General features: G+C 72.5%; 112 protein-coding genes, 2 tRNA genes and 1 pseudogene (2 of these 115 running past the window's edge). 83 read left to right on the top strand and 32 right to left on the bottom strand.

From position 1 onward, the window contains the following. The 6 genes from IE200_RS10330 to IE200_RS10305 all read left to right on the top strand — a co-directional run. Nucleotides 1-258, top strand: the final stretch of a protein-coding gene (locus IE200_RS10330; RefSeq protein WP_191279371.1) for an ECF transporter S component. It extends 696 nt beyond the left edge of the window; only the last 258 of its 954 coding nucleotides appear in the window; its start codon lies beyond the left edge, outside the window; its stop codon occupies nt 256-258. A 218-nt stretch (nt 259-476) separates the two neighbouring features. Then, nucleotides 477-1,289: a fumarylacetoacetate hydrolase family protein gene (locus IE200_RS10325; RefSeq protein ID WP_191279370.1), complete on the top strand. Its 813-nt coding sequence runs from the start codon at nt 477-479 to the stop codon at nt 1,287-1,289. Nucleotides 1,290-1,311: 22 nt separating this feature from the next. Continuing rightward, a complete protein-coding gene (gltX, locus tag IE200_RS10320) occupies nt 1,312-2,778 on the top strand; it encodes a glutamate--tRNA ligase (RefSeq protein ID WP_191279369.1) in 1,467 nt (488 codons plus the stop codon). Between the two features lie 7 nt (nt 2,779-2,785). Continuing rightward, nucleotides 2,786-3,793 carry a CPBP family intramembrane glutamic endopeptidase gene (locus IE200_RS10315; protein WP_191279368.1) on the top strand — a complete coding sequence of 336 codons (1,008 nt, stop codon included), beginning with the start codon at nt 2,786-2,788 and terminating at the stop codon, nt 3,791-3,793. Nucleotides 3,794-3,866: 73 nt separating this feature from the next. Further along, a tRNA-Gln gene (locus tag IE200_RS10310) sits at nt 3,867-3,938 on the top strand. A gap of 90 nt (nt 3,939-4,028) precedes the next feature. Beyond that, nucleotides 4,029-4,101 (top strand) — tRNA-Glu (locus IE200_RS10305). A gap of 230 nt (nt 4,102-4,331) precedes the next feature. Here IE200_RS10305 and IE200_RS10300 read toward each other — a convergent pair. From IE200_RS10300 to IE200_RS10285, 4 genes are read right to left on the bottom strand one after another with little or no spacing between them, the layout of a single operon-like run. Further along, a complete protein-coding gene (locus IE200_RS10300; RefSeq protein ID WP_229856372.1) occupies nt 4,332-4,736 on the bottom strand; it encodes a universal stress protein in 405 nt (134 codons plus the stop codon). After that, a complete protein-coding gene (locus IE200_RS10295) occupies nt 4,733-6,277 on the bottom strand; it encodes a tripartite tricarboxylate transporter permease (protein ID WP_191279367.1) in 1,545 nt (514 codons plus the stop codon). Before IE200_RS10295 ends, IE200_RS10300 begins: the two co-directional genes overlap by 4 nt. Next, nucleotides 6,277-6,813 (bottom strand): tripartite tricarboxylate transporter TctB family protein, encoded by a 537-nt coding sequence (locus IE200_RS10290; protein WP_191279366.1) that lies wholly within the window; start codon nt 6,811-6,813, stop codon nt 6,277-6,279. Before IE200_RS10290 ends, IE200_RS10295 begins: the two co-directional genes overlap by 1 nt. Continuing rightward, entirely contained in the window at nt 6,810-7,805 is a 996-nt protein-coding gene (locus IE200_RS10285) for a Bug family tripartite tricarboxylate transporter substrate binding protein (RefSeq protein WP_191279365.1), read from the bottom strand. The genes IE200_RS10290 and IE200_RS10285 overlap by 4 nt, the downstream gene beginning before the upstream one ends. Nucleotides 7,806-7,923: 118 nt before the next feature. Between IE200_RS10285 and IE200_RS10280 the strand changes: the two genes are divergently transcribed. From IE200_RS10280 to IE200_RS10265, 4 genes are read left to right on the top strand one after another with little or no spacing between them, the layout of a single operon-like run. Further along, nucleotides 7,924-9,546, top strand: a complete 1,623-nt coding sequence (locus IE200_RS10280; RefSeq protein ID WP_229856371.1) for a sensor histidine kinase — start codon at nt 7,924-7,926, stop codon at nt 9,544-9,546. After that, nucleotides 9,543-10,268, top strand: a complete 726-nt coding sequence (locus tag IE200_RS10275) for a response regulator (protein WP_191279363.1) — start codon at nt 9,543-9,545, stop codon at nt 10,266-10,268. Before IE200_RS10280 ends, IE200_RS10275 begins: the two co-directional genes overlap by 4 nt. Before the next feature lie 29 nt (nt 10,269-10,297). Next, a complete protein-coding gene (locus tag IE200_RS10270) occupies nt 10,298-11,776 on the top strand; it encodes a DNA-3-methyladenine glycosylase 2 (protein WP_191279362.1) in 1,479 nt (492 codons plus the stop codon). Between the two features lies 1 nt (nt 11,777). After that, nucleotides 11,778-12,260, top strand: coding sequence for a methylated-DNA--[protein]-cysteine S-methyltransferase (locus IE200_RS10265; protein WP_191279361.1), 483 nt, complete (start codon nt 11,778-11,780; stop codon nt 12,258-12,260). Here the strand turns inward: IE200_RS10265 and IE200_RS10260 are convergent. Beyond that, a complete protein-coding gene (locus IE200_RS10260) occupies nt 12,257-12,736 on the bottom strand; it encodes a hypothetical protein (protein ID WP_191279360.1) in 480 nt (159 codons plus the stop codon). The two genes, IE200_RS10265 and IE200_RS10260, sit on opposite strands and share 4 nt — an antisense overlap. Before the next feature lie 32 nt (nt 12,737-12,768). After that, on the bottom strand, nt 12,769-13,491 hold the full coding sequence (locus IE200_RS10255; RefSeq protein ID WP_090972091.1) for an IclR family transcriptional regulator: 723 nt from the start codon (nt 13,489-13,491) through the stop codon (nt 12,769-12,771). Between the two features lie 79 nt (nt 13,492-13,570). Between IE200_RS10255 and leuC the strand changes: the two genes are divergently transcribed. The 3 genes from leuC (at nt 13,571) to IE200_RS10240 (ending at nt 16,401) form a co-directional block, all read left to right on the top strand. Then, nucleotides 13,571-14,977, top strand: coding sequence for a 3-isopropylmalate dehydratase large subunit (gene leuC / locus IE200_RS10250; protein ID WP_191279359.1), 1,407 nt, complete (start codon nt 13,571-13,573; stop codon nt 14,975-14,977). 3 nt (nt 14,978-14,980) lie between these two features. Beyond that, nucleotides 14,981-15,580 carry a 3-isopropylmalate dehydratase small subunit gene (leuD, locus tag IE200_RS10245; protein WP_191279358.1) on the top strand — a complete coding sequence of 200 codons (600 nt, stop codon included), beginning with the start codon at nt 14,981-14,983 and terminating at the stop codon, nt 15,578-15,580. Nucleotides 15,581-15,693: 113 nt separating this feature from the next. Continuing rightward, nucleotides 15,694-16,401, top strand: coding sequence for an HU family DNA-binding protein (locus tag IE200_RS10240; protein ID WP_191279357.1), 708 nt, complete (start codon nt 15,694-15,696; stop codon nt 16,399-16,401). Between the two features lie 27 nt (nt 16,402-16,428). On the opposite strand, the gene cofC is transcribed toward IE200_RS10240, so the two are convergent. Then, complete coding sequence (gene cofC / locus IE200_RS10235) at nt 16,429-17,103, bottom strand: 2-phospho-L-lactate guanylyltransferase (protein WP_191279356.1); 675 nt, start codon at nt 17,101-17,103, stop codon at nt 16,429-16,431. 117 nt (nt 17,104-17,220) lie between these two features. Between cofC and IE200_RS10230 the strand changes: the two genes are divergently transcribed. Together IE200_RS10230 and IE200_RS10225 are read left to right on the top strand one after the other, a co-directional pair. Continuing rightward, nucleotides 17,221-18,000 carry a lysophospholipid acyltransferase family protein gene (locus tag IE200_RS10230; protein ID WP_229856370.1) on the top strand — a complete coding sequence of 260 codons (780 nt, stop codon included), beginning with the start codon at nt 17,221-17,223 and terminating at the stop codon, nt 17,998-18,000. Continuing rightward, nucleotides 17,997-18,998, top strand: a complete 1,002-nt coding sequence (locus IE200_RS10225) for an NAD(P)H-dependent glycerol-3-phosphate dehydrogenase (protein WP_191279355.1) — start codon at nt 17,997-17,999, stop codon at nt 18,996-18,998. The genes IE200_RS10230 and IE200_RS10225 overlap by 4 nt, the downstream gene beginning before the upstream one ends. A 25-nt stretch (nt 18,999-19,023) precedes the next feature. On the opposite strand, the gene IE200_RS10220 is transcribed toward IE200_RS10225, so the two are convergent. From IE200_RS10220 to IE200_RS10210, 3 genes are read right to left on the bottom strand one after another with little or no spacing between them, the layout of a single operon-like run. Beyond that, nucleotides 19,024-19,647: a hypothetical protein gene (locus IE200_RS10220; RefSeq protein WP_191279354.1), complete on the bottom strand. Its 624-nt coding sequence runs from the start codon at nt 19,645-19,647 to the stop codon at nt 19,024-19,026. After that, a complete protein-coding gene (locus tag IE200_RS10215; RefSeq protein ID WP_191279353.1) occupies nt 19,644-20,201 on the bottom strand; it encodes an RNA polymerase sigma factor in 558 nt (185 codons plus the stop codon). The genes IE200_RS10220 and IE200_RS10215 overlap by 4 nt, the downstream gene beginning before the upstream one ends. A gap of 52 nt (nt 20,202-20,253) precedes the next feature. Then, the gene (locus IE200_RS10210) at nt 20,254-21,327 is read right to left on the bottom strand and encodes a trans-sulfuration enzyme family protein (protein WP_191279352.1); all 1,074 of its coding nucleotides are present in this window, start codon (nt 21,325-21,327) and stop codon (nt 20,254-20,256) included. Nucleotides 21,328-21,359: 32 nt separating this feature from the next. Here IE200_RS10210 and IE200_RS10205 point away from each other — a divergent pair, with 32 nt between their 5' ends. Next, nucleotides 21,360-22,505: a D-alanine--D-alanine ligase family protein gene (locus IE200_RS10205; RefSeq protein WP_191279351.1), complete on the top strand. Its 1,146-nt coding sequence runs from the start codon at nt 21,360-21,362 to the stop codon at nt 22,503-22,505. Nucleotides 22,506-22,509: 4 nt separating this feature from the next. Here the strand turns inward: IE200_RS10205 and IE200_RS10200 are convergent, their stop codons facing one another. Both IE200_RS10200 and IE200_RS10195 read right to left on the bottom strand, forming a co-directional pair. Further along, on the bottom strand, nt 22,510-23,022 hold the full coding sequence (locus tag IE200_RS10200; RefSeq protein ID WP_191279350.1) for a DUF3515 domain-containing protein: 513 nt from the start codon (nt 23,020-23,022) through the stop codon (nt 22,510-22,512). 5 nt (nt 23,023-23,027) lie between these two features. Next, nucleotides 23,028-23,264: an Lrp/AsnC family transcriptional regulator gene (locus IE200_RS10195; protein ID WP_135840790.1), complete on the bottom strand. Its 237-nt coding sequence runs from the start codon at nt 23,262-23,264 to the stop codon at nt 23,028-23,030. Between the two features lie 116 nt (nt 23,265-23,380). Here IE200_RS10195 and IE200_RS10190 point away from each other — a divergent pair, with 116 nt between their 5' ends. Beyond that, nucleotides 23,381-24,343 carry a thiamine-phosphate kinase gene (locus tag IE200_RS10190; protein WP_191279349.1) on the top strand — a complete coding sequence of 321 codons (963 nt, stop codon included), beginning with the start codon at nt 23,381-23,383 and terminating at the stop codon, nt 24,341-24,343. 165 nt (nt 24,344-24,508) lie between these two features. Here the strand turns inward: IE200_RS10190 and rpmB are convergent, their stop codons facing one another. Next, nucleotides 24,509-24,694 carry a 50S ribosomal protein L28 gene (gene rpmB / locus IE200_RS10185; RefSeq protein WP_191279348.1) on the bottom strand — a complete coding sequence of 62 codons (186 nt, stop codon included), beginning with the start codon at nt 24,692-24,694 and terminating at the stop codon, nt 24,509-24,511. 252 nt (nt 24,695-24,946) lie between these two features. Between rpmB and IE200_RS10180 the strand changes: the two genes are divergently transcribed. From IE200_RS10180 to IE200_RS10120, 13 genes are all read left to right on the top strand, one after another. Next, the gene (locus IE200_RS10180; RefSeq protein WP_191279347.1) at nt 24,947-26,599 is read left to right on the top strand and encodes a DAK2 domain-containing protein; all 1,653 of its coding nucleotides are present in this window, start codon (nt 24,947-24,949) and stop codon (nt 26,597-26,599) included. A gap of 18 nt (nt 26,600-26,617) precedes the next feature. Beyond that, nucleotides 26,618-28,825 (top strand): ATP-dependent DNA helicase RecG, encoded by a 2,208-nt coding sequence (locus IE200_RS10175; RefSeq protein WP_191279346.1) that lies wholly within the window; start codon nt 26,618-26,620, stop codon nt 28,823-28,825. A 37-nt stretch (nt 28,826-28,862) separates the two neighbouring features. Further along, complete coding sequence (rsmD, locus tag IE200_RS10170) at nt 28,863-29,432, top strand: 16S rRNA (guanine(966)-N(2))-methyltransferase RsmD (protein ID WP_191279345.1); 570 nt, start codon at nt 28,863-28,865, stop codon at nt 29,430-29,432. A 63-nt stretch (nt 29,433-29,495) separates the two neighbouring features. Further along, a complete protein-coding gene (gene coaD / locus IE200_RS10165) occupies nt 29,496-29,981 on the top strand; it encodes a pantetheine-phosphate adenylyltransferase (protein WP_191279344.1) in 486 nt (161 codons plus the stop codon). 82 nt (nt 29,982-30,063) lie between these two features. Then, a complete protein-coding gene (locus IE200_RS10160) occupies nt 30,064-30,657 on the top strand; it encodes a YceD family protein (RefSeq protein ID WP_191279343.1) in 594 nt (197 codons plus the stop codon). A 46-nt stretch (nt 30,658-30,703) separates the two neighbouring features. Then, the gene (gene rpmF, locus IE200_RS10155; RefSeq protein WP_129454709.1) at nt 30,704-30,889 is read left to right on the top strand and encodes a 50S ribosomal protein L32; all 186 of its coding nucleotides are present in this window, start codon (nt 30,704-30,706) and stop codon (nt 30,887-30,889) included. Then, the gene (gene rnc / locus IE200_RS10150; protein ID WP_191279342.1) at nt 30,831-31,622 is read left to right on the top strand and encodes a ribonuclease III; all 792 of its coding nucleotides are present in this window, start codon (nt 30,831-30,833) and stop codon (nt 31,620-31,622) included. The genes rpmF and rnc overlap by 59 nt, the downstream gene beginning before the upstream one ends. 3 nt (nt 31,623-31,625) lie before the next feature. Further along, nucleotides 31,626-32,483: a bifunctional DNA-formamidopyrimidine glycosylase/DNA-(apurinic or apyrimidinic site) lyase gene (mutM, locus tag IE200_RS10145; protein ID WP_191279341.1), complete on the top strand. Its 858-nt coding sequence runs from the start codon at nt 31,626-31,628 to the stop codon at nt 32,481-32,483. Between the two features lie 94 nt (nt 32,484-32,577). Next, on the top strand, nt 32,578-32,772 hold the full coding sequence (locus tag IE200_RS10140; protein ID WP_191279340.1) for a hypothetical protein: 195 nt from the start codon (nt 32,578-32,580) through the stop codon (nt 32,770-32,772). Between the two features lie 67 nt (nt 32,773-32,839). Then, nucleotides 32,840-34,123: an MFS transporter gene (locus tag IE200_RS10135; RefSeq protein WP_191279339.1), complete on the top strand. Its 1,284-nt coding sequence runs from the start codon at nt 32,840-32,842 to the stop codon at nt 34,121-34,123. A 47-nt stretch (nt 34,124-34,170) separates the two neighbouring features. Further along, the gene (locus IE200_RS10130) at nt 34,171-35,532 is read left to right on the top strand and encodes an FAD-binding oxidoreductase (protein ID WP_191279338.1); all 1,362 of its coding nucleotides are present in this window, start codon (nt 34,171-34,173) and stop codon (nt 35,530-35,532) included. 28 nt (nt 35,533-35,560) lie between these two features. Beyond that, complete coding sequence (locus tag IE200_RS10125; protein WP_229856369.1) at nt 35,561-36,655, top strand: pyridoxal-phosphate-dependent aminotransferase family protein; 1,095 nt, start codon at nt 35,561-35,563, stop codon at nt 36,653-36,655. Between the two features lie 55 nt (nt 36,656-36,710). Continuing rightward, the gene (locus IE200_RS10120) at nt 36,711-38,252 is read left to right on the top strand and encodes an LVIVD repeat-containing protein (RefSeq protein ID WP_191279336.1); all 1,542 of its coding nucleotides are present in this window, start codon (nt 36,711-36,713) and stop codon (nt 38,250-38,252) included. Nucleotides 38,253-38,282: 30 nt separating this feature from the next. Here IE200_RS10120 and IE200_RS10115 read toward each other — a convergent pair whose 3' ends face one another. Then, nucleotides 38,283-38,912, bottom strand: a complete 630-nt coding sequence (locus tag IE200_RS10115) for a hypothetical protein (RefSeq protein WP_191279335.1) — start codon at nt 38,910-38,912, stop codon at nt 38,283-38,285. 121 nt (nt 38,913-39,033) lie between these two features. Here IE200_RS10115 and smc point away from each other — a divergent pair, with 121 nt between their 5' ends. The 5 genes from smc to ftsY all read left to right on the top strand — a co-directional run bounded on the left by smc (nt 39,034) and on the right by ftsY (nt 45,456). Further along, nucleotides 39,034-42,594, top strand: a complete 3,561-nt coding sequence (gene smc, locus IE200_RS10110) for a chromosome segregation protein SMC (protein WP_191279334.1) — start codon at nt 39,034-39,036, stop codon at nt 42,592-42,594. Then, nucleotides 42,591-43,052, top strand: a complete 462-nt coding sequence (locus IE200_RS10105) for an acyl-CoA thioesterase (protein WP_191279333.1) — start codon at nt 42,591-42,593, stop codon at nt 43,050-43,052. The genes smc and IE200_RS10105 overlap by 4 nt, the downstream gene beginning before the upstream one ends. A 103-nt stretch (nt 43,053-43,155) precedes the next feature. Beyond that, entirely contained in the window at nt 43,156-43,332 is a 177-nt protein-coding gene (locus IE200_RS10100; RefSeq protein WP_191279332.1) for a hypothetical protein, read from the top strand. A 63-nt stretch (nt 43,333-43,395) separates the two neighbouring features. Continuing rightward, complete coding sequence (locus tag IE200_RS10095; RefSeq protein ID WP_191279331.1) at nt 43,396-44,307, top strand: methyltransferase domain-containing protein; 912 nt, start codon at nt 43,396-43,398, stop codon at nt 44,305-44,307. A gap of 12 nt (nt 44,308-44,319) precedes the next feature. After that, on the top strand, nt 44,320-45,456 hold the full coding sequence (gene ftsY, locus IE200_RS10090; protein WP_191279330.1) for a signal recognition particle-docking protein FtsY: 1,137 nt from the start codon (nt 44,320-44,322) through the stop codon (nt 45,454-45,456). A 50-nt stretch (nt 45,457-45,506) separates the two neighbouring features. On the opposite strand, the gene IE200_RS10085 is transcribed toward ftsY, so the two are convergent. Together IE200_RS10085 and IE200_RS10080 are read right to left on the bottom strand one after the other, a co-directional pair. Further along, nucleotides 45,507-48,305, bottom strand: a complete 2,799-nt coding sequence (locus tag IE200_RS10085; RefSeq protein ID WP_191279329.1) for a glycosyltransferase family protein — start codon at nt 48,303-48,305, stop codon at nt 45,507-45,509. A 180-nt stretch (nt 48,306-48,485) separates the two neighbouring features. Continuing rightward, nucleotides 48,486-49,445, bottom strand: a complete 960-nt coding sequence (locus IE200_RS10080) for a rhamnan synthesis F family protein (protein WP_229856368.1) — start codon at nt 49,443-49,445, stop codon at nt 48,486-48,488. Nucleotides 49,446-49,648: 203 nt separating this feature from the next. Between IE200_RS10080 and IE200_RS10075 the strand changes: the two genes are divergently transcribed. The 19 genes from IE200_RS10075 (at nt 49,649) to IE200_RS09985 (ending at nt 67,344) form a co-directional block, all read left to right on the top strand. Then, nucleotides 49,649-50,947 (top strand): ammonium transporter, encoded by a 1,299-nt coding sequence (locus IE200_RS10075; RefSeq protein ID WP_229856366.1) that lies wholly within the window; start codon nt 49,649-49,651, stop codon nt 50,945-50,947. Continuing rightward, a complete protein-coding gene (locus tag IE200_RS10070; protein ID WP_179617649.1) occupies nt 50,944-51,282 on the top strand; it encodes a P-II family nitrogen regulator in 339 nt (112 codons plus the stop codon). The genes IE200_RS10075 and IE200_RS10070 overlap by 4 nt, the downstream gene beginning before the upstream one ends. A gap of 37 nt (nt 51,283-51,319) precedes the next feature. Beyond that, nucleotides 51,320-53,542: a [protein-PII] uridylyltransferase gene (locus IE200_RS10065; protein WP_191279326.1), complete on the top strand. Its 2,223-nt coding sequence runs from the start codon at nt 51,320-51,322 to the stop codon at nt 53,540-53,542. Nucleotides 53,543-53,633: 91 nt separating this feature from the next. Then, on the top strand, nt 53,634-55,208 hold the full coding sequence (ffh, locus tag IE200_RS10060; protein ID WP_191279325.1) for a signal recognition particle protein: 1,575 nt from the start codon (nt 53,634-53,636) through the stop codon (nt 55,206-55,208). Next, entirely contained in the window at nt 55,205-55,567 is a 363-nt protein-coding gene (locus IE200_RS10055; protein WP_191279324.1) for a hypothetical protein, read from the top strand. The genes ffh and IE200_RS10055 overlap by 4 nt, the downstream gene beginning before the upstream one ends. A gap of 10 nt (nt 55,568-55,577) precedes the next feature. Continuing rightward, entirely contained in the window at nt 55,578-56,660 is a 1,083-nt protein-coding gene (locus tag IE200_RS10050; protein ID WP_191279323.1) for an amidohydrolase family protein, read from the top strand. Between the two features lie 61 nt (nt 56,661-56,721). Next, the gene (locus IE200_RS10045) at nt 56,722-57,378 is read left to right on the top strand and encodes a GNAT family N-acetyltransferase (protein WP_191279322.1); all 657 of its coding nucleotides are present in this window, start codon (nt 56,722-56,724) and stop codon (nt 57,376-57,378) included. Between the two features lie 168 nt (nt 57,379-57,546). Further along, complete coding sequence (gene rpsP, locus IE200_RS10040) at nt 57,547-58,065, top strand: 30S ribosomal protein S16 (RefSeq protein WP_191279321.1); 519 nt, start codon at nt 57,547-57,549, stop codon at nt 58,063-58,065. A gap of 5 nt (nt 58,066-58,070) precedes the next feature. Continuing rightward, entirely contained in the window at nt 58,071-58,313 is a 243-nt protein-coding gene (locus IE200_RS10035) for an RNA-binding protein (protein ID WP_191279416.1), read from the top strand. Between the two features lie 165 nt (nt 58,314-58,478). Then, a complete protein-coding gene (rimM, locus tag IE200_RS10030; protein ID WP_229856364.1) occupies nt 58,479-59,081 on the top strand; it encodes a ribosome maturation factor RimM in 603 nt (200 codons plus the stop codon). Next, a complete protein-coding gene (gene trmD, locus IE200_RS10025; protein ID WP_191279320.1) occupies nt 59,078-60,268 on the top strand; it encodes a tRNA (guanosine(37)-N1)-methyltransferase TrmD in 1,191 nt (396 codons plus the stop codon). The genes rimM and trmD overlap by 4 nt, the downstream gene beginning before the upstream one ends. A gap of 207 nt (nt 60,269-60,475) precedes the next feature. Beyond that, nucleotides 60,476-60,826 carry a 50S ribosomal protein L19 gene (rplS, locus tag IE200_RS10020; RefSeq protein WP_191279319.1) on the top strand — a complete coding sequence of 117 codons (351 nt, stop codon included), beginning with the start codon at nt 60,476-60,478 and terminating at the stop codon, nt 60,824-60,826. Nucleotides 60,827-60,958: 132 nt separating this feature from the next. Continuing rightward, the gene (gene lepB, locus IE200_RS10015) at nt 60,959-61,729 is read left to right on the top strand and encodes a signal peptidase I (RefSeq protein WP_229856362.1); all 771 of its coding nucleotides are present in this window, start codon (nt 60,959-60,961) and stop codon (nt 61,727-61,729) included. A gap of 53 nt (nt 61,730-61,782) precedes the next feature. Continuing rightward, a complete protein-coding gene (locus IE200_RS10010) occupies nt 61,783-62,505 on the top strand; it encodes a ribonuclease HII (RefSeq protein WP_191279413.1) in 723 nt (240 codons plus the stop codon). Then, nucleotides 62,502-62,810, top strand: coding sequence for a DUF2469 domain-containing protein (locus IE200_RS10005; RefSeq protein WP_191279318.1), 309 nt, complete (start codon nt 62,502-62,504; stop codon nt 62,808-62,810). Before IE200_RS10010 ends, IE200_RS10005 begins: the two co-directional genes overlap by 4 nt. A 347-nt stretch (nt 62,811-63,157) precedes the next feature. Continuing rightward, a complete protein-coding gene (locus IE200_RS10000) occupies nt 63,158-63,556 on the top strand; it encodes a YraN family protein (protein ID WP_191279317.1) in 399 nt (132 codons plus the stop codon). Beyond that, on the top strand, nt 63,556-65,160 hold the full coding sequence (locus IE200_RS09995; protein ID WP_191279316.1) for a YifB family Mg chelatase-like AAA ATPase: 1,605 nt from the start codon (nt 63,556-63,558) through the stop codon (nt 65,158-65,160). The genes IE200_RS10000 and IE200_RS09995 overlap by 1 nt, the downstream gene beginning before the upstream one ends. Beyond that, the gene (dprA, locus tag IE200_RS09990) at nt 65,157-66,353 is read left to right on the top strand and encodes a DNA-processing protein DprA (protein ID WP_229856360.1); all 1,197 of its coding nucleotides are present in this window, start codon (nt 65,157-65,159) and stop codon (nt 66,351-66,353) included. Before IE200_RS09995 ends, dprA begins: the two co-directional genes overlap by 4 nt. A gap of 28 nt (nt 66,354-66,381) precedes the next feature. Further along, a complete protein-coding gene (locus IE200_RS09985; RefSeq protein ID WP_191279315.1) occupies nt 66,382-67,344 on the top strand; it encodes a tyrosine recombinase XerC in 963 nt (320 codons plus the stop codon). 91 nt (nt 67,345-67,435) lie between these two features. Here IE200_RS09985 and IE200_RS09980 read toward each other — a convergent pair whose 3' ends face one another. Continuing rightward, entirely contained in the window at nt 67,436-68,029 is a 594-nt protein-coding gene (locus IE200_RS09980) for a M23 family metallopeptidase (protein ID WP_191279314.1), read from the bottom strand. Nucleotides 68,030-68,461: 432 nt separating this feature from the next. Between IE200_RS09980 and rpsB the strand changes: the two genes are divergently transcribed. The 8 genes and pseudogenes from rpsB to IE200_RS09940 all read left to right on the top strand — a co-directional run. Continuing rightward, nucleotides 68,462-69,421, top strand: a complete 960-nt coding sequence (gene rpsB, locus IE200_RS09975; RefSeq protein WP_191279313.1) for a 30S ribosomal protein S2 — start codon at nt 68,462-68,464, stop codon at nt 69,419-69,421. 112 nt (nt 69,422-69,533) lie between these two features. Further along, nucleotides 69,534-70,346 (top strand): translation elongation factor Ts, encoded by an 813-nt coding sequence (tsf, locus tag IE200_RS09970; protein ID WP_191279312.1) that lies wholly within the window; start codon nt 69,534-69,536, stop codon nt 70,344-70,346. Nucleotides 70,347-70,503: 157 nt separating this feature from the next. Next, a complete protein-coding gene (gene pyrH / locus IE200_RS09965) occupies nt 70,504-71,217 on the top strand; it encodes a UMP kinase (protein WP_407940980.1) in 714 nt (237 codons plus the stop codon). A gap of 104 nt (nt 71,218-71,321) precedes the next feature. Further along, nucleotides 71,322-71,876, top strand: a complete 555-nt coding sequence (frr, locus tag IE200_RS09960) for a ribosome recycling factor (RefSeq protein WP_229856379.1) — start codon at nt 71,322-71,324, stop codon at nt 71,874-71,876. 11 nt (nt 71,877-71,887) lie between these two features. Next, entirely contained in the window at nt 71,888-72,787 is a 900-nt protein-coding gene (locus tag IE200_RS09955) for a phosphatidate cytidylyltransferase (RefSeq protein WP_191279310.1), read from the top strand. A gap of 73 nt (nt 72,788-72,860) precedes the next feature. Further along, a complete protein-coding gene (locus IE200_RS09950; protein ID WP_191279309.1) occupies nt 72,861-73,208 on the top strand; it encodes a hypothetical protein in 348 nt (115 codons plus the stop codon). Between the two features lie 47 nt (nt 73,209-73,255). Further along, nucleotides 73,256-74,392, top strand: coding sequence for a 23S rRNA (adenine(2503)-C(2))-methyltransferase RlmN (gene rlmN / locus IE200_RS09945; protein WP_191279308.1), 1,137 nt, complete (start codon nt 73,256-73,258; stop codon nt 74,390-74,392). 96 nt (nt 74,393-74,488) lie between these two features. After that, nucleotides 74,489-75,598: pseudogene (locus tag IE200_RS09940) on the top strand (glycosyltransferase family 4 protein); the annotation flags it as partial. A 50-nt stretch (nt 75,599-75,648) separates the two neighbouring features. On the opposite strand, the gene IE200_RS21105 reads toward IE200_RS09940, so the two are convergent. Beyond that, entirely contained in the window at nt 75,649-76,740 is a 1,092-nt protein-coding gene (locus IE200_RS21105) for an LOG family protein (protein ID WP_308433001.1), read from the bottom strand. 58 nt (nt 76,741-76,798) lie between these two features. Further along, nucleotides 76,799-77,707, bottom strand: coding sequence for a serine protein kinase RIO (locus IE200_RS09930; protein ID WP_191279306.1), 909 nt, complete (start codon nt 77,705-77,707; stop codon nt 76,799-76,801). A gap of 186 nt (nt 77,708-77,893) precedes the next feature. On the opposite strand from IE200_RS09930, the gene IE200_RS09925 reads away from it, so the two are divergent. The 8 genes from IE200_RS09925 (at nt 77,894) to IE200_RS09890 (ending at nt 85,692) form a co-directional block, all read left to right on the top strand. Then, on the top strand, nt 77,894-79,333 hold the full coding sequence (locus tag IE200_RS09925) for a M1 family metallopeptidase (protein ID WP_191279305.1): 1,440 nt from the start codon (nt 77,894-77,896) through the stop codon (nt 79,331-79,333). A gap of 7 nt (nt 79,334-79,340) precedes the next feature. Continuing rightward, nucleotides 79,341-79,940: an AMP-binding protein gene (locus IE200_RS09920; protein WP_191279304.1), complete on the top strand. Its 600-nt coding sequence runs from the start codon at nt 79,341-79,343 to the stop codon at nt 79,938-79,940. A gap of 45 nt (nt 79,941-79,985) precedes the next feature. Beyond that, the gene (gene dxr / locus IE200_RS09915; RefSeq protein WP_191279303.1) at nt 79,986-81,071 is read left to right on the top strand and encodes a 1-deoxy-D-xylulose-5-phosphate reductoisomerase; all 1,086 of its coding nucleotides are present in this window, start codon (nt 79,986-79,988) and stop codon (nt 81,069-81,071) included. A gap of 26 nt (nt 81,072-81,097) precedes the next feature. Next, nucleotides 81,098-82,444: a M50 family metallopeptidase gene (locus IE200_RS09910; protein WP_191279302.1), complete on the top strand. Its 1,347-nt coding sequence runs from the start codon at nt 81,098-81,100 to the stop codon at nt 82,442-82,444. A 48-nt stretch (nt 82,445-82,492) separates the two neighbouring features. Further along, nucleotides 82,493-83,644, top strand: a complete 1,152-nt coding sequence (gene ispG, locus IE200_RS09905; protein WP_191279301.1) for a flavodoxin-dependent (E)-4-hydroxy-3-methylbut-2-enyl-diphosphate synthase — start codon at nt 82,493-82,495, stop codon at nt 83,642-83,644. A gap of 52 nt (nt 83,645-83,696) precedes the next feature. Continuing rightward, the gene (locus IE200_RS09900) at nt 83,697-84,548 is read left to right on the top strand and encodes a GNAT family N-acetyltransferase (RefSeq protein ID WP_191279300.1); all 852 of its coding nucleotides are present in this window, start codon (nt 83,697-83,699) and stop codon (nt 84,546-84,548) included. A 92-nt stretch (nt 84,549-84,640) separates the two neighbouring features. After that, complete coding sequence (locus IE200_RS09895) at nt 84,641-85,234, top strand: RNA polymerase sigma factor (protein ID WP_191279299.1); 594 nt, start codon at nt 84,641-84,643, stop codon at nt 85,232-85,234. Next, a complete protein-coding gene (locus IE200_RS09890; protein ID WP_191279298.1) occupies nt 85,231-85,692 on the top strand; it encodes a hypothetical protein in 462 nt (153 codons plus the stop codon). Before IE200_RS09895 ends, IE200_RS09890 begins: the two co-directional genes overlap by 4 nt. 2 nt (nt 85,693-85,694) lie before the next feature. Here IE200_RS09890 and IE200_RS09885 read toward each other — a convergent pair whose 3' ends face one another. From IE200_RS09885 to IE200_RS09860, 6 genes are all read right to left on the bottom strand, one after another. After that, nucleotides 85,695-86,189: a hypothetical protein gene (locus tag IE200_RS09885; protein ID WP_229856359.1), complete on the bottom strand. Its 495-nt coding sequence runs from the start codon at nt 86,187-86,189 to the stop codon at nt 85,695-85,697. Then, on the bottom strand, nt 86,186-86,860 hold the full coding sequence (locus IE200_RS09880; RefSeq protein WP_191279297.1) for an ArsR/SmtB family transcription factor: 675 nt from the start codon (nt 86,858-86,860) through the stop codon (nt 86,186-86,188). Before IE200_RS09880 ends, IE200_RS09885 begins: the two co-directional genes overlap by 4 nt. Before the next feature lie 62 nt (nt 86,861-86,922). Continuing rightward, a complete protein-coding gene (locus IE200_RS09875) occupies nt 86,923-87,789 on the bottom strand; it encodes a sulfite exporter TauE/SafE family protein (RefSeq protein ID WP_191279296.1) in 867 nt (288 codons plus the stop codon). Further along, nucleotides 87,786-88,379: a rhodanese-like domain-containing protein gene (locus tag IE200_RS09870; protein WP_191279295.1), complete on the bottom strand. Its 594-nt coding sequence runs from the start codon at nt 88,377-88,379 to the stop codon at nt 87,786-87,788. The genes IE200_RS09875 and IE200_RS09870 overlap by 4 nt, the downstream gene beginning before the upstream one ends. A 46-nt stretch (nt 88,380-88,425) precedes the next feature. Beyond that, entirely contained in the window at nt 88,426-89,790 is a 1,365-nt protein-coding gene (locus IE200_RS09865) for an MBL fold metallo-hydrolase (protein WP_191279294.1), read from the bottom strand. Between the two features lie 184 nt (nt 89,791-89,974). Then, nucleotides 89,975-91,258: a S8 family peptidase gene (locus IE200_RS09860; protein ID WP_191279293.1), complete on the bottom strand. Its 1,284-nt coding sequence runs from the start codon at nt 91,256-91,258 to the stop codon at nt 89,975-89,977. An 83-nt stretch (nt 91,259-91,341) separates the two neighbouring features. On the opposite strand from IE200_RS09860, the gene IE200_RS09855 reads away from it, so the two are divergent. Then, complete coding sequence (locus tag IE200_RS09855) at nt 91,342-93,939, top strand: CHAT domain-containing protein (protein WP_191279292.1); 2,598 nt, start codon at nt 91,342-91,344, stop codon at nt 93,937-93,939. 183 nt (nt 93,940-94,122) lie between these two features. On the opposite strand, the gene IE200_RS09850 is transcribed toward IE200_RS09855, so the two are convergent. Then, nucleotides 94,123-95,115 carry a hypothetical protein gene (locus IE200_RS09850; RefSeq protein WP_191279291.1) on the bottom strand — a complete coding sequence of 331 codons (993 nt, stop codon included), beginning with the start codon at nt 95,113-95,115 and terminating at the stop codon, nt 94,123-94,125. A gap of 121 nt (nt 95,116-95,236) precedes the next feature. On the opposite strand from IE200_RS09850, the gene IE200_RS09845 reads away from it, so the two are divergent. Further along, a complete protein-coding gene (locus tag IE200_RS09845) occupies nt 95,237-97,015 on the top strand; it encodes a proline--tRNA ligase (protein WP_229856358.1) in 1,779 nt (592 codons plus the stop codon). A gap of 2 nt (nt 97,016-97,017) precedes the next feature. After that, complete coding sequence (locus tag IE200_RS09840; protein ID WP_191279290.1) at nt 97,018-97,737, top strand: HAD family hydrolase; 720 nt, start codon at nt 97,018-97,020, stop codon at nt 97,735-97,737. A 248-nt stretch (nt 97,738-97,985) separates the two neighbouring features. On the opposite strand, the gene IE200_RS09835 is transcribed toward IE200_RS09840, so the two are convergent. Next, on the bottom strand, nt 97,986-98,414 hold the full coding sequence (locus tag IE200_RS09835) for a DUF4439 domain-containing protein (RefSeq protein ID WP_191279289.1): 429 nt from the start codon (nt 98,412-98,414) through the stop codon (nt 97,986-97,988). Continuing rightward, a complete protein-coding gene (locus IE200_RS09830) occupies nt 98,411-98,944 on the bottom strand; it encodes a hypothetical protein (protein WP_191279288.1) in 534 nt (177 codons plus the stop codon). Before IE200_RS09830 ends, IE200_RS09835 begins: the two co-directional genes overlap by 4 nt. Nucleotides 98,945-99,059: 115 nt before the next feature. Between IE200_RS09830 and rimP the strand changes: the two genes are divergently transcribed. The 9 genes from rimP to IE200_RS09785 all read left to right on the top strand — a co-directional run bounded on the left by rimP (nt 99,060) and on the right by IE200_RS09785 (nt 108,320). Further along, on the top strand, nt 99,060-99,557 hold the full coding sequence (gene rimP / locus IE200_RS09825) for a ribosome maturation factor RimP (RefSeq protein ID WP_191279287.1): 498 nt from the start codon (nt 99,060-99,062) through the stop codon (nt 99,555-99,557). Further along, nucleotides 99,557-100,534: a transcription termination factor NusA gene (nusA, locus tag IE200_RS09820; protein WP_191279286.1), complete on the top strand. Its 978-nt coding sequence runs from the start codon at nt 99,557-99,559 to the stop codon at nt 100,532-100,534. The genes rimP and nusA overlap by 1 nt, the downstream gene beginning before the upstream one ends. A gap of 46 nt (nt 100,535-100,580) precedes the next feature. Next, nucleotides 100,581-100,937: a YlxR family protein gene (locus tag IE200_RS09815; protein WP_191279285.1), complete on the top strand. Its 357-nt coding sequence runs from the start codon at nt 100,581-100,583 to the stop codon at nt 100,935-100,937. 97 nt (nt 100,938-101,034) lie between these two features. Next, a complete protein-coding gene (gene infB, locus IE200_RS09810) occupies nt 101,035-103,842 on the top strand; it encodes a translation initiation factor IF-2 (protein ID WP_191279284.1) in 2,808 nt (935 codons plus the stop codon). 132 nt (nt 103,843-103,974) lie between these two features. After that, nucleotides 103,975-104,466, top strand: a complete 492-nt coding sequence (gene rbfA, locus IE200_RS09805) for a 30S ribosome-binding factor RbfA (RefSeq protein WP_191279283.1) — start codon at nt 103,975-103,977, stop codon at nt 104,464-104,466. Then, on the top strand, nt 104,466-105,323 hold the full coding sequence (gene truB, locus IE200_RS09800) for a tRNA pseudouridine(55) synthase TruB (RefSeq protein WP_191279282.1): 858 nt from the start codon (nt 104,466-104,468) through the stop codon (nt 105,321-105,323). The genes rbfA and truB overlap by 1 nt, the downstream gene beginning before the upstream one ends. A gap of 136 nt (nt 105,324-105,459) precedes the next feature. Continuing rightward, complete coding sequence (locus IE200_RS09795) at nt 105,460-106,323, top strand: hypothetical protein (protein ID WP_191279281.1); 864 nt, start codon at nt 105,460-105,462, stop codon at nt 106,321-106,323. Nucleotides 106,324-106,407: 84 nt separating this feature from the next. Next, nucleotides 106,408-107,343, top strand: coding sequence for a bifunctional riboflavin kinase/FAD synthetase (locus IE200_RS09790; RefSeq protein ID WP_191279280.1), 936 nt, complete (start codon nt 106,408-106,410; stop codon nt 107,341-107,343). After that, a complete protein-coding gene (locus IE200_RS09785) occupies nt 107,340-108,320 on the top strand; it encodes a hypothetical protein (protein ID WP_191279279.1) in 981 nt (326 codons plus the stop codon). The genes IE200_RS09790 and IE200_RS09785 overlap by 4 nt, the downstream gene beginning before the upstream one ends. A gap of 96 nt (nt 108,321-108,416) precedes the next feature. On the opposite strand, the gene IE200_RS09780 is transcribed toward IE200_RS09785, so the two are convergent. Genes IE200_RS09780 through IE200_RS09765 form a run of 4 tightly spaced genes read right to left on the bottom strand, consistent with a single transcriptional unit; the run spans nt 108,417 to nt 112,537 of the window. Further along, nucleotides 108,417-108,659 carry an HPr family phosphocarrier protein gene (locus tag IE200_RS09780; protein WP_191279278.1) on the bottom strand — a complete coding sequence of 81 codons (243 nt, stop codon included), beginning with the start codon at nt 108,657-108,659 and terminating at the stop codon, nt 108,417-108,419. 40 nt (nt 108,660-108,699) lie between these two features. Further along, entirely contained in the window at nt 108,700-110,811 is a 2,112-nt protein-coding gene (locus tag IE200_RS09775; RefSeq protein ID WP_191279277.1) for a PTS fructose transporter subunit IIABC, read from the bottom strand. Next, entirely contained in the window at nt 110,808-111,773 is a 966-nt protein-coding gene (locus tag IE200_RS09770) for a 1-phosphofructokinase family hexose kinase (protein ID WP_191279276.1), read from the bottom strand. The genes IE200_RS09775 and IE200_RS09770 overlap by 4 nt, the downstream gene beginning before the upstream one ends. After that, nucleotides 111,770-112,537: a DeoR/GlpR family DNA-binding transcription regulator gene (locus IE200_RS09765; protein ID WP_191279275.1), complete on the bottom strand. Its 768-nt coding sequence runs from the start codon at nt 112,535-112,537 to the stop codon at nt 111,770-111,772. The genes IE200_RS09770 and IE200_RS09765 overlap by 4 nt, the downstream gene beginning before the upstream one ends. An 86-nt stretch (nt 112,538-112,623) precedes the next feature. On the opposite strand from IE200_RS09765, the gene ptsP reads away from it, so the two are divergent. Further along, on the top strand, nt 112,624-113,860 hold the 5' portion of the coding sequence (ptsP, locus tag IE200_RS09760; RefSeq protein WP_191279274.1) for a phosphoenolpyruvate--protein phosphotransferase. Its footprint extends 455 nt past the window's final position; the window shows 1,237 of its 1,692 coding nt (coding positions 1-1,237); its start codon is at nt 112,624-112,626; its stop codon lies beyond the right edge, outside the window.

Genomic DNA, 113,860 nt, shown 5'->3' with positions numbered 1-113,860 from the left:
GTCGCCGTCACGTGCTCGAGCCTGGCCGTCCCCATCATCGTGATGCTCGAGCAGGGGTTCTCGGGCCGCGGCACGGACCTGGTCACCAGGAGCGCGCTCGTGTTCCTCGGCTCGATATGGGCCTCGGTCACCATCTCCAACCTGCTCACCTCCGTCGTCGACAAGCTGATCTCCGGGTTCGTGGCGCTGACGGTCCTGGAGTCCCTGCCGTCCCACGTCCGGGCGGCGATGCCGCGGGGCTGGCTGCGCGCGGCCTGAGCCGGGAAGAAACCTGTTCGGACTTGTTCGGACTGCCCTCGGTCAGCGTCGATCGCCGTGCCGGGCGTTGCAGGATGGTCGCGAGCACCGCCGCGTGGGGCGGCGGTGGGTCCGGGTCGCGGGGGTGTCCGGACCAGCAGCTCGTTCGGGAGGTCTCGGCACGGGGGCGGGACCTCCCGACGTCTGCCCGGCACCGCCCGGTTGGATAGCCTCGCCGCATGCGCATCTGTCGGTTCACCACGGGCGAGGAGCCCCGGTTCGGCGTCGTCACCGGCGAGGTCGACGAGTTCGGCCAGCCCGACGAGGACTCGGTCGTGGTCGCCCTGGCGGGCGACCCCCTCTACGTCGGGGTCAAGCTGCTCGAGGAGCAGCACCGCCTCGCCGACGTACGCCTCCTCGCGCCCATCATCCCGCGCAGCAAGGTCGTGGGCATCGGCCGCAACTACGCCGCCCACGCCGCCGAGCTGGGCAACGACCTGCCGGCCGAGCCGCTGATGTTCCTCAAGCCCAACACCACCGTCGTCGGCCCGGGCGACCCGATCTTCTACCCGCCGCAGACCAGCAACCTGCACTACGAGGGCGAGCTGGCCGTGGTGATCGGGCGGATCTGCCGCGACGTGCCGGCCGAGCAGGCCACCGACGTGATCTTCGGCTACACGATCGCCAACGACGTGACCGCGCGCGACCTCCAGCGTGCGGACGTGCAGTTCACCCGGGCCAAGGGCTTCGACTCCTTCTGCCCGCTCGGGCCGTGGATCGAGACCGACCTCGACCCGCAGGCGTTCGCCGACGGCCGCCAGGTCCAGACGTTCCTCAACGGTGACGTCGTCCAGGACGGGTCGACGGCCGACATGATCTTCGACGTGCCGACCCTCGTCGCCCACGTCTCCTCCGTGATGACGCTGCTCCCCGGTGACGTCATCCTCACCGGCACCCCCGAGGGTGTCGGCCCGATGCAGGTCGGTGACGAGGTCGAGATCTCGATCGCCGGCATCGGCGCCCTGACCAACCCCGTCGCCCAGCGCAGCTGACCCAGAGAGTCCGACCATCGCCATGAGCACCCCCGTACGCGTCCGCTTCTGCCCCTCGCCGACCGGCTCGCCGCACGTCGGCCTGGTCCGCACCGCGCTCTTCAACTGGGCCTTCGCGCGCCACCACGGCGGGCAGATCGTCTTCCGCATGGAGGACACCGACAAGGAGCGCAGCACGCAGGAGTCCTACGACGCGATCCTCGAGCTGTGGCGCTGGCTCGGCCTCGACTGGGACGAGGGCGTCGAGGTCGGCGGGCCGCACGGCCCCTACAGGCAGAGCGAGCGCGGCGACGTCTACCGCGACGTCCTGGCCCGCCTGCGCGAGTCTGCCCACACCTACGACTGCTTCTGCACCACCGAGGAGGTCGACGCACGCCGCAAGGCGCTGGGCTCGAAGGTGCAGGGCTACGACGGCTTCTGCCGCGACCTGCCGGACGAGAAGCGCGCGGCGTTCGAGGCCGAGGGCCGCCGGCCGATCGTGCGGTTCCGGATGCCCGAGGGGTCGATCACCTGGACCGACCTCGTCCGGGGCGACATCACCTTCGACGCCGAGCACGTCCCCGACTTCGCCCTCTCGCGCGCCAACGGCGACCCGCTCTACACCCTGGTCAACCCCGTCGACGACGCGCTCATGGAGATCACCCACGTCCTGCGCGGCGAGGACCTGCTCTCCAGCACCCCGCGACAGCTCGCGCTCCTCGAGGCTCTCGTCGCCCTCGGGATCGCCAAGGAGGTGCCGGCCTACGGCCACCTGCCCTACGTGATGGGCCAGGGCAACAAGAAGCTCTCCAAGCGCGACCCCGAGGCGCACGCGCTGGCCTACCGCGAGCAGGGGTTCCTGCCCGAGGGCCTGCTCAACTACCTCGCGCTGCTCGGCTGGTCGATCGCGGCCGACCGTGACGTGTTCTCGATGGCCGAGATGGTCGAGGCGTTCGACATCAAGGACGTCAACCCCAACCCCGCGCGCTTCGACCTCAAGAAGGCCGAGGCCATCAACACCTCGCAGATGCGGCTGCTGTCGCTCGACGACATCACCCACCGGGCGCTGCCGTTCCTCAAGGAGGCCGGCGTCGTCGGCGACCCGGTCAACGACGCCGACGCCCGGATGCTCGAGCTGGCGATGCCGCTGGTCGCCGAGCGGATCAACAAGCTCACCGAGGCCGCCGCCATGCTCGGCTTCCTCTTCGTCGACGACGCCGACTTCGAGCGCGACCCCGACGACGTCGCCAAGGTGCTCGACGAGACCGGCCGCGGCGTGGTGCAGGCGTCGTACGACGCTCTCTCCGGGCTGCGCGAGTGGTCGACCGCCGCGATCGAGGAGGCGCTGCGCGTGGCGCTGATCGAGGGCATGGAGCTCAAGCCCCGGGTGGCGTTCGGCCCCGTACGCGTGGCCGTGACCGGTCGTCGCGTGAGCCCCCCGCTCTTCGAGTCGATGGAGCTGCTGGGCCGCGAGCGCAGCCTCGCGCGGCTCCGGTCGGCCCTGGCCTGACACGCCCATGGCCCGTCCGCTGCCGCCCGACTTCCAGCCGCAGTACCACCAGCTGCACCGGGTCGGCCGTCCTGGGGAGTGGCGCTCGGTCCTGGGCGCCCTGCTGCTGCTGGTCCTGGTCTTCGGCCTCGTGCCGCTCGTCATCGGCGGCATCGCGTTCGTCGTGCTTCTGCTGTCGGGCAGCACCACGGACGAAGCGGGCGCCGTCCTCGACGTGACGGGCGAGGCCACGCCCGCGGGACTCGCCCTGCTCAACGCGATCATCGCCGCGGCCATCCCGCTGACCTTCCTGGTCACGTGGTGGCTGCACCGGCTCAAGCCGCGGTGGGTGTCGTCGGTCGCGCCGCGGCTGCGCTGGGGCTACCTGTTCGTGTGCCTCGGCCTGTCGGTGGTGGCGCTGGTCGCGTCGCTGGGAGTGGCGCTGCTGCTGCCGCTCGAGGCGGGCGACGTGCCGGTCGGCGAGGTCAACGACTTCACCACCCGCACGCGCGACTTCATCATCGTCATCCTGCTCCTCACGCCGTTGCAGGCGGCCGGCGAGGAGTACCTCTTCCGTGGCTACCTCACCCAGGCGTGCGGCTCGCTCGTGTGGGGGAGGAGGGCGTCGCAGGCCCTGGCGGTCCTCGTGCCGGCGCTGGTCTTCGCGCTGTTCCACGGGCTCTCGCAGGACTGGCCGGTCTTCTTCGACCGGTTCGCCTTCGGGGTGGTCGCGGGCATCCTCGTCATCCGTACGGGCGGGCTGGAGGCCCCGATCGCGATGCACGTCCTCAACAACTTCCTCGCCTTCGGCCTCGCGCTCGCCTTCGGCGACCTGACCTCGGCGCTCAACGCCGAGGGCGGCGGCAGCTGGTGGACGATCCTGTCCACCCTGACGCAGTCGCTGGTCTACCTCGGCCTCGCGACCTGGGTCGCGAAGGCGATGGGCCTGGTCAACGTCGGTCCACCCGTCGGCGGACCCGCGCTCCCACCCCCGAGCGGGGACCCCGTTTTGGCCGTGCCCCCACCGCGCGTGTAACGTTCAGCCTCGGTTCGGCAGTGGTTCACACCGTCGGTCCGCGTGGGTGGTCGGAGGCGATCCGATACCCCCATGGGGTATGGTGTAATTGGCAACACGGCTGATTCTGGTTCAGTTGTTCTAGGTTCGAGTCCTAGTACCCCAGCAAGATCCCGGCCTCAGGGCCAGGATTTGGAGCGGGAACTCCGGCGCCGCTAGAGTTCCTCTCCGTTGCTCCTCGGAGCAGCACCTGCAAGCCCCCGTTGTGTAGCGGCCTAGCACGTCGCCCTCTCAAGGCGGTAGCGCCGGTTCGAATCCGGTCGGGGGTACAGCACACGAAGGGCCCGGTCACCAGACCGGGCCCTTCGTCGTTTCCTGCTGCCGCCGTTCCATCCGGTGGTGGCGGCACATTGCAGCGGTTGGGGTGACCAACGTGCGATCTGCCGCCACCCAGTGGTGCTGGTCCGTCGTGGTGGCGGCACATCGCAGTCGATGCGGTGCCGTACGCGCGATCTGCCGCCACCACGTGGGTCGACCGCGGGCGGACCGCGCGGACCGCTCAGTGCGGGGGCTTCACCGCCAGCACCGCACAATCCGCGCCGAGCAGGATCCGCTGCGCCACGCTGCCCATCAGCAGCTTGCCGACGGGCGAGCGGCGGCGCAGGCCGATCACGACCAGGTCGGCGGTGACGTCGCCGGCCACCTCGAGCACCTGGTCTCCGACATCGGCGCCCATCGAGCGGCGTACGTCGACCTCGATCCCGCTCTCGGCGAGACCGGCCGTCAGCCGGCCCAGCTGCTCCTCGTCGGCGTACCGGTCGTCGACGAGGGCGTCGCCGCGGGTGGCGTTGACCACGACGATGCGTCCCGAGCGGAGCCGGGCCTCCTCGACCGCGCGGTCCAGGGCCGCCTGGCCGTACTCGTCGGGCGACCACCCCACCACGATCGTCATCTGCTGGCTCATCGCACCTTCTCCTCTTCGACGGCAGGGATGTCGAGCTCCTCGGCCACGTCGGACGGGGCCGGACGCACCCGCCGCAGCGCCAGGGGGGCCGCGACCGCGATCGCGACGACCACGTAGATGACGACAGCGAGCGGCTCGCTCCACAGCCCGGAGACCTCGCCACCGGAGATGGCCATCGCCTCACGCAGCCGGAGCTCCATCAGCGGCCCCAGGATGACGCCCAGGATCAGCGGCAGCACCGGGAGCCCGAAGCGGCGCATCGCGAGGCCGAGCAGGCCGAGCAGCACCAGGAGGAGGAGGTCGAAGGCCTGCAGGTTGGCGGCGTACGCCCCGAGCGCGGCGAAGAACAGGATGCCGGCGTAGAGCTGGGGCCGGGGGATCCGGAGGAGCTTGGCCCACACAGGGGCGAGCGGCAGGTTGAGCACGAGCAGCAGCGCGTTGCCGATCAGCAGGCTGGCCAGCAGCGCCCACACCAGCTCGGGCTGGTCGGTCATCAGGCCGGGGCCGGGCTCGATGCCGTAGCCCTGGAGGGCTGCGAGCATGACGGCCGAGGTCGCGGTGACGGGCAGGCCGAGCGCGAGCAGCGGGACGAACGTGCCCGCGGCCGAGGCGTTGTTGGCCGCCTCGGGGCCGGCGACGCCCTCGATCGCACCCTTGCCGAACTCGTCGACGCCCTTGCGCTTCGCGATCCGCTTCTCGGTCAGGTAGGACAGGAACGTCGGGATCTCGGCGCCGCCCGCGGGCAGCGCGCCGAACGGGAAGCCGTACGCCGTGCCGCGCAGCCACGGCCCCCACGACCGCTTGAAGTCCGTGCGGTCCATCCAGGGACGGCCGACCGGGATCACGTGCAGGGGGCTGCGGCGCAGGTGTGCCGCCACCCAGAGCGCCTCGCCGAGGGCGAAGATGCCGACCGCCACCACGACGACGTCGATCCGGTCCGCGAGCAGCGGCTGGTCGAAGCTGAGCCGGGGCTGCCCGGTGTTGAGGTCGAGGCCGACCAGCCCGATCGTCAGGCCGAGGAACAGTGCGATGAAGCCGCGCAGCGGGGAGCCGCCGAGCACGCTGGTCACCATGATCATGGCCAGCACCATTAGCGCGAAGTAGGACGGTGCGCCGATCTCGACCGCCACCGACGCCAGGGCCGGGGCGAAGAAGACGACGAGCAAGGTGCCGATCGTGCCGGCGATGAACGAGCCGATCGCAGCCGTGGCCAGCGCCTGGGACGCGCGTCCGGCCCGCGCCATCAGGTTGCCCTCCAGCGCGGTCATCACCGACGCGGACTCGCCCGGTGTGTTGAGCAGGATCGAGGTCGTCGAGCCGCCGTACATGCCGCCGTAGTAGATGCCGGCGAACATGATGAAGGCGCCGATCGGGTCGAGGCCGTACGTCACGGGCAGCAGCAGCGCCACCGCCATGGCGGGGCCGATGCCGGGCAGCACGCCGACGAACGTGCCGAGGAGCACGCCGATGCATGCGAAGAGCAGGTTCTGCGGGGTGAGGACGGAGCCGAAGCCGTCCATGAGCAGGGAGAGGTTGTCCATCACAGCACCCCGTCCAGGATCCCGGCGGGCAGGATGACGCCGAGGCCCTCGTGGAAGGCGTACCAGCTGCTCACCGACAGCACGAGCCCGACGATGACGTCACGCACGAGCGTGCGGCTGCCGAGCGACCAGGCCGAGCCGACGAAGAGGATCGCGCCGCTGATCGCCCAGCCCAGGAACGAGACGGTGAGGACGGTGACCATGAGGACGCCGACCAGCTTGAGGACGGTGATCCAGTCGGCCGGCTGGCGCAGGTCGACGTCCTCGCCGCCCTCGGCCTCGGCCACGTCACCGCGGAGGGTGGCGATCGCGAGCAGCACGCCGAGCAGCACCGTCACGGCGCCGATGACGTACGGGAAGACGCGCGGGCCGACGGGGTCGCCGAAGCCGACGCGCAGAGTGGTGGCGTCGTAGAACGTGTATGCGCCGACCACGACCAGTGTGCCGGCCAGGCCGAGCTGAGCGAGGTCGCGGTCGGGACCGGGGGCCGTCCGCGGCGATTCCGCGGTGGTGGGGGTGTCGAGTGGTGTGCTCACAGCAGGTCCAGCTCCTCGAGGGTGGTGGCGACGCGCTCGTCCTGCTCCCGGAGGAACTGGGTGAACTCGTCGCCGGTCTTGAACTCGTCGATCCAGCCGTTGTCCTCGAGGGCCTGCTGCCACTCGGGGGTCTCGTGCATCTCCTCGAGCATCCCGATGAGCTCGTCGCGTCGCTCGTCGCTGATGCCGGGGGGCGCCCAGACGCCGCGCCAGTTGGTGAAGACCAGGTCGATGCCGGCCTCCGTGAGGGTGGGCGCGTCGCTGATGCCCTCCCCCTTGAGCCGCTCCTCGCCGGACACGGCCAGCAGCCGGAGCTCGCCGGACGAGAGCTGGCCCTCGAACTCGCCGACGCCGGAGAAGCCGACGTCGATCTTGTTGCCGAGCAAGGCGCTCGTCAGAGGACCGCCGCCGTCGTACGGCACGTAGCTCACGTCGCGCGGGTCGATGTCGACGGTGCTCGCCAGCTGCATCGGGAACAGGTGGTCGGGACCTCCTGGCGAGGACCCGCCGCCGACGACGATGGAGGCCGGGTCGTCCCGCCACGCCTGCACGAGGTCGTCGATCGTCTCGTACGGCGAGTCGGCGGGGACGAGGACGCCCTCCTGGTCCTCGATCAGCTGCGCGAGCGGTGTCGCGTCGTCCATCGAGTACGGCGCACCGAACGAGTAGAGCGACCCCACCACGCCGAGTCCGGCCGTCATCAGGGTGCGCTCGTCGCCCTCGGCGTTCATCAGCCGTGTCATGGCGACCGACCCGCCGGCGCCGATCACGTTGGTGACCTCGAAGGAGCCGCCGGTGATGTCGCCGTTCTCCATGACCGCGACCGCGGCGCGGCCCGTCTGGTCGTAGCCGCCGCCGGGGCTGTTGGGGATCAGCATGGTCAGGTCGCGGCTCTGGTCGCCGCGCGTGACGCCGCAGCCCGTCGCCAGGAGCAGCGCGCTGGCGAGCGCGGCCACCGTGGCGACCGCCTGCCTCGTCCTTCGGCGCATCATGTGCTCTCCGATCTCTCGTGTGTCTCGTGCGGGTCGTCCTCGCGGGAGGGCCCATGACGATGGTGGAGACTGCGTGTGGTGCTCGTCACGCTTGGGTAAGCAATGGAGGTTGTGGAACTTGTGGTCACGCTCGCGGTGGTGGCCGGCGACGCTCGCCGGCCAGTTCCTCGTGCTGCAGCTGACCGTGCTGCTCGTCGTGGTCGCAGTGGCCAGCATGGTGTCGGTGCAGCAGAGCGACGCCGACTTCCGTGACACGCGTGGCGCCGACCTGCGCGCGGAGGCGGAGTCGATGGCCAACATCCCGGCCGTCCGTAGGGCCTTCATCCGCGACGAGGTGGTCGAGCGGCGGGTCTCGCTGACGTCCTACACCCAGCAGGCGCGCACCAGGGTCCAGGCCAGCGGCGTGTACCTCACCGACCCGGATGGCGTGGTCCTGGTCAGCAGCGACTTCGCCGGACGCGAGCGCAGCATCGACCTGTCGGCGAGCACCGTGCAACGCCTGCGCACCTGGACCGGCGACGTCGACGACTTCGGCACCCCGTCGATCGCCGCACAGGTGCCGATCATCAACCGCGCGGGCGACCTCGTGGGCATCGCCATGGTCGCCGAGGAGTACCCGACCTGGTCGGAGCGCGCCCGCGGCGTGCTGCCCGACCTGCTGACCTTCGCCGGGCTGGGACTCGCGCTCGGGGTGGCCGGCTCGTTCCTGCTCTCGCGCCTGATCCGGCGGCGTACACGCGGCCTCGAACCGGCGGCCATCGCTGCCCTCGCCGACCAGCGCGAGGCGCTGCTGCACTCGATCCGCGAAGGGGTCGTCGCGGTGTCGGTGGACGGCGCGATCACCGTTGCGAGCGACAGCGCACGCGAGCTCATCGGTCTCGACGGCGACGTCGAGGGGCAGCACGTCGACGACCTCCACCTCGACCCCGCGGTCCGGGACCTGCTCGCCGACGACGCCGAGATCCGCGACCACGTCGTCGTCCTGGGGGAGCGGGTGCTGGTCGTCAACCGCAACCCGGTCGTCGAGCGCGGCCGACGGGTCGCGTCCGTCACCACGCTGCGCGACCGGACCGAGCTCCTCGCCCTGCAGAGCGAGCTCAGCGCGCGCGAGTCGATCACCAACACCCTGCGTGCCCAGACGCACGAGTTCCACAACCAGCTGCACACGATCTCCGGCCTCGTGCAGCTGGGGGAGTACGACGAGGTGTCGCGCCTCGTCGGCACCCTGAGCCGTCGCCGACGGGAGATCTCCGACGCCGTGACGGCTCACGTCGAGGACCCCGCGGTCGCGGCCCTCCTCATCGCCAAGACCAGCCTCGCCGCCGAGCGCGGCGTCGACCTGGTCATGGCCGCTGGCTGCGACCTCCCCCGGCTCGACCCGGAGGCCTCGACGGACGTCGGCACCGTCCTGGGCAACCTGGTCGACAACGCCGTCGACGCCTCGGTCTTCGTGGGCGGCACGTCCGTCGAGGTCGACCTCCGTCTCGACGGCGACGTCGTACGCCTCGCCGTGTCCGACACCGGCCCCGGAGTGCCGCCGGAGCTCGTCGGCCAGATCTTCCGCCGGGGTTGGAGCACCAAGGCCTCGACGGCCGAGGGCCGGGGTGTCGGGCTGGCGCTCGTGCAGGTGGTCTGCGAGCGTCGTGGCGGCGCCGTCACCGTCCACCCGGGGGCGGACGGCGCCGGCGCGGTGTTCGAGGCGCGGCTGCCCGGAGCAGGAGCAGGGGTGGAGGTGGGATGACCGGACCAGCAGACGCGATCACGGTGCTCGTCGTCGACGACGACTTCATGGTGGCGCGCATCCACACGCAGTTCGTCGAGCGGACCGACGGCTTCGTCGTGGTCGGGGTCGCCAGCAGCGGCCAGGCCGCCCTCGACGACGTGGTGCGGCTGCGACCCGACCTGGTCCTGCTCGACGTTCACCTGCCCGACATGACCGGGATCGACGTGCTGCGTCGGCTGCGCGCGGCCGGCGATGACGTGGGCGTGCTCGTCGTCACCGCTGCCCGGGAGGCCGACACGGTGCGGGCCGCGGCGTCCGGAGGCGCGGTCCACTACCTCGTGAAGCCGTTCGACTACGAGGACCTCCGCGTGCGCCTCGAGTCCTTCCGAGCCGCGCGGAAGGCGCTCTCCGGTGGCGCCGCACCCGGTCAGCAGGACATCGACGCGGTCTTCGGTGCGGCGGTCGTGCCGCCCGCCACCACGAGCCTGCCCAAGGGGCTCAGCCCGGAGACGGCCGACGCGGTGCTGGCGTCGCTGGGTGACGCCGCGGAGCTCTCCGCCGCCGAGTGCGCGGACCGCGTCGGTATCTCGCGCGTGTCCGCACGTCGCTACCTCGAGCACTTCGTCACTCGCGGTGCGGCGAGCGTACGGCTGCAGTACGGCGGGGCGGGGCGTCCCGAGCGTCGCTACCGCCGCGCTCTCCCTGATCGGCACACGCCCGTGTCCGATTCCCGCTGGTGAAGCGTGGTCCGGCCTGACAGGCTCGAGGCATGACGCCGACCGGACACCTCGACACCGACGCGTGCTACCGCGCGGTCCAGAGCCGGGATCGTCGCTTCGACGGGGTGTTCTACACCGCGGTGCGCACCACCGGGATCTACTGCCGGCCGTCGTGCCCCGCGCGCACGCCTGCCGTCGGCAACGTGACCTTCCACCCGACCGCGGCCAGCGCGCACGCCGCCGGCTACCGCGCGTGCAAGCGCTGCCTGCCGGACGCCACCCCCGGCAGCCCGGAATGGGACGTCGCCGCCGACGTCGCCGGTCGGGCGATGCGCCTGATCGCCGACGGGCTCGTGGACCGGGAAGGAGTCGAGGGGCTGGCGCGTCGCGTCGGCTACACCCCGCGCCACCTCGGCCGGCTGCTCACCCAGGAGCTCGGTGCCGCACCGCTCGCCCTGGCACGGGCCCGACGCGCCCAGAGCGCGCGGGCACTCATCGAGACCACCGACCTGCCGCTCACCGACGTCGCCTTCGCGGCGGGTTTCGCCAGCGTCCGCCAGTTCAACCAGACCCTGCGCGAGGTCTACGCCGCCTCGCCGAGTGAGCTGCGCGGGCGGCGTACGGGCTCACCCAGCGCCGGCGCCGTCGCGATGCGGCTGCCGGTCCGCACCCCCTTCGCCGGCGGCCGTCTGCTCGACTTCCTCGCCTACCACCTCGTGCCGGGCGTCGAGGTCGCCGGACCGGGGTGGTACGCCCGCACACTCGACCTGCCGCACGGGGCCGGCACCGTGCGCGTCGAGCTCGCCGACCTCCCCGAGGGCGGCACCGGCTTCGTCACCGCCCGGTTCCACCTCGACGACCTGCGCGACACCGCCGCGGCGAGCGAGCGCGTACGCCGGCTGCTCGACGCCGACTGCGACCCGCGCGCGGTCGACGAGCACCTCAGCGCCGACCCGGTGCTGGGACCGCTGGTCCGCGCCACGCCCGGGCTGCGCGTGCCCGGCCAGGTCGACGGCGACGAGACAGGGGTGCGTACGGTGATCGGCCAGCAGGTCAGCGTCACCGGTGCCCGCACCGTCGCCGGTCGCATCGTGGCGGAGCACGGCAGGGCGGTCGCGACGACGGTGCCGGGCCTGACCCACTTGTTCCCTGACGCCGCGCGGCTCGCGGCGCTCGACCCGGCCACGTTGCCGATGCCGCGCGCGCGGGGCCAGGCGCTGGTCGGGCTCGCCTCGGCGCTCGCCGACGGACGCGTCCTGCTCGATCGCGGTCCCGACCGCGACGACGTACGCCGCGCGCTGCTGGCGCTCCCGGGCATCGGGCCGTGGACCGCCGACTACGTCGCGATGCGCGCCCTCGGGCACCCCGACGTCTTCCTGCCCACCGACCTCGCGGTGCGTCGGGTCCTGGCCGACCTCGGAGGGGACCCGGATCCCGCGACCTGGCGACCGTGGCGCTCCTACGCGCTGATGCACCTGTGGAACACCCTGATGCCGTCCCTCCCGACCGGCCCGACCGAGGAGACCTGACATGTGGACCGTGATGCCCTCGCCGATCGGCGACCTGCGCATCGTCGAGCGCGACGGCTCGATCGTGGCGATCGAGTTCTCACCGTTCGTGCCGCCCGCCGACGGTCGCCCGCTCGGCGCGCGCTCCGATGCTGCACCCGTGCTCGCCGAGGCCGTGCGGCAGCTCACGGCCTACTTCGCCGGCGAGCTCACCGTCTTCTACCTGCCCCTGGCGCCCGTCGGCACCGACTTCCAGCGCCGCGTGTGGAGCCAGCTGGAGCAGATCGGCTACGGGGAGACCGCGTCCTACGGCGAGATCGCCGGCCGGCTGGGGATGACCAACGCGGCCTCACGCGCGGTCGGCCTGGCCAACGGCCGCAACCCGATCCCGATCGTCGTGCCGTGCCACCGTGTCATCGGCGCCAACGGCACGCTCACCGGGTACGCCGGTGGGCTCGAGCGCAAGCAGCAGCTCCTCGAGCTGGAGCAGGACGCGCTGTTCTAGGTCTCGTCGGGCCCGCGCCGGCCGTCCGGACGGTGAGCCGTGCCGCCGACTGCCGCCCCCACCCCGGCAGGCAGGAAGACCAGGCCGGCGGTCCAGACGGCAAGGAAGGCATCGAACCGCACGCGCTCGGCCAGGCTCATGCTGTCGTCGGCCTCGATCGTCGCAAGACCGAGCAGCCAGAGCAGCCCGAACGCCATGGCCACGATCGCCCAAGTCGCCGCAGTCGGCCCCGCGCCCCGACGCCTGCCGTCGACGTTCGCCCATGCGAAGCTGACGAGCACGACGAGGCCGAAGCCGATCAGGCCCGCGCCGATGTTCGCCCCACCGCCGTCGTCCGGGAAGAGGATGGGGTTGGCAGCGTAGTAGCCGGTCAGGGCGGCACCCATCACGACCAGGCGGACAACGACTCGGACGGCGATGACGACGGCGGGATGTCCCATGTCGCCAGCCTGCCCCTCGTTGCTGCGAGACGACACCGCAGGCGTACTCAGGCCGCGATCAGCGCGGATTACTCCGAGGCGGCCCGCCGCAGCGACTCCGAGAGCCGGTCGGCCGCGGCGAGGACCGCGGGCGCGTGCATCCGGCCGGGCTGGCGCGAGAGCCGCTCGAGGGGGCCGGAGACCGACACCGCGGCGATGACCTTGCCGCCGGGGGAGCGGACCGGGGCCGAGACCGAGGCGACGCCCTGCTCGCGCTCGCCGACCGACTGGGACCAGCCGCGGCGGCGGATGCCCGAGAGCGCCGTCGCGGAGAACGCGGCGTTCTGGAGGCCGCGGTGCATCCGCTCCGGGTCCTCCCAGGCGAGCAGGATCTGGGCGGCCGAGCCGGCGTTCATGGTGAGCTGCGAGCCGACCGGGATCGTGTCGCGCAGGCCCGACGGGCGCTCGGCGGCGGCGACGCACACGCGGTGCTCGCCCTGCCGGCGCCAGAGCTGAGCCGACTCGCCGGTGATGTCGCGCAATCGGGCCAGGACCGGGCCGGCAGCCGCCAGCAGGCGGTCCTCGCCGGCCGCAGCGGAGAGCTCCGCGAGGCGCGGGCCCAGCACGAAGCGACCCTGCATGTCGCGGGCCACGAGACGGTGGTGCTCGAGCGCGACCGCGAGGCGGTGCGCGGTCGGTCGGGCCAGCCCGGTGCCGGCCACCAGCCCGGCCAGCGTGGCCGGTCCGGCCTCGAGGGCCGCGAGCACGAGAGCGGCCTTGTCCAGCACTCCGACGCCAGATCCGTTGTCCATATGCCGATATTGTCATCTCAGGGAGTGGGATGCAAGATGTAGCGTCGCCCTACCGCACGAAGCAGAAGGAGTTGGAGTCATGGGCAAGACCCTGTCCGAGAAGGTCTGGGACGAGCACGTCGTCCGGAGCGCCCCCGGAGAGCCCGACCTGCTCTACATCGACCTCCACCTCCTCCACGAGGTGACCTCGCCGCAGGCCTTCGACGGCCTGCGCCTCGCCAACCGTACGGTGCGCCGCCCCGACCTCACGCTGGCGACCGAGGACCACAACGTCCCGACCGTCGACTGGGACAAGCCGATCGCCGACCCGGTGAGCCGCACGCAGGTCGAGACGCTGCGCAAGAACTGCGCCGACTTCGGCGTCCGCCTGCACCCGCTCGGCGACGTCGAGCAGGGCATCGTCCACGTCGTCGGCCCGCAGCTCGGCCTCACCCAGCCGGGCATGACGATCGTGTGCGGCGACTCCCACACCTCGACCCACGGCGCCTTCGGCGCGATCGCCTTCGGCATCGGCACCTCCGAGGTCGAGCACGTCCTCGCCACGCAGACCCTGACCCAGGCCAGGCCGAAGACGATGGCCGTCACCGTCAACGGCAGCCTCCCCGAGGGCGTCACCGCCAAGGACCTGGTGCTCACCCTCATCGCCCACACCGGCACCGGCGGCGGGCAGGGCTACATCGTCGAGTACCGCGGCCAGGCCATCGAGGAGCTCTCGATGGAGGGCCGGATGACCGTGTGCAACATGTCGATCGAGTGGGGCGCCAAGGCAGGCCTGATCGCGCCCGACCAGACGACCTTCGACTACATCGAGGGCAAGCCGGAGGCGCCCAAGGGCGCCGACTGGGACGCGGCCCTCGCCCACTGGAAGACGCTGCGCACCGACGACGACGCGGTCTTCGACAAGGAGATCGTGCTCGACGCCTCGACCATGACGCCCTTCGTCACGTGGGGCACCAACCCCGGCCAGGGCGCGCCGCTCGGCGCGAACGTGCCGAGCCCCGACGACTTCGAGGACCCCGTCGACCGGACCGCGACCGAGAAGGCCCTCCAGTACATGGGCCTGGAGGCCGGCACGCCGCTGCGTGACGTCAAGGTCGACACCGTCTTCGTCGGCTCCTGCACCAACGGCCGCATCGAGGACCTCCGCCTGGCCGCCTCGATCCTCGAGGGTCGTACGGTCGCCCCCGACACCCGCCTGCTCGTGGTGCCCGGCTCGGTGCGCGTGCGCCTCCAGGCCGAGGCCGAGGGGCTCGACAAGGTCTTCGTCGCCGCCGGCGCCGAGTGGCGCGGTGCGGGGTGCTCGATGTGCCTGGGCATGAACCCCGACCAGCTCGCTCCCGGCGAGCGGAGCGCCTCGACGTCCAACCGCAACTTCGAGGGCCGGCAGGGCAAGGGCGGACGTACGCACCTGGTGTCCGTCCCCGTCGCCGCGGCCACCGCAGTGCGAGGCACCCTCTCCAGCCCTGCAGATCTCCAGGAGGCCTGACCCATGGACAAGTTCACCACCCACACCGGCGTCGGCGTCCCGCTCAAGCGCAGCAACGTCGACACCGACCAGATCATCCCGGCCGTCTACCTCAAGCGCGTGACCCGCACCGGCTTCGAGGACGGGCTGTTCGCGGCCTGGCGCAGTGACCCCGACTTCGTGCTCAACGACCCGACGTACGCCGGTGGCTCGGTGCTCGTCGCCGGTCCCGACTTCGGCACCGGCAGCTCGCGCGAGCACGCCGTGTGGGCCCTGCAGAACTACGGCTTCAAGGTCGTCATCTCCTCGCGCTTCGCCGACATCTTCCGCGGCAACTCCGGCAAGGCGGGGCTGCTCGCCGCGCAGGTCGACGAGAAGGTCCTCCAGCGACTGTGGGACTGGCTCGACGACAACCCGGGCGGCGAGATCACCGTCGACCTGGAGAGCCGTACGGTCCGCGCGGGCGTCGGCGAGGGCGCAGTCGAGGACTCCTTCGACATCGACGACTACACGCGCTGGCGTCTCCTCGAGGGCCTCGACGACATCGGGATCACCCTCGGCCACGACGACGCGATCACCTCCTTCGAGGCGGAGCGACCGCACTGGAAGCCCGTCACCGCCTGAAAAAGCCCTACAAACAAGGGCGATGGTGATTGTCCTCACCCTTCCATGTGCCTAGCGTGCCTTGCAGGGTCGAGCACGAGCTCGGCATCCGGGTTCATTGGGAAGGGAAGCTAGTGAACAAGTCAGAGCTCATCGACGCGCTCGCCGCGCGTTACGAGGGGAACCGCAAGCAGGCGGCCCACGCACTGGAGTCGGTGCTCGACACCATCACCCGAGAGGTCGCCAAGGGCGAGAAGGTCGCGATCACGGGCTTCGGCTCCTTCGAGAAGGCGGTCCGCAACGCGCGCTGGGTGCGCAACCCCCAGACCGGGGAGCGGATGAAGTCGAAGAAGAAGGCCGTGCCGAAGTTCTCCGCGGGCAAGGAGCTCAAGGACGTCATCTCGGGTGCGAAGAAGCTGCCCAAGCTGACCGCGGCCACCATGCCGAAGCCGCCGGGCGTACGGGTGGCGGCCGCTGTCGTCGCCAGCGCCACGGGCAAGAAGGCGGCCCCGGCGAAGTCGACGGCGGCGAAGTCGTCCGCACCGGCGGCGAAGAGCACCGCCTCGAAGACCGCGGCCAAGAAGACCACGGCCACGAAGACGACGGCCAAGAAGTCCGCTCCTGCCAAGAAGGCCACACCGGCCACGAAGACCGCCGCCAAGAAGTCGGCGCCGGCCAAGAAGGCCAGCACCGCCAAGAAGACGACGGCCAAGAAGACGACCACGGCTTCCTCGACCGCCAAGAAGACGAGCGCCAGCACGTCAGCGCCGGCCAAGAAGGCCGCGGCCAAGAAGGCTCCCGCCAAGAAGGCGCCGGCCAAGAAGACCGCCAAGAAGTCCTGAGCCCACCGGCTCCGAGCGCAGGGCGGGTCACCCCGAGCGGGTGGCCCGCCCTGCGCATGCGCGTGTGGTGTGCGGTCCGACCCCGGCGGCCAGCGCGGCGTCGAGGTCGTCGAGGTCGTCGACGTCCGTACGCACGCTGGTGGCGGCGGTGCCCGACTCGACCGCACCCGCGTCGCGGTGGCGTGCGGCCGAACCCACGCCGAACTGCGGGTCGAAGTGCCCGGCCGGTGCGGCGTACAGCGTCGTTCCCGTGCCGGCCCGGTCGGGCACGAACGCGGACCGTCCGGCGCGCGCGTGCTGCTCGACCTCGCGGAGCACCTGGGCGAGCTCGACCGGTCGGAGCCCGGGGAGGTCGGCGCAGAGGGCGACCGGCACGGTCCCGGGCCAGCGACGCGCCGCCTCCACGGCGGCCTGGACGAGCGTCGCGTTGAGGTCCTCGCTCGCGCCGTCCGGCACGACCTCGCACCCGAGCGCACGCATCGAGGAGGCGAGCCGGAAGTCGTCGGTGACGACCAGCACCGCTTCCACTCCCGGTGTCGCAGCGGCCGCCTGTGCGGTGTCGAGGGCGATCGCTTCCGCCACCCGACGACGGACGTCCTCGCCCAGACCGACCAGACGGGACTTGCCGTGGGCGGGCGGCTTGACGGGCACGAGCAGCACGCACCGCAGCGGTGCGGCCTGGAGCGGCGGGAGAGCAGGCATCGCGCAGATTCTCCCATCCCGGACCAGCGTGCCGCTGGGGTCCGTGCACCGGGGTGACCGAGTAGCCTGCTCGCGACGCAGGGAGCGTCGACGGGAGAGCGTTCGAGAGGGGGGACGGTGCGCGTCAGGAAGCTGCAGCAGAAGCGTGGCTGGGCGATGACCGTGGCCGCTGGCATCCTCAAGCCGACGCTGCTCTCCGCCACCTCCCGCACCTGGATCGACGGGGACAAGATCCCCGCGACCGGCGGCTGCATCGTGGCGATCAACCACATCTCCCACGTGGACCCGCTGCTCTCGGCGCACTTCGTCTACGACCACGGACGGCTGCCGCGCTACCTCGCGAAGTCGAGCCTGTTCAGCAACAAGTACCTCGGCGGGTTCCTCACCTCTGCCGGCCAGATCCCCGTCGAGCGACTCAGCCGCAACGCCATCGGCGCCTACGACGCGGCGGTGCGCGCGATCGGCGAGGGGGAGTGCCTGGTGATCTATCCCGAAGGCACGCTGACCCGCGACCCCGACCTGTGGCCGATGCGGGGCAAGACGGGCGCCGCACGCATCGCGCTCGCGACGGGCTGCCCCGTCATCCCGGTGGGCCAGTGGGGCGCGCACGAGGTGCTGCCGCCCTACACCAAGCGGCCGCACCTCGTGCCCCGCAAGAACATCGTGATGAAGGCAGGTGACCCGGTGCCGCTCGACGACCTGGCCGCCCTGCCGACGTCGGCAGCCGCGACCGCGCGCGCCACCGACCGGATCATGGCGGCGATCACCGCGCTCGTCGCCGACATCCGCCACGAGACCGCTCCCGAGCAGCGCTACGACCCGCGCGCGAGCGGCGTGCGCGAGATCGGTAACCCCCACGATGAGCCCCACCGAACGAAGAGGAAGCACCACCGATGACCAAGATCGCAGTCTTCAGCGCCGGATCGTGGGGCACCGCGTTCTCGCTCGTGCTGGCCGACGCCGGCAACGACGTGTCGCTGTGGGCACGGCGCGACGAGGTCGTCGAGGCGATCAACGAGCGCAGGGAGAACACCGACTACCTGCCCGGCATCGAGCTGCCGCCGTCGATCACCGCGTCGACCGACTTCGAGCAGGTGGCGGCGGACGCCGACGTCGTCGTGCTGACGGTGCCGTCGCAGAGCCTGCGGGAGAACCTCACGACGTGGGCTCCGGCGCTGCCGGAGAAGGCGACGCTGGTCTCGCTGATGAAGGGTGTCGAGCTCGGGTCGCTGCTGCGGATGAGCGAGGTGATCCAGGAGGTCGCCGACGCCTCTGCCGACCGGATCGCCGTGGTCAGCGGTCCCAACCTCGCGCGCGAGATCGCGCGGCGCGAGCCGGCCGCGTCCGTCGTCGCGTGCCTCGACGAGGACCGCGCCAAGCACATCCAGGCGATCACGCACGGTCCGTCGTGGCGCCCGTACACCTCGGTGGACGTCCTCGGCTGCGAGATCGGCGGCGCGTACAAGAACGTCGTCGGCCTCGCGGTCGGCATGGCGGTGGGCCTCGGCTTCGGCGACAACACCACGGCCTCGGTCATCACCCGCGGCCTCGCCGAGACCGCGCGCCTGGCCACCGCGCAGGGCGCCAACCCGCTGACCCTGATGGGCCTCGCCGGGCTCGGCGACCTCGTCGCCACGTGCTCGTCACCGCTCTCGCGCAACCGCACGTTCGGCGAGCGGCTGGGCCAGGGCATGACGACCGAGGAGATCTACGCCTCGACGCGCCAGGTCGCCGAGGGCGCGAAGTCCTGCAAGTCGCTGCTCGAGCTGGCTCGCCGTACGGGCGTCGACGCCCCGATCGCCGAGGCCGTCGACGCCGTCGTGGACGGCAGGATGACCGCCCTCGACATGATGAACTCCTTCATCGCGCGCGACACCAAGCCTGAGCTGCACTGAGGGTCCGGCCAGCCGAGCAGCAGCCTCAGCCCGACGCCGGCACGATCTCGCACGCACCGACCGCCCCGCTCGCGACCTCCGCGGTCACCGACGAGCTCGACCCATCGACCACGCGTTGGCCGTCGCGCTCCCAGACCTCGTCGATCTGCTCCTGCGTCATCGCCTCCATCGACAGCACCATGACGAAGGTCTCCCCGTCGCGCACGGCACCCGGCGGGAGCGTGACGCGCACGAGGTCATCGCCGATCGACAGTGACAGGCGTACGTCTCGACCGACCTCGGTGTAGCGGCCGGGCGCGCAGCCCTGCAGGTCCGGCAGGTAGGTGATGTCCGCCTCGATGCCGTGCTCCTCCAGCGCCCGCTCGAGCCCGGCAGCGTCCTCGGGTCGGTTGATCTCGACCTCGATCTCGCCGGCGTTGCCCTCCTGCACGGAGTACACCGGGGTCGTGCCGAGCCCGGGCACGAGGACGACGGCGAGCACCGCGGTGGCCGCGACGCCTGCGGCGACCGCAAGGGCGCGACGGCGTGTACGCACCGACGACGGGGCGGCCTCCGTGGAGGGGGTGGTGGCCACCTCACGCCGGAGCTCGACGAGCAGACGGGTCTCGAAGGCGTCGAGCTCGTCGGGGACGGGGGTCTGCGTGGTCATGCGATCACCTCGAAGGGGCTCGGGAGGACGTCCTGGAGCCGGGCGCGTGCCCGGTGGTAGCGCACCCGGGCGTTGCCGGCGGTGATGCCGAGCACCTGCGCTGCCTCGGCGAGGCTGAAGCCGTCGACGGCGACGAGCTCGACGACGGCACGCTGGTTGTCGGGAAGGGCGGCCAGCGAGCGGTAGAGCTCGCGAGTCATCCGCTCGCCGTCGATGCGGTCGGCGATGCGCTCGACCGACTGGTCGTCGAGCAGCGCCCTGCCCGACAGCCGCCCGTTGGCCCGGGACTCGCGCACCCTCCGGCGGACGTGGTCGGCGACGACGTTCCTGGCGATCCCGGCCAGCCAGGAGGCGGCGCTGCCGGCCTCGGCGTCGTAGGTCGTCGCGCTGTCGACGACGGCCAGGAAGATGTCCGCGGTCAGGTCCGCGGCGGTGTGCGGGTCATCGACGCGGCGGGCGACGAAGCGACGTACCCATGGCAGGTGTTCGCGGTAGAACGCCTCGAAGGCGTCCGGGTCCCGCCCCACGGCAGGGACGTCGTGCGGAGTGTCCATGCCCGTACTTCGCCCCATGGGGCCGAAGCGTTACACGGAGGAGCGTCGCGGGTCAGCCGACGCACCCGTCCAGCGCGGTGCGGAGGTCGTCCCAGAGGTCCTCCACGTCCTCCACCCCGACCGACAGGCGTACGAGCCCGTCCGGGATGGTCGCGGCCTCGGCCTTCCACCGCCGGCGCCGCTCCAGCGTCGACTCGACGCCGCCGAGCGAGGTGGCGTGGACCCACAGGCGCGTCTTGCGGCACAGCAGGTCGGCCGCCATCTCGCCCTGGGCCAGCACGATGCTCACGATGCCGCCGAAGCCCGGGTAGCGCACCTCCTCGCACGCGGGGTGCTCGGCGAGGCGGCGTACGAGCTCCTGGGCGTTGGCCTGGGCGCGCTCGACGCGCAGGTGCAGGGTCCGCAGCCCGCGCAGCGTCAGCCACGCCTCGAACGGCCCCGGGATCGCGCCGACGAGGTCGCGGCGGCCCTTGAGCACGGCCCAGAGCTCGTCGTCGCGGGTGACGATGGCGCCCATCTGCACGTCGGAGTGCCCCGCGAGGTACTTCGTGGCGGAGTGCACGACCAGGTCGACGTCGTCCTCGAGGGGCCGCTGCAGCAAGGGAGTGGCGAAGGTGTTGTCGACCACGACGTACGCCCCGGCCTCGTGCGCCGCGGCGGTGATGGTGGGGATGTCGGCGACCTCGAGCGCCGGGTTGGTGGGCGACTCCAGCCACACCAGCGCCGCTCCGTCGCACGCCGCGACCACCGCGTCGGTGTCGGTGATGTCGACCATCTCGGCCGTCAGCCGCCCGCGGGCCTCGAGGTCGGCGAGCTGCATGATCGTGCCGGTGTAGGCGTGCTTCGGCACCACCACCTTCCCCTCCTTGCCGACGAGGTCGAGGACGGTCGCGACGGCTGCGAGGCCGGAGGCGAAGGTCAGGCAGCGGCCGCCCTCGAGAGCGCCCAGGGCGTCCTCCAGCGCCGTCCACGTCGGGTTGCCGTACCGGCCGTACTCCACCTCGCCGCCAGCGACGTAGGTCGCGGCCATCGTGATCGGGGTGTTGAGCGGCGCGTCGGGCGTCTTGTCCGGTCGGCCGGCGGTGACGGCGAGGGTGCCGGGCCTGAGCTGCGGGTCGGGAGCCATGGACGCCAGCGTAGGTGGATAGGGTCGTGCCGATGACTCCCACCTCCTCGGACGAGACCTCCACCGACCCCGCCCGCAAGCCCCGCGTCGCCGTGGTGTTCGGCGGCCGCTCCTCCGAGCACGGCATCTCGTGCGTCACCGCGGGGAGCGTGCTGGCCGCGATCGACCGCGAGGCGTACGACGTGGTGCCGGTCGGCATCGCCGCCGACGGCCGCTGGGTGCTCGAGGCCGACGAGCCCGCGCGTCTCGCGATCCGCGGGGCCGAGCTCCCCGAGGTCGACGCCGCCCGGTCGCCCGTCGCACTGATGGGGGCCGCCACCGGCACCGACCTCGTGGTCGCCGAGCCGGCGAGCGTGCCGTCCGTGATCGGCGAGGTCGACGTGGTGTTCCCGCTGCTGCACGGCCCCTGGGGCGAGGACGGCACGCTGCAGGGGATGCTCGAGATGGCGGGCGTGCGCTACGTCGGGTCGGGCGTGCTGGCCTCGGCCGTCGGCATGGACAAGGCCTTCATGAAGGTCGTCCTCCAGGGCGCCGGTCTGCCCGTGACACCCGGCATCGTCGTCACCCGCACCGAGCTCGCGCAAGACCCGGTGGGCGTGCGCGCCCGGGTCGAGGAGCTCGGCTTCCCGTGCTTCGCCAAGCCGGCCCGCGCCGGGTCCAGCATGGGCATCAGCAAGGTCCACGACGCCTCGGAGGTGGAGGCGGCGCTGGAGGAGGCGTTCCGCCACGACCCCAAGGTGCTCGTCGAGCAGTCGATGGAGGGCGCGCGCGAGGTCGAGTGCGGAGTCCTCGGTACCCTCGAGGGGCCGCCCGAGACGTCACGGCCCGGCGAGGTCCGCACCGGCGGCGACCACGAGTTCTACGACTTCGAGGCCAAGTACCTCGCCGACCAGCACACCGAGATCGACATCCCCGCCGAGCTGCCAGCCGACGTCGAGCAGGAGATCCGGGCGATGGCGGTGCGTGCCTTCGAGGCGCTCTCGTGCGAGGGCCTGGCCCGCGTCGACTTCTTCGTGATGCCCGACGGGTCGCTGGTGATCAACGAGCTCAACACGATGCCCGGCTTCACGCCCACCTCGATGTACCCCCAGCTCTGGGCGGCCACCGGGATGACCTACGCGCAGCTCGTCGACCGGCTCGTGCAGCTGGCGCTGCGGCGCGACACCGGCCTGCGCTGAGGCGTCAGAGGCAGGGGAGACCCTCGCCGAGGTTGTCCTCCAGCACCGGTGCGAGCTCGGCCAGGGCGCGGTCGATGCCCTCGGTGCGCCGCTCGGCCGGCACCAGCACCTGGACGTAGGGCGTACGGCTGAGGGCGATCGGGGTCGCGTCCTCGCCCTGGTCCGTCAGCTGGTCGTCGGGGACGTACCACCCGATCCCCGCGATCACGCTGCACTCGGCGGTCGGCTCGTAGTCGGACGGCTGCGGCACGCCGCAGGTGAGGACGTACGCCGGGTCGCCCCAGGCGGCACCGAGCGCGCCGTCGGGCTCGACGTCCACCCGGTCCTGGCCGGCGAGCTTCTCCGGCAGGTCGGCGACGAGCGCCTCGCACGCGGCGCGGTCGGCCCCGGAGAGGTCCTGGTCGTCGATGGTGATGGTGCTGCTGCACCCGGCCAGCACCAGGGCCGCCAGCGCGAGCACCGCGGACGCGACGACGCCCCGGCTCCGGGTGGAGCCGAGGCGTCGTACGGGTGGCACTGGGATCAGATGTGGACGACCGGGCACGTCAGCGTGCGGGTGATGCCGTCGAGGTTCTGCACCTTGGAGACGACGAGCTTGCCGAGCTCGTCGACGTTCTTGGCCTCGGCGCGGACGATCACGTCGTAGGGACCGGTCACGTCCTCGGCGAGGGTGACGCCGTTGACCTGGGCGATGGCCTTGGCCACCTCGGCGGCCTTGCCGACGTCGGTCTGGATCAGGATGTAGGCCTGGACGACCATCGTGGACTCCTCGGTCTCTTCAGCGGGTGTGACCGGCACAACCTACCGCGCCACGCGGGCGGGCCGACAGGGGATGGGTGACTGTGGTCACCGGTTGCGTCTGGTGGGATGGGGACATGGCACTCGCAGCGGACGCAACCCTCGGCGAGGCAGGCGAGTTCGGCCTGATCTCGCAGCTCGTCTCCCAGTTCAGCGAGTGGCTGGACACCGACGAGAACGTGCTCGTCGGACCGGGCGACGACGCCGCCGTGCTCCGGATCAAGCACGGCCACGTCGTCGTCTCGACCGACCTGATGGTCGAGGGCCGCCACTTCCGCCGCGACTGGGCCAGCGCCGCGGACGTCGGCCACCGCGCTGCCGCGCAGAACCTCTCCGACGTCAACGCCATGGGCGGCACGGCGCGCCACCTCACGATCGGCCTGGCCGCCCCCGCCGAGCTCCCGGTGGCGTGGGCGCTCGACTTCGCGCGCGGGTTCGCCGAGGAGTGCGCGAGCGTCGGTGCCACCGTCGTCGGCGGCGACCTGACCCGCGCGGACGAGGTGATGATCGCGGTCACCGTCCTGGGCCAGTGCACGCAGGCGCCGGTGCTGCGGTCCGGCGCCCGCGCCGGCGACGTCCTCGCGCTCACCGGTCGTCAGGGCTGGGCGGCCGGCGGCCTGGCCGTCCTCGGTCGCGGTTTCCGCTCGCCCCGCGTGCTCGTCGAGGCCTATCGCCGCCCGGAGCCGCCGTACGGCGCGGGCCGCGAAGCCGCCGAGGCCGGCGCCACTGCGCTCATCGATGTCTCGGACGGCCTGCTCGCCGAGGCCGGGCACCTCGCCGAGGCGAGCGGCGTCGCCATCGACGTGCGCCCTGCCGCCTTCGAGATCCCCGACCCGCTGCAGGCCGTCGGCGCCGCGCTCGGTGCTGACCCCCTCCAGTTCATCCTCGGCGGAGGGGACGACCACGCGTTGCTGGCCACGTTCCCCGACCTCGCCTCGGTGCCGGCGGGCTGGCAGGTCGTCGGCGAGGTGACCGAGGGCGAGGGCGTCACGGTCGACGGGGGGACGTACGACGGCCCGACCGGCTGGACCCACTTCTGACCAGCGGCGGGCGACTGGGCGGGCGTTCCTGTCACTCGGAGGCCTTTGCAACGGCCTCCCAGTGACAGATTCCCCGCTCGAGCGGGGAAACTGCGGCCCCGACCCCGAGAACGACGAAGCCCCCGCCGCAGTGCGACGGGGGCTCTCGACGAAGAAGACGTCAGGTCAGCGAGCGACCTTGCCGGCCTTGAGGCAGCCGGTGCAGACGTTGAGGCGCTTGGGCGTGCCGTTGACGGTCGCCCGGACGCGCTGGATGTTGGGGTTGAAGCGACGCTTCGTGATCTTGCGCGACCAGGGACGGTTGTTTCCGAAGCCCGGCTTCTTGGCGCAGATGTCGCAGACGGCAGCCACCGTGCACTCCGATCCGTTCGAGGTTGATAGATGATCGTGAGGCCCGCACGCCACTGGAAGCGGCAGCAGGCAACCGCGCAAGAGTAGCCGAGGTCGGCCGCAGGGATGAAATCGGACGCCATGTCGCCGCGAGCCCGGTCGGAGCCGGGCACTACCCTGTGGCGCGCACCACATCGTACGGCGCAGCGCAGGGCCACGACCGGACGACGACCAGACCACACGACCAGCACCGACCGGGAGGGCACCGACGCGATGGAGCACGTCACCCACGGCATCACGCTGGACGGCGTCGCGCGCTTCGTCGAGATCGCGACCGACGCGCTGTCCTCGGCCCGTGAGGAGATCGACGCCCTCAACGTCTACCCCGTGCCCGACGGCGACACCGGCACCAACATGTTCCTCACCGTCTCCGCCGCGCGCGACGCGCTCCGCGAGGCCCGGGCCGCCGACCCAGACCTCCCGCTCGGTGACGGCATGGCGGTGCTCGCCCGCGCCGCGCTGATGGGCGCCCGGGGCAACTCCGGGGTGATCCTGAGCCAGATGCTGCGGGCCTATGTGCGCCATCTCGCCGGCGCTGCGATCGAGGACCGGCCCGCCGAGACGATCGCCGCGGCGATGGCCGAGGCGACCGAGGCGAGCTACGCCGCGGTCGGCACGCCCGTCGAGGGCACCATGCTCACGGTGTCGCGGGCCGCGTCCGACGCGGCGTTGGAGGCGGCCGGTCGGGGGGCGCGCACCCGCGACGTCTTCACCGCGGCTGCGGCGGCCGCACGCGACGCGCTCGCCCGTACGCCGGAGCAGCTCGAGGTGCTGGCCCAGGCGGGCGTCGTCGACGCCGGCGGTCGCGGGCTGTGCGTCGTCCTCGACGCCGTCGAGACCACCGCCACCGGGCGCCGCCCGACCCCGTGGTCGCCCCCCATCGGCACGCACCACATCCCCGTCGCCGCGACGGTGCCGAGCGACGACCTCACCGAGGACGGCCCCGGCTACGAGGTGATGTACCTCCTCGACGCCGGCCCCGACGTGGAGGACGACGCGATCGCCACGCTCCGCGACACCCTCGCCGGCCTCGGCGACAGCCTCGTGGTCGTCGGCGGTGAGGGACTGTGGAACGTCCACGTGCACGTCGACGACGTCGGCGCCGCGATCGAGGCCGGGATCGCCGCGGGCCGCCCGCACCGGATCCGGGTGACGCACTTCGCCGAGCAGGTCGCCGCGACCCGTCGCCGCGCCTCCGACCGCACGGGTCGCCGGGTCGTCGCCGTGGCCGCGGGCCCCGGGCTCACGGCCCTCTTCGAGTCCGCCGGCGCGGTCGTCGTGCCGGGCGGGCCGGGGCAGCGCCCGTCGACCGGCCAGCTCCTCGAGGCCATCACCGCGTGCGGTGCCGTCGAGGTGGTCGTGCTCCCCAACGACGCCGACACCGTCCGCGCCGCCGAGATCGCCGCCCGCACCGCCGAGGCCGAGCTCGACGTCTCGGTCGAGGTCATCCCCACCCAGGCGCAGGTGCAGGGCCTGGCCGCGATCTCGGTCCACGAGCCCGGTCGGGCCTTCGACGCCGATGTCCGCGAGATGACCGCGACCGCCCGGCACGCCCGGCACGGAGCGGTCACGGTCGCCTCGCGCCAGGCGATCACGATGGCCGGGCCGTGCGAGCCGGGAGACGCCCTCGGTGTCGTCGCCGGCGACTTCGCGGTCGTCGGCTCGGACCTCGACGAGGTCGCCACCGACGTCGTGGAGCGGCTGCTCGCCGGCGGCGGCGAGCTGGTGACGATCGTGTCCGGCGAGGGTGGAGCCGAGCTCGCCGAGCGGCTCGCGGCTCACGTCGAGGACCGGCACCCCACGGTCGACGTCGCGGTCCACGAGGGCGGCCAGCCGCGCTACCCGCTGCTGGTCAGCGTCGAGTGAGCGGCGAGGACGTCAGCCATGGTCGCCATCACGCCGGACAGCCCGATCGGGGCGGTGTTCGGCAGTCACCACAAGAAGCGCAAGCTCGCCGAGGAGGGCCTCGGGCTGGCCACCGTCGGTGACCTGCTGCGCCACTTCCCGCGCCGCTACGTCGCGGCCACCGAGCTGTCCGAGGTCGCGACCCCGGTCGTGGGGGAGCAGCTGACCATCGTCGGCGAGGTGCGCTCGTGCGACAGCGCTGCGTTCTTCAGCGGCAACCGTCGCCAGTTCCGCACGACCGTACGGCTGCGCACCGACGGTCCCGACTTCTCCGTCACGCTGTTCAGCCCGTACGCCTCCATGGTCGAGCGCCACGAGGCGGAGTTCCGGCCGGGGTGCCGGGCGGTCTTCACCGGCAAGGCCAAGCAGTTCCGCGGCAGCTGGCAGCTCGAGCAGCCCCACGGCTTCGCGCTCGACGGCCCGGAGGCAGCCACCCTGAGCAAGCTGATGCCGGTCTACCCGCTCACGGCGAAGCTCTACACCTGGGACATCCAGAAGGTCGTCACCGCGGCCCTCGACCTCGTGACCGGGGTGCCCGACGTGTTCACCCCCGAGCTCCGCGAGCGGTTCGAGGTGCTCGACGTGATGCAGGCGCTGCGCTGGATCCACGCCCCCGACGAGTGGAGCCAGCTCGGGGCGGCGCAGAAGCGGTTCCGCTTCGAGGAGGCGCTCGTGCTGCAGCTCGTGCTCGCCCGCCGTCGAGCCGCCCACCGTGCGCAGGGTGCCCGGGCGCGCGTGCGCCGCGACGACGGTCTCCTCGCGTCGTTCGACGCGCGGCTGCCCTTCGAGCTGACCGGCGGCCAGCGCGAGATCGGTGAGCTCGTGGCCGCCGAGCTCGGCGCCGACCACCCGATGAATCGCCTCCTCCAGGGCGAGGTCGGATCCGGCAAGACCCTCGTCGCCCTGCGCGCGATGCTCCAGGTGGTCGACGCCGGGGGGCAGGCCGCGCTCCTCGCGCCGACCGAGGTCCTCGCGCAGCAGCACCACCGCTCGATCTCCGCGGTGCTCGGTGACCTCGCCCAGGGCGGGATGCTCGGCGGTGACCCGCACGCCACCCAGGTCGTGCTCCTCACCGGGTCGATGGGCAAGGCCGCTCGGCAGGAGGCGATGCTCCGCATCGTGACCGGCGAGGCGGGCATCGTCATCGGCACCCACGCCCTGCTCGAGGACAGGGTCGAGTTCGCTGACCTCGGTCTCGTCGTCGTCGACGAGCAGCACCGCTTCGGAGTGGAGCAGCGGGCCGCGCTGACGGACAAGGCCGGCACGCCGCCGCACGTCCTCGTCATGACCGCGACCCCGATCCCGCGCACCGTCGCGATGACGGTCTTCGGCGACCTCGAGACCTCCGTGCTGGCCGAGCTGCCGTCCGGGCGGGCGCCGATCCAGACCAACGTCGTCCCGCTCGCCGACCAGCCCGCCTGGCTCGACCGCGTGTGGGAGCGGGTCCGGGAGGAGGTCGGCAAGGGGCACCAGGCCTACGTCGTGTGCCCCCGCATCTCCGGCGACGCGCAGGAGGAGGGCGAGACCGACCAGCTCGACCTCGACGACGACGGCAAGGAGGTCGCCCCGCAACGCTCCCTCGCTGCGGTCGAGGAGGTCCACGCCGAGCTCTCGTCCGGTCCCCTCGCGGGCCTGAGGACCGCGGTCCTGCACGGACGGATGGCCCCCGACGACAAGGACCGCACGATGCGCGCGTTCGCCGCGGGCGAGATCGACGTCCTCGTCTCGACGACCGTCATCGAGGTCGGCGTCGACGTCCACAACGCCACGACCATGGTGCTGCTCGACGCGGACCGCTTCGGCGTCTCCCAGCTCCACCAGCTGCGCGGGCGGGTGGGTCGCGGCGGCCTCCCGGGGCTGTGCCTGCTGGTCTCGCACGCCGAGGTCGGATCGGCGGCGCGCGAGCGCCTCGAGGCGGTCGCCGCGACCACCGACGGCTTCGAGCTGAGCCGGGTGGACCTCGAGCAGCGCCGCGAGGGCGACGTGCTCGGCGCCACCCAGTCCGGGTTCCGCTCCGGGCTCGTCACGCTCCGCGTGCTGCGCGACGAGAAGACCATCGTCCGTGCCCGGGAGGCCGCCGAGGCGCTACTCTCCGAGGATCCTGCGCTCGCGCAGGCGCCCGTCCTCGCCGCAGCAGTCGCCGAGGTCGAGCGCTCCGCGGCGTCGGCCTACCTGGACAAGGGCTGAGACGAGGACTGGACGGAGAAGGGCTGAGCAGGGGGACATGACGCGGATCATCGGGGGAACAGCCGGCGGGCGCCGGCTGGAGACGCCGCGCGGCCAGACCACGCGGCCGACGAGCGACCGCGTGCGCGAGGCGCTGTTCTCGGCGATCGAGTCGCGCACCGGCTCGCTCGACGGCCTGCGCTTCCTCGACCTGTACGCCGGCTCCGGCGCGGTCGGGCTGGAGGCGTGGTCGCGGGGTGCGGGTGTCGTGACCATGGTCGAGCAGGACCGCCGTACGGCCGCCCTGATCAGCCGCAACGCCGCGACGCTGGGCTTCTCGCGGGCACGGGTCGTGGCGACTCCCGTCCACTCCTTCCTCGCCACCCCTCCGACGGCGCCCTACGACGTGGTGTTCTCCGACCCGCCCTACCCGATGTCGGACGCCGACGTCGACGCCGACCTCCGCGCGCTGGTCGCCCAGGGGTGGCTGGTGCCCGGGGCGCTGGTGGTCGTCGAGCGCGCCGCCAAGCGCACCGTCGTCACCTGGCCGCCCGGCATCGAGGAGGACCGCACGAAGCGCTACGGCGAGACCGCCCTTTGGTACGGTCACGCCACTCCGGCGCCCTGACCTCCGTCTCGCCGAGATCCTCACCGAGATCTTCACCGAGATCCTCACCGAAGGGAGTCCAGCGTGCGTCGCGCTGTCTGCCCCGGGTCGTTCGACCCAGTGACCAACGGCCACCTCGACATCATCGGCCGCGCCGCTCGGCTCTTCGACGAGGTCGTGATCGCCGTCGGGGTCAACGCCAGCAAGAACCGGCTGTTCACCCCCGAGGAGCGCGTCGAGATGCTCGAGGACGCCACCGCCGACCTCGCCAACGTCCGCGTGTCCGGCTTCGGCGGCCTGATCGTCGACTTCTGCCGCGAGGTGGACGCCGTGGCCATCGTCAAGGGGCTGCGCGGGGCCGGCGACTACGAGTACGAGCTGCCCATGGCGCAGATGAACTCCCACCTGACCGACGTCGAGACCGTCTTCCTCCCCGGGGCGGTCGGCAACGCGTTCGTCTCCTCCAGCCTGATCAGGGAGGTCGCAGCGCTGGGCGGCGACGTGCGCGGCCTGGTCCCCGGGACGGTGCACGACCGGCTGGTGACGCGGCTCGCGGAGCGGTCCTCCTGACCTCCGGCCGCCGCGGTCCGGCACTCGTTTTGCTCCGCCGCCCGGGCGCCGGATACGATTCCGAGGTTGTGTTGGTGTCCAGATGTGGGAGTTCGTCGTGACCAGCCTGGACCCGAGGGCGCCGCTCGTGCTTGACACTCGCGAGCTCGGCCGCCGCCCGGGGTCCCAGCGGGAAGTCGTTCTCTCCGTCCCGGCACCAGCAGAACTTGGCATCGAAGTCCTCTCTGTCCCCGAAGGATCGCCGGTCGAGCTCGACCTGCGGCTGGAGGCGGTCATGGAGGGCGTGCTGCTCACGGGCACGGCCACGGCCGGGCTCGCGGGGGAGTGCGTACGGTGCCTGGCGCCGATCGAGGACGAGGTCCACGTCACGCTCCAGGAGCTGTACGTCTACGCCGACCAGCACGACAGGGCCGCGGAGCACGACGACCGCGACCTCGACGACGAGACCAGCCGGCTTGAGGACGACCTGCTCGACCTCGAGCCACTGCTGCGGGACGCGGTGGTGCTCGCGCTACCGTTCCAGCCGCTGTGCATGGACGATTGCCCGGGATTGTGCACCGAGTGCGGTGCACGGCTCGCGGACGACCCGGACCACTCGCACGACGCGCCGATCGACCCGCGCTGGGCAGGACTCCAGCAGCTGCAGGCAGAACCCACGCAGGACCCACACGACTGACCATCTCGCCGGGAGCGCCCGGTGGAGCAAGCAACAGGAGACAACCATGGCTGTTCCCAAGCGGAAGATGTCGCGCAGCAACACGCGCCACCGCCGTTCGCAGTGGAAGGCCGTCGCGCCGACCCTCGTGACGTGCGCCAACCCCGCCTGCGGCTCCAAGCACCTCCCGCACCGTGCGTGCGGCCAGTGCGGCCAGTACGGCGCCAAGGCCGACCGTCGCCAAGTTCTCTGATCGTCCTCTGACCACCGACGAGCTCCGCGCAGCGCTCGGTGATCCGGTCCTGGATCCCGAGCTGCTGCAGCGTGCCCTGACACACCGCTCGTTCGCCTACGAGAACGGGCAGATCCCCACCAACGAGCGCCTGGAGTTCCTCGGTGACTCCGTGCTCGGGGTGGTGGTCACCGAGACGCTCTACCGCGCCCACCCGGACTTCTCCGAGGGCCGGCTGGCCAAGCTGCGGGCCGCGGTCGTCAACGCCCGCGCCCTGGCCGACGTCGCCCGGCAGATCGGGCTCGGCCAGCACATCATGCTGGGCCGCGGCGAGGAGACCACGGGCGGTCGCGACAAGGCCTCGATCCTCTCCGACACGGTCGAGGCGGTCATCGGCGCCATCCACCTCAGCGGTGGCATCGACGAGGCCGCGAAGGTCGTCCACCGGCTCTTCGACCCGGTGATGGAGGCGGCAGCGTCCATGGGGGCCGGCCTCGACTGGAAGACCTCGCTCCAGGAGCTGTCCGCCGACCTCGGCCTCGGCGTCCCCGAGTACCTCATCGAGGACGACGGCCCCGACCACATGAAGACGTTCGTCGCGCGCGTGCGCGTCGGCGAGCAGCTCCTCGGCAACGGCACCGGCCGCTCCAAGAAGGAGGCCGAGCAGGGCGCCGCCGAGACCGCCTACCGCGAGATCAAGGACGCCCACGGCGCCCCCCGGGTCGCCGCGGACCAGGCTCCGGCCGACGCCTGAGCCGTGCCCGAGCTCCCCGAGGTCGAGGTCGTCCGCGCCGGCCTCGAGCGCCACGTCGTGGACAGCACGATCGACTCCGTCGAGGTGCTCCACCCGCGCCCCGTGCGGCGTGACCACCGCGGCCCTACCGGCTTCGCCGCGGCACTCGCCGGGCAGCGCATCGTCGGCGTCCGCCGCCGCGGCAAGTACTTCTGGCTTGCGCTCGCCGGCGGTGACGCCCTCCTGGGCCACCTCGGCATGAGCGGCCAGATGCTCCTCCACGCGCCCGGCGCCCCCGACGAGCGGCACCTGCGCGTGCGCTTCACGCTCCGTACGCCCGCAGGGACCCCGCTGGAGATGCGCTTCGTCGACCAGCGGATGTTCGGCGGCCTCGTCGTCTCCGCCGGAGGTGCCGGGCTGCCGACCGAGATCTCGCACATCGCCCGCGACCCGATCGACCCGGAGTTCGACGACGCCGAGTTCGTCCGGCGTGCGCGGCGGCGCAGGTCGGCGATCAAGCGGCTGCTGCTCGACCAGGGCCTGGTCTCCGGGGTCGGCAACATCTACGCCGACGAGGCGCTGTGGCGCGCCCGGCTGCACGGCGAGCGCCCGGGTGACCGGCTCTCCGGTCCCGTCCTGCGCACGCTGCTCGGCCACGTCCGCGACGTGATGGGCGAGGCCCTCGCGCAGGGCGGGACGTCCTTCGACGCGCTCTACGTCAACGTCAACGGCGAGTCCGGCTACTTCGACCGCTCCCTCGACGCCTACGGCCAGGAGGGCGAGCCGTGCCGGCGGTGCGGCACGCCGATCCGGCGGGTGGCCTTCATGAACCGCTCGTCGTTCTTCTGCCCCCGCTGCCAGCGCCCGCCCCGGTCCCGCTGAGCGGGATTGACCCCGGCGCGGGGCGGTGGGACTCTAGGAGACGGCCGTCCCGGCCCGTCGATCCATCCTTCGACCACCCTTCGAAAGGCTCTCCATGGCCAAGGCGCTGTTGGGTCACCTGACCAGCGATGCGCGATCCACGGCTTCCCTCGTCGCCGAGAACCGGCGGCTCCGGCGTCGTGTCGACGACCTCGAGTCCCTGGTGCTGCGTCTCCAGGCCGACAACGACCGGCTCGCCGCGGCAGCGCTCGACGAGCAGCTCGGCGTCGAGGACCTCCAGCCCGTCTGAGCGTCGAGCCCTCCTGGGCCGATATCGCGGTGCGGGCCCCGCGTCCCGCGCGTACGCTCCGCTGCTTGTGACCCCTTCGAGACGGCCGCGGGGCGGCCTCCTCAGGACGAGCCGCTTCGTCGAGACCGTCCTCCCCGCACGCCTCGGCACGGGCTTTCGCTGGCTCGTCGGCTCGTCGTGGGTGACCAACCTCGGCGACGGCATGCTCATCGCGGCCGGGCCGCTGCTCGTCGCGTCACAGACCCGCGACCCGGTGCTCGTGGCGGCCGCGATGATCGCGCTGCAGGCGCCCTGGCTGGTCGTCGGGCTGTTCGCCGGAGCGCTCGCGGACCGGTTGGACCGGCGCATGGTGATCATGGTCGCCAACGGCGTGCGCGGGCTCGTCCTCGCCGGGCTCTGCGCGGTGATCGCGACGGGCCAGGTCAACATCGCGGTCGTGCTCGCGGCGATGCTCGCGCTCGGCACGGCAGAGACCTTCGTCGACGCGACGGCCGGCACCCTCACGCCGATGCTGGTCGACAAGCGCGACCTCGGCATCGCCAACTCCCGGCTGATGGCCGGAATGATCACCGGCAACCAGCTCGTGGGACCCGCGGTCGGGGCGCTGCTGTTCTCCCTCGGCATGGTGTGGCCGTTCGTCCTCACGGTCGCCTGCATCGCCGCCGGCGTGGTGCTGGTCGCGCGGATCGGCACGCCCCGCGGCCCGGTGCGCGAGGACCTCGACACGCACCTGCGCCAGGACATCGCCGACGGCGTGCGGTGGTTGATGGGCAACCCGCCCGTGCGCACGCTGGCGCTGATCATCGTCGTCTTCAACGTCACGTGGGCGGCGCCGTGGTCGGTGCTCGTGCTGTGGGCGCTCGACCGCGTCGGGATCGGCGAGGCGGGGTTCGGCCTGCTCACCACCGCCTCGGCGCTCGGCGGCCTGCTCGCGACCTTCTCCTACGGCCGCCTCGAGCGCCGGGTGCCGCTGGCCACCCTCATGCGGACCGTGCTGCTGGCGGAGGTGCTGTTCCACCTCGCGATGGCGCTGACCACCTCGCCCTGGGCGGCGTACCCGCTGATGTTCTTCTTCGGCGCCTACGCGTTCGTGTGGGGCACGCTGTCGCAGGCGGTGCGCCAGCGCGCGGTGCCGAGCGAGCTGCAGGGTCGCGTGGGATCGGTCTACATGATCTGCGTGATGGGCGGGATGCTCGTCGGCTCGCTGGTGGGCGGCCTCGTCGCGCAGGTGGGCGGCCTCACCGCGCCGTGGTGGTTCGCCTTCGTCGGCTCGGGCGTGACCCTGGTCCTGGTGTGGCGCTCGCTCGCCCAGATCGCGCACGCCGACGAGACGACCACGGCGTCGGCCTGACCCGTACGTGGGGTCCGCCACTGCCGCCGAGGTGGTTCGATGGCCCGATGGAAGCCCTCGCCGAGCTCGTCGCCTCCCTGCCACCCGGCGTCGTCGCCACCGATCCCGCCACGGTCGAGGGCTACCGCTTCGACTGGGCGCGCGACGCCGGCGCCGGAACACCGGTCGCGGTCGTGCGCGCCGAGGACGCCGGGCAGGTCCAGGCGGCCGTGCGGTGGGCGGCGGCGCACCGGGTGCCGGTCGTGCCGCGTGGCGCGGGGTCCGGCCTGTCCGGGGGCGCCAGTGCGGTCGACGGCGGCATCGTGCTCAGCCTGGAACGGATGCGCGCCATCGAGGTGGACCCCGACTGCCAGGTCGCCGTGGTCGAGCCCGGTGCGTTCAACGCCGAGGTCAAGGCCGCGTCCCGCGAGCACGGGCTCTGGTACCCGCCGGACCCCTCGTCGTACGAGATCTGCTCCATCGGCGGCAACGTCGCCACCAACGCCGGCGGCCTGTGCTGCGTGAAGTACGGCGTGACCACCGACTACGTCCTGGGCCTCGACGTCGTCCTCGCCGACGGCACGCTCGTCACGCTCGGCGGCAAGCGGATCAAGGACGTCGCCGGGCTGTCCCTGCTCAAGCTCTTCGTCGGCTCCGAGGGCACCCTCGGCATCGTCACCCGTGCCGTCCTCCGCCTCGTGCCGCTGCCGCTGCCGGCAGCCACCCTGGTGGCGTCCTTCGCCACCGTCGCCGACGCGGCGGAGGCCGTCGTCGCCGTTCGCCGGACGCTGCGCCCGTCGATGATGGAGCTCATGGACCGGGCCTCGATCAACGCGGTCGAGGACTTCTCGCCGCGCGGCCTCGACCGGGAGGCCGGGGCGCTGCTGGTGGTGCAGTCCGACGCGCCCGGCGACGCCCGGGTCGCTGAGATCGCCGCCGTCGAGGCCGCCTGCACCGCTGCGGGTGCCACCGAGGTGGTGGTCACCGACGACCCGGAGGAAGGTGAGATGTTCGTCGCCGCGCGACGCGCGGCGTTCCCCGCGGTCGAGGCGCGCGGCGCGCTGCTGCTCGAGGACGTCGGCGCGCCCGTGCCCCTGCTCCCGGACCTGCTGGCCGCGGTGGCCGAGGTCGCCGAGCGCCACGGGGTGGAGATCCCCACCGTCGCGCACGCCGGGGACGGCAACACCCACCCGATCATCGTCTACGACGCCTCCGACCCCGACTCCGAGCGCCGGGCCCGCGCGGCGTTCGACGACATCCTGGTCGCCGCGATCCGGCTCGGCGGGACCATCACCGGGGAGCACGGGGTGGGGCGCACCAAGAAGGCGGCGCTGCCCGACCAGCTCGGCGACGACGTGATGGCGCTGAGTCGACGGGTCAAGGACGCGCTGGACCCGCTGGGCATCCTCAACCCGGGAGCGGTGCTGTGACGACCCCGCAATGGGTAGGTTCGCTCCCATGATCCGCGAGCGCCACCTCTTCGGTCCCGGTCCCACCAACCCCTACGCGGAGGCCACGCGCGCCCTGGCGGACCCGCTGCTCGGCCACCTCGACCCGGAGTTCCTCCGGATCATGGACGAGACCTGCGACCGGCTGCGCACCGTCTGGGGCACCGCCAACGCGCGCACGCTCCCGCTCAGCGCGACCGGTTCGGCCGGCATGGAGGCGGCCTTCGTCAACACCGTCCACCCCGGCGACGTGGTCGTGGTCGCGGTCAACGGCCTGTTCGGGCAGCGGATGACGGACGTCGCCGCCCGGTGTGGCGCCGAGGTCGTGGCCGTCGAGCACGACTGGGGCCAGCCGGTCGACGTGGACCGTGTGCTGTCCGCCCACCCGAGCCCGGCGATCATCGCGGCCGTGCACGCCGAGACGTCGACGGGCGTCCGCTCCGACATCGCCGCCCTCGGCGCGGGCAAGGGCGACGCGCTGCTGCTCGTCGACGCTGTCACCTCCATCGGGGGCATCGAGCTGTGTGCCGACGACTGGGGCGTCGACATCGGCTACGCCGGCACCCAGAAGTGCCTGGGTGTGGCGCCGGGCCTGGCGCCCTTCACCATCGGCGACCGGGCCTTCGAGCGACGCGTGGAGAAGCCGCGCTCGTGGTACCTCGACCTCGGGATGCTGGGCGGCTACGTCGGCGAGGCGGGCGTCACCGGTGCCCAGCGGACCTACCACCACACCGCCCCGACGGCGATGGTCGCGAGCCTGCACGCGGGTCTCGGCAGGATCCTGGAGGAGGGCCTCGAGGCCGTGTGGGCCCGCCACCAGGCCGCGGGCGACGCCCTCCAGGCCGGGCTCCAGGAGATGGGGCTCGAGCTCTTCGCTGCCGATGGGCACCGCCTGCCGGACCTGACCACCGTCAAGGTGCCCGACGGCGTCGACTCCGCCGCGGTCCGCAAGGAGCTCCTCGAGCGGCACGGCATCGAGATCGGCGCGGGCGCCGGGCCGTACGCCTCGAGTGTGTGGCGCATCGGCCTGATGGGCCCCAACGCTCGACCGGACGCCGTGCTGCTGGCCCTGGCAGCGCTCGAGGACGTGCTGGGGCGTGCCTGAGCCGGGCCGGCGGACCCGGGCATAACCAGCCCGCCCCGCGGGTCGTTGGACGTGCATGCGCCCCACGTTCGTACGCCTGCTCGTCGTCGGCGTCCTCGCCCTCGCGCCCGTCCTGGGCAGCACCGCCGCTCACGCCCACGGTGACCGTGAGCGGGCGGAGCGGATGGCCCAGACCTACGACGCGGGCATCACCGTGCCGTTCGTCGCCTCGCCCAACGTCCGCCTCGCCGCGGTCCGGCCGGGGAGTGCCGGGATCTCCGGGTGCTTCCTGCACTCCGCGCCCTACTTCGTGATGTCGGGGCTCGACGACATCACGGTCTACGACGTGAGCGATCCGGTGTCGCCGCGCGAGGTCGGCTCGATGCCGAGCGCCCAGTTCGAGAACGAGGCGATGAACTGCGGCGAGCGCAAGGTCTCCCGCACCCGCACCGACCGCTTCGCCATGATCGGGGTGGACCTCTACCAGGCGTCCGCCGACGACCTCGAGCACGTCAACGACCCGGTCACCGGCGACTACGAGCTGGTCGTCGTCGACGTCAGCGACCCCACGGACCCGCACGTGCGCTCGCGCGTCGCGTCGACGACCAGCACGCACACGGTCACCTGCATCGACGGCACCGACTGCCGCTACGCCTACTCCGCCGGGGACGACTCGGAGGTCGCCGGCCAGGGGAGCTTCTCGGTCTTCGACCTCACCGACCTCGACGCCCCGGTCGAGGTCGACAGCGATCCCACCACTCCCGGCACCCAGCCGTTCGGCTCCGACGCCGTCGGGTGGGGTGGGCACAAGTGGAACGTCGACGAGGCCGGGTACGCCATCCACACCGGCGCCGGCGGGTCGTACGTCTTCGACGTGCGCGACCCGCTGGACCCGGTCGAGGTCGCCAACACCGGTGCGGCCGGGGACTCGGCCCGCGACGGTGCGGTCAACCACTTCAACGACTTCATCCACCACAACAGCCACCGGCCCAACGCGAAGGCCTTCCGGCCCGACGCGCCTCCGTCGCTGGCCAACGGGAACGTCCTGCTCGTCACCGAGGAGGACTACGAGGACCCCGACTGCTCGACCGCCGGCTCGTTCCAGACGTGGCACGTCAAGCGACTCGACGGCTCCGACGGCTCGATCGTGCCGCTCGCCAAGGTCGAGCTCGCCGACCTCGGCACCTACCCCGTCCCCGCTGGCGCCTTCTGCTCCGCGCACTGGTTCGACGTCCACCCGAGCGGCATCGCCGCCGTGGGGTTCTACGGCGGCGGCACGCAGCTGATCGACGTCACGGACCCGACGAAGCCCGTCAGCCACGGCTTCGCCACCTGGGGTGCCTCGGAGGTGTGGGACTCGATGTGGGTCCCGGCCTACAACCGCAAGGGCGTCGCCACGTCCCAGAGGACCAACCTGGTCTACTCGGTCGACCTCGTGCGCGGCCTCGACGTCTACGTCGTCGACGTGCCGGGCGACGGCATCGGCACGCTGCCGTCCGTGGAGCCGCCGGCCGGCGTCACGGGTGCGGCGATGGTGCCCGGGACCGTCCTCGGCGGCAGCGTGATGATGGCGCTGCTGCTGCACAAGCGGCGCCGGCACCTCGTCGCCCGGGCCTGAACACGTCCGACCCGCTCGGCCCGCCTGCGCTCAGCCGAAGCGCTCCGCCGCCAGCTCGCCGAGGGCGACGACGTCGTCCTTCGGGGGACGTACGTCGGTGAAGCTCACGTCCAGGACCGACACGGTGCGACCGACACGGACCGCCAGCACCCGGCGCCAGTCGGCGGAGCCGCGCTGGAACCAGCCGATCAGCATCCCCGCGGACTGGTCCCCGACGCGCGGGGGGAACCAGGCGCGGTTCTTGAGGCGTACGTCGCCGCCCTCCCCGTCGTCGGTGTCGACGTCACCCACGCACCGCGCGCTGAAGTGGCGGTAGCGCCGGAGGAGGTCCCTGGCCTCCCGCACCGAGGCGAAGCGGACGACGTTCTGGTCGATGAGCGACACGGAGCGGCGGCGGACCTCGGGCGACACGCTGCCCAGGATCCGGCTGGTGCCCCGGACCAGCAGGTCCTGGTCGTCGCAGCCGCGCGGTGCGAAGAGCGGGGAGCGAAGCACGATGCGTGACGGGTCGCGCATGTCGGGATGGACGCTGCGGTAGTCGGCGACCGTGAGCAGGTCGTCGCGGGTGACGGGCGCGGGCGCCGGCGCCGCCGACGAGGGGGCGAGCTGCGCCAGGACGGAGAGCAGGACGGACACCGGGGCGAGGGCGGTTGCGCGCATCGCCTCAGCATGGCGGCGTGCCACGCCCGCGCGCAACGGCCTCCGCGGGCGGCCGGTGTCGTAGGGTGAGCGGCGCTGAGCTTCCCCAGTCGTCAGTCTCCACACCGGTGAGGAGCCCGCGTTGTACCTGAAGAGCCTGACCCTCAAGGGGTTCAAGTCCTTCGCCTCCTCGACGACCATGCAGCTCGAGCCGGGCATCACCTGCATCGTCGGCCCCAACGGGTCGGGCAAGTCCAACGTCGTCGACGCGCTCGCGTGGGTGATGGGGGAGCAGGGGGCGAAGAGCCTGCGCGGCGGCAAGATGGAGGACGTCATCTTCGCCGGCACGTCGGGACGACCGCCGCTGGGCCGTGCCGAGGTGCAGCTGACCATCGACAACTCCGACGGCGCGCTGCCCATCGACTACGCCGAGGTCACCATCAGCCGCACGATGTTCCGCAACGGCGGCTCGGAGTACGCCATCAACGGCAGCGGCTGCCGCCTGCTCGACGTGCAGGAGCTGCTCAGCGACTCCGGCATCGGCCGCGAGATGCACGTGATCGTCGGGCAGGGCCAGCTCGACTCGATCCTGCACGCGACGCCCGAGGACCGGCGAGGCTTCATCGAGGAGGCCGCCGGGGTCCTCAAGCACCGCAAGCGCAAGGAGAAGGCGCTCCGCAAGCTCGACGCCACCGACGGCAACCTCACCCGGTTGGCCGACCTGCTCTCGGAGATCCGCCGCCAGCTCAAGCCGCTCGGGCGGCAGGCGGAGGTCGCGCGCCAGGCGCAGACGGTGCAGGCCGACGTGCGCGACGCGCGTGCGCGGCTCCTCGCCGACGACCTCGTCACCGCCCGCACCGCCCTCGAGTCGGAGATGGCCGACGAGACGGTGCTCGTCCAGCGTCGCGAGCAGGTCGAGGCCGAGATCGCCGCCGGGCGGGAGCAGGAGGCCCGCCTCGAGGCGACGCTGCGCGAGGACCTGCCGCGCCTCGCCGCAGCCCAGGAGACGTGGTTCGCCCTGTCGGGGCTCAAGGAGCGGCTGCGCGGCACGGCCTCGCTCGCCGACGAGCGGATCCGCAACGCGGCCGGTGCGGCCGACGGCGACACCGTCGACTCCGGGCGCGACCCCGACGAGCTCGAGGCGCAGGCCGAGCGCGTACGCCGGCAGGAGGCCGAGATCGCCGAGCAGGTCGCGGCCGACCGGGCGGCGCTCGACGCGGCCGTCGTGGCCAAGCGTGCTGCCGAGGAGGCCGCCGCCGCCGAGGACAAGCGCATCGCGGGACTGCAGCGCGCGGCCGCCGACCGCCGCGAGGGCCTCGCCCGCCTCACCGGCCAGGTCAACGCCCTCACCTCGCGTTCCGAGGCCGCCGACGCCGAGATCCAGCGGCTGACCGACGCCCGCGAGGAGGCGGTCGCCCGCGCCGAGCGTGCCCAGCGCGACTTCACGGCGCTCGAGACGAAGGTCGCCGGGCTCGACGCCGGCGAGGAGGGTCTCGACTCCGAGCACGAGGACGCCGTGGCCGCGCTCGACGAGGTCGACGAACAGCTCGCCCGGGTCCGGGAGGACGCCCAGCAGGCCGATCGCGACCGGGCCGGGCTGGTGGCGCGGCGCGACGCGCTCGAGCTCGGGCTCAACCGCAAGGACGGTGCCGGCGCGCTGCTCGCCGCCACCGACACGGTCGGCGGCCTGCTCGGGTCCGTCGCGGCCCTGCTCGACGTGGACCACGGCTACGAGACGGCGGTCGCGGCTGCCCTGGGCTCCGCTGCCGACGCGGTCGTGGTCGCCGACGCACCGGCCGCGATCGGTGCCATCGAGCACCTCAAGGACGACGACCTCGGACGCGCCGGCCTGGTGCTCGGCGGCGCGCCCGCTGCGGAACGTGACTGGCCCGGACTGCCCCACGGGGTGGCCTGGGCCGTCGACGTGGTCTCCGCGCCCGACGCCGTACGGCCCGCGCTGGCGCGGCTGCTGCACAAGGTCGCCGTCGTCGACGACCTCGGCGCCGCCCGCCGGCTGGTCGAGGAGCTGCCCGACGTCGTGGCGGTGACGCGCGAGGGCGACCTTCTGGGCGCCCACTTCGCCGCCGGCGGCTCGTCCAGCCAGCCCAGCCTCATCGAGGTCCAGGCGGCCTTCGACGACGCCGCGACCAAGCTCGCCGAGGCCACGGCCGCCTCGGAGCGGCTCGGCTTCGAGATCTCGCGCCTCGAGGCCGTGCGCCACGACGCGCTCAAGCGCGTCGACGTTGCACTGGCCAAGCTGCACGAGTCCGATGCGACCCTGGCCGCGGTGGCCGAGGAGCTCGGCCAGTACGGCTCCGCGGCCCGGGCCGCCAAGGGCGAGGCCGAGCGGCTCGAGCGCGCCATCACGACCGCTCGCGAGGCGCGCGAGAAGGATCTCGCGGGTCTGGCGGAGCTGCAGGCACGGCTGGCCGCCGCGCAGGACGTCGAGGAGTCCGACGACGAGCCGGACACCGCCGAGCGCGAGCGGCTCGCCGAGGCCGCCCGGGAGGCGCGACAGGGGGAGATGGACGCGCGCCTCGCGCTCCGTACGGCCGAGGAGCGGGCCCGTGCCCTGCACGGGCGCGCCGACTCCCTGCTCCGCGCCGCGCAGGCCGAGCGCGAGTCGCGGGCGCGCGCCGCCGAGCGTCGCGAGCGGCTCCTCCGGGAGGGCCGGGCCGCGCAGGCGGTGGCGGTCGCCGTCCGGGTGGTGCTGCACCAGCTCGAACGCTCGGTGATGCTCGCCGCCGACGAGCGCGCGGCGGTGGAGGAGTCCCGGCGAGGGAGCGAGGAGCAGCTGATGACCGTGCGCTCGCGGCTGCGCGACCTCGGGCGCGAGCACGACGAGCTGGTCAGCTCGGTGCACCGCGACGAGATGGCCCGCACCCAGCAGCGCATGAGGATCGAGCAGCTGGAGGAGCGCGCGCTCGAGGAGCTGGGCCTCGACCCCGACGGCCTGGTCGCCGACTACGGCCCCGACACGCCCGTCCCGTTCGCCGGGCAGGTCCCCGACGGCGAGGAGCCGCCCGAGCCGGTCCCGTTCGTGCGCGAGGAGCAGGTCAAGCGGCTCCGGGCGGCGGAGCGCGCGCTGTCGATGCTGGGACGGGTCAACCCGCTGGCGCTGGAGGAGTTCTCCGCCATGGAGGAGCGCCACAAGTTCCTCACCGAGCAGCTCGAGGACCTCAAGCGCACCCGCAAGGACCTCCTGGACATCGTCCGCGAGGTCGACGCGCGCGTCGAGCAGGTGTTCACCGAGGCCTACGCCGACGTGGAGAAGGCCTTCGACCAGACCTTCGCGCGGCTCTTCCCCGGCGGCGAGGGCCGCCTGGTGCTGACCGACCCGGGCGACATGCTCACCACCGGTGTCGAGGTCGAGGCCCGCCCGCCCGGCAAGAAGGTCAAGCGCCTGTCGCTGCTGTCGGGAGGCGAGCGCTCGCTCGTCGCGGTCGCGTTCCTGGTCGCGCTGTTCAAGGCCCGGCCGTCGCCGTTCTACATCCTCGACGAGGTCGAGGCCGCGCTCGACGACACCAACCTCGGTCGGCTGCTGGAGATCTACGAGGAGCTGCGCGAGAACTCCCAGCTCCTCGTCATCACCCACCAGAAGCGCACCATGGAGGTCGGCGACGCGCTGTACGGCGTGACCATGCGCGGCGACGGCGTCTCGGCGGTCATCAGCCAGCGTCTGCGCGATGCGGAGCCGGCATGAGCCACGACCGCCCCGCCCGGCCGACCAGGGCCGACTACGTCGCCTGGCGCACCGCCACCACCAGGTGGCGCGACGACGACGCCTACGGCCACCTCAACAACGCCACCTACTACGAGCTGTTCGACACGGCCGTCAACGCCCACCTCTACGAGGCCACCGGGCTCGACGTACGGGCGCTGCCGCAGATCGGGGTCGTCGCCGAGACCGGGTGCCGCTACTTCCGCGAGATCGGCTTCCCCGACCCCGTCGAGATGGGCCTGGTGGTGGACCGGGTCGGCACCAGCTCGGTCGTCTACCGGATCGGCCTCTTCCAGGGGCCGTCCGACGAGGCGGCCGCCGAGGGGCGGTTCGTCCACGTCTACGTCGACAACTCGCGCGGCGCGGGCGAGCGGCCCGTGACCCCGATCCCCGACGTCGTGCGCGCGGCCGTCGTGCCGCTGCTCCGCCCCGAGGGGTGAGGGGCCTCACCCCGACGCGCCGCAGGGCGTCGCCGGTTCTCCCCGCGCCCGGTCGGTGTGGCACGGTGGGCGGGACCCGCCCGGCCCATCTCGGAGGAATCCCGTGCTCGCGATGATTGTGATGATGACCCTCGGCGTGCTCGTCGCCGCTGGCGTCGCCGTGTACGTCGCCTACCCCCACCGTGGCCAGGAGATGCCCGTCGCCCCGCAGCTCGGCAACGCCATGCGCAAGGGCGTCGACGCGCTCCCCACGCTGGAGGACTCCGAGTCCCGGGTCTGACGATCGTGCCGCCGTACGGCGCGGCACTCCGCATCGGGCGCGTCGAGGGCTAGCGTGCGAGGCGTGACCGGCTCACGCCACGACGTCCACAAGACCTACTGCGCGGCCTGCGGGGCCATGGTGTCCCGCGCGTTCCGGCCCGGCCCCGACGGTCGCCCCGGTGCGACCTGCCCGCGGTGCGGGAGCCTGGAGCGGCACCGCTTCCTGTCGCTGCTCCTCGGCGCGCTCGCGCCGGACCTGCGCGACCTCGACACCGTCGTCGAGATCGCGCCCTCGCGACAGTCCACGCCGCTGCTCGACCGACTCGACGCCCGCCGCAGGGTCCGGCTCGACCTGGGCTGCGACAAGCGGGCCGTCGACGCGCTCGCCAGCCTGACCGCGCTGCCGCTGCGCGACGCGTCGGTGGACCTGCTGGTCTGCTACCACGTGCTGGAGCACGTGCCCGACGACTGCACCGCCATGCGCGAGATCGCCCGCGTCCTCAGCCCGCGAGGCATCGCCCTGCTCGAGGTGCCGCTCAGGAGCGGCACCGTGACCGAGGAGGACCCCTCCGCCCCGCCCGAGGACAGGGTCCGCCGCTTCGGCCAGGCCGACCACGTGCGGTGGTACGGCGACGACTTCGACTCCCGGCTCGCCGCGGCCGGCCTGTCCTCCGTACGGGTCACCCCGCCCGCCCTGGTCGGCGAGGCCGCGGTGTCGTGGTTCCACCTGATGGCACACGAGGTGGTCTGGGTCGCGCGGCCCGGCAACACCTGCGGGACCCCGGTGCTGCCGGAGAGCGGGTCCGGCCTGGCCGCGGCGTTCGACGCGGTGCTGGCGGACCTCGCGCGGACGGAGGGCCGCCTGGCACGGGCACGTACGCGGGCCGAGCGGCTGGCTGCCGAGCGCGACGCCCTCCGGGCCCGGCTGGCGGCCGGACAGCCGGGCTCGGAGCACCGGATGCTCACCCGCCTGCGTCGCGTCGCGCACCTCTGATTGGATTGGCCCATGGGTGACTGGCTCTATCTGATCATCGCCATCGCGGTCGTCGGCGTGCTCACGCTCGCCGGGCTGCTGACGTCGGGGCGTCGACGCAAGGTCGAGCCGCCGCGCGGATCGACCGAGGTGATCGTCCCGCCGCCGACCGAGACGGAGACCGCCACCGAGGCGCCACCGGCGCCTGCGGTCGACACCGCTGAGCCTGCCGCGCCGACCCTCGAGAAGCCGGAGCGCTCGGCGACCCGGATGCAGCGGCTGCGCGAGCGCCTCTCGCGCTCGCAGGGCGGGCTCGGACAGGGCCTGCTGTCGCTGCTCAGCCGCGACCGGCTGGACGAGGACACGTGGGAGGCGATCGAGGACACCCTCCTCACCGCCGACGTCGGCGTCGCGCCCACGCAGGCACTCGTCGAGAAGCTGCGCACCCGCCTGCGGGTCGAGGGCGGTCAGGCGCCCGACCCGCGCACGGTGCTGCGCGAAGAGCTGATCGAGCTCGTCGGCACCGACCTGGACCGGCGGGTGAAGGTCACCGGCGCCGACGGCAAGCCCGGCGTGGTGCTGGTCGTGGGTGTCAACGGCGCCGGCAAGACCACCACCGTCGGCAAGATCGCCCGGATCCTCGTCGCCGAGGACCTCACGGTCACCCTCGGCGCGGCCGACACCTTCCGCGCCGCTGCCGTCGACCAGCTGGCCACGTGGGGCGAGCGCGTGGGTGTCGAGGTCGTCCGCGGCCCCGAGGGCGGCGACCCGGCCAGCGTCGCGTTCGAGGCCGTGAAGCACGGCGTGGACAACGGCGTCGACACGGTGCTCGTCGACACCGCCGGACGCCTCCAGAACAAGGCCGGGCTGATGGACGAGCTCGGCAAGATCAAGCGCGTCATCGAGAAGCAGGCCGACGTCACCGAGGTGCTGCTCGTCCTCGACGCGACCACCGGTCAGAACGGACTGATCCAGGCCCGCGTCTTCAGCGAGATCGTGGACGTCACCGGCATCGTGCTCACCAAGCTCGACGGCTCGGCCAAGGGCGGCATCGTGGTCCAGGTCCAGCGCGAGCTCGGGGTGCCGGTCAAGCTCGTGGGCCTCGGTGAGGGCCCCGACGACATGGCACCCTTCGACGCGTCGGCGTTCGTGGACGCGCTGCTCGGCTGACCACTACCCGTGCGGCGAGCGTGACGGGCAGGAAGTGCCCGGCGGGGTTGTCAGCGGCGCGCGAGGAGCCGGCGCACGGCGTCGTCGACGAGCGTCTCGGCACGCTTGTCGAAGCTGTGCTCGGCGATGATCCGGTGCGCGATCTCACGACGGGTCGCGTTGTCGGGGAACGCGTCGTACGGCGGCTGGGCCAGTCGCGCGAGCTCGTGCTCGTTGTCGAACGGCAGCGCCAGGCCGGAGAAGATCTCCTCGAGGCCGTCGATCCGGTCGCTGAGGATGCGGGCACCGCACGCGGCCGCGTCGAAGAGCCGGTTGGAGGCGAAGCTGTCGCGGCGCATGTCGAGGTGGTGGTCGTTGAGCACGATCCCCGCGGAGGCGTACAGGACGCCGACCTCACGATTGTCGACGCCGCCGGAGGCGATCTGCTCGCGGTCGACGAACTCGGTCCAGTCGTTGCCGTGGAGCGTCAGGTCGGCGCCGATCGCGAGCGCGCTGCGCACGGCGTAGCGGTAGACGCCCCGGGAGTTGCCGACGAAGAGCAGCGCGGGTCCGGTGTCGGGCTCGGCCCGGTCGGGGTGGAACCACCGGGTGTCGGTGCACTGCAGGAGCGGCTCGATCGGCGTGCCCCACTCGCGGCTCGTCCGCCCGGCCCAGCTGGTGCTCGCGGCGTAGACGAGGTCGAACCCGGCCACCTCGTCGGCGGTGATCATGTCGGGGTGGCTGATGATCCACTCGACGTTGAGCAGGCCGGGGCGCGGGGCGACCCGGTCGAGCCCCCGCAGCACCAGGAGCACGTCGTCATGGTCGCGGGAGTCGCGCTCGCGGGCGTCGCGCCGGTCGACGGCGACGTGCTGGCCGCGTCGCTCGAGGGCGTCGGCGAGCGATCGCGCGAAGTAGGTGTCACCCCACCGGTCGCCGCGCTGCGCGGCCGGGGCGGCGATGTCGATCGCCCACCTCAGCCGCGGCGGCGTCTCGTGGATCCCCTCGATCGCCCGCACGACGAGCTCCGGCACCAGCACGGCCGGGGCGTCGCGGTCCTCGGGGTCGGCGCTGACCCTGCGCTGGCGCTGGTCGGTCGCCTCCAGGCCGGCGACGCGCAGGAGCTCCACTGAGGCGTCCGGCGGAGGCGTGGCGCCTGCCTCCACGGTGGAGCGCAGCGACGACAGGGCACCGATGAGCTCGTCCGCGCTCGCGTACGGGGTGCGCGAGGTGATGACGGCGTCGGGTACCAGCGCCGAGCCGCCCAGGCCTGCCTGCCGGGCCCGCAGCCCGAGGTCGGTCTCGGCGAGGACGGAGTGGAAGCGCGCACCCAGCCCGCGCAGCGCGACGGCCGTCTCGGTGCGCAGCGCGACCAGGGGCGCCGCCGGCGCGGCGACGGCGCACCGCCCGATCCGTACGGCGTCGCTGCTGGGCAGGCCCGAGAGGAACAGCTCCGGGTGCGGGCTGGCGGGGTCGAACCGGGCTCCGGCGCTCAGCACCACGCCGTCGAGGTCGACGACGAGCGGCTGCGCGACGGCGACGTCGTCGTCGCGGACGACCTCGGCCAGGTCCTGGGCGATCGGCTGCCGTGGCGGCATCGCCTCCGGGCGGACGAGCAGCACGGTGGCGCCGGTGGCCTCGGCGATGCCCACGTTGGTGGCCGCGGACGTCGAGACCGCGGCCGGCACCGATACGAACCGGGCGTTGGCGATGACCGCGGCGATCGAGGCGGCCAGCACGTGGTGCGCGCGGCGCAGCCGTACGCCGACCAGGATCAGCTCGGACCCGTCACGGGGCACGGCGCCCAGCCACTCGACCGTGCGACGCGGCTCCGACCCCACCGGCATCACGTGGGTGACGAGCCCCTCGTCGGTCTCGCGTGCGGCCGCGGCGTCCCAGTCCACGAGCTGCCGCTCCAGGGCGACCGACGTCCAGTCGTCCGCGAACCCCGGCTGCGGGGCGTCGGGACGCCTGAGCGCCGGCACGTCGACGGCCAGCGGCTCCTCGTCGCGGGTCAGCCGGAGGAGCAGGTCGCGCTCCACCGCGCCGCCCAGGCCCTCGTCGAACCCGCCGACGTCCTTGACGGCGTCTCGGCGCACCAGCGCCGTCGCGAGGTCCACCGGCCGCCCGGTCCGGATCTCGGAGCGGGAGCGGCCGACCGCCCCGGTCCCGGCCAGCACCACCGACGCGCCCGTGTGGTGGGCATGGGCGAGCAGCTCGGCCAGGGTGTCCGGCAGCCACTCCCGCCCGAGGGGCAGGAAGGCGACGTGCTCGGCGGTACCGTGCTCGAGTGCGACGTTGAGGGCGCGGGCCTCGCCGCAGCGGCCCTCGCGGACGAGGGTGACCCGGTCGTCGAAGGCGGCCACGCCCTGGAGCACGGCGGCGGTGTCGTCGTTCGATCCGCGGTCCACCGCGACGAGGTGCCAGTCGGTGAAGGTCTGGGCCTGCAGCGACGCCACGGTCCGGTGGACCAGGGGGCCTGCGTCCTGCGCCGCCATGACGACCGTCACGGCGGGGGAGGTGCCGAGCCTCGACGGCAACGCGGGCGCCGGTCCGACGAGGTCGGGGCGATCGCGCACGACCTCCTCGCGCCACTGCGCCGCTGCCTCGATCGCAGCGGTTCGGTAGGTGGACCACGACACCTTGCGCGGCAGGATCCGGGTCGGGAGGGGCGTGCCGGGGGCGGCCACCGACAACCAGTAGGACAGCGCGCCGTAGGGGTGGTGCCTGGCCTCCGGGTGCGCCGCGAAGATGATCCGCGGGTCGACCAGCGGGTGGGGGCGATGCGGTTGCGACGGCGGCGCTCCGAGACGTACCAGAGCACGGGGTGCTGGCCCAGCCGCTGCCACGACCGCCTGCGCCCGATCCACTGCGCCTCGAACAGCGGGTGGGGGGAGACGTCGCCTGCGAGCACGACCGCGCGGGCGGCCTCGGCGTCGGAGCCGAAGGAGACGCCGAGCTGGGCCGCGACGTAGTCGGCGTCGACCAGCCCCGCCTCGACCATGACCTGCGCGGCGTCGTCGAGTCGCACCTGACCCTGCCGGCGACGGTCACCGCGCATCGGAGTACCTCACGCGGGGGAAGAGCGGCTCGAGGGCGAGCGGCGTGGCCAGCAGGCGCTCGGTGTCGCGCAGGGGGTAGTACTGCGCGGTCTCCTCGAGGAACTCGCGCACGCCCTCGAAGCGGTGCGGGAAGCGGCGCTCGCACAGCTCGAGGAGCCGTTCGGCATCGAGGTTGTAGGGGTCGTAGCGCAGGGTGTCGATCTTGACGTAGGGCAGCCGTGCGTTGTCGAGGACCCGGTCGGCGAGGCTGCGAGCGGGGTTCCACGGCTCGTTGGCGCGCTCGCGCCACTCACGGACCTCCGCGCGGGTGCGCGGGAACGTCGAGCGGTGCGCGGCCCACCAGCGCATCCGCTCGCGGGCGATCCGCCGGTCCTCGGCGGTCTCGACGAAGTAGGTGTCGGAGGCGAAACCGGCGTCGTAGAGCCGCCGCGACAGCCCGATCTCGTAGCGCCGGATGACCTGCCGACGCCTCGAGATCGGCTCCATCTCCTCCCAGAAGCTCGTGAAGGCGTGCGAGGAGACCACCCACGGCCGGAACGCGACGAAGAACGACTGGATGTGCGGCGCGAGGCGCTCGGCAGCGGTCAGGCCCCAGAAGTCGCACGGCCGCGTGGCCATCGCGTCGAAGACGGGGTCGTAGGAGTCGAGCGCGAAGACATAGGTGTCGTTGCAGACCACCACCTCGTCGTACGCCGTGAGGTCCCCGGCGGCGTCGAGACCGACCTTGTAGCTGAAGAAGTCGTAGCCGTAGTTGGCGCGCTCGACCACCGTCGCGCGCTCCTCGAGCCAGGCGCGCGCGGAGTCCTGCAGGCTCGCGGTCGTGCACACCAGCAGGGTGTCCACCGACGCGGCGAGCGCCTCCACCTGACCTCGCACGTGGGGCCGCAGCTCTCCCGCGACGTCGTAGTGCGCCATCACGGCCAACCTCGACGGACGCAGTCTGGACACGGCCGAACACTAACAAGGCGCGATCCGGGGCCTGTCCGTTCACACACCCGTAACACGCGGCCCGATTCCGTTGCCTGCGCGCAACATCCGTCGCCGCCGTGCGAAACCTCCTCCCCGCAGGCTTCGGGACGACGCGTGAGCACCGCCATGACACCGGCGTCATGGTGCGGAGCCCACACCCACGTACGTTTCCTGGAGGTCCTGTGGACGGCTATTACGCCTTCATGCTGGTGGCGACTGCCTTCGTCCTGATGATGACGGTGCCCGCTCTGGCCCTGTTCTACGGCGGCATGTCGCGGTCGAAGTCCGTGCTCAACATGATGATGATGTCGTACGTCGCGGCCGCGATCGTCGGCATCCTGTACGTCGCCGTCGGCTGGTCGATGGGCTTCGGCGGCGACGGCACCCTGTTCGCCAACCCCTTCGAGCTGCTCTGGCTCGACGGGGTCTCGACCGGCGACTACATCTTCGTGATGTTCCAGATGACCTTCGCGATCATCACCGTCGCGCTGATCAGCGGTGCGGTCGCGGACCGGCTGAAGTTCTCCGCCTGGGTCGTCTTCGTCCCGCTGTGGGCGCTCGTCGTCTACTTCCCGATGGCCCACATGGTCTTCAGCTGCACCGACGACTCCCTCATCTGCGGCCGCATCGGCGCGCAGGACTACGCGGGCGGCACGGCCGTCCACATCAACGCCGGTGTCGCCGCGCTCGTCCTGGTGCTCCTGCTCGGCAAGCGCATCGGCTGGCCCAAGGAGCAGATGCGTCCGCACAACCTCACGCTCACCATGCTCGGCGCCGGTCTGCTCTGGATGGGCTGGTACGGGTTCAACGTCGGCTCGATCGTGTTCGGTGACGACCCGGAGACCCAGTTCCCGCTCGAGACGGGCCGCACCTTCGCGAACACCACGTTGGCGACCTTCGCCGCGATCCTCGGCTGGCTGGTCATCGAGCGCCTGCTCCACAAGAAGGCCACCTCGCTCGGCGCCGCCTCCGGCATCGTCGCGGGCCTGGTCGCGATCACCCCGGCCGCCGGTGCGGTCAACCTCTCCGGCGCGGTCGCGATCGGTCTGGTCGCCGGTGGCGTGTGCGCCTGGGCCGTGGGCCTGAAGTACAAGCTCGGCTACGACGACTCGCTCGACGTGGTCGGCGTGCACCTGGTCGGTGGCATCGTGGGCACCGTGTTGATCGGGGTCTTCTCCACCGCCGAGGGCGCCGGTGGCGTCGACGGCCTCGTCTACGGCGGTGGCGCCGGGTCGCTGGTCGACCAGGTCCTCGGCGTCGTGGTCGCCGTCATCTACTCCGGCATCCTCACCGCCGTGATCGCGCTCGCCATCAAGTACACGATCGGCCTGCGCCTCGACGAGGAGGACGAGGTCAACGGCATCGACCTGGTCGCCCACGGCGAGTCGGCGTACGACCTGCACAGCGGCAGCAGCGGCGGCGGCAGCAGCGTCCTCTCCGCGGCCACCACCACCTCCAAGACTGAAGGAGCCAGCGCATGAAGCTCGTCACCGCGGTCATCAAGCCGCACAAGTGGGAGGACGTCCGCGAGGCGCTCGAGACCTTCGGGGTCGCCGGCATGACGGTCTCCGAGGTCAGCGGCTACGGCCGGCAGAAGGGCCACACCGAGGTCTACCGCGGGGCCGAGTACGACATCGCCCTCGTGCCCAAGATCCGCATCGAGATCGTCGTCGACGACGCAGACGCCGACGACGTCGTGGGGATCATCGTGAAGACCGCGCAGACCGGGCGCATCGGTGACGGCAAGGTCTGGGTCAGCCCGGTCGACACCGTCGTACGGGTCCGCACCGGCGAGCAGGACGCGTCCGCGCTCTGATGGCGGACGTTCTCGGGACCGAGCGGACGTCGCACCCGTGACCGCAGCACGACGACAGGCCAGGGCCACCGCGGCCGACGAGCTCTGCAGGGAGGCATACGCTGCCTCCGCGGGGCCGGTCGCCGGGGTGGCCCTGGTCGCGGTCGGCGGCTACGGCCGCGGCGAGCTGGCGCCGCACTCCGACCTCGACGTCGTGCTCGTCCACGACGACGACGTCGAGATCGGCGAGCTGGGGAGCACGCTGTGGTACCCGCTCTGGGACTCCGGGCGCCGGCTCGACCACTCCGTGCGCTCGATGTCGCAGGTGCTCGAAGCGGCTGCGGACCTGCGCGTGGCCCTGGGTCTGCTCGACGCGCGGCACCTGGCCGGCGACCCCGGCCTGACCCTCCGGCTTCGCACCACGATGCTCGCCGACTGGCGTCGCCAGGCCCGCACGCGCCTGCCGGAGCTGAAGGCGATGACGCACCGGCGCCACGACGTCACCGGTGAGCTCGCGCACGTCTCCGTGCCCGACGTGAAGGAGTCCGAGGGCGGTCTCCGCGACGCCGGGGTGCTCAAGGCCATCGAGGCCAGCTGGCTCGTCGACGCCTCCACGCCCGCCCTCGAGGCGGCACGCCAGATGCTCCTCGACGTGCGCGACGAGGTGCACGACCTGGCCGGCCGGCCGAGCGACCGCATCGCGCCCGAGATGTGGGCGCCGCTGGGCGAGCGGCTCGACCTCGGGGACGCCGAGGCCGCCCAGCGCCACGTCCGGTCGCTGGGACGCAGGATCGGCCACCTGTCCCGCCTCGCCTGGCGGCGCACGGACGCAGTCATGGCACGCCCGACGGGGGAGAAGGGGCGCCGCACGCCCGCCCTCGAGCGGATCGCACCCGGCATCGCGCTGTCCCGCGGCGAGGTGGTGCTCGACGCCGGGACGGACCCAGCCGCCGACCCGACGCTGCTGCTCCGGGCCGCGGCCGAGGCCGCCGGCCGCGACGCCGTGCTCGCCCCGACCACGGCCGCTCGGCTCGTCCGCGACGGTGCTGAGCTCCCCGTCCCGTGGCCGGCCACGGCCCGCGACGCACTCGTACGCCTGCTCGCCAGCGGCCCCGGGCTGCTGCCCGTGTGGGAGACGCTCGACGAGATCGACGGCATCGAGACCTTCCTGCCGGAGTGGGAGCAGATCCGGCTGCTGCCGCACGCCTCGTCGATCCACCGCTTCACCGTGGACCGCCACGTGGTGGAGACCTGCGCCGAGGCAGGCAGGCTCATCCGCAGCGTCCGTCGGCCCGACCTGCTGCTGGTCGCCGCGCTGCTCCACGACATCGGCAAGGGGTCCCTGCACGACCACTCCGTGGCCGGCGAGCCCCTCGCGCGCAAGATCGTGGCGCGGATGGGGTTCAGCGACCTCGACGCCGAGGTGGTGGCCTCGCTCGTGCGCTGGCACCTGCTGCTCGCCGACCTGGCGACCACCCGCGACCCCGACGACCCCGCCACCATCGCCGAGCTGCTCACCCACGTGCCCGACGCGGCCAGCCTCGAGCTGCTGCGCGCGCTCACCGAGGCCGATGCCCGGGCAGCCTCGCCGGCGGCGTGGACCACGTGGCGGGCCTCGCTCGTCGACCGGCTCGCCTCCACCGCCGCCCACGCCCTCGGCGCCGAGGTAGCCCGCGCCACGCCGGCGGACCCCGTCCCCGTGCCGGACGCCGTACGCCGCGACGCAGGCGCCGTCTCGGTCGAGGTGACCCCGCACGAGGTCGGGGCGACCGTGACGGTGGTCGCCGCCGACCGGGTCGGCCTCCTCGCCGACGTCGCCGGCGGGCTCGCCGCCCTGCGGGTCCCGGTGCACGCCGCGCGGGCATGGGCGCAGGTCGACGCCGACGGGGAGTGGGGTGTCAGCGCCTGGGAGGTGCCCGACGCCTACCTCGACCCCAGCGTGGTGCGCGAGCGGATCCGCCGCGTCGTGGAGGGCACGCAGCGGATGCCCGACCTGCCCGCCCGGCCCGACGGCGAGCTGCCGCCGATCGTGGAGGTGCGCCCCGACGCCTCACGCGCCTCGCTGGTGCTCGAGATCCGCACCTCCGACCGCCCCGGCGTGGTCCACCGCGTGCTCACCACTCTCGCCGACCTGGGCCTGACGGTGGCGTCCGCCCACGTCTCCACGCTCGGGCCGCAGGCGGTCGACGTGTTCTACGTCCAGGAGGTGGGCGGCGTGCGCCCGACCGAGGAGCGTGCGGCCGCCGCGGCCCACGCGGTGCGCACCGCGCTCGGCGGCTGAGCTCCCCGGGGGTCCGGACGTTAGGCTGAGTGGCCGTACGACCCGAGATCCGCCCTGATCCACCACTCGATGCGAGGGACAGACCCACACCGTGTTCGCCACACTCTCCGACCGCCTTGCCGACACCTTCAAGAACCTGCGCGGCAAGGGCCGGCTCTCCGAGGCCGACATCGACGCCACCGCGCGCGAGATCCGCATCGCGCTGCTCGAGGCCGACGTCGCCCTGCCGGTCGTCAAGGAGTTCGTCGGCGCGGTGAAGGAGCGGGCCCGCTCCGAGGAGGTCAGCGGCGCGCTCAACCCGGCGCAGCAGATCATCAAGATCGTCCACGAGGAGCTCGTCGCGATCCTCGGCGGGGAGACCCGTCGGCTGCGCTACGCCAAGTCGGGCCCGACGGTCATCATGCTGGCCGGGCTCCAGGGTGCGGGCAAGACGACGCTCGCGGCCAAGCTCGCGCACTGGCTCAAGGAGCAGGACAAGACCCCGATGCTCGTCGCCGCGGACCTGCAGCGGCCCAACGCGGTCCAGCAGCTCCAGGTCAACGGCGAGCGCGTCGGGGTCCCGGTGTTCGCCCCCGAGCCCGGCAACGGCGTCGGCGACCCGGTCGGAGTGGCCCGTGCCTCGATCGAGGAGGCGAAGCGCAAGCTCCACGACGTCGTCATCATCGACACCGCCGGACGCCTCGGCGTCGACGCCGAGCTGATGAAGCAGGCCGCCGACATCCGTGACGCCGTGCAGCCCGACGAGGTGCTGTTCGTCGTCGACGCGATGATCGGCCAGGACGCGGTCACCACCGCGCAGGCCTTCCTCGACGGCGTCGGCTACGACGGCGTGGTGCTCACCAAGCTCGACGGCGACGCCCGCGGTGGCGCGGCGCTGTCGATCCGCTCGATCACCGGCAAGCCGGTCATGTTCGCCTCCAGCGGCGAGAAGATGACCGACTTCGACCTCTTCCACCCCGACCGAATGGCCTCGCGCATCCTCGACATGGGCGACATGCTCACCCTGATCGAGCAGGCCGAGAAGGCCTTCGACTCCGAGCAGTCGCTGAAGGCGGCCGAGAAGCTCGCGACCAAGGGCGGGTTCACCCTGGAGGACTTCCTCCAGCAGATGATGCAGATCCGCAAGCTCGGCTCGATGACCAAGATCATGGGGATGCTCCCCGGGATGGGGCAGTTCCGCGACCAGCTCGAGAACTTCGACGAGCGCGAGATCGACCGGATCCAGGCGATCATCCAGTCGATGACGCCGGCCGAGCGCGACAACCCCAAGATCATCGACGGCTCGCGGCGCGCGCGCATCGCCAAGGGATCGGGCCGCCAGGTCTCCGACGTCAACCAGCTCGTCGACCGCTTCTTCGAGGCGCGCAAGATGATGGAGCAGATGGCCCGCGGCGGCGGGGTGCCGGGCATGCCCGGGATGCCGGGCATGCCGGGCCTGGGCGGCGGCAAGCGCGCGGGTGCCAAGCAGCAGGCGAAGGGCAAGAAGGGCAAGAAGCGCGTCTCCGGCAACCCCGCCAAGGCCGCCCAGCAGAAGGCCGCCGGCAAGGCAGCGGCAGCGGACAAGGCTGCCAACCCCTTCGGCAACCCCGACGGCTCCCGGGTCGACTACGAGAAGGCCGCCGAGCAGCTCAACCTGCCCAAGGACTTCTCGCAGTTCCTCAAGTGACCTCGACACTGGTCGTCGACGCCGCCAACGTCGTCGGCTCCGTGCCCGACGGCTGGTGGAAGGACCGGGCGGGGGCGGCGCGGCGCCTCCACGAGAGGCTGCTGGTCGCCGACGTGCCGTACGACGAGATCGTGCTGGTGCTGGAGGGGCAGGCCAAGGCAGGCGTACGGGCCGGCCGGGACGCGCACGTGCGGACCGTCCATGCCTCACGCGACGGTGACGCCGAGATCCGCGAGCAGGCCCGTCGTGCCGGCGCGGCGGGGGACCGGGTGGTCGTGGTGACCGCCGACCGGGCGCTGGCCGCCAACGTCTCCCCGGCCCAGGTGCTCAGCCCCGCGTGGCTGCTCGACCGGCTGTAACGTCCCGGGCATGACCCGCCCACCTGTCCAGCGCTACCGCGGCCCCGTCCTCCCCGACGGCGAGGCACGCGACCTCTACGTCGTCGACGGCCACATCACCTACGAGCCGCAGGCCGGTGCGGACACCGCTGCCGAGGGCTGGATCGTGCCCGGGCTGGTCGACGCGCACTGCCACCTCGGTCTCGACGACTTCGGCCCCACGGACGACGCGGCCACCGAGCAGCAGGCGATCGACGACCGCGACGGGGGAGCGTTGCTGATCCGCGACGCCGGGTCGGCCGCCGACACCCGGTGGATCCACGACCGCGACGACCTGCCCCGGCTGATCCGTTGCGGACGCCACATCGCCGCGACGAAGCGCTACATCCGCAACTACGCCCACGAGGTCGAGCCCGCCGACCTCGCGACGTACGCCGCGCAGGAGGCCCGCAACGGCGACGGGTGGATCAAGCTGGTCGGCGACTGGATCTCCCGCGACGAGGGCGATCTGGCACCGTCCTTCCCGGCCGAGGCCTTCCGCGCCGCGATCGACGCCGCCCACGCCGAGGGCGCCAAGGTGACCGCACACTGCTTCGGCCACGGCGTGCTGCCCGGGCTGATCGAGGCGGGCATCGACTGCATCGAGCACGGCACCGGCCTCACCGAGGACCTCATCGACGCGATGGTCGCCCACGGCACCCGGCTCGTGCCCACGGTGATGCAGCTCGACAAGTTCCCCGAGCACGCGGCGGCCGGGCAGGAGAAGTTCCCCGCCTACGCACGGACGATGACCGACCTCTACGCCCGGATGCCCGCGACGATCATGGCGGCCTACGAGGCGGGCGTGCCCATCTACGCAGGCTCCGACGGCGGCGGCATCAGCCGGCACGGCAACATCGCCGGCGAGGTCGAGGCACTGGTGCGCATCGGCATGCCCGCGCACGACGCGCTCGGCGCGGCGAGCTGGCGTGCCCGCGAGTGGCTCGGCGTCGACGGGCTGACCGAGGGCGCGTCCGCCGACTTCGTCGTCTACGACCGCAACCCGCTCGAGGACCTGTCGGTGCTCCGTACGCCCACCGCGGTCGTGCTGCGCGGGGTCGCGGTGGGGAGCTGAGCCGCGCGGGGGTCCCGAAACCGGTGTGAGCCCTCCCGCCCCGACGTGGTGGGATGCTCCCGTGAGCGCCCTCGTCGACCTGTTCCCGCCCCTCGGCCTGCGCGTCGTCGCGGGCCCGCTCGAGCTGCGGGGGCTGACCGACGAGCTCCTCGCCGAGCTGTGCGACGTGGCGGAGGCGGGGATCCACGACCCCGACCAGATGCCGTTCTACTTCCCCTGGTCGACGGCTCCTGCCGGGGAGCTGTCGCGCAACACCGCCGCGTACCACTGGGGCAAGCGCTCGACCTTCTCGCCGGAGGAGTTCTCCCTCGACCTCGCCGTGCTCCTCGACGGCAAGGTGATCGGCAGCCAGGGAGTCGCGGCGAAGCACTTCCCGGTGACCCGCACCGGCGAGACCGGGTCCTGGCTCGGGCGCGAGTTCCAGGGCCGCGGTCTCGGGACCGTCATGCGGCAGGCGATGTGCGAGCTGCTCTTCGACCACCTCGGGTTCGAGGAGGTCACCTCCGCGGCGTTCCTCGACAACCCCGCCTCGCTCGCGGTCTCCCGCAAGGTCGGCTACCGCCCGACGACGGTGTCGCGCCTCAAGCGGCGCGAGGGCGAGCTGGCGCTCAACCAGGGCCTCGTGCTGACCCCCGACACCTTCGTCCGGCTGGGCGAGCCCGTCGAGGTCGCCGGCGCCGAGGCCGTACGTGCCTTCATCGGTCTCGACGCCGCCTGAGGGCGGATTGGTGGCACCCGGCGTACGTCTGGCAGAATCTTGCCTCGTGTCCTGCTCGCCCGGACCCTCTCATCCGGGCGACGTAGCGCCCTTCGAGTGACCAGATCCGGTGGCCCCACCTGGGGACGGTCCCTCACCCACGACAATTTCTGAGGAGACACCACAAACGTGGCCGTCAAGATTCGTTTGAAGCGCCTGGGCAAGATCCGGGTGCCGCAGTACCGCATCGTCGTCGTCGACTCGCGCAAGAAGCGCGACGGCAAGGTCCTCGAGGAGATCGGCAAGTACCACCCGAAGGAGGACCCGTCCTACATCGACGTCGTCTCCGACCGGGCCCAGTACTGGCTCGGCGTGGGCGCCCAGCCCTCCGAGGCCGTCGAGGCGATCCTCAAGGTCACCGGTGACTGGCAGAAGTTCAAGGGCCTGCCGGGCGCCGAGGGCACCCTGAAGGTCAAGGAGGCCAAGCGCTCCAAGCTCGACATCTTCAACGAGGCGCTCAAGGAGGTCTCCGCCGAGTCGAAGGGCTCCGCGACGACCGCCAAGAAGAAGGCCGAGAAGAAGACCGAGGAGCCCGCTGCCGAGGCCCCCGCCGAGGTTCCCGCCTCCGAGACCCCTGAGGGCGCCGCCGACGCCGCGGAGGCCACCGAGACGGTGACCGCCGAGGACGCCGGCAAGAGCGAGGCGTGAGCGACGTGCTGGCCGAGGCTCTCGAGCACCTGGTGCGTGGCATCGTCGACCACCCCGACGACGTCAGCGTCCGCGACAAGCAGCTGCGTCGTGGCTCGATCCTCGAGGTCCGGGTCCACCCCGACGACCTCGGCAAGGTGATCGGCCGCAACGGCCGCACCGCGACCGCCTTCCGCACAGTCGTCTCGGCCCTCGCCGGCCGCGGCGGTGCGCGGGTGGACTTCGTGGACACCGACCGGCGCCGCTGAGCACAGCGTCATCCGACGGGCGCCACCCCATGCGGGGTGGCGCCCGTCGGTCATTTCCGGCGACCTTCCAGTCCTTTGCATGCACTTCTCGGCCGTTGCAACGGGCTGGAACCCGGGCGATCACCGGGTGACCGGTGATCGCTGCGCGCCCTCTACGCTGACCCCGTGAAGGATCAGCAGCAGGGCGACATCGAGGTCGTCGTCGGCCGCATCGGCAAGCCGCACGGCATCCGGGGCGAGGTCACCCTCGACGTACGCACCGACGAGCCCGAGCGGCGCTTCGCCCCCGGCGCCACCCTGCGCGCCGAGGCCCCGGCCGGCGCCGACCGGCGCCCCTCGACGCTGACCGTGGCCCGCGCCCGCTGGCACCAGAGCACGCTGCTCGTCACCTTCGAGGAGCTGACCGACCGCAACGCCGCCGAGGCGGCCCGCGGCACCGTCCTGCACGCCACGATCGGTCGCGACGAGGCGCCCGAGGACCCGGACGAGTACTACGACCACCAGCTGGTCGGCCTCGAGGTCGTCGACCTCGACGGCACCGTGCTGGGCACCGTGAAGGCGCTCGTCCACGGCTCGGCTCAGGACCTGCTGACCGTACGGACGGCCGACGGCCGCGACGCGCTGGTGCCGTTCGTGGCGGCCCTCGTGCCCGAGGTCGACCTCGAGGCCGGGCGGCTCGTCGTCGCCGATCGCCCGGGCCTCGTCTCACCGTTCCCGGAAGAAGCCGGCGAGACCGGCGAGGCCGGCGACCGGGAGCCCCGGGCGTGAGGATCGACGTCGTCACGATCTTCCCCGACTACCTCGCGCCGCTGGAGCTGAGCCTGCCGGGCAAGGCCCGTGCCAAGGGCCTGCTCGACGTCGCCGTCCACGACCTGCGGCAGTGGACGAGCGACCGGCACCGGACCGTCGACGACACGCCCTACGGTGGCGGCGCCGGCATGGTGATGAAGCCGGAGCCGTGGGGCCGGGCGCTCGCCGAGCTCGCGCAGGGGGCCACGATCATCTTCACCACGCCGAGCGGCGAACCGTTCACCCAGGCCCTCGCCGAGGAGCTCAGCGGCCACGAGCACCTCGTCTTCGCCTGCGGCCGCTACGAGGGCATCGACCAGCGGGTGATCGAGCACGCCGCGACGATCGGGACGGTCCGCGAGATCAGCCTCGGCGACTACGTCCTCAACGGCGGCGAGGTGGCCGCGCTCGCGATCACCGAGGCCGTCGTACGCCTCCTGCCGGGCTTCATGGGCAACGCCGCGTCGCTGGTCGAGGAGTCGCACGCCGACGGGCTGCTCGAGTACCCCGTCTACACCAAGCCGGCCTCGTGGCAGGGGCGTGAGGTGCCCGAGGTGCTGCTGTCCGGCGACCACGCGCGGATCGCGGCCTGGCGCCACGAGCAGGCCGCGCGTCGTACGGCCGAGCGTCGCCCGGACCTCCTGGCGGCGACCGGCACGATCGGCGCGCTGGCCGACCTCGACGTACGCCCCGCGGTGCCCGCGGACGCGGGCGAGGTCTACACCCTGCAGCGGGCCTGCTGGCTCCAGGAGCTGGAGGCCAACCCCGGGGTGGAGATCCCGGCGCTGCGCGAGTCGCTCGACGACGTACGCCGTGGACTGGGGGAGTGGACCGTGATGGTCGCCCGGGAGCCGTCGTCGGGCCGCCTCGTCGGAGCCGTCCGCGGCCGCGTGGACACCGACCACGACCCGGCCGGCGAGTGGGACATCGGGCGGATCATGGTCGCCCCCGACCTGCAGGGCCGCCGCCTCGGTCGCGCGCTGCTCGAGCTCGTCGAGGGGCTCGCCCCGTCCGGCGTCCGGACGTTCGTGCTGTTCACGGGGGCCGGCTCGTCCGACAACCTGCGGATGTACCGGAAGGCCGGCTACCGGGTGCGCACCGACCGGGCGGCGCCGGCGGGTGCCGTGGTGCTCACCAAGCGGGCGCACGGGCGGATTTCACGCTGACGGGCGGGCTCTGGCAGACTTCACCACTGGTCTGCTCGAGGCCAGGGTCGCCCGGATGCATCCCAGGATGCGCCGCGCCGGGGACCCGTCGGACCGCACCTGCCACAGGGGGCGCGCCGGCCGGCCGCACCGGGCAGCCACCGATCCCACCACCGTTTCCATCACCCGATCCGCGGCTGACCTGTGGCACTCGCGAGGAGCACCGTCATGACCAACGTCATCGCCGACCTCGGCACCGCCATCAAGCGTGACGACGTCCCGGACTTCCGCGCCGGCGACACCATCAAGGTCCACGTGAAGGTCGTCGAGGGCAGCCGCTCTCGAGTCCAGGTCTTCCAGGGCGTCGTGATCCGCGTCCACGGGTCCGGCATCGGCCGCACCTTCACCGTCCGCAAGGTCTCCTTCGGCGTTGGTGTCGAGCGCACCTTCCCGGTCAACTCCCCGATCTTCGAGAAGATCGAGGTCGTGACCCGCGGCGACGTGCGCCGCGCCAAGCTCTACTACCTGCGCAACCTGCGCGGCAAGGCCGCCAAGATCAAGGAGCGCCGCGAGGCGTGAGCTCGGCCCGCGCGCCGCGGCGCGCAGGACCGACCAGGGACTCGTTAGTCTCTGCGAGTGACTTCTGACGACCGTGGTTCCACGTCTGTCTCGATGGACGGGGAGCCACGGTCGTCGCGTCAAGGGGAGCCGGTGGGGGATGACGTGGTGAGCGGTGGCGACGAGCAGCGGTCGCGTCGCAGCAAGCGCAAGCAGCTGCCGCTGTGGCAAGAGACGATCCTGCTGCTCGGTGTTGCCCTGGTGCTGGCGGTGGTCATCAAGACCTTCTTCGTGCAGGCCTTCTACATCCCGTCGGAGTCGATGGAGCCCGGCCTGATCCTCAACGACCGGATCCTCATCGAGAAGGTCTCCTACTGGGGTGAGGAGACCCCCGAGCGCGGCGACGTCGTGGTCTTCAAGGACCCGGGCGGCTGGCTGCCGCCGATCGACTCCGCCGGCCCGACGAACCCGGTCGCGAAGGTGATGGCCAGGATCGGCCTCTACCCGACCGGCGGGCACCTGGTGAAGCGCGTGATCGGCGTCGAGGGCGACACGATCGAGTGCTGCGACGACCGGGGCCGCCTCCTGGTCAACGGTCAGCCGCTCGCGGAGGCCGACTACGTCAAGCGTGGGGGCGCGGCGTGCAACGGTCCGATGCCCACCAACGGCGCGTGCGACGAGAAGTGGTCGGTCGGCCCGATCCCCGACGGCCACGTCTTCGTGATGGGCGACAACCGGTCGCGCTCGGCCGACTCCTCGCAGAAGATGTGCCAGTCCGACGAGACCGAGTGCGTCCCCGGCGACGAGTTCGTCCCGGTCGACCTGGTCGTCGGCAAGGTGTTCGTCCTCCTCTGGCCCGCCGACCGCTTCCGCTGGGACACCCGTCCGGCCACGTTCGAGGACGTGCCGGACCCGGCACCGTGACGCTGCCGTCCGACCTGTCGCCTGACCTGCCGCCCGAGCCCCTCCCGGGCGGCATGACCGTACGCCGTGACGCCGGGATCTACGGCTACGAGCGGGCACTGCGCCGGGCCGGACTCGAGCCGATCGCGGGCGTCGACGAGGCGGGTCGGGGCGCGTGCGCGGGTCCGCTGGTGGCCGGGGCGGTGATCCTCCCGCCGGGGAGGGCCGGGATCGTCCCGGGCCTGGCGGACAGCAAGCTGTTGACCGAGGCCGCGCGTGAGCGGGTCTACGCCCAGGTCGTACGGCGGGCGCTGGCGTGGTCGGTCGTGGTCATCGACAACGAGGAGTGCGACCGCCTCGGGATGCACGTCGCCAACCTCGAGGCGCTGCGCCGCGCCGTCGCCCGCCTCTCGACGCGCCCGTCGTACGTCCTCACCGACGGATTCCCCGTCGACGGGCTCGGGGTCCCGGGCCTCGCGGTGTGGAAGGGTGACCGCGTCGCCGCCTGCATCGCCGCCGCCTCCGTGGTCGCCAAGGTGACCCGCGACCGGCTGATGGTCGGCCTCCACGACGACTGGCCGGCCTACGACTTCCGCACCCACAAGGGCTACATCACCGCCGAGCACGAGGCCGCGCTCGCCGCGCACGGCCCCTCGCCGGTCCACCGGATGCGCTTCGTCAACGTACGCCGCGCGGCGGGTCTCGAGCCCGCGCCGGCTCCGGCGCTGGCGCCGGCCACTAGTGTCGGTCAGGACCAGCCGGTCCGGGGGAGCGACACCGTGGAGGAGGACGCATGAGCGCCGAGGATCTCGAGAAGTACGAGACCGAGATGGAGCTCACCCTCTATCGCGAGTACCGCGACGTCGTGGGCATCTTCAAGTACGTCGTGGAGACCGACCGTCGCTTCTACCTGTGCAACCAGGTCGACGTGAAGGCCCGCTCGGAGAGCGGCGACGTCTTCTTCGAGGTCTCGATGAGCGACGCGTGGGTGTGGGACATGTACCGGCCGGCCCGCTTCGCCAAGAACGTGAAGGTGCTGACCTTCAAGGACGTCAACGTCGAGGAGCTCGCGCCCCGGGAGATCGACCCGCCCAAGGACTGACGCGGGCCGGTCGCGGGGCTCGTCCGACCCGGTCGCGGATTCCCCGCTCGAGCGGGGAATCCGACTCCTGGTGGCCGTTGCAACCCCCTCCAGGAGTCAGGACACCCCTCCAAGTCGTCCCGATGCGCGCGCGTGCCCTCCTCCGTACGGCTCGAGCTGGGTGACGTACGACGTGGTCGCGGGGGCCGTGTGTGGCCGGGGGAGCACGGGGTCGTGGGCCGCTAATCGTCCACAGGACGCCCGTCCAGACCCTTCTCCACAGGAGGTCGCGTCCGTCCGCCACGGTCGTCGGTACGTCGCGGTGTGCTGGTGCCTTCCCGATCCGCTCGACCCGGAAGGCACCCACGATGGCCCGACTTGCCGCCTCTCCCTTCACCCGCGACCCCGCCGCCGAGCGCAGGCGCCTGCTGGGCCAGCGCGGGGAAGCCCTCGCCGCGCGGCACCTGGCGGGCCTCGGCATGGAGGTGGTCGACCGCAATTGGCGCTGCGACGCCGGAGAGATCGACCTCGTGCTCCGAGACGGGCGGGTGCTCGTGGTCTGCGAGGTCAAGACGCGCACCTCGACCGCCTACGGCTCACCGCTCGAGGCGATCGACCAGCGCAAGGTCGACCGGCTGCGCCGCCTCGCCGCGCGGTGGCTGCGGACCCACGACTGCCACCCCGACGACGTCCGCATCGACATGGTCGGGGTCCTGGCGCCGCCCGGGATGCCGGTCGAGATCGAGCACGTCGAGGGGGTCGGCTGATGGCCTTCGCGACGGCCCGCTCCCTGGCCCTGAAGGGCGCCGACGGCCACGTGATCGACGTACAGGTCGACGTCTCGCCCGGCGTCGTCGGCACCACGCTGGTGGGACGCGTCGACAAGAGCCTGTCCGAGGCCCGCGACCGCGTGCGGATGGCGATCAACAACGACTGCGGACGCTGGCCCGCGACCAAACGGGTCACGGTCCTGCTCTCCCCGGCCGACCTGCCCAAGGGCGGCACCCACTACGACCTCGCGATCGCGGTCGCCGTGCTGGCCGCCGACACGTCCTGCAAGGACCTCACCGCCGATCTGCTCGACGGTTGGGCGTTCGTCGGGGAGCTCTCCGTCTCGGGCGGCCTGCGACCGGTCCCGGGCGTGCTCCCGATGGTGATCGCAGCCGCGGCCCACGGACTCACGCGCGTCTTCGTGCCGGAGCCGCAGGCGGCCGAGGCCTCGCTCGTGCCGGGCATGACGGTCTTCGGGGTGAGGTCGCTCGCCCAGGTGTCGGCGGTCCTGCGCGGGGCGGAGGTCCCCGAGGCGTCGCCAGTGGTCGCCCCGTCGGCGAGTCCCCTCGCGACCTGGCGCGGCGAGGACCGGCTGGCCGGGGTCGACATGCGTGACGTCGACGGCCTCGACGACGTGCGCTACGCGGTGGAGGTCGCCGCCGCCGGCGGACACCCGCTGATGCTGGTCGGTCCGCGCGGGTCCGGGAAGACGTCGCTCGCCGAGCGGATCCCGACGATCCTGCCCGACCTCACGACCGAGCAGTCGCTCGAGGTGACCGCGCTGCACTCGGTCGCCGGCACCCTGCCCGACGGGTCGGGGCTGCTGCGGCGCCCCCCGTGGTACGCGCCGCACCACTCGGCCACCGGGGCCAGCGTGCTGGGCGGGGGCACCGGCCGGGTGCGACCGGGCCAGGTCAGCCTGGCCCATCACGGCGTGCTCTTCCTCGACGAGTTCCCGCACTTCCGCGCCGACGTGGTGGAGGCGATGCGGCAGCCGCTCGAGTCCGGCGAGGTGACCATCGCGCGGGGCGAGGAGTCCGCGACCTATCCCGCCAGGTCGCTCGTCGTCCTGGCGGCCAACTCGTGCCCGTGCGGCAACTACCACGCGCAGTCGGGCGGCAGCTGCGAGTGCAGCGCCGTGCAGCGCCAGCACTACCTGCGCAAGCTCAGCGGACCGATCGTCGACCGCGTCGACATCTGGATGGAGGTACGTCCCCAGCCGCGGCTGCCGGACGTCGACTGGGCGCCGGCCAAGGAGTCGTCGGCCGACGTGCGCGCCCGCGTGGCCGAGGCTCGGGAGCGGCAGGCGCGCCGCTACCGCGACTGCGCCTGGGCGATCAACGCAGGGGTGCCCGGGCCCGTTCTCGAGGAGCGGTGGCCGCTGTCGCGGGCGGCGCGGCATCACGTGGACGGCGCTCTCGCCACCGGGCAGATCACCCGCCGCGGACTCACCCGCGTCCACCGGTTGGCCTGGACGGTCGCCGACTGCGCGGGTGAGCCCGGGCCGGGGGAGCACGAGGCGCTCGTGGCGCTCGCCCTGCGCTCGACCGACCCGGCCACGAGCCTGGCTGCCGCCATCGTCACGGTGGCCGCCTCGTGAGCGCGCTGCGCTCCGTCGGAGGCGCCGCGACGGCTGCGACGGAGGCCGACCGGCTCGCCCGCGTCACCCTGAGCGTGGCGGTGGAGCCCGGCGACATCACCACCTCGCGGCTCGTCCGCGACCTCGGTCCGCAGCGAGCGCTGTCCCAGCAGCTGGTGCCCAAGCCGGGCAGCGGCCTGGCCGAGCGGCTCGCCGAGGTGGATCCGGCGCGCCACCTCGAGCAGGCCGAGCGCAAGGGCATCCGTTTCCTGGTGCCCGGTGACGCCGAGTGGCCCGCCGGCCTCGACGACCTCGACCAGGTCGACCAGCTCGACCACCGGTGCCGCACCGGCGACGATCCGGACGTCGCGGAGCCCGTGACCTTCGGAGGCACCCCGCCGGGGATCTGGGTGCGCGGCCCGATGCCCCTGACCGAGCTGGTCGGCTCCGTGGCGGTGGTCGGGTCACGCAGCGCCTCGGTCTACGGCGTGGAGACAGCTCGCGCCATCGCGGGGCACCTCGCCCTGTCCGGCGTGCCGGTCGTCTCCGGCGGTGCCCTCGGGATCGACTTCGTCGCGCACGACGCAGCGCTGCGGGCCGGTGGAGCGACGGCTGCGGTGCTCGCGTGCGGCGTGGATCGCGTGTACCCCGAGAAGAACCGCGCCCTGCTGGCCCACCTCGCCGCCGAGTACGCCGTGGTGTCCGAGCAGCCTCCGGGGTCCGGGCCGACGCAGCTGCGCTTCCTGGCCCGCAACCGCCTCATCGCGGCGCTCACCTGCGGCACGGTGCTGGTGGAGGCGGCGCTGCGCAGCGGCGCTCTCAACACGGTCGGCTGGGCCGAGCAGATGAGCCGGTCCGTCATGGGGGTGCCCGGCCCCGTCACGAGCTACACCTCCGCCGGGGTGCACCAGTGCCTGCGCCGCGGCGGCGCCACGCTCGTGACGCAGGGCAGTGAGGTGCTCGAGGTGGTCGGGCGTGCTGGGGAGCACCTCGTCGAGGTGCCGCGCGGCCCGGAGCGCCCTCGCGACCGGTTGAGCGCGGTCGAGCGCCGGGTGCTCGAGCAGGTGCCGCCCGCGGCGCCCGCCGCCGTGGATGCCGTCGCGAGCCTGAGCCTGCTCCATGTCCGCGACACGATGGGCGCCCTGAGCCGGCTCGAGGCGAAGGGCTTCGTCGTCCGCGAGGACGGGGGGTGGCGACTCGCAGGTGCCGGGTGAACGGCTCCCACACGCCTACGATGCCACGGTGAGCGACAGCAGCGCCGGGGCCGGCGAGGAGGCGGCCGACCGGGACGACCTGCCCGAGAGCCTGATCCGGTTGCTCGGTGACTACGAGCGCCACCTCGTCTCGGAGCGCGACCTCGCCCCGCACACCGTCCGCGCCTACCTCGGCGACGTCCGCGGGCTGCTCGAGCACTGCGGACGGCTGGGCATCGGCGACGTCGCCGACCTGGACCTGCGTACGCTCCGCAGCTGGTTGGCCAGGCTGCAGACCACCGGCCGCAGCCGTACGACCATCGCGCGCCGAGCCACGGCGGCGCGGGTCTTCACCGCGTGGCTGCACCGGACCGGCCGGGTCGCGACCGATCCGGGGGCCGCCCTCGGCTCCCCCAAGAAGCACAAGACCCTCCCGCCCGTGCTGCGTGCCGACGAGGCGGAGGCGCTGATCAGGTCCGCGGCCGCCCTCGCGGACGACGGCACGGCCGTCGGCCTGCGTGACGTCGCGATGCTCGAGCTGCTCTACGCCACCGGGATCCGCGTCGGTGAGCTGGTCGGGCTCGACATCGACGACGTCGACGACGAGCGGCGCGTCGTACGCGTCTTCGGCAAGGGGCGCAAGGAGCGGTCGGTGCCCTACGGCGCCCCCGCCGGCCGTGCGGTCGACCGCTGGCTCGCGAGCGGACGCCCAGCGCTGAGGGGCGACGGATCAGGTGCTGCCCTCTTCCTCGGCGTGCGCGGCCGGCGGATCGACCAGCGGGCCGTCCGTGACCTCGTCCACCGCCGCATCGCCGACGTCCCTGGCGCGCCGGACATCGGGCCGCACGGGCTGCGGCACACCGCCGCGACCCACCTGCTCGAGGGCGGGGCCGACCTGCGCTCGGTCCAGGAGCTCCTCGGCCACGCCTCGCTCGCCACCACCCAGCTCTACACCCACGTCACCACCGACCGGTTGCGCAGGGCCTACCAGCAGGCCCACCCGCGGGCCTGAGCGGACAGGCGCCAGCGGATCCGCTGATCATGGTCGGGTGAGCCGCGCCCTCGAGAGACGAGGCGGCGACGGGCTCGTACCGAGAGCGGGATCAGACCAGCCAGTCCGCCGGGCGGCGCCAGCCTGACAGCGGGGGAGTCCAGGGCAGGCGCGGGGCTGCCGGCTCGTCGCGCCAGAGCGGCAGCAACCGGACGGGTCCGCCCCCGACGAGGGTGAGCGGGTCGACGTACTCCTCGTCCGCGCCGCTGCCCACGATCAGGCCCCAGTGCAGGCACGCCGCCGGGAAGCAGTGGCTGTCGGTGACCACGAGCCGGCCGAGGACCTCGCCCGCGACCACGGCCTCTCCGCGCGCGACGGAGGCCACGACCGGCTCGTAGGTCGTGCGCCGGCCACCGTGCAGGACCGTCACGACGAGCTTGCCGCCGATCGAACCCGCGAAGCCGACCGTCCCCGGCAGGGCAGCGCGCACCGCCTGGCCCGGCGAGCCGGCGAGGTCGGCGCCGCGGTGGCCGGAGGCGTACGGGTGCGGGGGCGGCTCGAAGCCGCGGACCACGTCCGGCTCGGGGATCAGCGGCCACGTGCCGTCCCCGGCGGACGAGGAGGCGGCGGCGACCGGACCCAGGAGAAGGGCCTGGAGCAGGCACGGGAGGGCGGCGACCACGAGGCTCGTGACAGGGGTACGCATCGGCCGATCGTCGCCCGAACACGTGCTCGTCGCGACGTACGCTCGACGTTCCTGTGGACGACGCCGCGGCGTGTGGGGCTGTGGACGCTCCGTGGCCGCGGATCCGGGCGCCGCGACCCTTGTGACACTGGTCCCACACGGATTCGCCCGTGCAGGAACCGAGGGCCTACGATGTGCGGAGCAGTCCACCCGGACTGACTTCGCACGCTCGCAGACCGCGTCGGAATGCATCCCTGGTTCCGGACCATCCGTGGGCGTCGGTCCTCAGTTCCCGCCAGCTCCATCGGTGCGGATCGGACCGGCGTGTGGGCGTCAGGGCACCCGGCACCCGTCGGGCGCAGCAACTGAAGACAACAGGAGCAACACTCCCGGTCCGGTCTGTCTCAAGGTCGGGCACATCGGTGAGCGTGCTCCGCAACAACAGGAGAACCCATGGCAGTCGTCACCATGCGCCAGCTGCTCGAGAGCGGCGTCCACTTCGGTCACCAGACCCGTCGCTGGAACCCCAAGATGAAGCGCTTCATCATGACCGAGCGCAACGGCATCTACATCATCGACCTGCAGCAGTCGCTCGCCTACATCGACCGCTCGTACGCCTTCGTCAAGGAGACCGTCGCCAAGGGCGGCGTCATCATGTTCGTCGGCACCAAGAAGCAGGCCCAGGAGGCCATCGCCGAGCAGGCGACGCGCGTCGGGATGCCCTACGTCAACCAGCGCTGGCTGGGCGGCATGCTCACCAACTTCCAGACCGTGCACCAGCGGATCAACCGCCTCAAGGAGCTCGACGACGTCGACTTCGACACCGTCGCCGGTTCGGGTCGCACCAAGAAGGAGCTCCTGCAGATGAAGCGGGAGCACGCCAAGCTCGAGAAGACCCTCGGCGGCATCCGCGAGATGTCCAAGGTCCCCTCCGCGGTGTGGATCGTCGACACCAACAAGGAGCACCTGGCCGTCGAGGAGGCGCGCAAGCTCCGGATCCCGATCATCGGCATCCTCGACTCCAACTGCGACCCCGACCTCGTCGACTTCCCGATCCCGGGCAACGACGACGCCATCCGCGCGGTCGGCCTGCTGACCCGCGTGGTCGCCGACGCCGTCGCCGAGGGCCTCGTGGCCCGTTCCGGCGCGAAGGCCACCGAGGGCGACGAGACCGTCGGCGCCGAGGAGCCCCTCGCCGAGTGGGAGCGCGAGCTCCTGCAGGGTGACGCCGAGAAGACGGCCGCTGCCGCCACCGGCGACGCCGCCGCCGAGACCCCGGCCTCCGAGGCCACCGGTGCCGCTGCGGAGGCCCCGCAGGCCGAGGCCGCCGCCGAGGCTGCGACCGACGCCCCCGCCGAGGCTCCTGCCGACGAGGCGCCCGCCGCCGAGGCCGAGGCCGCCAAGCAGGACTGACCCGGTACGCCGGCCGCGGACCCCGGTCCGCGGCCGGCACCCCGTGTCGTCCCACCGCTCCGGCTCGTGGAGCCGGACGCAGAACTCCCTCTGGATCGAAGGAAGAAGGACCATGGCCAACTTCACCGCTGCCGACGTCAAGAAGCTCCGTGAGCTGACCCAGGCCGGGATGATGGACTGCAAGAAGGCGCTGACCGAGACGGACGGCGACTTCGACAAGGCCGTCGAGCTGCTCCGCGTCAAGGGCGCCGCCAAGGCCGCCGCCCGCGGCGCCGAGCGCGAGACCGCCGCCGGTCTCGTCGCCACTGCCGGCAACGCGCTGGTCGAGCTCAAGAGCGAGACCGACTTCGTCGCCAAGAACGAGGACTTCATCGCCAAGGCGCAGCAGATCGCCGAGGTGGCCGACCAGGTGAAGGCCACCGACACCGCTGCCCTCAAGGCCGCCGAGCTCGACGGCAAGACCGTCGGCGAGGTCGTGGAGGACCTGGCCATCACCATCGGCGAGAAGATCGAGCTGGGCGAGGTCGCCTACTTCGAGGGCACCACCGTCACCTACATGCACAAGCGTGCCGCCGACCTGCCCCCCGCCGTGGGCGTGCTGGTGGAGTTCGAGGGTGACGAGGCGGCTGCCCGCGGCGCTGCGATGCAGATCGCGGCCATGAAGGCCCAGTACCTCACCCGCGACGAGGTCCCGGCCGACGTCGTGGAGTCCGAGCGCTCGATCGCCGAGCAGAAGACCCGCGAGGAGGGCAAGCCCGAGCAGGCGATCGCCAAGATCGTCGAGGGTCGCCTCGGTGGCTTCTTCAAGGAGATCGTCCTGCTCGAGCAGGAGTCGGTCACCGAGTCCAAGAAGTCGGTCAAGGCCGTCCTGGACGAGGCCGGCACCACCGTGAAGCGGTTCGCCCGTTTCGAGGTCGGCGCCTGACGCCACGCTCCACCTGATCACCGACGAGGGGTCGTACGCCACGGCGTACGGCCCCTCGTCGCGTCCCGGGGCACAGGCCGACGGGTGCGGGTTCGACCCCCGGCACCACGGGCCGGTAGGTTTCGGCTGACCCACCCAGCGCGCGAAGGGGATCCACGTGGCGTACAAGCGAGTCCTGCTCAAGCTCTCCGGTGAAGTGTTCGGCGGAGGCGAGGTGGGGTTGGACCTCGACGTGATCAACGCGCTCGCCGGGGAGGTGGCCGAGGTCGCCAAGTCGGGCGTGCAGATCGCCATCGTCGTCGGCGGTGGCAACTTCTTCCGCGGCGCCGAGCTGCAGCAGCGCGGCATGGAGCGCGCCCGCGCGGACTACATGGGCATGCTCGGCACCGTGATGAACTGCCTGGCGCTCCAGGACCTCATCGAGAAGCACGGTGTCGAGACGCGCGTTCAGACCGCCATCACGATGGGGCAGGTCGCCGAGCCCTACATCCCGCGCCGCGCGATCCGGCACATGGAGAAGGGCCGCGTCGTGATCTTCGGCGCCGGCGCCGGCATGCCGTTCTTCTCCACCGACACCGTCGCGGCCCAGCGGGCCCTCGAGACCCGCTGCGAGGTCATCCTGATGGGCAAGCAGGGCGTGGACGGCGTCTACGACTCCGACCCCAAGACGAACCCCGACGCGGTCAAGTTCGACCAGCTGACCTACGACGAGTACCTCGCCCGCGACCTCAAGGTCGCCGACGCGACGGGCATCGCGATGGCCCGCGACAACAAGATGGACATGGTCTTCTTCAACCTCTCCACGCCGGGCACCATCGTGCGCGCCGTGCGGGGTGAGAAGATTGGCACGCTGGTCAGCAGCTCGGCCTGATCGGGCCCGGCGACCACCCGGACCACCCGGACCACCCGAACCAGGCCGCACCACGCCCGCACCACGCCCGCACCCGGGACGTACGACGAGAGAGAGCAACCGTGATCAACGACGTCATGAACGATGCCGACGCCAAGATGGGCAAGTCGGTCGAGGCGACCCGCGAGGAGTTCGCCGCCATCCGCGCCGGGCGCGCCAACCCGGCCATGTTCGCCAAGATCACCGCTGACTACTACGGCACGCAGACGCCCCTGCAGCAGCTCGCGAGCTTCACCTCGCAGGACGCGCGCACCATCTTGATCCAGCCCTTCGACATCGGCGCGATGACCGCGATCGAGAAGTCCATCCGCGACTCCGACCTCGGGGTCAACCCGGCCAACGACGGCAAGGTCCTGCGCTGCGTGTTCCCCGAGCTGACCGAGGAGCGCCGCAAGGAGTTCATCAAGCTCGCCAAGGCGAAGGCAGAGGACGGCCGCGTGTCCGTGCGCAACGTGCGCCGCACCGCCAAGCAGGCCCTGGAGAAGCTCGAGAAGGACGGCGAGGTCGGCAAGGACGACGTCACCGGCGCGGAGAAGCGCCTCGACGCCCTCACCAAGACCCACACCGACAAGATCGACGAGCTCCTCAAGCACAAGGAAGCCGAGCTGCTCGAGGTCTGAGCACCCCTTCGATGACCACACCCGAACCGCCGGCGGCGCCGGCTCCCGAGCCCCCGGCGCCGAAGGACCACGGCCGCGCCGGGCGGGACCTGCGCGCAGCCGTCATCTCTGCCGTCGTGCTGGTCGCGGCGATCCTGCTGTCGCTGCTGTTCTGGAAGCCCGCCTTCATGGGCATCGTCGCGATCGCCGTGGTCGTCGCCGTGTGGGAGCTGCACCGGGGGCTGTCGGCCAAGGGCATCGACATCCCCGAGCAGCCCCTGATGCTCGGCGGCGTCGTGATGGTGGTCGTCGCCTACGTGTGGGGTGCGCCGGCGCTGGTCACCGCGACGGCCGTGACGGCGCTCGTGATCATGCTCTGGCTGCTGCGCCGCGGCGTGGACGGCTACGTCAGGAACGCGACCGCCTCCGTCTTCACCCTCGTCTACGTGCCGTTCCTCGCCTCCTTCGTCGCGCTGCTGCTCGGTGAGGGCGGGACGGCGCCGGTCCTGGGCCTCGACGTCGACGACCCCGGCATGCGGGGCGTGGTCACCTTCATCGCCATCACGGTGGCCTCCGACACCGGCGGCTACGTCGCCGGCGTCCTGTTCGGCAAGCATCCGATGGCCCCCGTGATCTCGCCGAAGAAGTCGTGGGAGGGCTTCGCGGGCTCGATGGTCGCCACCACCGCCGTCGGCGTCTGGCTGGTGACCTCGTTCCTGGGCGGCGACTGGTGGGTCGGGGTCCTCCTTGGCGTGATCGCCGCGGTGATGGCGACGCTGGGCGACCTGTGCGAGTCGGTCATCAAGCGCGACCTCGGGATCAAGGACATGAGTCACGTGATCCCCGGTCACGGCGGCCTGATGGACCGTCTGGACTCGCTGCTCGCCACCGTCGCGCCGATCTGGCTGATCCTCTACTACCTCGTCTTCTGACGAGCGGCAGCCGGACTGCCGGTCGCCGCGTGCCACACGTCGCCCTGCGTCGCCGAGCGCCTAGGCTGACCGGGTGGACACGCACCAGGCCCAGCAGGACGAGCTCCCGCAGGAGCGTCACTTCGAGTGGTGGCACCACAGCCACCCGACGTTCGCCGGCATCACCGGCTTCTTCGCCGGGATGCTCTTCGTCACCGCGCTGCCAGGGGCTTTCGCGGGCATCCTGCGGCTGCTGTTCCCCTACGAGACCGCCGAGAGGCTGTTCCCGTTCGTGCTGGTCGCGCTGGTCCTGCCGATCGGCATGCTGGTCGCGCGCAAGACCCGGCGCTTCGCCCAGTTCATGTTCGTCGGGATGGTCGTGACGGCCCTCGTCGTGCTGGGCGTGGCCTCGCTGGTGCTCTACTTCATGGTCGACGCCTGACGCGCTGACTCGCCGCGGTGCCCGCCGGGATGGGAGGATCGGGGGCGATGACCGACCCGACTCAGCAGCCGATCAAGACCCTCCCCCTCGTGATGGACGAGCCGCGTGGCCGCAAGAAGCCGCCGCCGCACCTCGCCGACCTCGACGAGGGCGGACGCAAGGCACGCCTGGAGGAGATGGGCCTGCCCGGCTTCCGGGCCAAGCAGCTCTCCCACCACTACTTCGCCCGCCTCGTCGACGACCCGGCGGAGATGACCGACCTGCCCGCCGGCCAGCGCGACGACCTCGTGTCCGCGCTGCTGCCCGACCTGATGACGCCGCTGCGCACGATGGAGGCCGACAAGGGCACCACCCGCAAGACGCTGTGGAAGCTCTTCGACGGCGCGCTCGTCGAGTCCGTGCTGATGCGCTACCCCGATCGCGCCACCATGTGCGTCTCGAGCCAGGCCGGCTGCGGGATGGCGTGCCCGTTCTGCGCCACCGGCATGGGCGGCCTGCAGCGCAACATGTCGACCGCCGAGATCGTGGAGCAGGTCGTCGCCGGTGCCCGCTCGCTGGCGCGCGGCGAGGTTCCTGGCGGTCCGGGTCGCGTGTCCAACGTCGTGTTCATGGGGATGGGCGAACCCCTCGCCAACTACAAGGCGGTCATCGGAGCCGTACGCCGGCTCACCGATCCGTCCCCGGCCGGCCTCGGGATGAGCGCGCGCGGCGTGACGGTCTCCACCGTCGGCCTGGTGCCGCGGATCAACCAGCTCGCCGACGAGGGCATCCCGGTCACCCTCGCGCTGAGCCTGCACGCGCCCGACGACGAGCTGCGCAACGAGCTGGTGCCCATCAACACCCGCTTCTCGGTCGCCGAGACCGTCGAGGCCGCCTGGAACTACGCCGCGAAGACCAAGCGCCGCGTCTCCATCGAGTACGCCATGATGCGCGGCATCAACGACCAGGCGCACCGCGCCGACCTCCTGGCCGACGTGCTCAACTCCTACGGCGACTGGGGGTGGGTGCACGTCAACCTGATCCCGCTCAACCCGATCGAGGGGTCGAAGTGGACCGCCTCCGACCCGGCCGACGAGCGTGAGTTCGTCCGCCGGCTCGAGGCCAAGGGCATCCCGACGACCGTCCGCGACACCCGCGGCCGGGAGATCGACGGCGCCTGCGGGCAGCTGGCCGCCAAGGAGTAGCGCCCCCGTCCCCGCACCCGCGCCGTCGGGCATCGTTCACGTGTCGGTCGTACGGACCGCGCCGTCCGTTGCGGCACGCTTCCTAGCGTCCCGCACATGGACCTGCTCCAGAGGCGGCGTCACAGCCGCACCGCACCGGCCACCCTCCTCACCCTCCCGGTCGCCCGTGCGGGCGATCCCCGGCTCCGTGTCCTGGTCGTCACCGAGTCCTTCCTGCCCCAGGTCAACGGCGTCACCAACTCGGTCCGACGGGTGCTCGAGCACCTCGCCGCCGAGGGGCACGCGGCCGAGCTGGTCGCACCCACCGGCCCCGGGACGTACGCCGGCTTCCCGGTCACCCGCGCCCGCGGGACGAACCTGCCGTTCTACGCCGACTTCCGCATCGGGTTGGAGACGCGCCGGCGCCTGCGCGCCACGATGGAGCGGTTCCGTCCCGACGTGGTGCACATCGCGTCACCGGCCACCCTCGGCCACCAGGCCGCGCGGGCGGCACGCTCGCTCGGCATCCCCACCGTGGCGGTCTACCAGACCGACCTGGTCGGGTTCGCCGAGCGCTACGCGGTACCCGGCGGCGCTCGCGCGATGGAGGCGCTGACGCGCCGGATCCACCTCGGCGTCGACCGCACCCTCGCCCCGTCGACGGCGAGCATCGACCAGCTCGCCCGGCTCGGGGTCGACGACGTCGCCCGCTGGCCGCGCGGGGTGGACCAGGTCCTCTTCACGCCCGCCAGGCGCGACGAGTCGCTGCACGCCGAGCTCGCACCCCGCGGCGAGGTGCTCGTCGGGTACGTCGGGCGGCTGGCGGCGGAGAAGGAGCTCGAGCTGCTCGCGCACGTCGACCGGGTGCCCGGAGTGCGGCTGGTGCTGGTCGGGGGTGGGCCGGAGGAGGCGCGGCTGCGGGCGCTGCTGCCGCAGGCGGCGTTCCTGGGCGTGCTGCACGGCGACGAGCTCGCCCGGGCGTACGCCACCCTCGACGTCTTCGTGCACACCGGCCGGCACGAGACCTACTGCCAGTCCGCCCAGGAGGCCCTCGCGAGCGGGGTGCCGGTGGTGGCGCCGCGTGCGGGCGGGCCGATCGACGTCGTGGACCACGCCGTCGCCGGCTGGCTGTACGAACCGGGCGACGGCCGTGAGCTGGCCGCGCACGTCGAGCGGCTGGTGGGGCAACCGGTGCTGCGGCGCCGGATGGCGATCGCGGCCCGCCACAGCGTGCGCGACCGGACGTGGAGCGCGGTCAACGAGCTGCTGGTGCGCCACTACCGCGAGGTGGCGGCACCGGCCACCACGTCGACGGCCTCCTCGATGCTGTCGACCAGGTGGACGCAGGCCTCCATCGCCCGGTCACGGGCGAGCGCCCGCAGCAGCGGCCACACCGGCAGCTGCTCGGTCCAGTAGCGGCGCCCGACCAGCACCATCGGCGCCACCGACGACGGGTCGGCGTAGTAGTTCTCGCACGCGTCCTGGAAGACCTCCTGCACCGTCCCTGCAGCGCCGGGCAGGAAGACGATCCCGGCGTTGCACACCTCGAGCAGCACCGCCTCGCGCGGCGCGTTGTGGAAGAACTTGGCGATCGACGTGGCGAACACGTTGGGCGGCTCGTGCCCGTAGTGCCAGGTCGGGATGCCCAGAGACTCCCGGCCGCCGTCCGTCGTGCCGAGCACCTCGAGCGCGACGTGCGCCCACGCGCCCACGTCCGGGGTGAACGACGGCACCTCGGCCAGCCGCGCCAGCGCGGCGTCGAGGTGGTGCGCGGCGGGGACGTACGCCCCGAGGTTGGCCGCCTCCATCGCGCCCGGCCCGCCACCCGTCGCGACCGTCAGGCGACCGGCGAGGGCGTGCCCGAGGCGCGCCGCATCGGCGTACGCCGGGGCCCCGCGCTCGAGCGCGTGGCCGCCCATCACGCCGACCAGGTCGCGTCCCGCCACCCAGGCGGCGAGCGCGGCGTCGACCTGGTGGTCGTGCAGCGCCATCGCCAGCGTGTCGTCGGGACTGCTGCCACGGCGCGACCACGCGTACGCCTGCGCGTCCAGGCTGTCCTCGTAGCGGGGCGCGTCGTAGAGGTCGCCGGGGGAGTAGAGCGTGGCGCGGTAGGGGTCGACCGGGACGCCGGGGATCTCGTGGAGCACCATCGCGCCGGCCCGGCGTACGGCTTCGTCGTCCCCCTCGGCGAACTCGCACCCGAGGAAGAGCGCCTGGCGCAGCGAGCGCTGCAGGAGCGCGGGCCCGCGCGCGGTGAGGTCGAGCCCGACCACCCGCCACCCGGCCAGCGACGTCGCACCGCTGTCGAGGTGCCGGTCGAGCTCGAGCAGGGAGGTGACGTCGACGATGCGGCCGTGGGAGTGCTTCACGCGCCCAACCTAGGCCGCTCGCCCTTGAGTCGCTGGGAGACTCAAGGGCGAGCGTCCGTCAGAACGCGTGCGCCATCAGCTCCCCGAAGAGCTCCTGCTCGTCGACCTGCAGCCCCCGCGAGCGGAACCAGGCGCACATGTTGGCGCAGTCGCGCAGCAGGAAGTCCATGCCGCGCGGGTTGCCGACGAGGTCGACCATCTGCGGCAAGTCGATGATGACGAGCCGCTCTCCCGCGGCCAGCGTGTTGTAGGGCGACAGGTCGCCGTGCACCAGGCCGGCCTGGACGAGGGTCGCGAGCGCGTCGCGGAGCTGCTCGTAGTAGCCCTCGACGACCGAGCGTTCCGGGCGGACCTGGGCCACGCGCGGGGCGGTCTCGACCTCGCCGTCGACGGTCACGGTGATCCACTCCATCAGGATCTCGGTCTCGTCGATCTGGACCGGGTAGGGCACCGGGAGGCCGAGCTCCCAGCAGCGCCGCAGCGCGTTCCACTCCGAGACCGCCCACTCGCCGGCAGCGACCTGGCGACCCCAGGTCGACTTGCGCTTGAGGGCGCGGTTGTCACGCGAGCGCTTCATCGAGCGCCCCTCGGTGTAGGACGCGGCGCGGTGGAACGAGCGGTGGTCGGTGTCGCGGTAGCGCTTGGCGGCCATCACGACCGCGGTCTCCGGCCGGTGCGGGTCCTCGCGCTCGAGCAGGAACACGTCGGCCTCCTTGCCGGTCTTGAGGACGCCGAGCTCGGTGTCGACGGCACCGCTGGAGGTCACGACCCAGTCGGGGCGTGGTTCGGGACCCCGCATCAGGGCCTCGAGGTCCTCCCAGCGGGACCAGCGCTGACCCTCGCCGAGCTCGTCGGCGTAGGTCTCGTAGGTGAAGACGAACGACTCGTCGATGCCCTCCAGGGGCGGACGGTCGTCAGGGGAGAGGAAGTCCTCCGGGAAGGAGGGACCGGTGTGCAGGTGGGACAACGTGGGTGCTCCAGGTGTGCGAGAGGTGGTCGGCGGGCAGGCCGGGGACAGTCATGGACATGTCACGGCTCCTCTCGTGTCGGGGCACCGGCGTACGGGGGCACGCGGCGGGCGGGTGTCGCCGGCGTCATCGTCCACGGGCGCGATGCGCCACCGCAACCGAATTCTGCGCGCTAGGTTCGGACGGTGACCACGCGCGCTCCCTCCCGGCCCCTGTTCTCCCTCGCGCTGCTCGCGACCCTGGCGGTGGGGTCCACCAGCGTGCCGGCCGCCGGCGACGTGCGGGCCGCGGCTCCGGTGGACGGCGCGTCCGGCATCGGCGACCCCTACTGGCCCCTCGACGGCAACGGCGGCATCGACGTGTCGTCCTACGAGGTCTCCAACCGCTACGCGCTCGCCACCAAGCGGCTCAGCGGACGGACCAGGGTCGAGCTCACCGCGACCCAGGACCTGGCCAGCTTCTCCCTCGACTTCCTGCTGAAGGTCTCGGCGGTGACGGTCGACGGTGAGCGCGCCGACTTCGCGAAGACCGACGGCGGCCACGAGCTGCGCATCACCCCGGACGAGCCGCTGGCCGCCGGCAGCGAGCACACCGTCGTGGTGTCGTACGCCGACCGGCCGTCGCGGCGCAGCTATGCGGGCGAGCGCAACTGGCTGGCCAGCCGGCGCGAGGTGATCACGATGAACGAGCCGCACATGGCGCCGTGGTGGTTCCCCGCCAACGACCACCCGCTCGACAAGGCCGTGGTCGACGTGAAGGTCCGCGTCCCCAACGGGCGCGAGGTGATCTCCAACGGCAAGCTGCGCGGGCGCGACGTCGGCCGCCGCTGGACGCGGTGGCACTGGCGCGCCGACGAGCCGATGGTGCCCTACCTCGCGTTCTTCGCGGCCGGGGACTTCACGATCGAGAAGGGGCGGCACCGCGGCCTGCCGTGGCTCGTCGCGGTCTCGGAGAGCCTCAGCGCGCGCGACCAGGCGGCCAGCATGCGCTTGATGAGGAAGACGCCCGCCGTCGTCGCCGGCCTCGAGAAGGACCTCGGCCCCTACCCGTTCTCGGTCGTCGGGGGCATCACCACCGGCCTCAACCCGGGTTTCGCGCTGGAGAACCAGACCCGGCCGACCTATCCCGCCGTCGGTGCCGGCTACACCAGCCTCGTCGTCCACGAGCTCGCCCACCAGTGGTTCGGCGACGACATCGCCGTGCAGCACTGGGCCGACATCTGGCTCAACGAGGGCTTCGCCACCTTCATGGAGTGGCGCTGGACCGAGACCCACGGTGGCCGCTCGGGCGCCGCGATCCTGCGCAGCTACTACGACGGCGTCGGGCCCTCGGCAGACTTCTGGAAGGTCCTGATCGGCGACCCCGGCGCGGAGCGGATCTTCGACGGCGCGGTCTACAGCCGCGGCGCGATGACGCTCCAGGCGCTGCGCAACCGCGTCGGCGACGACGTCTTCTGGCGCATCCTCCGGACGTGGATCCGCGAGCAGAAGGGCGGCAACGGCTCCTCGACGGAGTTCGAGGAGCTCGCCGCGCGGGTGAGCGGCCAGGACCTCCGCTCCTTCTTCACAGCCTGGTTGCGTACGCCGGCCAGACCGGCCCCCACCGCCGACAACGGGCTGGGGTGAGGTCGCGATGAGCATCGACGTGACCTGGTTCCGCGCGCCCTCCTCGAATGACCCCGGCACCCTCAACGCGTGCTACCACGCCCTCGACCTGCACGTGATCCGCGGACGGGCGGACGACACCGCCCTGGTCGTCGACGGCGTGCAGCACAGCTTCGCCCGGCTGTTGACCGAGGTCGCCGCGTGCGCCGGGGTGCTCCGCGCCTTCGGTGTCGGGGTCGGCGACCAGGTCGCCGTCGGCGCGTTGCCCCGTGAGCGCGGCGTCGTCGCCGTCCTCGCTGCCGCCCGCGTGGGCGCCGTCGTGCAGCACGACGACTCCCCGGGCGCGGAGGGCAAGGTCGTCGTCGCCGACGCGCCGAGCGGGGTGGTGCTGCGGGTGGACGGCGAGGACCTCGCGTGGGACGTCGCGATGCGCGCCGGGCGTACGGACCCGGCCGCCTGCGCCGACGTGCCCGGCGACGCCGTGCTGGCCCGGCACGCCGACGACACCCTGACGGTGCTGGCCGCCCTCGGCGCGTCCGACGACCAGAAGCCGATCGCCCCCGCCGGAGCCACGCTCGTCGAGGTCGGCGGCGTGAGCTTCTGGTCGTTCGACGCGCCGAGCGCCTGACCGGGTCCGTCCACGACACCTCCGTCGCCCTGCCAGACTGGCGGCGTGACTGCGCGCGACATCGTGATCCTCGGCTCGACCGGCTCCATCGGCACGCAGGCGCTCGACCTCGTGCGCGCCAACCCCGACCGGTTCCGCGTGGTGGGCCTGACCGCCGGCGGCTCCAACCGGGAGCTGTTCGACGCGCAGGTCGCGGAGTTCGCGCCGGCGTACGCCGGGCTGGGGGAGGAGGCGTCGACCGAGGCCGCCGCGCAGCCGTGCGACGTGGTGCTCAACGGGATCACCGGCGCCGTCGGGCTCCGTCCCACCCTCGCTGCCCTCGACGCCGGCCACACCCTCGCGCTGGCCAACAAGGAGTCGCTGATCATCGGCGGCCCCCTGGTCAAGGAGCGCGCGCGACCCGGCCAGATCGTCCCGGTCGACTCCGAGCACAGCGCGATCGCGCAGAGCCTGCGCGCCGGCTCCGCCGCCGAGGTGCGCCGCCTGGTCCTCACCGCGTCGGGCGGCCCGTTCCGGGGGCGAACGGCCGACGAGCTCGCCGCGGTCACCCCGGCGCAGGCGCTCGCGCACCCCAACTTCGCGATGGGCCGGGTGATCACCACCAACTCCGCCACCCTGGTCAACAAGGGGCTGGAGGTGATCGAGGCCCACCTGCTCTTCGACATCCCCTACGACCGCATCGACGTGGTCGTCCACCCGCAGCAGCTGATCCACTCGATGGTCGAGTTCGTCGACGGCGCGGTCGTGGCCCAGCTGGGCCTGCCGACCATGCTCGTGCCGATCGCGCTCGGCATGGGCTGGCCCGACCGGGTGCCCGACGCCGAGACCCCGATCGACTGGACCAAGGCCGCCGACTGGCGCTTCGAGCCGCTCGACGACGTCGTCTTCCCGGCCGTGACCCTCGCCCGGACGGCAGGGGAGCGCGGCGGGACGGCGCCGGCGGTCTACAACGCGGCCAACGAGGTGGCGGTCGACGCCTTCCACGACGGCAGGCTCCGGTTCCCCGACATCGTGTCCACAGTGGCGCGGGTCCTGGACCTCCACGACGTACCATCGAGGGAGCACCTCACGGTGGACGACGTGCTCGCCGCCGACGCCTGGGCGCGCGCCGAGGCCGCCGCCCTCATCTGACGCCCTGACCTGAGAAGGATCTCCGCATGACCGCCCTGCTCTACACCCTGGGTGTCGTCACCTTCGTCCTGGCGATCCTCGTCTCGATCGGGCTCCACGAGTTCGGGCACCTCATCCCCGCGAAGAAGTTCGGCTGCAAGGTGCCGCAGTGGTTCATCGGGTTCGGCCCGACCGTGTGGAGCCGCCAGATCGGCGACACCGAGTACGGCGTCAAGGCGATCCCGCTCGGCGGCTACGTCAAGATCGTCGGCATGCTCCCGCCCGGCGCGGAGGACCTGGTCGAGGAGACGACGTACGACGAGGACGGCGAGCCGGTGCACCGGGTCCGCCGCTCGAACACGGGCCTGTTCACCCAGCTGATCTCCGACGCGCGGGCAGCGGAGTGGGAGTACGTCAAGCAGCACGACACCGATCGGCTCTTCTACCGCCTGCCGTGGTGGAAGAAGGTCGTGGTCATGGCGGGCGGCCCGACCGTCAACATAGCGATCGCGTTCGGCCTGTTCGCGGTCCTCTTCGCGACGTACGGCAACCCGCGCGACGAGGTCGTCGAGCCCGTCGTGGCGGCCGTGCCAGAGTGCGTGGTGCCGGTCGAGGAGCAGGGCCGCGCCTGCACCGCCGACGACCCCCCGACCCCGGCCGCCGAGGCGGGGATCCGCCCCGGCGACGAGCTGCTCAGCTTCAACGGCACACCGTTCAGCGACTGGGAGAGCTTCCAGGCCCTGATCCGCGGCAACGCCGACGGCGACGCGGTCATCGAGGTCCGGCGCGGTGACGAGGAGCTCACCCTCACCACCAACACCACGGTCACGCTGCGCCAGACGTCGCTCGAGGACGAGACGCTCACCGAGGTCGGCTTCCTCGGCGTCCAGCCCGAGGTCGACTTCGCGACGGGCGGTCTCGTCTACACCACGGCCCAGATGGGGACGATGACGGTCGAGACGGTCGAGGCGCTCGGCCAGCTCCCGGTGAAGGTCTACGAGGTCGGTCGCGCGGTGGTCGGGCTCCAGGAGCGCGACCCCGAGAGCCCCGTCTCCATCGTCGGCGGCGGCCGGTTCGCCGGTGAGGCCGCGTCCAGCGAGGCGTTCCCACTCACCGAGAAGATCGTGACGCTGCTCTTCCTCGTGGCGAGCTTCAACTTCTTCATCGGCATGTTCAACTTCGTGCCGCTGCTGCCGCTCGACGGCGGCCACATCGCCGGCGCCCTCTACGAGGGGCTCAAGCGCGGCATGGCGCGGCTCCTCGGCCGCCCCGACCCGGGGCACGTCGACGTCGCCAAGCTGCTGCCCGTGGCGTACGTGGTCGGGCTCGCGATGCTCGTGATGGGCGTCGTGCTGATCGTCGCCGACATCGTGGTCCCGCTCCGCCTGACCTGACGGCGTACGGACGCGGGGGTCCGACGACCCGGCCCGTACGATGGCGCCATGACTTCCGTCGGCTTGGGCATGCCCGCCCTCCCGCCCCCCGTCCTGGCCCCCCGCCGCAAGACCCGCCAGATCAAGGTGGGGTCGGTGGGCGTCGGCAGCGACTCGCCGATCTCGGTCCAGTCGATGACCACGACGCTGACCTCCGACGTCAACAGCACCCTGCAGCAGATCGCCGAGCTGACCGCGTCGGGCTGCGACATCGTGCGCGTCGCGTGCCCCAGCCAGGACGACGCCGACGCCCTGCCGGCGATCGCGCAGAAGTCGCAGATCCCGGTGATCGCCGACATCCACTTCCAGCCCAAGTACGTCTTCGCGGCGATCGACGCCGGCTGCGCGGCGGTCCGGGTCAACCCCGGCAACATCCGCAAGTTCGACGACCAGGTCAAGGAGATCGCCAAGGCGGCCAAGGACCGCGGCACCTCCATCCGCATCGGCGTCAACGCCGGCTCGCTCGACAAGCGGATCCTCGACAAGTACGGCAAGGCCACGCCCGAGGCGCTCGTCGAGTCCGCGGTGTGGGAGGCGAGCCTCTTCGAGGAGCACGACTTCCACGACTTCAAGATCTCGGTCAAGCACAACGACCCGGTCGTGATGGTCCGCGCCTACGAGCTGCTCGCCGAAGCCGGCGACTGGCCGCTGCACCTCGGGGTCACCGAGGCCGGTCCGGCCTTCCAGGGCACCATCAAGTCGGCGGTCGCGTTCGGCCACCTGCTCAGCAAGGGCATCGGCGACACCATCCGCGTCTCGCTCTCCGCGCCCCCGGTGGAGGAGGTCAAGGTCGGCATCCAGATCCTGGAGTCGCTCAACCTCAAGCCGCGCCGGCTCGAGATCGTCTCCTGCCCCTCGTGCGGCCGCGCCCAGGTCGACGTCTACAAGCTCGCCGAGGAGGTCACCGCCGGGCTCGACGGGCTCGAGGTCCCGCTGCGCGTGGCCGTGATGGGATGCGTGGTCAACGGGCCCGGCGAGGCCCGCGAGGCCGACCTCGGCGTCGCCTCCGGCAACGGCAAGGGACAGATCTTCGTCAAGGGCGAGGTCATCAAGACCGTGCCCGAGTCGCAGATCGTGGAGACGCTCATCGAGGAGGCCATGCGCATCGCCGAGGGGATGGAGACGGTCGAGGGCGCGGAGGCCTCCGTCAGCGTCTCGTGAGACGTGCCCGCAGCGCAGGCCCGCGCGTGCCGGTTCCCACTAGGCTCCGAGGGTGCTGAGGACCCGCGAGCAGGTGCGCGTGCTGGGCCCGGGCGACCGGGACGCCTTCATCGCGCTCGCGGAGCAGGACCCGGTGGTCAACGTGTTCGTCGACTACCGCGCCCGGATCACCAACCTCGACGAGCGCTGGCTCGGTGGTCAGGTGTGGGGCCGGTTCGACGGCGGCGAGCTGGTCTCCGGTTGCCACCTCGGCGCCAACCTCGTCCCGGTGCAGTGCACGCCCGACGACGTGGGCGCCTTCGCCGACGTCGCCCTGCGCCGGCGCAACAGTGTCGGGACGATCGTCGGGCCCAGCGACGTCGTCGCCGCGCTCTGGAAGGTCATCCAGCCCCGGTGGGCCCGCCCGCGCGAGGTCCGGTCCACCCAGCCACACCTGGAGATCTCGCGCCCGCCCGCCGTGGCAGCCGCTCCCGACGTACGCCTCACGACCCCGCAGGACCTCGAGGTCCTCTACCCGGCCTGCGTGGCGATGTACACCGAGGAGGTCGGCGTCTCGCCGGAGGGCGACGCGGGCGGGGGAGACCTCTACCGCGCCCGGGTCCAGCAGCTGATCGGCCGCGGGTGGTCGATGGCGAGCTTCGACGACGAGGGTGTCGTCTTCAAGGCCGAGGTCGCCTGCGTCACCCCGTACGCCGCGCAGGTGCAGGGCGTGTGGGTCCGCCCCGACCGCCGCGGCGAGGGCCTGTCCACCAGCGGCATGGCCGCGGTCGTCTCCCACGTCCTCGACTCCGGCATGGCGCCGGTGGTCTCGCTCTACGTCAACGACTGGAACACGCCCGCGCGCGCGGCGTACGCCCGGGTCGGCTTCGAGCAGACCGCGACCTTCGCGACGCTGATGTTCTAGCCCGGGGCCGCACAGCAAAATATTCTCTTCGTCCCGTCCGTATCACGCAGGGGTGTACGCACACCTGTGCAGACATGGGGACAATGGTCGCCATGTCAGAGGACCGCAGGGCTGAGGGGCAGTCCGGGCTGTCACCGTGGGACATGGCCAGTGGGGCGTTCATCGCGTGGCGTCAGGGGGACGCCGGTGCCGTGGACGAGCTGGTTGCTGCGATGACACCGGTCCTGTGGCACGTGGTGAGGGCGTACGGGCTCGACCGTGAGGCCGCCGAGGACGTGGTCCAGGCGACCTGGCTGGGCTTCGTACGACTGCACGAGACCATCGCGGACCCGCAGGCGGTCGCGTCCTGGCTGATCACCTCGGCCAGGCGCGGCGCAGCCGCCCACGCCCGGACCGCGCGTCGTGCGACCCCGGTGCAGGACGAGACGCTGCACGCCGCGCTCCCCGACACGGAGTCGGCCGAGGCGCTCGCGGTGCTCGACGACGAGGCGGCACGGCTGTGGGGCGCCGTGGCGTCGGTCGACGAGCGGTGCCGCAAGCTGCTGCGGGTCGTGGCCTTCATGGACCGCCCCGACTACCAGTCGCTCAGCCAGGAGCTCGACATGCCCGTCGGGAGCATCGGCCCCACGCGGGCGAGGTGCCTGGCCAAGGTCCGGACCGCGCTGACGAGAGGAGGCGAGCGATGACTGCTGCGGACGACGCCGCGCTCCTCGTGGAGCTGCGTGACATGTGGACGACCCACGACCCGCCGCCGCCGGACCTGGTCCCGACCATGATCGCCGTCGTGGCGGCCGCCGACCTCGACGCCGAGTGGGAGATGCTCGTCCTGGTGCGCGACTCCGCCGACGAGCCTGCCGCCCGGGTGCGGGGACTGGGCACGTCCCGGATCCTCTACTTCACCGCCGCGGAGGGCTGGTCGCTCGACGCCGAGCTCGACGAGGGGCAGGTGCGCGGTCAGCTGCTCGACTTCGACGGGGACCTCGCGACCGTCGAGGTCGAGGTCGAGACCACTGACGGACAGAGCTGGACCACGGGGCTCGACGAGGTGGGCTTCTTCGCCCTCGCTGCCGAGCCGACCGGGTCGATCCGCTTCACTGTCCGCCACCGGCGCAAGGCGATCAGCAGCCGCTGGGTCGAGCTCTGACGTCAGCCGACGGACGGCTGCTCGACCGATTCGCCCGCGGGCACGGGGAGGGCGCAGGACAGCTCGCCGTCCAGTCGGCTGCGGAGCGCCCAGAGCAGGAGCAGCACGGCGGCGCCCTGGAGCACCGGCTGGAACGGCTCGAACCACGTCATGGCACCGGCGCTGCCCAGCGCGAGCAGGACGAGCTTGTTGCACACGGGGCAGCCGACGGCGAAGTAGGTGAGCAGGCCCCCGGCCCAGCCTCCGCGGCGGCTCGCGGGCAGGTCAGGCTGGCTGGGGGCGCGCACGTAGGTCGCCACGAGCAGCCCGCCGACCAGCGAGGACACCAGCAGCGAGGGCCAGGCCCACCACGTCGGCGACACCTCGCGTCCGAAGACCGGCGTGTCGATCAGGTCCGTCGGGACGGCGACGACCAGCACGAAGGCCGCCGCGGCGGCGAGGGCCACCAGCCACCGTCGCGCGGGCCAGGTGAGCAGGACCGCCCAGGGACCGCTCATGCCGCGCCGGCCTCGACGGGGAGCCCGGAGGTGCGCCACTCGAGCATCCCGTCCTCGAGGCGTCGGGCCTCGACACCGGCGCCGCCGAGGATCCGTACGGCGTCGTGCGCCATCACGCAGAAGCTGCCGCGGCAGTAGGCCACCACCGACGGCGCCTCGCGCAGCGACTCGACCTCGGCCTCCAGCGTGCCGAGCGGGGTGTTGCGCGAGCCCGGGATGTGTCCGGCGAGGTACTCCTCCGGCGGACGCACGTCGAGCAGCGTCACGTCGCCGGCCTCGAGCATGTGCGTGAGCTCGTCTCGGCTCACCAGGCCCACCTCGTCGGAGCCGGGGAGGTTGAGGTAGGCCTCGAGCGCCTGGCTGACATCGGCGGAGCGGGTGCGGGCGACGTCGCGCATCGCGGCGTACAGATCGGCCACGTCGTCGCCCGCGAGCCGGTAGAAGACCTTGGTGCCGTCGCGCCGGGTCCGGACCAGGTTGGCGAGCTTGAGCACCTGCAGGTGCGCCGAGACGGTGCTCACCCCCATGCCCGCGGCACGGGCGAGCGCGTCGACCGTGCGCTCGCCCTGCGCGAGGAGCTCGACCAGCTCGAGCCGCTTCGGGCTGCCGAAGGCCTTGCCGACCACGGCGAGCTCGTCGAACAGTCGGTGTCGCCTGGCGTCCGTCTCCACTGGCCCTCCAAAGATCTCTGGACGACTGTACGACACGGTGCCGGCCCTCCTGCTAGGTCGCCTCAGCCGGCGACCGCGCGCCGGAGCGGGCAGGCCCGCACGAAGTTCCAGCACAGCCCCGCCGCGAGCCCGACGGTGACGACGCTCGCGAGCGCGATAGGTGCGGCCCAGGCCGGTCCCTGCTGCACCAGGACGAAGACGCCCATGACCAGCACGAACCAGCCGAACGCCTTGCGCAGCTGGGCCTCGGGCACCTTGCCGGCGAGCCGGCCGCCGATGACGCTGCCGACCACTGCGGCGGCGGTGACGCCGAGGACGAGCCCCCACGGCATCTCGACCGAGCTGAGGTAACCGGCGAGCCCGGCGAACGACTTCATCGCGATGACCAGCAGCGAGGTGCCGACAGCGACGGACATGGGGAGCCCGCCGAGAAGGACGAGCGCGGGCACGACGAGGAATCCGCCGCCGGCCCCGACGAGGCCGGTGGCGACGCCGACGACGAGGCCGTCGACCACGATGCGTCGCACCGGCAGGTCGCCGGTCGACGCGGCGTGCGCGGGTGCCGTACGGCGTCCGCGCAGCATGGCCAGCGAGGTGGCCACCATCATCACGGCGAAGGCGACGAGCAGGACGTTGCCGGGCAGGTGCCCGCCCACGAGGCCGGCGGAGAAGGCGCCGACCATGCCGGCCGCACCGAAGACCAGCCCGGTGCGCCACTTCACCCGCCCGTGGCGGGCATGGCTGAGCATGCCCGCCAGCGAGGTGACCCCGACGACGAACAGCGACGCGGCGATCGCGACCTTGGCGTCGAGCCCGGCGACGTACACCAGGAGCGGGACGGTCAGGATCGACCCGCCGCCGCCGAGCATCCCCAGGGAGATGCCGACGACGACGGACAGTGCGAGGACGACCGCCAGGGTGAGGGTCATGCCGCGTCGTCCCCGGTGAGGGCGGCGACGATCTCGTCGACGTCGCAGGAGTCCTTGGTGCGGTTCCAGGGCATCTTCGACAGCGCCATGCCCATCGCGCAGGTGTTGGTCAGCGCGGCGCCGGTCAGGCCGGTGCCGATGGCGGCGGCGACCCACTTCATCCTGGGCGCGGCGGTGCTGGCGAGGACGCTGCCGGCGACGATGGACCCGGCGACGAGGCGGACCTGCCGCTCGAGCTCCCAGGTCTGGCGGCCTCGGTTGACCGGCGCGCCGGTCTGCTCCCAGCGGACCATGCCGCCGTCGAGGACGCGGAGCCCGGGGAGGCCGGCCTCGCGCAGGGCCTGCTCGGCCTGCGTCGCGCGGGCCCCGGAGCGGCACACCAGCACGACGTCCTCGTCGAGGTGGCGGCGCAGCTCGTCGCGGTGCTCGCGCAGGGTGTCGAGGGGCACGTTGTAGGCACCCGGGATGTGGGCGGTCTCGAACTCGGCCGGCGTGCGCACGTCGAGGACGCGCGGTGCGTCGGCGCCGGCCAGGCGCTCCCGGAGGGTCTGTGCGTCGAGCGTACGGACGTCGGTGGCGGTGCTGGTCATGTGAAAGGTGTCTCCTCGGGGGTTTCGGTACGTGTGGGGAAAAGGGTCAGACGAGCTCGAGCCCGGCCGCGCCGGCGCTCTCGTCGTACGAGTCGTCGATCGCGACGACGTCGTGCCCGCGGGCGGCGAGGATGGAGGCCACGACGCTGGCGCGGTAGCCGCCGGCGCAGTGGACCCACAGCTGCTGGTGCGGGATCGACTCGAGGTGGGCGAGGACGGCGTGGACGGGGACGTTCACGGCGCCGGCGATGTGGCCGGAGTCGAACTCCGCGGGTCGGCGCACGTCGAGGACCACCCGCTCGGCGTCGGGGTTCTCGCGCAGCTCCTGGGCCAGGCCGGCGAAGTCGGTGACCGGGAAGCTCCCCAGCGGGGCGCCGTCGGCCCACTCCTCGGGCTTGCCGGTGGCCATCGCGGCCGGGTCCATGCCGATCCGGACCATGTCGCGCTGCGCCTGGGCCACCTGCTCCGGCGTCTCGCCGAGCAGGGTGACGGTCGCGTCGTAGGGCAGGATCCAGCCGAGGTAGGTGATGAACTGTCCGTCGATGCCGAAGTTCACGCTGCCGGCGAGGTGGCCTGCCGCGAACGCCGAGCGGGTCCGCAGGTCGACGACCCACTCGCCAGCGTCGATGCGACGGCGCAGCTCGGCGGGGTCGGCGAGCTCGGGGTCGGACAGGTCGGGTGCACCGGGGCCGGCGGAGTTCGCGGGGCCCATCTGCGCGTAGTAGGCGGGGAACTCCTCGAGGCCGGCGAGCAGCTCGGCGACATAGGCCTCCTCGTCCTGCGTGAGGGCCGGGTTGGACCGCTTCTCGTCGCCGATGGTGCTCGCGGACGCCTCGGACTGGGTGGCGGAGCAGAAGCTGCCGAAGCCGTGCGTCGGGAAGACCTCGGTGGTGTCGGGCAGCTCCTGGGCGAGGCGCTGGGCGGAGTGCCACTGCGCGTGGACCAGCGCGTCGGTGTGGTCCGGACCGAGCAGGTCGGGACGACCGGTCGAGCCGAAGAGCAGCGACCCGCCGGTGAACACGGCCACCGGCTCGCCGTCCGCGGAGAGCGCGAAGGACAGGTGCGTGTGGGTGTGACCGGGCGTGTGGACCACGCGCACGCGCATGTGGTCGCCGACGGGGACGACGTCGCCGTCGCGGACGGGGGTGCGCTCGAAGGCGACCGGGTCGTCGGCGTTGACGAGGTACTGCGCGCCGACCGCCTCGGCCAGGGCCAGCCCGCCGGTGACGTAGTCGTTGTGGATGTGGGTCTCGAAGACGTGGGTGATCCTCACGCCCGCCTCGTCGGCGGCGGCCAGCACGCGGTCGAAGTCGCGCTGCGGGTCCACGACGAGCGCCACGGCGCCGTCGTGGGCCAGGTAGGTGCGGTCGCCGAGACCGGGGGTGTCGATCGGGATGACGGTGGGGGTCATGTCTGCTCCTTCGCTCGGGATACCCCGGGGGGTATGCCTCAGCAACGTAGCAGGGAGCCAGCCTTATTCCAAAAATCCTTGGAGGAGTGGCAGAGTGTCCGGGCGCGCCGATGTGCGCGACCGGTGGATCACCGGCCGCGCAGTCAGGTCGCGCTCGCCCGCTCGGAGGATGGGCGGGGCGCGCCTACGGGCGGGGGTAGGGCTGGCGCAGCTCCATCAGCGGCCCGATCGTCGGGTCGGAGTCGTAGGCGGCGCGGGCCAGGACCACGTCCCGCGCGTCGGCGGCCGAGCAGCCGGTCTCGCTGATCTCGCGGGCGATGAGGCCTGCCACGACCGGGGCGGCGAACGACGTGCCGCTCCACCGGGCCAGGCCGGTGCCGAACACCCGGACGTCGCCCTTGTCCGGGGTCTCGTTGCACTCGAAGGTGCCGTCCGGGAAGGCGTTGACCAGGTTGCGCCCGAGCGCGTAGACGTCGGCGGAGACGCCGAAGTTGGAGAACGCCGAGACCCGCCCGTCGCGGTCGAGCGAGCCGACCCCGACGCACCAGTCGAAGGCGGCCGGCCAGAAGGGGGCCGCCCACGAGTCGTTGCCGGCGGCCGCCACCAGCACGCAGTCCCGCTTGCTGAGCCTGGTGCGGTGGAACGTCTCGAGCGCGATCGACGGGAGGTCGAGCCGGGTGCGGCAGCCGGCTGAGAGGTTGATGACCTGCGGGTCGTGGGCGAGGGCCTCCTCGAGCTGCACCACGAGGTCGGACTCGAGGATGCCGCCGCCACCGACGCCGCCGATCGCGAAACCCTCGACGAAGACCTTGGTCAGCGGGGCCACGCACCGCACCACGCCGGCGATGAACGTGCCGTGGCCGGCGTACGGCCGCAGGTCCGGGCCGTTGAGCTCGTCGTCGCCGTCGACGCCCTTGAGCCACGGCGTACGCGGGTCGGTCGCAGCGGGCGGGTGCCAGCCGGTGTCGACGACCACGACGCTCACCTCGTGTCCCTTCTCCTGCGGGGCGACGGGTGGCCACGGCTCGGTCAGGCCGGTCTCCTGGGGCTCGATGGCGGGGCACAGCGACCCGCCCCCGCCGCCCGGTGACACGTGCACCCAGTGGTCGGGCGACGCGGCGCCGCGACGCAGCCCGCTCGCCTCGAGCAGGTCGAGCACGTCGGGCACCGACTGGGCCTCTTGCCGCTCCGGCAGCACATAGCGCACGAGCTCGCCGTCCAGCAAGGACACGTCGTCGCGGCGAACGTCGCCCACCAGGACCCGCTCGCTCAGCTGGGCCACGAGCCCTTCGAACGCCTCGGCGTCCGCGGCGCGCACCAGCACCCGGTCGGGATGGAAGACGTAGGTGAAGTCGGCGGGGGCCTCGGTGTCCCAGGCCACCTGGCCGTCGTTGGCGGCGCGGAAGCTCCGCAGCTGGTCCGTCGCACGCCGTCGCTCGTCGCTGCCGATCTTCCAGTCGCCTGCCATGCTCAGACGCTAGTCCCGCGTCGGCGACGCATGGGCGGTTTTCCCGAGAACTTGACGATCGGATCGGCGAGGATGGCTGCACCATGGTGACCAGGGCCGAGGCTGAGGAGCTGCTCCGCACGTTCTTCTTCGACCCTCGTGCCGCACGGGAGCGCGCGTCCGACGCGCTCGTCGGGGACCCCGACCCGGCGGTGTCCTCCATCGGGCACCAGGTGGTCGGCATCGTGCTGCGCGACCTCGGCCGCACCGACGAGGCACTCGCGGAGCTGCGCACGGCGATGCGTCTCGCGCGTCGTTCGGGGGACGGCGAGCGCGAGGCGGACGTCAGGGCCACGCTCGGTGCCTCCCTCGCCACCTCGGGGCGGGTCCGCGAGGGGTTGGTGCAGCTCGACCGCGCGGCGTCGGCGCTGTCAGGGGTGTCCCTCGGGCGGGTCCTGGTCCGTCGGGCCTGGGTGCTGAGCTTCCTGCTCGAACGCTTCGACGCCGGTGCCGACGACCTGCGCCGGGCGCGGGAGATCTTCGCCCGGGACGACGACCTGGTCTGGGAGGCGCGCGCGCTGCACCTCGAAGGGGTCACGCGGATCGGCATGGGTGACCTCCGCGGTGCGCGAGACGTCTTCGAGCGCTCTCGCGCGATCTCGACCGGCCTCGGCAACGCAGGAGCCGTGGCCGACTCCACGCACGTGCTGGGCTGGGTCGACTTCCTCGAGGGCGACCTGCCCGCCGCACTGGAGCGGTACGCCGACGCCAGCGCCCGCTACGACGCGCTCGGCGTCACCATCGTGGACCTCGTCTACGACCAGTGCACCGCCTTCCTGTCCGGAGGACTCACCGGCGACGCGCTCGAGGTGGTCCGACAGGCGCTCGCAGCGCGCCCGCTCCAGGCCCGCGAGCAGGCCGACCTGCTCCTGGCCGAGGCCGAGGCAGCGCTGGCCGCGGGTGACCTGCCGCGTGCCACCTCCGCGGCGGACCGGGCAGGCCGGATGTTCCGGCGGCAGGACCGGACGTCGCACGCACTGCGGGCCGACCTCCTGGCGATCGCGGCGCGCGCCGATGCCGGACGGCCGGCGAGCGCCTTGCTGCGACGGGTGGAAGCCCTGGTCGACGCCGCTCGCGCAACGGGTGCCCCCGAGCTGCCGCCGGCACTCCTGCTCGGAGCGCGCATCGCCGGCCAGGTCCGTTCGGCGCGCGCAGCCGGGCTGGCGCACACCTGGCTCGAGGAGGCCGCGGCGTTCCGCGCGGCGGGTCGCGGCACCGGCAGCACCCGGGCCCTGGGTTGGCTCGCCCTGGCTCGGCTCCGCGCAGCCGCCGACGACCCGGCGGGAGTGCTCCGAGCGTGCGACCGCGGGTTGAGCGCGCTCGACGAGCACCGGGCGACCTTGGGAAGCACGGAGCTGCGGGCACGCACCTCCGGCCACGGCACGGAGCTGGCGGAGCTGGGCACGCGCACGGCGTTGGCCTCCGGGGACGCCCGGCGGCTGCTGCGCTGGTCGGAACGGTGGCGGGCGACGAGCCTCGCCGTTCCCCCTTCGGTTCGCGACCACGACCCCGAGACGTCCACGGAGCTGGCGGCGCTGCGGGCCCACCACCGGCGCATCGACGACGCGCGAGCTGCCGGGGAACCGACCGACGTCCTGCAGGCGCGGACCGCACGACTGGAGCAGTCCGTGCGCCGTCGCCTGTTCCACGAACGCGGGACCGGCACGACCGTGGGCTCCCTCGACGTCGCCGTCCTCCTCGACGCCCTCCGCGAGGACGACACCGTCCTGGTCGAGCTGACCGAGCTCGACGGAGTCCTGCACGCGCTGACGGCGGGGCGTGGACGCGTACGGCACCGCGTCGTCGGTCAGGCCGCGTCCGCCGCGAAGGCCGTCGACTTCGCCCTGTTCACGCTCCGCCAGGCTGCACGCGGGCGCCGGGCGCAGCTGGACGTCGCCGGCGCCCGGCTCGAGCGCGCGCTCCTCGCCAGCGCGCTCGACGGGGTGGGGGAGTCGCGCGTCGTCGTGTCGGCCACCGCCGCTCTGCAGGGCGTCCCGTGGGGGCTCCTGCCGTCGCTCGCGCACGGTCCGGTCACCAGCACCCCGTCGGCCCGGTTGTGGCTCCGTGCTCGCGTGGCAGCTCCTGCCGACGGCGACCGTCGGGTGATGCTCGTCGGGCCGGGCCTCGGGAGCGGCGGGGCCGAGGTGCCGGTGGTCGCTGCGGACGACCCCGGCGCCGAGGTGCTCTCCGGTGACGCCGCGACCGTGTCGGCCGCCCTCGCCGCGCTCGACGGCGCCGCGCTTGCCCACGTCGCGGCCCATGGCCACTTCCGCGAGGACAGCCCGCTCTTCTCCTCGCTCACGCTCGCCGACGGTCCGCTGCTGGTGCACGACCTCCAGCGCCTCGAGCGCGCGCCCCACCGGGTCGTGCTGTCGGCCTGCGAGTCCGGCGTCATGCAGCCCGTCGGCGACCAGGAGCTCCTCGGCCTGGCCGCCGCACTCCTGTCGATGGGCACCGCCGGGGTCGTCTCCAGCCTGGCCGAGGTCGACGACGCCGCGACCGTCGACGTGATGGTCGCGCTGCACGCGAGGCTGCGGCAGGGCGGCGGGCTGGGCGAGGCGATGCTCGCCGCGCGCGAGGCCGCGGCCGGCGATCCCGTGCTGGCCGCGACCGCCGCCTCGTTCACCGTCCTGGGGACCTGAGCCCCGCCGCACCCTCCTTGGTGGTGGCGGCACATTGCGTGCGTACGTGCTGCTCGGCTGCGATCTGCCGCCACCTTCGCGCGCCCCCGGTCGATGGTGGCGGCACATCGCACGTGTACGCCCGGGTCCCCTGCGATCTGCCGCCACCTTCGCGTGGGGGCGGGCGGCGGCGGGACCTGAGGGTCAGGGCACCTGGACCTTCACCGGGTCGGTGGCGTTCTCGCACGCGTCCAGCGTGCAGCGCACGGTCGCGGCCTTGTGCTTGCCGTTGACGTCGAGGAGCACCGTGCCCGGCGACTCCCATCCCCAGCCGCCGAACCAGTTCGTCCGGTAGGTCGCGAGCCGGGTGCCGTCGACCCCGCGCAGCCGGACCTCGTTCGGGCCGAGTCCGTCGGTGAGGATGTGGAAGGTGAGCATCTCGGTACCGTCGGGGGAGATGGCTGCGACCCGGTCGCGGCACGACTTCCAGACCTTCACCCGGGGCTTGCTGAGCCGGACGAGCTTCGTGCACCCGCCGAGGTAGGGGTCCTTGGTGTAGACGCTGAGCAGGTCGTGCTCCATGCTGGCCAGGCCGGTCACCGCAGTCGTCAGCGGGCGACGCACCTCATCCCTGGCCCAGTTCCAGAAGAACGTGCGGGTCGTGGTGCGCAGCAGGACCTTCGAGCCGCTGGCCGTCACGATCTCGGGGTAGCCGCGGAAGGTCCGCTCGGCTGCGTCGGTGCCGAGGAGCGCGCCCCACACCTTCACGGTCGCAGCGCCCCGCCGCGGCCGGACGACGGCGAACAGCGCCGACCCGTCCTCGCTCAGCACCAGGCCCGCGGGGTCGACGTCGCGCAGCACGTCGGTGACCGAGCCGTCCGGCGCGACCCGTACGACGCGCCGGTTGCGCTTGCGGTCCACGTTGTTCGTCCCGACCAGCCACGAGTCGCCGGAGCGGCCGAGGACGCGGGCGATCCGGCCGGGCAGCTCGACGCGTCGAGCGCCGTCGACGAAGACGTCCCCCCGCTGCCCGTCCTCGATGTGCGGCACGGCTATGTCGGCCCCGCGCGTCAGCTGCTGCGGCTGGAGGTCGACGGTCGGTGCGGCCGCCCGGGCAGGCGTGAGGAGCGCGGCGGAGAGCGCGGTGGCGGTGGCGAGCGATGCCAGCACGGTGGCCGTACGGCGCGAGCGGAGCATGGTGGTCCCCCTGGATCGGTGCGGTGTCATCGAGGAGACGTCCCGCGACGGTGCGGGGTTGCCGCGTCCGAGGGCGAATCTGGTTCGCGGCACCAGTTGGCCCACCCCTATCGTTGCGCCCATGACTGGCCGCATCCTCCGCATGTCGACCCTGTTCGTGCGCACCCTGCGTGACGACCCCAACGACGCCGAGGTGCCGAGCCACAGGCTGCTGGTCCGCGCGGGCTACATCCGCCGCGCCGCTCCGGGCATCTACACGTGGTTGCCGCTGGGCCTGCGCGTGCTGCGCAAGATCGAGGACGTCATCCGCGAGGAGATGGACGAGATCGGCGCCCAGGAGCTGTCGTTCCCGGCGCTGCTGCCCAAGGAGCCCTACGAGGCGACCGGCCGCTGGGCCGACTACGGCCCCAACATCTTCCGCCTGCAGGACCGCAAGGGCGCCGACTACCTCCTCGGCCCGACGCACGAGGAGATGTTCACCCTCGTGGTCAAGGACCTCTACTCCTCCTACAAGGACCTCCCGCTCTCGATCTACCAGATCCAGACGAAGTACCGCGACGAGGCGCGCCCGCGCGCAGGCCTGCTGCGCGGACGCGAGTTCGTGATGAAGGACTCCTACTCCTTCGACATCGACGACGCCGGCCTCGAGCGGTCGTACCAGCTGCACCGCGACGCCTACATCCGGATCTTCGACCGCCTCGGCTTCGAGTACGTCATCGTCAAGGCGACGTCCGGGGCGATGGGCGGCTCGGCCAGCGAGGAGTTCCTCGCCAAGGCGGAGGTCGGCGAGGACACCTACGTCCGCTGCACCCGCTGCGACTACGCCGCCAACGTCGAGGCCGTCACGGTGCCCGCGCCCCCCGCGCTGCCGTACGACGACGCGCCCGCCGCGCACGCCGAGGACACCCCCGACACCCCGACCATCGACACCCTGGTCGCCCACCTCAACGAGGCATATCCCCGCGACGACCGTCCCTGGACGGCCGGCGACACGCTCAAGAACGTGCTCGTCGTGCTCAAGCACCCCGACGGCACCCGCGAGCCGCTCGCCATCGGCGTGCCCGGTGACCGGGAGGTCGACCAGAAGCGCCTCGAGGGCCAGCTGGAGCCGATCGAGGTCGAGGCGATGGACGAGGCCGAGCTCGCGAAGCACCCCGCGCTCGTCAAGGGCTACATCGGTCCCGAGGCGCTCGGCGAGGACTCGAAGTCCGGCATCCGCTACCTCGTCGACCCGCGCGTCGTCGAGGGCACCCGCTGGGTGACCGGCGCCAACGTGCCCGGCTCCCACGTGATCGACCTCGTCGTCGGCCGCGACTTCACCCCCGACGGGACCATCGAGGCCGCCGACGTGCGCGACGGCGACGCGTGCCCGGCCTGCGACGAGGGCACGCTCGAGTCGGCGCGCGGCGTGGAGATGGGCCACATCTTCCAGCTCGGCCGCAAGTACGCCGACGCGCTCGGGCTCAAGGTGCTCGACGAGAACGGCAAGCTCGTCACCGTGACCATGGGTTCCTACGGCATCGGTCCCTCGCGTGCCGTGGCCGCGATCGCCGAGGGCACCCTCGACGACATCGGCCTGTGCTGGCCGCGCAACGTCGCACCCGCCGACGTCCACGTCGTGGCCGCCGGCAAGGACGAGGCGGTCTTCGCGGCGGCGGAGGTGCTCGCCCGCGACCTCAAGGCCGCCGGCGTCGACGTGCTGCTCGACGACCGCACCGGCAAGGTCAGCCCGGGCGTGAAGTTCAAGGACGCCGAGCTCATCGGCGTGCCCACGATCGTCACCGTCGGGCGCGGCCTCGCCGACGGCAACGTCGAGGTGCGCGACCGTCGCTCCGGCGAGCGCGAGGACGTCGCCGTCGGCTCCGCCGTCGCACGGATCACCGAGATCGTCCGCAGCTGAGCATGGCAGCGATCCAGGCGGTCATCTTCGACTGGGGCGGCACCCTCACCCGGTGGCACGACGTGGACTTCCACGCCGAGTCACTCGCGCTGGCAGAGGCCGTACGCCGCACGCCGACCGCGGACGACGACCACCACGCCTGGGCCGCGCGCCTGCACCGGGCCGGGGACGTGGTGTGGGGGCGCAGCCGCGACCACCAGCGCAGCGCCACGATCGCGGACCTGTTCGTCGAGGCCGGGCTCGACCACGACCCGGACCTGCTGGCCGCCTACTACGAGTTCTGGGAGCCCCACACCGCGACCGACCCCGAGGTGCGCCCGATGTGGGAGGAGCTGCGGGAGATGGGGCTCAAGGTCGGCGTCCTGTCCAACACGATCTGGCCGCGGGAGTGGCACGTCGGCTACTTCGAGCGCGACGGCGTCTACGACCTGGTCGACGGCGACGTCTACACCAGCGAGATCCCGTGGACGAAGCCCTCCCCGCAGGCCTTCGCTGCCGCGATGGAGGCGATCGGCGTGGACGACCCCGCGGCCTGCGTCTATGTCGGGGACCGGCTCTTCGACGACGTCTGGGGGGCGCACAACGCTGGGCTGCGCGCCGTCCACGTCCCCCTGAGCAACATCCCGCCCGCGCAGGTCGGGCACACCGAGGGCGAGCCCGACGCCAGCGTGACGTCGCTCGCTGAGATCCCCGCGGTCGTGCGGCGCCTCGACGCGTCCTGAGCGGCCGACTTCTGCAACTTCGTGCGTTGCAGGAACGTGCAAGTGAGATGTGCTTTTGTTCCGTGGGGATCGAATGCATGATTGTGCATGTCGAACCGGTCACCCCACAGGCCGGGAAGACGCAGGGTGATGCTGACCAACCCCATGGAGCGGTCCGCGTCCTCGGCCCTTGGGAGAGATCTCGGGACTTTCCCAAGGGTTGAGGCCGCGGGCCGCTTTCCCCATTTCGGAGTGGTACGCGGGCTGTCTCAGTCGAGCTCCGGCGCCCCGGGCCAGGTCTGCGCCGAGCCGCCGAGCTCGAGCTGCCACACCGCCGACCAGGTCGCCTCGCTGAGCGCCCACTCGCGGACGTCACCGCTCGACTGCGCCACGAGGGCGAGCAGCACCTCGGCGCCGGCGATCTCGAGCCGTGCCGCCGTGCGCTGCACCTGTGCCGCGCGCACGAGCGGCCCGTCGAGCTCGTAGGCGACCGCGGCCGCGACCGGCTCCCCCCCGGCATCGCGGACCATCAGGCGCAGCTGGTCGCGGCGTGCGCGGTGGCGTCGGTACGCCGCCGTCACCGCGTCGTACAGCGCGGGGGAGGCCGACTGGGACGTCCGCGCCCCGAGCACGCCGTAGTAGTAGAGGGCGGCGTGCTCCTCGGCGAGGGTGGCCTGGAGTGCGTCGAGCACGCTCATGGCGCCACCGCCGCTGTCGTGCCGCCTGGGTCACGGGCGAGGGACGCGCCGTGCTGGGCCGTCGAGGCGGCCACGCTGGCCAGCACCCGGGCGAGGTCGCCGCTGGCCGCCGTGACGCACGCCTGCCGGACCTCACGCTGCAGGCGGCGCTCGGAGCGTACGACCGCCGCCAGCGTCCGTACGCGGTCGGGCGGGAGCGACGGCGGCGCGGAGGTCGGCACGTCCGTGTCGGCGACCGCGCCGACGAGCAGGTCGAGGTGGGCGGCGTGCGCGTCGGCGACCGGCGCCAGCCGGGGCGTCAGTCCGGGCACAGCCAGGGTCGCGGCCTCCAGCACGGCCGCCGCGCGCACGAGCTCGGCGACGACCGAGGCGACGAGCTCGGCGTCCTCCGGCGGGGGAGGAGACGCGGGGGAGCCGTCCGTGGAACGGGGCGGGTCGATGTCGCAGCCCGCGAGGACGAGCGGTGAGGTGAGTGCCGAGCCGACCGCCGAGACCACCGCCGTACGGCGGGTCAGCGAGGGTCCGGGCACGAGCGAACCCTACCCACCCGTGCGGGCGGTCCGGACCGGTCGCCGTGGGGTGTGGGCGCCGGGAGCGGTGCCGGTATCGTGACCCCTCGACAACTACAGAAGGAGGTCGCACCCGATGAGCACACCCCGACAGGACGCCACCCGGGACCGCATCGAGGCGGAGCTGGTCGACCCCCTGCTGGTGCTGGGCCTCGACGTCGAGGCCGTCGAGGTCACCCCCGCCGGCAAGCGCCGGGTGCTGCGGGTGGCCGTGGACAGGGACGGTGGCGTCACCCTCGACGACGTCGCCGACGCCACGCGTGAGGTCTCCCGCGTGCTCGACGAGTCCGACGTGATGGGCGAGATGCCCTACACCCTCGAGGTGACCTCCCGCGGCGTCGACCGTCCGCTGACGCTCCCGCGCCACTGGCGCCGCAACACCGACCGCCTGGTCAAGGTGACCCTGGCCGACGGGACGGACCTGACCGGACGCGTCGTGTCGTCGTCGGATGAGTCGGCGGTCCTCGACGTCTCGGGCCGACAGCACGAGGTCGCCTACGCCGACGTGGCCAAGGCGCTCGTGCAGGTCGAGTTCAACCGCAAGACCGACAAGCACGACGAGAAGGACGACTGATGGACATCGACCTGAGCATCCTGCGCATGCTGGAGCGGGAGAAGGAGATCTCCTTCGAGGTGCTCGCGGAGGCGATTGAGCAGGCCCTGCTGACGGCCTACCAGCGCGCCACCGAGTCCTCCCACCCCGCGCGTGTCGAGCTCGACCGCAAGACCGGACACGTCACCGTGTGGGCGCGCGAGATCGACGACGACGGCGTCGCCGGCCCCGAGTACGACGACACGCCCCAGGGGTTCGGCCGCATCGCGGCGACCACCGCCAAGCAGGTGATGCTCCAGCGGCTGCGCGACGCCGAGGACGAGAAGACGTTCGGCGAGTTCTCCGGCAAGGAGGGCGACATCATCTCCGGCATCATCCAGCAGGGCCGCAACCCCGACGACGTCATGGTCGACCTCGGCAAGCTCGAGGCGATCCTGCCGATCAGTGAGCGCGTGCCCGGTGAGAAGTACGTCCACGGCGAGCGGATCAAGTGCCTGGTCACCTCGGTGCGCAAGGGCATGCGCGGGCCGCAGGTCACGCTCTCGCGCTCGCACCCCACGCTGGTCAAGAAGCTCTTCGCCCTCGAGGTCCCCGAGATCGCCGACGGCACCGTCGAGGTCGCCGCCATCGCCCGCGAGGCCGGCCACCGCACGAAGATCGCGGTGCACTCGACCGTCCCGGGCGTCAACGCCAAGGGCGCCTGCATCGGTCCGATGGGCCAGCGCGTGCGCAACGTCATGAGCGAGCTGCACGGCGAGAAGATCGACATCGTCGACTGGGCCGAGGACCCCGCCGAGCTGGTGGCGCACGCGTTGTCGCCCGCCCGGGTGACCGCGGTCGAGATCGTCGACCTGGCGGCACGGTCCTGCCGGGTGGTCGTTCCCGACTTCCAGCTCTCCCTCGCCATCGGCAAGGAGGGCCAGAACGCCCGTCTCGCGGCCCGGCTCACCGGCTGGCGCATCGACATCCGCAGCGATGAGGCGACCAGCGACGAGTGAGGCTCAGTTCGTAAACCACTGGCCACACGCAGTAGAGTGGTGAGCAGTGGCCACCACGTCTGACACCCCTGCGCCCGGACCCGTCCGGACCTGTGTGGGTTGTCGGACCAGGGCCGCTGCGAGCGAGCTGCTCCGCGTGGTCGCGGGCTCGGACGCCGAGGGCCGACCGGCCCTGGTCCCGGACCCGCAGCACCGGGCACCCGGTCGCGGGGCGCACCTGCACCCCACGACGGAGTGCTGGCAGCTCGCGGTGCGACGCCGAGCCTTCCCCCGGGCCCTCCGCTCGGGTGTGGCGCTCGCCGGCGCGCTGGTGGAGGACCACCTCGCATCGATCCAGCAGCACCAGAACAGCCAGTCCGATTCACCGCACCACCGACCAGAAACTGGAGCACGCAGCTCATGAGCACTCGATGAGTAACTCGCAATGAGTGTGCACACCCACTAGCTGTTCCGTTTCCCCTCCTTCTGGGGTCACGGACCAGAAGGAGTAGAGACCAACCGTGGCAAAGACCCGAGTCCACGAGCTCGCCAAGGAGTTCGGAGTCGAGAGCAAGTTCGTTCTCGAGAAGCTCAAGGAGATGGGGGAGTTCGTCAAGTCGGCATCGTCGACTGTCGAGCCGCCCGTCGAGATGCGCTTCAAGAAGCAGTACGGCGACGAGCTGAAGGCGGCTGCTGCCGCCTCCCCGGCCGCCGCGCCCGAGGCCGAGAAGCCGGCCGCCAAGAAGGCCGCGCCGAAGCCCGGCCCGAAGCCGGCGCCCGCGCCCGCTGCGACCGAGGCGCGCGCCGAGGCCCCGGCCGGCGCCGAGCCGGTGGCCGAGCCGGCCGCTGAGCCCGCCGCACCTGCGGCCCCGGCCGCCCGGCCCGGCCCCAAGCCCGGTCCGAAGGCTCCGGCCGCCGAGCCGAAGGCACCCGCTGCCGAGCCCGAGCCCCCGGCCGCGCCCGCCGCCCCGGCGGCGAAGGCCCCGAGCCCGGCTCCCCGTCCGGTCGGCCGGCCCGGCGCGCCGCGCCCGGGCAACAACCCGTTCGCTCCCAGCCAGGGCATGGGGCAGCGCCCCGCACCCCGTACCGGTGGCGACGACAACCGTCCGCCGCGCCCGCCGGCCGGTGGCGGCGACGCCCGTCCCGGCATGCCGCGCCCCAACCCGGCGATGATGCCCAAGTCCCCGGCCGCCTTCGGCAACGGTCCCGGTGGCCGTCCTGCCCGCGGCGGACCCGGCGGCGGCCCCGGTCGCCCCGGTGCTCCCGGACGCGGTGCCCCGGGTCGTCCCGGCGCCGGTGCCGGTGCTCCCGGTGGTGCTCCCGGACGTCCCGGTGGCTTCGGCCCGTCCGGCGGCGGTCGCCCCGGCGGTGGTCGTCCCGGCCAGCGCGGACAGACCCAGGGTGCCTTCGGTCGCCCGGGTGGTCCCTCGCGCCGTGGGCGCAAGTCCAAGCGGGCGCGTCGTCAGGAGTTCGAGGCCATGGACGCCCCGACCCTGGGCGGCGTGCGCGTCCGCAAGGGCAACGGCGAGACCGTACGGCTGCCGCGTGGCGCGTCCCTGACCGACTTCGCCGAGAAGATCAACGTCGACGCGGCCGCCCTGGTCCAGATGCTGTTCTCGCTCGGCGAGATGGTCACCTCGACCCAGTCGGTGGGTGACGAGACCTTCGAGCTGCTCGGCGAGGAGCTCAACTACGTCGTCCAGATCGTGTCCCCGGAGGACGAGGACCGCGAGCTGCTCGAGACGTTCGACCTCGAGTTCGGCGCCGACGAGGGCGACGAGGGCGACGAGGCCGACCTGGTCGTCCGTCCGCCGGTCGTCACGGTCATGGGTCACGTCGACCACGGAAAGACCAAGCTCCTCGACGCGCTGCGCAACGCCAACGTCGTCGACAAGGAGGCCGGAGGCATCACCCAGCACATCGGTGCCTACCAGGTCCACACCGAGGTCGACGGCGAGGACCGCCGCATCACCCTCATCGACACCCCCGGTCACGAGGCGTTCACCGCCATGCGTGCCCGTGGTGCGCAGGCCACCGACATCGCGATCCTGGTCGTCGCGGCCGACGACGGCGTCATGCCGCAGACGGTCGAGGCGCTCAACCACGCCAAGGCGGCCGAGGTGCCGATCGTGGTGGCGGTCAACAAGATCGACAAGCCGGAGGCCGACTCCACCAAGGTCCGCGGCCAGCTCACCGAGTACGGCCTGATCCCCGAGGAGTACGGCGGCGACGCGATGTTCGTCGACGTCTCGGCCAAGGCCGGGCTCAACCTCGACAAGCTGCTCGAGGCCGTCGTCCTCACCGCCGACGCCTCGCTCGACCTGCGGGCCAACCCCGACCAGGACGCCCAGGGCCTCGTCGTCGAGGCGCACCTCGACCGCGGACGCGGTCCGGTCGCCACGGTGCTCGTCCAGCGCGGAACCCTCCGCGTCGGCGACTCGATCGTGGCCGGTCCGGCCCACGGTCGCGTCCGGGCGATGCTCGACGAGCACGGCCAGGAGATCACCGAGGCTGACCCGTCGCGTCCCGCGATGGTGCTCGGACTCTCGGCCGTCCCGGGTGCGGGTCAGAACTTCATCGTGGTCGAGGACGACCGCATGGCTCGCCAGATCGCCGAGAAGCGCGAGGCGCGCGAGCGTGCGGCCATGCAGGCCAAGCGTCGCGTCCGCCGCAGCCTCGAGGACTTCATGGCCTCCATGGAGAAGGGCGAGAGCCAGGAGCTCAACCTCATCCTCAAGGGCGACGTGTCCGGCTCGGTCGAGGCGCTCGAGGACGCCCTGTCGCAGATCGACGTCGGCGACGAGGTCTCGCTGCGCGTGATCGACCGGGGTGTCGGTGCCATCACCGAGACCAACGTCGACCTCGCCGCCGCCTCCGACGCCATCATCATCGGCTTCAACGTCCGCCCGCAGGGCAAGGCGAGCCAGATGGCCGACAAGGAAGGTGTCGAGATCCGCTACTACTCGGTCATCTACCAGGCGATCGAGGAGATCGAGGCGGCGCTCAAGGGCATGCTCAAGCCCGTCTACGAGGAGTCGACCCTCGGGCAGGCGGAGATCCGCGAGATCTTCCGCTCGTCCAAGGCCGGCAACATCGCGGGCTGCATGGTCACCTCCGGCCTGCTCCGCCGCAACGCCAAGGTGCGGGTCCTGCGCGACGGAGCGGTCGTGGCGGACAACCTCGACCTCGCCTCGCTGCGCCGCGAGAAGGACGACGCGTCCGAGGTCCGCGAGGGCTTCGAGTGCGGTCTGGTGCTCCGGAACTTCCAGGACATCAAGATCGGCGACATCGTCGAGGCGTTCGAGATGCGCGAGATCCCGCGCGGCTGATCCCGAGCGGGCACTTCGTGCCCGTCCGCGTCATCGACCGGGCGCTTCGTTCCCCTTCATGGGCACGAAGCGCCCGGTCACCGTCTGTGACGGGCACGAAGTGCCCGCTCACGAGTAGGAGAGACTGGACCCATGAGCAACCCCCGTGTCCGCAAGATCGCCGACCGCATCCAGGTCATCGTCGCCGAGATGCTCGAGCGGCGGATCAAGGACCCGCGCCTCGGCTTCGTCACGGTCACCGACGTCCGCGTCACCGGCGACTCGCAGCAGGCCTCGATCTTCTACACCGTCCTCGGCGCCGAGGAGGAGCTGGCCAGCACGGCCGCCGCGCTGGAGTCGGCCAAGGGGGTCATCCGCTCCGAGGTGGCCAAGCAGCTCGGCATGCGCATCGTGCCGTCGCTGACCTTCATCCCCGACGCCCTCCCCGAGAGCGCCCGTGCGCTCGACGAGGTCCTCGCGCGCGCCCGGCAGCAGGACGAGGAGGTCGCGGCCCGCCGCGTCGAGGCGTACGCCGGCGAGGCCGACCCGTACAAGAAGCCGCGGGTGGCCGACGACGAGCTCGAGGACGAGCTCGCCGGCGGGCTCGAGGGCGCCGAGGAGCTCGACGGGGACGACCGCGCCTGATGGCCGATCCCGGTCTGGTCGTCGTCGACAAGGCCCCGGGCATGACCTCGCACGACGTCGTGGCCCGGGTGCGCCGGCTCGCCGGCACCCGCAAGGTCGGCCACGCCGGCACGCTCGACCCGATGGCGACCGGCGTGCTGGTGCTCGGTGTCGACCGCGCGACCCGTCTGCTCGGTCACCTCATGCTCACCGAGAAGGCCTACGACGCCACCATCCGGCTCGGCGTCTCGACGACCACCGACGACGCCGAGGGCGAGGTCGTCTCGACCGCTCCCGTCGACGGCGTGGACGCCGAGGCCGTACGCACCGAGCTGGCGCGGTTCGTCGGTGACATCGAGCAGGTGCCCACCGCCGTGTCCGCGATCAAGGTCGACGGCAAGCGAGCCTACGCCCGGGTGCGCGACGGCGAGCAGGTCGAGCTCAAGGCCCGCCCGGTGACCATCCACGAGCTCGTCGTGCGCGAGGTGGCGCTTCCCGAGGTACGCATCTCCGTGCGCTGCTCGTCGGGCACCTACATCCGCGCCATCGCCCGGGACCTCGGTGCCGCGCTCGGGGTGGGCGGGCACCTGACCGCGCTGCGGCGTACGGCGGTCGGCCCCTTCGACCTGTCGGTGGCGCGTACGCTCGAGCAGCTGGGCGACGACTTCGCGGTGCTCCCGATCGCGGACGCCGCCCGCGCGACGTTCCCAGTGGTCGAGCTCGACGACGAGCGGGCCGCGCACGTGCGGTTCGGGCGGGCTCTCGACCTGACCCTCCCGGACGACCGCCCGCACGCGGTCTTCGCGCCGGGCGGGGAGTTCCTCGCCCTCTACGAGCAGCGCGGGCCCTCGGCTCGACCAGTCGCGGTCTTCGTCTGAAGGTCCTCTCTCACCCCTAGGGGTGTCAGGGTGGTCTTGACCAGTCGGGAAATCGGCTGGTGGGAACGGTGCGCAGAGGAGCACCGTGGAGGCCGGGCAGGGGCGCAGGGTGCGCGGTGCCCGAGGGAGGTACGGCATGACCGTCCAACGCATTGCCGCTCTCGCCGTCAGTGTCATGGTGCTGACCGCGGGAGCGCTCACCGGAAGCACGGCGGGGGCCGCCGGTCAGGATGCTGCACGGGAGACAGCAGCCGCCACGGTCGACGTCACCATCAGCGGGACTCGCAGGATCACGATGCCGACGACCGTCCAGCCGGGCGTCAGCGAGTTCACGGTCACCAGCGCGAAGCCCTCCGGGTTCCAGATCGTCAGCCTGCACGAGGGCTACACCGTCGAGGAGGCCGAGGCGGACATCAAGAAGGGGCTCGACGCGGGCAAGCTGGGGCCTTTCCGCCGATTCGAGGCCAACGTGACGCTCGTCGGCGGCGTGTCCAGCACGCCCGACAAGGCTGCGCGCTTCTGGGTCGACCTCGAGCCGGGCAGCTACATCGCGCTCGACACCCGTGGCAGGACCAACGCCTCCAAGTGGTTCACGTTCACGGCGGTCGGGACCGACACCGGCGGCGCCATGCCCGACGGGGCAGTGCTGAAGGCGGTGCAGAGCGCCAAGTGGAGCAAGAAGCCGGCGTCGATCCCCCGCAAGGGCACGATGACCTTCAAGAACCACTCCGACCAGAACCACTTCGTGATCCTGGTCAGGATGAGGAAGGGAGCCTCGCTCCAGGACCTCAAGGAGTTCCTGATGACCGAGGAGGGGAAGCCGCCGGTGGACTTCAGCACGTCGCTCGAGTCCGCGGTCATCAGCGGCGGTGAGTCGGTCGCCATGGACTACCGGCTGCCGAAGGGCACCTACGCCATGCTCTGCTTCTGGCCCGACGCGTCCATGGGCGGCATGCCGCACGCCATGATGGGGATGATGCGCACCATCAGGCTGAAGTAGCGCGAGCCGTCGCACACCGGGCCTCCAGGCACGGGGGGCCCGGTGCTGCGTCGGTGGGAGATCGGCGCTGAGTACTGTTTGCCCGTGCAGATCTGGCGAGACGTCGACGACGTGCCGGCCGACCTCGGCCGCACCGTGGTCAGCATCGGCAACTTCGACGGCGTGCACCTCGGGCACGCCCACGTGCTCCGCGAGGCGCGGGCGACGGCGCAGCGGCTCGGCATCGACACGGTCGTGGCGGTGACCTTCGACCCACACCCGATGGCGGTGCTGCGTCCGGAGCACGCCCCGCCGACCCTGACCTCGATCGAGACGCGCTCGCGGCTGCTCGCCGGCGCCGGCGTGGACGCCCTCCTCGTGGTCTGCTTCGACCGGGGGGTCGCGTCGTGGACGCCGGACCAGTTCATCGACCGGATCCTCGTCGACGCGCTGCACGCCGGTGCGGTCGTCGTCGGGTCGAACTTCCGCTTCGGGGCCAAGGCGGCGGGCGAGGTCGCCACGCTCGTCGAGGCCGGCGCCGAACGCGGCTTCGAGACCGTCGGGGTCGCCCTCGACGGCGGGCCCCAGGTCTGGAGCTCGACCTACGTCCGCCAGTGCCTGGCCACCGGTGACGTCGCCGGTGCGGCCGAGGCCCTCGGCCGGCCGTTCACCGTACGGGGCACGGTCGTCGAAGGGGACAGGCGCGGGCGCGAGCTCGGCTATCCCACGGCCAACGTCCCGGTCCCGCCCGTCGACGCGGCGCCGGCCGACGGCGTCTACGCCGGGTGGCTCACGCGGCTCGACACCGGCGAGCGGCTCCCGGCCGCCATCTCGGTGGGCACCAACCCCACGTTCGACGGCGAGCGGGACCGGCGCGTGGAGTCCTACGTCCTGGACCGTGACGACCTCGAGCTCTACGGGGTGGAGGTCGAGATCGCGTTCGTCGACCGGCTGCGCCCGATGGTGAGGTTCGAGGGGATCGACGCCCTCGTCGAGACCATGCACGACGACGTACGTCGGGCCCGGGAGCTGCTGGCGTGACCAAGGACCGTACGACGGTCGAGGAGTGGTTCCTCGCCCACGGACTGCCCTACTTCGTCGCCGAGGAGCGCGCCGCCGCCAGGGCAGGGCTGAGGCCGCGGCGCCTGGTTCCGATCCTCGTGCTGCTGGTCGCTGTTGCCGCCGCGGGCGGCGGCCTGCTCGGGTGGCTCTCGGAGCAGTACACGGCGGCACCGGCCCTGTGGCTGTCCGTCACCGTCCTCGGGCTGCTCTGGTACGCCTCGAGCGCGTTGCACGCGCGCCCGATCCTCGGCTTCGCGCTGTCGCGCACGCTCGGCAGCGTCCGCTTCCTGGTGCCGATGGCGTCGCGGGCGCTGCCGTTGCTGCTCGTCTTCGTGACGTTCCTCTTCGTCAACGCCGAGGCGTGGCAGATGACGACCAACCTGCCCTTCGGGCTGCTGTGGTTCACGGTCCTGCTGATGTTCGGCCTCGCGGTGCTGTTCCTGCTCGTGCGGCTGCCCGAGGAGGTCGACCGGGTCGACGACGAGGTCGACGACGCCTTCATCACCCGCGCCTGCGCGGGCACGCCGCTCGAGCACGCCAGCCGGGGGGTCGCGGCCGACCCGTCGATCGATCCCCAGGACTTCGCGCAGGTGACCGGGTTCGAGCGGTGGAACCTGATCCTGGTCCTGCTGGTGATCCAGACGGTGCAGGTCCTGCTGCTGTCGGTCACCGTCTTCGCCTTCTTCATGTTCTTCGGCTCGCTGGTGATGGAGACGGAGACGCAGCTCGCCTGGACCGGCGCCGACACGGTGGGCGAGGTGCCGTTCCTCCCGCACGTGTCGGTGTCGCTGATGAAGGTCTCGCTCTTCCTGGCCTCGTTCAGCGGGTTCTACTTCACCGTCTCCGCCGTCACCGACGAGACGTACCGCAAGCAGTTCTTCTCCGTCGTGGAGAGCCAGCTCGAGCGAGCCGTCGGGATGCGGGCGGTCTACCTCGCGACGCGCGAGCGCGACTGACGATCACCCGAGCGCGACTGACGATCACCCGAGCGGTGGCCCACCCACACTCGCCGCGAGCAGACCGTGGGTGGACCACCGCTGACGCGTCTCACCTCAGGCGTCGAGGTCCTGCTCGACGAGCGCAGCGATCGTGTCCACGTCGCCCTGGTCGTCGCCCGCCACCTCGACGGTGTCGCCGTTGGCGGCGCCGAGGGTCATGATCATCAGCGAGGAGCTGGCGTCGACACCGTTGATGGTGACGTCCGAGCCGAGCTCGGCGGCCTTCTCGGCGATGATCGCGGCGGGACGGGCGTGGAGGCCGACGGCGGAGCCGACGACGACGGACTTGCTGGGCATGGTTCTCCTCGGGGGTGGTGTCGTACGAACGGTCGGTGGCTCAGACAGTAGCGACGTCGGCGTCGGAGGGGCCAAAGCTCTTCAGCGTGACGACGAGCGCAGCGCTGACCAGGACTCCGGCGACGAGGGCGATCACGAAGCCCAGGACGTTGTCGACCGCGAACAGGACGAAGATGCCGCCGTGCGGAGCGCGGAGCCCCACGTCGAGACCCATCGACAGTGCGCCGGTGACGGCGCTGCCGGCCATGATCGAGGGGATGACCCGCAGGGGGTCGGCCGCGGCGAAGGGGATGGCGCCCTCGGTGATGAACGAGGCGCCCATCGCCCAGGCCGCCTTGCCGTTCTCGCGCTCGGGCACGGTGAACAGACCGGGCCGTACGACCGTGGCGAGCGCGAGCGCCAGCGGCGGCACCATGCCGGCAAGCATGACCGCAGCCATCACCTTGAGCTCCGGGGCATCGGTGGCGGTCGCGGCGGCGCCGAGACCCGCGGTGGCGAAGGCGTACGCCGTCTTGTTGAGCGGGCCGCCCATGTCGAAGGCCATCATCAGGCCGAGGATGATGCCGAGGACGATCGCGGACCCGCCCTGCAGGCTGTTGAGACCGTCGGCGAGGTTGGTCATCAGGCTGGCCAGCGGCCGGCCGAGCAGGACCACCATGACGAAGCCGGCGACGAGGGTCGTCAGCAACGGGATAACGAGCACCGGCATCAGTCCGCGCATCCAGGCCGGCACCTTCCAGCTGGTGATCCAGTGGGCGATGATGCCGGCGAGGACGCCGCCGACGATGCCGCCGAGGAAGCCGGAGTTGAGCGTGCCGGCGATGGCGCCCATGACGAAGCCCGGCGCGATGCCGGGGCGGTCGGCGATGGCGTAGGCGATGTAGCCGGCGAGGGCCGGGACGAGGAAGCCGAACGCCGCGCCGCCCAGGGTCAGCAGGAGCGCGCCGAGGTAGGTCAGGAGAGCACCGCGCGGCAGCGAGTCGTCGCCGGCGAGGTCGTACGAGCCCGGGTCGGCCGGGCTGAGCAGGGTCGAGTCGGCGACGACCTGGCCGGCGACACCTGATCCGTCCTCCGTGTTCAGCGCGATCTCGTAGCCGCCGAGCAGGAAGGCGAGCGCGATCAGCAGGCCGCCGGCCGCGACGAACGGGATCATGTAGGACACGCCGGTCATCAGCACGCGGCGGGTCTTGGCACCGAACGACTCCTCGGCCGTGCTCGAGCCACCCGCCTCGCTGGCCGTGCCCTCGACGCGGGGAGCGCTGGGCGGGTCGGCGGCGTAGCGCAGGGCCTCGGCGATCATCGCGTCGGCGTCGTCGATCGGGCGCTTGACGCCGGAGCTCACCATCGGCTTGCCCGCGAACCTGGAGCGGTCGCGCACACCCACGTCGACGGCGAAGATGACCGCGCCCGCGGCGGCGATCGTGTCGGGGGACAGCGGCGTCGAGCCAGCCGAGCCCTGGGTCTCGACCTGGAGCCGTACGCCGGCACGCTCGGCGGCGGCCTCGAGCGCCTCGGCCGCCATGTAGGTGTGGGCGATGCCGGTGGGGCAGGCCGTGACAGCCACGAGGGACGGCGTCGAGCCGGAGGCAGCGGGGGCGCTCGCCGCGGCGGCAGGTGCCGTGGAGGTCTCGCCACCGGTCGGGGTGGCTGCGCCCGAGGGTGCGCCCGAGGCCGGCACCGGCTTCGCCGCGGCGGGCGCGGGCTCGCCGAGCTCGTGGGTGACGAGGTCGACGACCTCCTCGTCGGTCGCGGCGGCACGCAGCGCGTCGGTGAAGGCCGGCTTGACCAGTGCCCGGGCGAGCTTGGTCAGGATGGTGAGGTGGTCGGCGTCCCCGCCGGCCGGGGCCGCGATGAGGAAGGCCAGGTCGGCCGGGCCGTCCTTCGCGCCGAAGTCGACGGGCGGCTCCAGCCGTGCAAACGCGAGCGTCGGGACCTCGACGCCGGCCGTGCGGCAGTGCGGGATGGCGATGCCACCCGGAAGGCCGGTCGCCGACGTGGACTCGCGCGCGAAGGCGTCCTCGACGAGCTGGTCCTTGCTGGTGGCGCGGCCGGCGTCGTCGACGACGCCGGCCAGGGCGCGGATCACGTCGTGCTTGTCGGAGCCCCAGTCGGCGCCCAGCCGTACGAGGTCGGTGGTGATGAGTGCGGTCATGCTGTGCCTCCCGATGAAGGGGTGAGGGCGGTGACGCCGACGAGGTCCGGTCGGACCTGCGCGGGTCGGGGGATGGTGGTGCCGGGGAGACCTGCGGCGGCGCTGCCGTAGGCGACGGCCAGTGCCAGGCGCTCCGGGGCGGGCAGCCCCCGGATGTCGCCGAGCAGGTAGCCGAAGAGGCTGGAGTCGCCGGCACCGACGGTGCTGACGACAGTGGTGGGCGGGGGACTGGCGTGCCAGGCCCCGTCGGAGGTGACGAGCACGGCGCCGTTGCCGCCGAGGGTGGCGAGGACGGCGCCCACGCCGCGGTCGACGAGCTGGCGCGCGGCCGCGGCCGTCGCGGTCGGGTCGGACTCGAGCTCGTCGGCGTCGCCTCCGGTGAACGAGGCGAGCTCGTCGCCGTTGGGCTTCATGAGGTCGGGGGCCGAGTGCGGCAGCGCGTCGACGAGGGCCTGCAGCGGCGCCTCGCTGGTGTCGACGGCCACCCGGCCGCCCACCTCCCGCAGCCGGCGTACGAGATCGGCGTAGAAGCCGGCCGGTGCGCCGGCGGGCAGCGAGCCGGCGAGGACGGTCCAGTCCGCGCTCGAGGCGCGCACCAGGACGGCCTGCGCCATGAGCTCGAGATGGAGGGGGAGCACCGCGGCGCCGGGGGAGTTGAGCTTGGTCGTGGTGCCGTCCGGCTCGGTGATCGTGAGGTTGACGCGCACGTCGCCCGCGGCCTGCACCGGACGGCAGTCGATGCCCGCGCCGAGGAGCTCGAGCACGAACGGGTCGTCCTTGGCGGCGGGCACGACCGCGATGCTCGGGATGTCGGCGCTGACAGCCGCCCGCGAGATGTTGACGCCCTTGCCGCCGGCCTGCGAGGTGACCGAGGCGACCCGGTGGACCTGGCCGCGGACCAGCTCGCCGTCGAGGGCGACCGTGCGGTCAACGCTGGGGTTGGGGGTGAGGGTGAGGATCACGCGACCACGACCTCGATGCCGGCGCCCTCGAGCGCCCGGCGGTCGGCGGGTTCGATGTCACTGTCGGTCACGAGCACGTCGACGTTGTCGAGCGAGGCGAAGCGGACGGCGGTCTCGACGCCCAGCTTGGTGGAGTCGGCCAGCACGACGGTCTTGCGGGCGCACGCGATGATCGCGCGCTTGGTGGCCGCCTCCTCGCTGTCGGGCGTGGTGAGCCCGTGGCCGACCGTCAGGCCGTTGGTCGCGACGAACGCCACGTCCGCGCGCAGGTCGGCGAGGGCCGCCACGGTGTCGGCGCCGACGGCGGCGTGCGTGGTCGGGCGCACCTTGCCCGGGAGCAGGTGCAGCTCGATCTGCGGCAGGCCGGCGAGTCGCGTGGCCACCGGCACCGCGTGGGTGATGACGGTGAGCCGGTGGTCGCGGGGGAGGGCGGCGGCGAAGCGGGCGGTCGTGCTGCCCGCGTCGACCACGATGATGGAGTCCGGCGGCGGCAGGAGCGCGACGGCCGCACCGGCGATCGCGTCCTTGGCGTGGGTGTTGGACTGGTCACGCTCGCCGATACCTGATTCGATGACGGTGAGGGAGCCGGCGGGCACCGCGCCCCCGTGGACCCGCCGGACCAGCCCCATCCGGTCCAGCGTCGAAAGGTCGCGGCGGACGGTCTCGGTGGTGACCTCGAACTCCTCGGCGAGCTGGACGACCGACAGCCGGCCGCGACGACTGACCAGGTGAGCCATCGCCTGCTGGCGCTCCTCGGCGTACATCGGTCCACCTCCTCGTGATCTGTGTATGTGTTGTTTTAGTCCCGATTGTGTTGCTTGTCAACTGTCGCGTGTTCTACGGTGTGTCCATGACCACACCCACGAGCTCCCCTGCGAAGTCCCTGAGCGGGACCCCGGTCGTGCCGGGCGTCGCCGCCGGGCCCGTCCTCCACGTGCGGGGGGAGGTGTCCCCGGAGGCGATCGCACGCTTCGGTGACGGAGGCTTCCACGACGAGCTCGCGGCGCTCGAGGCGTACGAGGAGGCCGCGGCGGCCGTGGCCGACACGTTCAGCACCAAGGCATCCGCCGCCGAGGGCGCGGCGGCACAGGTGCTGACGGCCAGTGCCGGCCTCGCGCGCGACAAGGGGCTGCGATCCGCCGTCTCCAAGAACCTCCAGGCAGGCCAGGGCCCGGTCGAGGCCGTGCAGGGCGCCGTGGAGCAGTTCGTCACGATCTTCACCAACATGGGCGGGCTGATGGCCGAGCGCGTCACCGACCTGCGCGACATCGAGCGCCGGGTGATCGCCCACCTCGTGGGGGAGCCGCCGCCAGGCGTGCCCACCCCGGACGAGCCGTCGATCCTGGTCGCGGAGGACCTCGCCCCCAGTGACACCTCCGGCCTCGACCCGTCGCTCGTCACGGCCCTGGTCACCGAGCGCGGCGGGGCCACCAGCCACACCGCGATCATCGCCCGCCAGCTCGGCATCCCGTGCGTGGTCGGCGCCGCCGGCGTGATGGCGATCCCCGCCGGCACGTTCGTCGTGGTGGACGGCGGGACCGGGGTGGTCGAGCAGGGCGCCGACCCCGACGAGGCTCGTGCTCGCGTGGAGGAGAGCCACCGGCTGCGCGAGGAGCTGGCCTCGTGGAGCGGTCCGGCGGCGACCTCCGACGGGATGCCGGTCAAGCTCCTCGCCAACGTCGCCGACGGGCCCTCCGCGGAGTCCGCGGGCGCGGAGCCGGTGCAGGGCGTCGGTCTGTTCCGAACCGAGCTGTGCTTCCTCAACCGCAAGGACGAGCCGAGCGTCGAGGAGCAGGCCGACATCTACGCCGGCGTGCTCTCGCCCTACTCCGACGGGCGCTACGTCGTGGTGCGCACCCTCGACGCCGGGTCCGACAAGCCGATCGCGTTCGCCACGCAGGAGGGGGAGGAGAACCCCGCCCTCGGCGTGCGCGGGCTGCGGCTGAGCTTCGGCAACCCGGGCCTGATGGACCGTCAGCTCGACGGCATCGCCGCGGCCGCCGAGCGCACCGGCACCGAGACCTGGGTGATGGCGCCGATGGTCGCCACCGTCTCCGAGGCGGCCGACTTCGCCGAGAAGGTGCGCT

The organism is Nocardioides flavus (ex Wang et al. 2016), assembly GCF_014653115.1.
GTDB lineage: Bacteria > Actinomycetota > Actinomycetes > Propionibacteriales > Nocardioidaceae > Nocardioides > Nocardioides flavus.
Note: the sequence above shows the minus strand (reverse complement) of the source record. Positions and strands in the feature narration are given on the sequence as shown.

Excerpts from the sequence above, each read along its gene's own strand:
- IE200_RS10010 (WP_191279413.1), top strand. The coding sequence starts at position 61,783 with ATGACCGTACGCCGTGACGCCGGGATCTACGGCTACGAGCGGGCACTG.
- truB (WP_191279282.1), top strand. The coding sequence starts at position 104,466 with ATGGCCGATCCCGGTCTGGTCGTCGTCGACAAGGCCCCGGGCATGACC.
- IE200_RS10285 (WP_191279365.1), bottom strand. The coding sequence starts at position 7,805 with ATGATGCGCCGAAGGACGAGGCAGGCGGTCGCCACGGTGGCCGCGCTC.
- IE200_RS09850 (WP_191279291.1), bottom strand. The coding sequence starts at position 95,115 with ATGCTCCGCTCGCGCCGTACGGCCACCGTGCTGGCATCGCTCGCCACC.
- rpsB (WP_191279313.1), top strand. The coding sequence starts at position 68,462 with ATGGCAGTCGTCACCATGCGCCAGCTGCTCGAGAGCGGCGTCCACTTC.
- IE200_RS10255 (WP_090972091.1), bottom strand. The coding sequence starts at position 13,491 with ATGGACAACGGATCTGGCGTCGGAGTGCTGGACAAGGCCGCTCTCGTG.
- IE200_RS10050 (WP_191279323.1), top strand. The coding sequence starts at position 55,578 with ATGACCCGCCCACCTGTCCAGCGCTACCGCGGCCCCGTCCTCCCCGAC.
- IE200_RS09860 (WP_191279293.1), bottom strand. The coding sequence starts at position 91,258 with ATGGCAGGCGACTGGAAGATCGGCAGCGACGAGCGACGGCGTGCGACG.
- IE200_RS10000 (WP_191279317.1), top strand. The coding sequence starts at position 63,158 with ATGGCCCGACTTGCCGCCTCTCCCTTCACCCGCGACCCCGCCGCCGAG.
- IE200_RS09870 (WP_191279295.1), bottom strand. The coding sequence starts at position 88,379 with ATGACCAGCACCGCCACCGACGTCCGTACGCTCGACGCACAGACCCTC.
- IE200_RS10140 (WP_191279340.1), top strand. The coding sequence starts at position 32,578 with ATGGCCAAGGCGCTGTTGGGTCACCTGACCAGCGATGCGCGATCCACG.
- ispG (WP_191279301.1), top strand. The coding sequence starts at position 82,493 with ATGACTTCCGTCGGCTTGGGCATGCCCGCCCTCCCGCCCCCCGTCCTG.
- IE200_RS09920 (WP_191279304.1), top strand. The coding sequence starts at position 79,341 with ATGAGCATCGACGTGACCTGGTTCCGCGCGCCCTCCTCGAATGACCCC.
- rbfA (WP_191279283.1), top strand. The coding sequence starts at position 103,975 with ATGAGCAACCCCCGTGTCCGCAAGATCGCCGACCGCATCCAGGTCATC.
- IE200_RS09895 (WP_191279299.1), top strand. The coding sequence starts at position 84,641 with ATGTCAGAGGACCGCAGGGCTGAGGGGCAGTCCGGGCTGTCACCGTGG.
- IE200_RS10175 (WP_191279346.1), top strand. The coding sequence starts at position 26,618 with ATGGTCGCCATCACGCCGGACAGCCCGATCGGGGCGGTGTTCGGCAGT.
- tsf (WP_191279312.1), top strand. The coding sequence starts at position 69,534 with ATGGCCAACTTCACCGCTGCCGACGTCAAGAAGCTCCGTGAGCTGACC.
- IE200_RS09840 (WP_191279290.1), top strand. The coding sequence starts at position 97,018 with ATGGCAGCGATCCAGGCGGTCATCTTCGACTGGGGCGGCACCCTCACC.
- IE200_RS10275 (WP_191279363.1), top strand. The coding sequence starts at position 9,543 with ATGACCGGACCAGCAGACGCGATCACGGTGCTCGTCGTCGACGACGAC.
- rpmF (WP_129454709.1), top strand. The coding sequence starts at position 30,704 with ATGGCTGTTCCCAAGCGGAAGATGTCGCGCAGCAACACGCGCCACCGC.
- IE200_RS10125 (WP_229856369.1), top strand. The coding sequence starts at position 35,561 with ATGATCCGCGAGCGCCACCTCTTCGGTCCCGGTCCCACCAACCCCTAC.
- IE200_RS10190 (WP_191279349.1), top strand. The coding sequence starts at position 23,381 with ATGGCACTCGCAGCGGACGCAACCCTCGGCGAGGCAGGCGAGTTCGGC.
- IE200_RS10120 (WP_191279336.1), top strand. The coding sequence starts at position 36,711 with ATGCGCCCCACGTTCGTACGCCTGCTCGTCGTCGGCGTCCTCGCCCTC.
- nusA (WP_191279286.1), top strand. The coding sequence starts at position 99,557 with ATGGACATCGACCTGAGCATCCTGCGCATGCTGGAGCGGGAGAAGGAG.
- IE200_RS10220 (WP_191279354.1), bottom strand. The coding sequence starts at position 19,647 with ATGACCACGCAGACCCCCGTCCCCGACGAGCTCGACGCCTTCGAGACC.
- IE200_RS09835 (WP_191279289.1), bottom strand. The coding sequence starts at position 98,414 with ATGAGCGTGCTCGACGCACTCCAGGCCACCCTCGCCGAGGAGCACGCC.
- cofC (WP_191279356.1), bottom strand. The coding sequence starts at position 17,103 with ATGCCTGCTCTCCCGCCGCTCCAGGCCGCACCGCTGCGGTGCGTGCTG.
- IE200_RS10265 (WP_191279361.1), top strand. The coding sequence starts at position 11,778 with ATGTGGACCGTGATGCCCTCGCCGATCGGCGACCTGCGCATCGTCGAG.
- IE200_RS10160 (WP_191279343.1), top strand. The coding sequence starts at position 30,064 with ATGTGGGAGTTCGTCGTGACCAGCCTGGACCCGAGGGCGCCGCTCGTG.
- IE200_RS09955 (WP_191279310.1), top strand. The coding sequence starts at position 71,888 with ATGACCACACCCGAACCGCCGGCGGCGCCGGCTCCCGAGCCCCCGGCG.
- IE200_RS10005 (WP_191279318.1), top strand. The coding sequence starts at position 62,502 with ATGAGCGCCGAGGATCTCGAGAAGTACGAGACCGAGATGGAGCTCACC.
- IE200_RS09775 (WP_191279277.1), bottom strand. The coding sequence starts at position 110,811 with ATGACCGCACTCATCACCACCGACCTCGTACGGCTGGGCGCCGACTGG.
- IE200_RS10130 (WP_191279338.1), top strand. The coding sequence starts at position 34,171 with ATGGAAGCCCTCGCCGAGCTCGTCGCCTCCCTGCCACCCGGCGTCGTC.
- IE200_RS10270 (WP_191279362.1), top strand. The coding sequence starts at position 10,298 with ATGACGCCGACCGGACACCTCGACACCGACGCGTGCTACCGCGCGGTC.
- IE200_RS09845 (WP_229856358.1), top strand. The coding sequence starts at position 95,237 with ATGACTGGCCGCATCCTCCGCATGTCGACCCTGTTCGTGCGCACCCTG.
- IE200_RS10225 (WP_191279355.1), top strand. The coding sequence starts at position 17,997 with ATGACCAAGATCGCAGTCTTCAGCGCCGGATCGTGGGGCACCGCGTTC.
- IE200_RS10180 (WP_191279347.1), top strand. The coding sequence starts at position 24,947 with ATGGAGCACGTCACCCACGGCATCACGCTGGACGGCGTCGCGCGCTTC.
- IE200_RS09980 (WP_191279314.1), bottom strand. The coding sequence starts at position 68,029 with ATGCGTACCCCTGTCACGAGCCTCGTGGTCGCCGCCCTCCCGTGCCTG.
- IE200_RS10210 (WP_191279352.1), bottom strand. The coding sequence starts at position 21,327 with ATGGCTCCCGACCCGCAGCTCAGGCCCGGCACCCTCGCCGTCACCGCC.
- IE200_RS10115 (WP_191279335.1), bottom strand. The coding sequence starts at position 38,912 with ATGCGCGCAACCGCCCTCGCCCCGGTGTCCGTCCTGCTCTCCGTCCTG.
- leuD (WP_191279358.1), top strand. The coding sequence starts at position 14,981 with ATGGACAAGTTCACCACCCACACCGGCGTCGGCGTCCCGCTCAAGCGC.
- IE200_RS10070 (WP_179617649.1), top strand. The coding sequence starts at position 50,944 with ATGAAGCTCGTCACCGCGGTCATCAAGCCGCACAAGTGGGAGGACGTC.
- leuC (WP_191279359.1), top strand. The coding sequence starts at position 13,571 with ATGGGCAAGACCCTGTCCGAGAAGGTCTGGGACGAGCACGTCGTCCGG.
- ftsY (WP_191279330.1), top strand. The coding sequence starts at position 44,320 with ATGGGTGACTGGCTCTATCTGATCATCGCCATCGCGGTCGTCGGCGTG.
- rlmN (WP_191279308.1), top strand. The coding sequence starts at position 73,256 with ATGACCGACCCGACTCAGCAGCCGATCAAGACCCTCCCCCTCGTGATG.
- IE200_RS10205 (WP_191279351.1), top strand. The coding sequence starts at position 21,360 with ATGACTCCCACCTCCTCGGACGAGACCTCCACCGACCCCGCCCGCAAG.
- IE200_RS10105 (WP_191279333.1), top strand. The coding sequence starts at position 42,591 with ATGAGCCACGACCGCCCCGCCCGGCCGACCAGGGCCGACTACGTCGCC.
- IE200_RS10325 (WP_191279370.1), top strand. The coding sequence starts at position 477 with ATGCGCATCTGTCGGTTCACCACGGGCGAGGAGCCCCGGTTCGGCGTC.
- IE200_RS09795 (WP_191279281.1), top strand. The coding sequence starts at position 105,460 with ATGACCGTCCAACGCATTGCCGCTCTCGCCGTCAGTGTCATGGTGCTG.
- IE200_RS09995 (WP_191279316.1), top strand. The coding sequence starts at position 63,556 with ATGGCCTTCGCGACGGCCCGCTCCCTGGCCCTGAAGGGCGCCGACGGC.
- IE200_RS09765 (WP_191279275.1), bottom strand. The coding sequence starts at position 112,537 with ATGTACGCCGAGGAGCGCCAGCAGGCGATGGCTCACCTGGTCAGTCGT.
- IE200_RS09910 (WP_191279302.1), top strand. The coding sequence starts at position 81,098 with ATGACCGCCCTGCTCTACACCCTGGGTGTCGTCACCTTCGTCCTGGCG.
- rimP (WP_191279287.1), top strand. The coding sequence starts at position 99,060 with ATGAGCACACCCCGACAGGACGCCACCCGGGACCGCATCGAGGCGGAG.
- IE200_RS09890 (WP_191279298.1), top strand. The coding sequence starts at position 85,231 with ATGACTGCTGCGGACGACGCCGCGCTCCTCGTGGAGCTGCGTGACATG.
- IE200_RS10315 (WP_191279368.1), top strand. The coding sequence starts at position 2,786 with ATGGCCCGTCCGCTGCCGCCCGACTTCCAGCCGCAGTACCACCAGCTG.
- gltX (WP_191279369.1), top strand. The coding sequence starts at position 1,312 with ATGAGCACCCCCGTACGCGTCCGCTTCTGCCCCTCGCCGACCGGCTCG.
- IE200_RS10295 (WP_191279367.1), bottom strand. The coding sequence starts at position 6,277 with ATGGACAACCTCTCCCTGCTCATGGACGGCTTCGGCTCCGTCCTCACC.
- rsmD (WP_191279345.1), top strand. The coding sequence starts at position 28,863 with ATGACGCGGATCATCGGGGGAACAGCCGGCGGGCGCCGGCTGGAGACG.
- IE200_RS09875 (WP_191279296.1), bottom strand. The coding sequence starts at position 87,789 with ATGACCCTCACCCTGGCGGTCGTCCTCGCACTGTCCGTCGTCGTCGGC.
- IE200_RS10215 (WP_191279353.1), bottom strand. The coding sequence starts at position 20,201 with ATGGACACTCCGCACGACGTCCCTGCCGTGGGGCGGGACCCGGACGCC.
- IE200_RS09865 (WP_191279294.1), bottom strand. The coding sequence starts at position 89,790 with ATGACCCCCACCGTCATCCCGATCGACACCCCCGGTCTCGGCGACCGC.
- IE200_RS10195 (WP_135840790.1), bottom strand. The coding sequence starts at position 23,264 with ATGGTCGTCCAGGCCTACATCCTGATCCAGACCGACGTCGGCAAGGCC.
- IE200_RS09885 (WP_229856359.1), bottom strand. The coding sequence starts at position 86,189 with ATGAGCGGTCCCTGGGCGGTCCTGCTCACCTGGCCCGCGCGACGGTGG.
- rplS (WP_191279319.1), top strand. The coding sequence starts at position 60,476 with ATGACCAACGTCATCGCCGACCTCGGCACCGCCATCAAGCGTGACGAC.
- IE200_RS10300 (WP_229856372.1), bottom strand. The coding sequence starts at position 4,736 with ATGAGCCAGCAGATGACGATCGTGGTGGGGTGGTCGCCCGACGAGTAC.
- IE200_RS09780 (WP_191279278.1), bottom strand. The coding sequence starts at position 108,659 with ATGCCCAGCAAGTCCGTCGTCGTCGGCTCCGCCGTCGGCCTCCACGCC.
- IE200_RS09855 (WP_191279292.1), top strand. The coding sequence starts at position 91,342 with ATGGTGACCAGGGCCGAGGCTGAGGAGCTGCTCCGCACGTTCTTCTTC.